Origin of the sequence: Chitinophaga sp. (genome assembly GCF_039596455.1) — a bacterium.
Classification (GTDB): Bacteria; Bacteroidota; Bacteroidia; order Chitinophagales; family Chitinophagaceae; genus Chitinophaga.
On sequence record NZ_JBCNJR010000003.1, the window covers coordinates 288,358 to 403,700 of the forward strand.

The following is a 115,343-nucleotide window of genomic DNA, read 5'->3' on the forward strand; positions in this document are numbered from 1 at the left end:
TAACCTGTACGTACCATGCGGTAACGTGGACAACGAAATATGCTTCTGCGACAAAGGAAGCCAGAGCGGCGTTTCTCCATCTTTCACCAGCGCGTACCGCATTTGCAGATTGAGGCCGTTGGTCATATTGGGCGAGCTCAGAAAAATGCTGAGGTATTTGAAATCACGCGGCAGCTCCAGCGTTTCCAGAGGCGGTAGCGTTGCTTTGTCCAGCTCGATCCTGTCAATGAACAGGTGGGGCCCCGGCAAGAGGGGGCGCATGCTGTCCGGCCTGAAAAACACCAGCCCGTTAAGCGAAGGCAGGGAAACGTACCCGCTTTCCAGCCTGACGGCGCAGGGCTGGCAACCGCCGTTGAACTCATTTGTTCTGAAGCCATCCTGCCTGTTGTAGTGATGATAATAAGGGGTGAGCGTTGAATCATGCGCATAGGCCAGCAGGTCAGCCCTGCTTGCCTGGAAAAGCCCGTTGTTGGTGGTGATCCACAAGAAACCGTTATTGTCAGCCACCATGCAATGTGCAATGGCCAGGTATTCCTGCTGGTCTAGCGGAAAAGCGGTGAGCCTGTTGCGATAATAGCGGAAAAAACCGTGGCCGTAGGTGGTCAGCCATACTTCTCCTCCCGGCAATACAAGCAAGCTGCGCACATATTTGCCGTTCAGGCCGGGTATGGTGTCAATATGTTTGTTTGCAATATTTATCAGGTATGTCCCCTCGTCAGTGGCAGTATATAATATATGTTCCTGCCGGGCCATATAGGTAACGTCTTCCCTTATTGTCAGGAACCATTCCGGCTTTGCCGTTTCATCATACAAAGACATTGTGGCAAGCCCCTTTTCCTTCACCCCTATCCAGAGCCGCCCGTCTCCTCCTTCGTAAACAACCGAGATGCTCCCCGGCAGCTTCCATTTTTTCAGCAGGCGGTAGCTGTTCTTTTCAAACTTGTACAACCACTCGGCCCATTTGATAAACACATTTCCCAGGCTATCCGCCACCATGCTGTACTGGTTTGAAGGCATCATTTGCCGTACCGCACCTATGATGCGCGGAGGTGTGCTCAAGCCTATCAGGTCTCCCTGCGCCGTCAGTATTTCTTCGGGGCCCACCGCTGCCTGACCATAATATGCATCGTCCCGGTCATGAGCCCCGCGGGTAAAGAATTGTTGTGCTGATAATACATACAATCCCCTGATGGGACTGCCAAGGAACAGCTTGCCTTGTTCCTCACTGTAATATGCGCAGGTGAATTGCCGGACCGGCAGGTCAAAGCCGGTAAACAGCAGGCGTGTAGACAATTGCCCGTCTTTGCCAGCCAGTACCAGGTACAAACGATTGTTGAAATATACAATTACATTTCCCTGGATGTAGCCATTCCAGAAAACGGTCATTTCATTGCTGCTGGTGCGGAAGAGGGGATCTTTGCGGATATCTCCTCCCAGGGGCGCCGTCTGCGGTTTCCTGTCAAACATTGTGACCATGCCTGACTGGTGCAGGAAATAAAGCCGGTGGCCGATCAATGCAAAGTTCCAGCTGCTGTCAGGTATGAAGGGTATGCTGAATTGCCGTACACTATCGTGGTAATAAGACACCTCATTGTTCTTCCATGCAAAAAAGTTGCGCCGGCCGGTATACATATTCAGTTCCCGGATGTGCAGGCCCCATTGCCTGTGCTTGAACGGCAGTCCCGCCATGCGGGAAACCCCTGTATCTGCCGGGTTATCGGGGGCATAGGTGACAAGGTAGTTGCCAGGGCGGTTCTGCAGGTTACTGTCCAGCAGCGGGCGGCCGTTTATCAGGCGGATGTAGTCATCCTTATCGGTGACACAGGAGAGCTCTCCCTGCGGGTTGACGTAAAAATTGATCACTCTCTTGGAGGAAAGCCGGAGATCGGCCATACGGAAAGCCACAATGCTTTCCCCATCGTAACGGGCCAGGCCGTCTTCCGTGGCGGCCCATACAAAACCGTAGGGGTCTTGCGCTATTTTCTTGACGCTGTTCTGTGGAAGGCCGCTGGAGTTATCGAACCGCATCAGCATGTAGGGCACTGAATCTGGCCTGGTGGCGCCCAAAGAGCCCATGCCTGCAAGCAGGCAAACGAAAAAAAAGATCAGGCAAGCTTTCCGGTTCATGTAAATAGGCAGAAAGCGCCAAGATACAACCTGAAAAGCAATAAATATAACTGTGGCGGCTATGGGAAAACCGTCTTGCGCACCATGTAGTTATGGTGAGGCTGCCCGCCAATGTGTAGTATACGCGCTGACTAAAACTTGTCTTTCCGGAAAGTGGCCGTCCATTTGCTGCGCGGCTCGAAATGTTTCCAGAGGTAGGCGGAGATGGTGCGTATCATTTCAATGGCTTCATTATCTGGTTCCCAGCGCTGGTCTTTGTTGTTTTTGGTGCCAACATAAAACACATAGTCTCCGTGCGGTGCATTGACCATTACCAGTTCAGAGCGGGAGTCGTTCACGGAGCCGGTTTTGTGGGCGGCCTGTACGTAGGGAGGTATTTGTGAGAGCGCTGTTTCGTCGTAGTAGCCCCTGCACATGAGCCGGTACATTCTTTCGCTGGCGGCCTGGCTGATGATTTCACCACGGCGGATTTTTATCAGCAGCGTAGCCATTTCCCGCGGGGTGGTCTGGCCCCAGCCGTAAATTTTCCAGATATTTTCCCGGCCGGGCGTACGGGAGTTGACGCGGGTATCTTTCAGGCCGTACTGTTCCATCAGGCGGTTCACTTCCACGCCGCCGCCGGCCAGACGCTGGTTCCAGAGGGACGTAGTATTATCGCTGTAAGACATCATCAGCGCGGCAAGCACGCTCACTTCCGTAGCTGCGCTGTCTTTGAAAAACTGCATCAGCCCTGAGCCGCCGTATTTGGCGGAGTCGCGGTAAACGAGGGATTGGTGATACCCCAGCTCGCCGTTTTCCAGCTTATTGAACAGGCCAACCAGCAGCGGCACCTTTACAATGCTGGCGGTGGGAAAAATGGTGTCCGCATTAATGGCGGCCCAGGCGCCGGTTTTAAGGTGCTGTACATATATGCCGGCCGTGCCATTGAAGCGGCTTACAATGTCCTGCAGCGCCTGCTGCATTTTGCGGTCCGGTTTGTTTTTCTGTGAAAAGGCCAGTACTGGGATGAGCAGGAGCAGAAGGAAGCTGAATTTTCGCATAAGCAGAGAATAATAGTGCAAAATACAACCCGTTACCTGTATTTCTGCAGGTAATCCCGTTTGTATTCCAGCGGTTTTTTATTGGTAATGAACTTGAACTGGTGATTGAAATGAGAGATATTGTTATACCCGCATTCATAGCCTATTTCCGATACGGTTTTTTCATCTTCCACCAGCAGCTTGCAGGCGTGGCCGATGCGTACTTCCATGAGGAACTGCACATAGGTTTTCCGTGTTCTGTTCTTGAAAAAGCGGCAGAAGGAAGGGCGTGTCATATGCAGGAGACCGGCCACGGTGTCCAGCGAAATTTTTTCCCGGTAGTGGCGCATGGTATATTCAAAGATGGTTTTCACCCGTTCTTCATCAGTAACGGGGCCAGGGCTTTGCATAAAGCCGGTGGAAGAAAGCGGCACACAATCCCGGCTGTCTGCAATATCCTGCAGCAGCAACAGGAGGCTAACCATTCTGCGGCCGGGAGTGTCTTCCAGCATCTGCTCTATCAGCCGCCCGGCGTGCTCGCGGATGGTCCCTTCCAGCCGGAGGCCGTTGGCAGCACGGGCAAAGAGGGTACGGATGTCTTTCGACTCAGGTAGGTTCATAAAATACTCGCCCAGCATTTCCGGCATGAACTTTACGCAGATGGTCTCCCCGTTTTCCATATGCGCTGCCTCATGGCGGAAACAGTGTGGCAGGTTGGAGCCCGTCATCACCACGTCTCCCGTTTTGAAATGGCCGATGTGGTCGCCTATCAGCCAGGTACCGGCACTGCTCCTGATAAAAAGCAGCTCTATTTCCGCATGGTAATGCCAGTTATTGACCATCTGCATGCCAACATCTTTACGCACGGTAAAAGAGAGGTTGGGCGTGGCCGTCATCTGTCGCAATGCTGGTTTCATGACGGTGTTAATATAGTGCAATTTTTTGAAGAAAAGCGCGCGGGGAAAGGGGCAGGAAATTGATATGTTTGCAAGATATGAAAGCACTGATCTGCAACACACCGGGCCAAATGGAATACATAGACGTACCGGCTCCCGAGATGAAAAAAGGGCATGCCATTCTCCGCATCCGCCGCACCGGTATTTGCGGCACAGACTTTCATGCCTACCAGGGCACGCAGCCTTACTTCAGCTATCCCCGTATACTGGGGCATGAACTGTCTGGCGAGCTGGTGGATGCAGACGGTGCAGAAGGTTTTGCTGCCGGCGAAGCGGTCACCTTCATTCCATACTACCATTGCGGACAATGCGGCGCCTGCCGGCAGGGCAAAACCAACTGCTGCGTGCAGATGCAGGTTTGCGGCGTGCATGTAGACGGCGGCATGCGGGAGTACCTGCTGGTGCCTTCCGCGGCGCTGGTAAAGCAGCCCGGCCTCAGCCTGGACGAGCTGGCGCTGGCAGAACCGCTGGCCATTGGCGCGCATGGCATCCGCAGGGCGGGCGTACAACCGGGAGAAACCGTGCTGATAGTAGGCGCCGGGCCAATAGGGCTGGGCCTGATGGAATTTGCGAAAATAGCGGGCGCACAGGTAACGGTAACAGACCTTGATCCTGAACGGCTGGCGTATTGCCTGCAGGCGGGCGTCAATGTTACAGACAACCCGGCCGGCATGGCGGCAGATGTGGTGATAGACGCCACGGGCAACCTTGCCGCGCTCAACGGCTCCCTGCAATACCTTGCCCACGGCGGGCGCTATATATTGGTAGGGCTGCAGAAAGAGGCGCTCACCATCAGCCATCCTGAGCTGCACAAAAGGGAAGGCGCCATCATGAGCAGCAGAAACGCCACCCGTGAAGATTTTGACCAGGTAACGAAAAACATTGCCGCCAAAAAGATAGACCCGGCTTCCTATATCACGCACCGCGTGCGTTTTGAAGACCTGAAAGACCTGATGGAAAACTTTCCCCGCAAAAGCATCAAGGTGATGGTGGAGTATTGAGTTATTTTTCCAGCTCCGCTTTCACCAGTTCCGCAATAGCCAGATCTATTTCCGCCGCCTGGTTATCTTCCAGGAACCAGATGGCCGAAAGGCCCGCCCAGGCCAGCGTCCATTGCAGCAGGCGTTTGCGCTCCAGGCCGGCGGCTTGGGTGATAACGTTCAGCCGGCTGAGGAAGCGGTGTGGCGGTGTGGCGGAGTCAAAATCAGGATTACAAAAGATGTTGGTATAATCAAAAGCCCTGTCTCCGATAATCCATTTGGGGTCAATAGCCAGCCACCCGTGCTCCCCGAAGTCAAGAAAATTATCGTGGTGCACATCTCCATGCAGCACCGTTATTTCCTGCTGATCGTTGAGCAGCGCTTCAGCGGTGGCGGCGGCATCCAGGAAAATACCACCGTATTGATGGGCATGCAGCTCCAGGTCACGGAACCATTCTTTCAACGTCTTCAGCACGGGCAGCGGCTGCCGTTTTACAGCATGCAGGCGGGCCGTGGCGGCGCAGAGTATGCGGGTGGCCGCTTCGTCTTCCCCGTTCTTTGCCATAGCGGCCAGAGACCTTGTACCTTGGGCGCGTTCCATCAGCAAGGCTGCTTCGTCATGTTCCAGCACGGGTGCCGCCCCTTCCCCGTTCCACCATACCATGATGGAATTGCCCGCCTTTTCATCCGGCTCATGCGCAATTTTCAGCATGGCGGGACGGCCGTGTTGCGTTACGGGCAGCAGCCGGCTGCTGTGCGTGATAATGGGCTCGCCGTCCGGTACCAGCTGCCAGCGCGCAATGTAATCTTCGAATTGCATTCGTAAATCTAAATAATAAACTATAATTTCAGCTCGCCCGGAAAACCCGCCTGCATGAAGAAAAAATTTACGCTCTCCCTGCTGGGAGAAAAAGACTGGCCTGCGCTGCTGCTCTGGTTCGGACTGTCCCTGATAGTAGCCGCCAAGGAACTGCTGGTGCATAACATGAACAACTACATCATTTTCAAATATGTGTTCCTGCATGTGCGCGGGCAGCAGCCATTGTATATTCCCTACCCCGAGTACTTTGACGTGAACATGTACGGCCCGCTCTTCAGCCTCATCATTGCGCCCTTTGCACTGCTGCCTGATTTCCTGGGCGCCATGCTGTGGGTAGCCTGCAATGCGGCCTTCCTGTATATTGCTATCCGGCAGCTGCCTTTGAGCCGCATACAGCAAAACCTCATCCTCATTTTTTCCAGCCATGAGCTGATGGCGGCCAGCAGCTACTTCCAGTTTAACCCGGCCATAGCGGCCTGCCTCATACTCAGCTTTACGCTGATACTGAAAGGGAAAGATTTCTGGGCGGCCTTTTTCATTATGCTGGGCACCTTTACAAAGCTGTACGGTATTGCGGGCCTTGCCTTCTTCTTTTTCAGCAACCACCGCCTGCGCCTCATAGGCAGCCTGGCGCTGTGGGCGGGCGTTCTGTTCATATTGCCGGTGTTGCTGGCGCCGGCAGGCTACATCCTCAACACCTACCGGGAATGGATGGCGGCGCTGGTGCAGAAGAATACCAAGAATTACCAGTTTGAGCAAGGCGTCGTGATGCAGAATATTTCCGCCATGGGTTTCATACAACGTGTTTTCCGCCTGCCGCAGCTGAACAACTGGTGGGTATTGGGGCCGGGAATGCTGCTTTTCTTTTCGCAATACAGCCGGCTGAAATGGAGCACAAACCCGCATTACCGGCTGTACCTGCTGGCCTCTACCCTGCTGTTCACCGTGTTGTTCAGCACCAGCTCGGAATCTCCCACCTACATTATTGCTTTTCCGGCGGTATGTATCTGGTACGTGCTGCAATACCCCACCAAATGGAACAACGCGCTGTTTATTTTCATATTGATAGGCTGCAGCTTTTCGCACTCAGACCTGGTAACGCCCTGGGTGAAAAAGAACATCGTGATCCCTTATGCTTTCAAGGCCTTTCCCTGCCTGCTGCTGTGGCTCATTATTGTATACCAGGTGCTGCGCGGTCAATTTCTCCGCCTAAAGCCCGTCTGACCCGCTTTCCCGCTCTTTCACCATACGGTCAAACTGCGCCGCCAGGCGCGGGTCAAAAGCGGCCAGCTGTTTCCATGCAGCGGAGCCGTACACGCCGGCCTTGGTGTAGTCAAAAGGTTTGAACCCGATCTTTGCCATGGCGGCCTTGTTCTTCACGCGGAAATTATACGCTGTGATATCTGCAAACCCGGGGTCTTCCACAATGGAGTGTTTGTCTTTCCCGGTAGATGCCTGCCAGGCGGTAAGGTCTTGCTGGCCAAAGCGAATGCCCTGCGTGCGGGCATCCCAGTACAGGTTGCTGTCTGCCGTGAAACGTACCTGGTCCCATCGTTTGTCTATCAGCCTGCCTTCGTTCACATAAATGATGTTGCGGGCAAAGTTGAAGGAGCGGTGATCTTCCACGCGGGTGGCTTCCAGTTGCGCCCTGATCTGTGAGGCGAAGATGTTGTTCCTGATCTCGTTCTCCTTACCATAATGCTGATGAAAGGCGGAGCTTTTGCAACGGTATACCAGGTTGTTCTCCATGGTTACGCCGGTAGAGCCTTCGTCTGTATACAGTCCCCAGCCGCCGTAGCCGTATGAGTACACGTGATGGACCACGTTGTTGTTCACCACCGTTCCTTCAGAGGGGCCCAGGGTGTATACGCCACCCATATCGCTCAGCAGGCCCCAGCCCAGGTGGTGAATATGGTTGAACACGATGCGGTTCCTTTTGGCGTAGCTGTGCTTGTAGCCCCATATCCAGCCTACAGACACGCCGGAGTAGCGGAAGTCTGCAATTTCGTTATGGGAAATAGTGTTGTCTGAGGAGTGGAAAATAGTAACTCCAACACCGGTGGGCACCACGTGGCCGCCGGAGCGGAGAATGTTATTGTTTACCGTAATGTGGCGGGTAACGGCTTCCGCGTGAGCAGGTGGCTGCAGTTCTCCTATCTTGACGGCGCCGATGCCCAGGTCGTGCAGGTAACACTGCGTGATCTTGCTATTGGTGCATGCTTTCCTGAACCAGATGGCGTTGTTGCCGGTATGGGCAATTTCGCAGTTATTGAACACGATGTTATCTGCATGGTCCGCCATCACCGCAGCAGGCATGGGAGACGCGGCCTGCACCGGTTCCTGGCCGGCGCGCGTCATGGTATGGCGGGTGTAGCGGAAGGCGATATTTTCAAAGCGGATATGCGCGGCCTTGCGGGCGCTGTCTCCCCGGATGGTGATGAACTGTTCCAGCACGGGCACTTCGGCCACGGCGGTGTTGATGTTTTCCCCTTCGCGCGGCACGTAGAGCAGTACGCCGTCTGGCTGCAGGAACCATTCTCCCGGCGCGTTGAGGAACTGCACGGCATTCTCGAAAATGAACTGGGACGCATTGTCCAGCTTGTTCCACGGCTTCATGGGGTTGCCGGTGATGGTGATGGAAGTATCTGCCGCGGTACGTGCCTGCAGGTACTTGCGGGTACGGTCCCAGGCGTGGTGTATGGAAACGATCACCTGCTCCAGCGCTGCATCAGGTACGGCATGAAGCGCCTCCCATTGCGGTTGCGTGAGGTGTATCTTTTGCGCGGCGTTGTGCCCGTTGACCATTTCCGTAACGCGCCCGGTTTTGTACCACTGCTCCGCATCAGGCGTGCGGGCCAGCGTGGCGCGGGCGCCGTTCACGAAGAGCTGCTGTACGTTGGCCGCATCCTGCAATACACGGGTTTTCCAGAGCCGGTCATTCACCTTTTCAAACGCCGGCAGCTTTTCCGCGCCGGAAATAACGGGCGGCATCTTGCCTTGCCCCCTGAACACCAGCGGGGCGGCAGCGGTGCCGGCATCTTCTCCCGTCAGCTCCAGCGTTTCCCGCACGAGGTAAGTACCGGGCAGCAGGATGATCTCCAGCGGGCCGGTTACCTGGCCGCTGCTGCGGAGCTGCCGTGCTTTATCTCTGGCAGCAGCCATCGTGGCCAGGGGCTTTGCGGCGGTGCCGGGGTTGGCGTCATTGCCGGAGGGAGAAATGTAGATGACGGCAGATCGGGCAGCGGCAGATAACGGCCCGCCTGCAAAGGCAGTGCTGCCTTCAGCCGGTACCGCACGGTTACAAAAAACCAGCAGCAGGAAGGTAATGCGGATGTAATGTATCATTATGTGGATTATAACCCGTTCATAGTCTTTTCCAGTAAATAATTGTGCCCGTAAGGCCACCATGCGGCTTAAGGGCATAGTCAGGTATCACGCCGCTGCGTTGAAAACCCAGCCCTTCATACAAACCGGCCGCGCCATCTTCTTCCGCTGTATCTAAAGTAAGCAGGGTGCGCCTGTGCGCTATGGCCAGCTGTTCTGCCTCCAGCATAAGGGCCCGGGCAATGCCCCGGCCGCGGTAATGAACGGCGGTCATCAGTTTGGCTATTTCGGCACGGTGAGGCTGGTTGGGCGGGCACAACAACTGCAGGGTGACGGTACCTGCCAATACTTCTCCGTCATAAGCGCCCAGCACAATGCGCTCGCCGCGGGCAGCAGCCTGCAGCGAGTTCTCCCAGAAGGCCACCGCCTCTTCCTGCGCCAGCGGATGCATAAAGCTGACGGAGCCGCCGTGCGCAACGGTTTCAATAATGAGCTGCGCCAGCGCAGACACCACCGGGGCAGACGCGGTAAGCGGAGAGATATGAACAGCGGGATGCATCCTTAAAAATAACGAACCATCCTGAATAATTCCCCTACTTGCGGAAATCACGCGGGGTTACCTGCGTGTATTTTTTAAAGAAACGGATAAAGTGAGAGAGGTCTTCAAACCCGAGGCAACCGGCTATTTCTGAAATTGTCCAGCTGGTATGTTTCAGCAAGGCGCGGGCTTCTACCGCCATGCGCTCCGCAATAAGCACGGAAGTGGTTTTACCGGTGGTGGCTTTCAGCACTTTGTTAAGATGGTTCACATGCAGGTTGAGCTGCGCGGCAAACTCCCCGGCAGCGCGGAGTTGAACGGTTTGCATAACGGACTCTACGGGGAATTGCCTTTCCAGCAACTCCAGGAAAAGCGCAGTGATGCGTTCCGAGGCGTTGGAGTCCGTTTTGCCGGGCGTGCTGATAATACCGGGGCGGAGCTTCAGCGCGGTGTGGATAATATCCAGCACCAGGTTGCGCAGCACGTCGTATTTATAAGCGTAGTCCGAGGCTATTTCAACAAACATCTTGTCATATATGGCCCGTACCTGCGCTGCTTCTTCATTGCTCAGGTCCAGCACCGGGAAACCGTCTGGCCGGTACAGCGGATATTCTTTGATGTTGCCATAGCCTTTGAAAAAATCTTCGGTGAACACACAGAAGGTGGCGCTTATGTCGGGGCCTGCCGGCGTCCAGTTATAGGGTATCTGGGGGTTGGCGAAGAGCAGCATGTTCTCCGCTACCGTCATCGTCTTGTCTGCATAATGCACTTCGTTCCGGCCTGTGATGAGGCTGATCTTGTAGTAGTCTTTCCGGCTGTAGGGCATAGGCCGCACTGCCTCGTCTCCCTTAAAGTCCGACAGGCGGAACACGTTGAAGTGGCCCGTTTTCCTGATCATTTCGCTGGGCAGTACGCCCATGCGGCTGCGGTAAAACTGTTCCAGTGATTCCGGTTTCTCCATATGGCAAAAATAAGCATTCTGCAGGGCATGGGGTGGCCGGTATCAAAGGGGAAGCGGTATAATTCAATCTTTATTCATTCACCAGGAAATGGGCTATCCGGCAGGCGTTCCCTTTACTTTCGCTGTTACCTTGCGGGAGAATTTCCACGCGCAAGGTGTGGCGGCCCGGCTTCAGCTCACCGTCCAGCACCAGGTACCAGGGCAGGTGCAGGCCTTTGCTCCATTGCGTGTACAGGTCAATGGTTTTGGCGGCTTTGCCGTCTACCTGGTAGCGGATGGTGGCTGCATCTGGCCCGGCCAGTACGGCCAACCCTACGGCGCGGCCCTGGAATGGCAGCTCAAATGATGCGCCGGTCGTTTCCCCTTCCAGTACGGGCACATTCACAAAACCCGGCCGGGTGCCTTTTTTATCCGCAGGTTGCCAGTTGTCCACTACTTTGAAGCCTTTCAGGCGGACAGCCTCCGTTACGGCGTGGTAGCGGCCTTTGTCATACGCATGGGCATCCAGCTTTTGCGGCAGTTTTGCGCCGGCAGGTTTCGTGGCAGGCGGCAGCTGCAACAGCGTTTTCATGGTCTGAAAATAGATCTCCTGCCCGAAGGGGGAAGGGTGCAGGTCTTTAAAATCGTACTCCCAGCTGAACTCACCGGCCTGCATGCGGTCATATACTTCGCGGGAGAGGTTGATGAAGGAAGCGCCGTAATGTTCCGCCAGTTTTTGATGTACCGCCACTTCTACCGGCTCTTTGCCTGCGGCGTAATCTCCCTGCTTGTCAGGGTCGGCAAAAGCCATCAGCACCGCCGCCGCATTGGCGTTCTGCTGGTACAGCTGGCGCAGGATGCCTTCCAGCGCACGTACCTGTTCCTTTTCGGAAAAACCGTTCGTCCGGTCATTCACCGCCGCTTCCAGGAAGAGGATATCCGGCTTGCCTTGCGCCAGCACATCACGGTTGAAGCGGAAGGCGTGAGGCGTGCTGCCCAGGGAAGGAATGCCGGCGGCTATGAACTGGAAGGTAGTGCCGGGGAAGCGCTCCTGCAGGTATTGCGCCACCTTGTTGCGCCAGCCTTTGTTATGGGTGATGGAACCGCCAAGGAAGGCCACCGTTCCCTTTTTTGTTTCTTCAAACTTGCGGAAGGCCGCGGCCAGCGAAGCGCCGGCTTTGACGTACGCGCTGCTCTGCAGGGGCTGCTGTACGGGCACGCTGTTGCTGTAGATAAAATCTGCCAGCCGTTCAGGGTGCTCAATGTAAAAGTGATGGCCCTGCAGGTTTTGCGGCCCCCTGGTCATGGGAAAAACTGCAGCGGGGCCGCCCAGGCGGGTGTATTCTTTCACCAGCGGGAAGGTATTTTCTTCCGGCGGCACAATGGAATCGCGCAGGCCTATTACATGCAGCACCGGCACTTTGAAAGCCGCCAGGCCGGCCAGGCCTTTCAGCGGAATATCCTCGTAACCCGCAGCGGTGGCTTCCGTTTGGCCGGCAAGCTGCAGCCACTTTGCCCACTCTTCCGGTGCGCCTTTGCCGGCGCCTTTTCCGCCGGGCCAGCTATTGGGGTTGCATACGGGAGCTTCCGCATAAATGCAGCTCACCTTGCCGGGGTTGCGTTTGGCCCAGCCGTACACGTACAGCCCGCCGCGGCTCACGCCCTCCAGCGCTACTTTCGGCGCCAGCTTCCTTTCCCCCACCAGGTGATCATAAAACGCGTCCCATACCTGCATGGCCTGCGGGAGGCCGAACAGGTTATTGGTGTTGACATAAGCCACGTGGAAACCCCGTGCCACCAGTATGCTGTCCATTTCCGTATGCCAGTCAGGGAAATGCGCCCGCCATACCCAGGGGTTACCGGGCAACGCCCGGGCGGGTTTTACGCAAAAAGCGTCACGGCCCTGGAAGCGGAACTGCACTTTTTCGAAACCTTTCCAGTTAACGGTTTTTTCCTGTGCAATCGAAGTGAGGGAGCCTGATAACAGGCAGCACAATGCCCATGCTGACAGTACGCGGAATTTCATGCAAAAAAGCTTTTCGTGGGCGGTAAATTACTCACAACGGGTGGAACATTCCGATAGGATTATAACCTACCTGCATACAATTTGGTAGTGTAACGCACGGTAATAGCGTTATGCTGCTGGTATTGATCAAACAGCGCGCGGAGGTCTTCTATCATAGGCCCGTACCCCGGCTCATCAGGCGCCGGAACGTAGGAGGAAGAAGAAAGCCGCCCCTTCAGGCCGTCAAAATCAAAAACCTGCTGGTTGGGAAAGGTGGCCGCATCAAACGTGGAAGGGCTGAAGAACTGCCCTATCTTGTGCTCGTCAGTTTTGCGGTGGTCTACCTGCGTGTAGTCGCTGCCGTGGCGGACGATCAGTTCATCGTAAGCCTGCTCAAAATCTCCTTCCGTGAGGCGCTCATTCCAGATCAGCACAACCACGCCGCCGGGTTTCAGGATGCGTTGAAATTCCGGGCGCGTTTGGGCGGCGTTGAACCAGTGAAAGGCCTGCCCGGCTACTACTGCGTCTGCACAGCCTGCAGGCAGCCCTGTTTGTTCCGCACTGCCGTCCACGGCCGTAAAATCCGGGTATTGGCCCAGCAGTTCTATTGACTTTTCCCGCATGGGCGCGTTGGGCTCCACGGCCATCACCTTGTAACCGGCCTGCAGGAAAATAGCGGAGGAAATGCCGGTGCCCGCTCCTATGTCTGCCACGGTATTGCCGGGCGCAAGGCCGTACTGCTCCTGCAAATAAGTGATCACGGCGGCGGGGTAACCGGGGCGGTACTTCACATAGTCTTCCACACGGTTGCCAAAACGTTGGGTGCTGTTATGTGCTGTCATGCTATAAAAATACAGCCTATTTTTTAATGAATGACCGACGTGTTCAGTACCAGGAACAGCCCGATCAGGATGAGGCCGAAATAAACGTATTTGAAAAAGTGGCCGTTCTTCAGGCGGCGGTTCAGATACCTTCCCAGAAAAATAGCAGGTATAACGGCAGGCAACGATATGAGGAAGAGTTTCATCACCTCAACCGTTACCAGCCCTTTCAATGCGTAGCCCAGCACGCCGATAAAGCTGGCGGGCAGAAAATATGCCTGCAGCGTGGCCCTGAAGTGCGTGGCGCTCCATTTCCGCATATTGCCGTACACTACCAGCGGCGGGCCGTTGATGCCGAACGCGCCGCCCAATACGCCGGAGAGGAAACCGCAGGTGAACAGCCAGAACATATTGTCTTTTTGCAGGAAGAGGCTGTTCTTCCCGTACAGCGCGTACAGGGAGTAGCCGATGATGAGCAGGCCCAAACCCGTCTTGATCAGCTGCTCGTTACCGTATACCAGCAGCAGCACGCCGATGGGAATGCCCAGTATGGCAAAAATGATCAGCCATTTAGCGCTGTTGAAATGTATTTCCTTGTGATCCTGCACCACTACTACCAGCGCTACAATGATGGAGATCAGCACAGACAGCGGAACGGCCTGCTCCACGGGAATAAAAAAGATGAACAGCGGCACTGCTACGAGAGACTCCCCAAAACCGAACGTGGAACGAACTAAAGTGGCTACAAAACTGATGATGAGAATGCAAATAATGGTGGTGCTCATAAGCGGGTAAAGGTACAAAATGATGCACGCTTTACCCGCTGTAATGTTATGAACGGAAAGCCATTTTTTCTCCTGTCAGATCTCCCCAGTAAGCGCTGTACAGGTTGTCTGTGGCCAGCAGTTCCGCATGGCTGCCGGCGGCAGTTACCGTTTGCCCGCCCAGCACGTAGATACGATCTGCAATATGTTTCAGCACATGCAGGCGGTGGGTGATGAAGATCACGGCCATTTCTTTTTTGAGGCGCATCAGCAGCTCCAGCACAAAAGTTTCCGCCTGCCGGTCCATAGCGGCAGTGGCCTCATCCAGCACCAGGAACTGCGGGCGGCGGTACAGCGTACGGGCCAGTGCTATCATCTGCTGCTGGCCGCCGGAGAGGCTGATGCCGCCTTCTCCTGCCAGGGAGTGGTAAGATTGCGGCAGCTGTTCCAGGAAAGGAATAAAACCGTAAGCCTGCAGGAAAGCGATCACCTCCGGCGTTTTGGTATGCGCATCTTCAAACGCAATGTTTTCCAGCACAGAGCCGTTGAACATATGCACCTGCTGCGGCACTACGCCCGTCACGCTGCGCCAGTGCTCCAAAGTGAGCGCCTGCAGCGGCTGCGTGCCGTTCACCAGTATGTGGCCTTCTTCGGGTAGATAGTGGCGTTGCAACAGGGCGGAAATGGTGCTTTTGCCGCAACCGTTCTCGCCCATTACGGCAATGATCTCTCCTTTCCGCACATGGAAAGAAACCTGCCGCAGCAGCTGCCGCTGGCCGGGGTAGCGGAAAGACAGGTTGCTGACGGCCACCTGATCAACATCCGCGTACAGCTGTCCTTGACGGGGCCCATCATGCATTACCGCCTGCCGGGTTTTATCAGCTGCTGCCTCCTGCTGCAAACCTCCCTCTTCCTCCGCCGGCATGGCAAAAAACTCGAACATACGGGAAAAGGCCACCTTGGCCTCATTCAGGGAGATGCACACCACGGCAATATTGGCAATGCATGGCAGAATGCTGCCGCTGATGCCGAGTACAGACACCAGCTCTCCCGCTTTCATCTTCCCTTCAAACACCTGCCAGGTGGTATATGCCAGCACGGCCAGCATAAACAGGATGCCCAGCGCATTGGCCATAAAGCCCAGCCGCACCTGCAGCTTGCCCAACGCCAGCACCTTATCCTGGTAGTGCCTGTAATACTGTTTGTTGATGCTTTCGAACGTTGGCTGCTGCTGCAGGTTGCGGATGGCCTGCACACCGCGCAGGGTGGATATGTAGTTGCTTTCGCAACCGGCATGCCCCGCCAGCACAGCCTGCTGCGCACCGAACACCGGCCGGTTGTAGCGGTAAAAAAGCCAGGTGAAGAGCGGAATAAAAGCCGCCGCAAGGAGGCCCGCGCCGGGGGAATAACGTGTGATGAACACGAGTGACACAACGATCAGCAGCAGGTCTATCACCGTATTGCCGGCCATCTGCCCAATTACTTTCTGAATGCGCGCGGTATCATTCAACCGCGCCGTAAGGTCGCCTATCTTGCGGGAATCAAAGAACACCTGCGGCAATTGCAGCAGCCGCTTGTAGAAGCTGCCTGTGATGCGGAGGTTGAACTGGTGGCTCTGCTTCAGCAATGCATACTGCCGCAGCACCTGCAGCCCTTCGCGCGCCAGCAGCAATACCAGCAGCAGCGCCATGCTCAGCATGAAGCGGTCAAACTGCCGGCGGGGTATTATTTCATCTATGAGCTTCTGGGAGAACACGGCCATTGACATTTGCAGCACGGCCATCCCCACGCCTATGGCCACGGCTACCAGCAGCACGGGCTTGTCTTCTTCCAGCAGTTGCAAGAACCAGCGTCGCTTCCTGGCCTGCAGGTTGCGGTCAGGCTCAAAGGCAGCGCCCGGCTGCAGGGTAAGGCATACGCCGGATTTCCAGATGGCGGCCAGCGCTGCCGGCTCCATCCACAGCAAACCCTGTTGCGGGTCTCCTACCTGGGCCTTCCCCTGCTCAAAACCATAACAGACCACATAATGCTGCATTGCGCCTTCCAGCTCTACATGCAATATGACCGGCGCGTCGTGCGCCTGCAATGCAGCCATGTCTGCCTTGCACCCTGCCGCTTCCATGCCGCATTGTGTAGCGGCATGGTGCAGCCCCAGCAGCGTGGTACCGGTTACCTGCGTGCCTGACAAGATGCGGAGCTGCTCCAGCTCCCGGCTGCCCCCGTAAAATTGCAGCACAGACAGGAGGCAGGCCACCCCGCAGTCTGAACTGGCCTGCTGCCTTACAAATGTGCGGCGGATGTGTTTTTTCATGAGCGTATCATTGTCAGCAGTTTTTCAATGCTCACTTCGCCTGATATCTTTTCTTTCAGCCTGCCATCTTTTCCGTAAATAAACATGCTGGGCACCATGGCGGTGCCGAAGGTGGAGAAGAATTTCTTTTCCGCATCTCCCGCCACGCGTATAAAATCATAACTGCCTAACGCATACCGGGCCACAAATGCGGCAATGTTCTCCGCTTTCTCTTCACTCACCATCAGCAGCTTTACACCGCTGAATGCGTCCTTGCGGCTGATGATCTCCTTCGTCATGAACTCGCAATGGTCACAACCGGTGTTGAAATAATAGATCACCAGCGTTTCCCCGTTGTATTGCGCGGGCGTAACCGGCTGCCCGTCCGTTCCCCGGAAGTTGAACGCAGGCAGCGCGCCGGATTTTTTCTCTGCGGCGGTTTTTACCGTATAGGCGCGCATGGTGCTGTAGGCTACATACGCCACTACCAGCAGCAGCAGGGTAATGAGCGCGCCTTTAAATATCTTTTTGTTTTTCATGATAACTGCAATTGAAGGAAAATAACGAGCAACATCCAGGTAAAGAGCCCGATGCCATATGTTTTGAGCACGAAGGGAATGGTTTGCTGCAGGTTTTCCCGTAGGTAATACGCCATGCCTACCGCCAGCACCAGCCAGTTCAGCACTTCAAACAGGTTGAGGGTGATGAGCGGGTACACGAAGTAGCTGGAAACATGCTGCACGCCCACCAGGCTGGCCAGCGAGAAGGGAGAGAACAATTGTATGTCAGACAACACCTGCGCTTCCCGGAAAAACACGAACCAGATGATCTTGACACATGCCGCTGCCAGCAAGGGAACTTCCGCCAGCAGCACCACCTTGTACACGGCGCCGTAGCGTATCTTTTTATCCAGCAGAAAACCGCCCAGGTACAGGCAGCAGGCCGTAAAAGAGGTGCGTATGGCAAACAGCAGGGGCACCATGGCGTATCCCAGCCAGAGCCAGCGCTGCTGGGCAGACAGCAGGGTATCTATCCGCTCCATGGTCAGCTGTTCGCTGTAAGTGCGGTAATACAGCTCATTGCTCACAATAAAAGTGTTGTTGTAATAAGCCAGCAGCAGGTACAGCAGGGCCATAAGGCCGGCCACCAGCCAGGTGTTGAACATGAAGAGCCCGTCCAGCCGGTGATACCAGGCGGAAGTGGGTACAGTGCTATATGATTTCATATCAGATGATTTTGGCCGTCATGGAACGGACAAGGTGATCATAATCTTTTTTGTAGCTGAAATGATAGATGAGAAAAGATATAACGAGGAACGCAGTTTCGATTACAAAGAACCAGCCCAATGACCGTGAAAAATAGAACAGGGCATAAATGAACAGACCGGTAATGAGGTTGCCTGCAATGGACGTATTGGTGCGGAAGCTGGTAAAATCAAGCCCCTTGGTCACCTTCTTCGGCGCCATGATGGAGATGAAAAAACCCAGTATGGCCGCGTTGATGTAGGCAAACAACAGGAACAGGGGGTAGCGGAAAGATGTTTCTACCGCCAGCAGCACGCCCAGTGCCAGCAGCATGTCCGGCACGGCAAAACGCACGTACACCTGCCAGTAACGTCTGAACAGCTCACCCGGCGTTAACAGGTAGGCCGCTTTGCTGAACACCTGCGGAATGTAGCCCGCCAGGTTGTTGGCCAGGTAAGTGCACAGCATTACCGGGGAGCAGAAAATGGCCAGCAGCATGTTCAGATCGTTATCGAACCGGGTGCGGTTGCGCTGCAGGGTAAACAGGATGAGCGCACAGAAGATCAGCTTGAACACCACGCCTATCACCAGCGCCGTGCGTACCGGCTTTCTCCTAGTCACAGCCGCCCATATAGCCGCGGCCGTTGTTTGCACACCTGCGCCCTGTACTGTACGCTGCCCTGCCAGGTATGTGTTGGCAGCCTGCCTGTATACCACGCCATAGCCCACCAGCAGCAGCACCGCGCCCGCAAGCGGCGCATAGATATTAAACGCGGCCTGCCATTGCAGGTAAACGCCCGCGGCGGCCACGGCCAGTGACAGCAAGGTGAGCAGCGGCATAAAGCGGGATGCCTGCTGCATCTTCAATATCCTTTCCAGCAGGTAGAACATGCCCAGGTACAAGATACTGTTGAGCAAAGCCGCCGGGGTGAACGCTACCGCCACCAACAGCAGGATGGCGTAAAAGACAGCCACCAGCAGGTAAAAAGGCGTAAGCAGGTCATACACCAGTTGCAGGGCGGTTTTGCGCCAGGCAGGCAGCGGGTGTACGGGCAGAAAAATACTCCGGAACGGCGTGTTGTTGGGGAAGTACCCTTTCAGCAGGGTGAACGCCGCTACGGTGCAGTTGATGCCGAACATCAGCACCTGTTGCGCTCCGCCCAGGTAATTGAGCAGGTAACCGGCGCCAATAGCGTAAAACACTACCACCAGCAGCATCAGCAGGGAAAAGAACACACGCATCCAGCCGTCTGTACCGCCGTTTTGCAGGAAGGCCCTGCACTTTAACCGGGTGATGAATAACAGGAGCTGCATGTTCTTCTAAATAAGCCAGCTGATCTTTTCGTTATCACTTTCCTGCGGGTAGAGCAGGCGGAAGAGGGAATCTTCCAGGGAGTTGCGGCCGTTGACCGTAAAATCTTCCATGGTGTTGTAGTAGCAGACCTTGCCGGCGTCTATCACCAGCAGCTTGTTGCATATCTTTTCTACAAAGGAAAGGTCGTGAGAGGAAAGCAGCAATGTTCTTTGCTGTTTGTACTGCTGCAGGAATTCCACCAGCTTTTTGCAGCTGAAGGCGTCCAGGCCGGAGAAAGGCTCGTCCAGCACCAGCAGCTCCGGCTGGTTCACCAAAGCGCCGCAGATGCCCGCTTTCTGCATCATGCCGAAGGAGTAGGCGCCTATGGCCTTGCCGGCCGCGTCCGCCCCTTCAAAAAAATAATCCATGAGGCCCTGCAGTTCTGCGTCCGAGCGCAGCTTTCCGCCGTTGTACAAATGGTTGAGGAACTGGAGGTATTCCATGCCGCTGAGCTCTTCCGGCAGGTATTCTTTACCGATGTAGAAGCCTGTTTTTTTCCTGAAAGCGAGGCTGAGGTGAGGCTGGCCTTCATACAACACGGTGCCTTCCGTTTGTTGCAGCAGGCCCAGCAGTATCCTGAGCAGGGTGGTCTTTCCCGCCCCGTTACGCCCCAGCACCGCCACGCTGTCTCCCTGCTCAATGGTGAACTGCACCTTGTCAAGCGCTGTTTTGCCGTTGAAGCGTTTCGTAATGCCCTGCATGCTGATGATATGGCCTTCCATGGTTGTTATTTAAAAATAAAGGGCCGGCCTGCGTTGAACCGGCCCGTTTATACCTTAGATGAGGTTGAAAAGGCGGGCTGCTCCGTAAGCGGTGCAGGCAACGGCACCTACCCCGGAGGCGAGGCCGGCTACCAGGCAGAAGCCGTCAGCAGCGTCCCTCCAGTTAAAACCACCTTCAATTTGTTGCATCTGGTCAAATGATAATGATTTCATAAGATAACTTTTTTTTGATTAGTTTAAAACAGATAGTTCGAAAATTAATCGCGGATAGCTGCTGCAATGCAGAGGCCAATGGCAGAGGGCCCGAAGATGAGCGCACCGATGCCGCCGGTAGCTACAGAGAGGCCAACAGCTACGCCACAGGCTTTGGAGAGGTTGCCGCCTGCCGTGAAATTTACCATTTCGTTAGGATGTAAGGTTTGCATTAGTTAACAATTGTGAAATGAACGGGTCGTCTTTCTGGCATAGACCCAATTTCCTATATAACGGCCAATTATATCAGGGTTGCGGTTCACAGGGGCCGGGATAACAAGACGATCCTAAATTACTGCATGTAATCATTCCCCCGGAGCGGGATTCATTTCCGTGCCGGTTTTTCCGGAATCCGCTGGAGGTATGTCCATTTCCGTTGCGTTATATCAGGTCAAAGGCCTGTGCGTATCGGGTAATATCATAATTGCTTTCCGCCTGGAGTTTCTTGCGGATGTTCATGCGGTGGGTTTTGGCCGTTTTTTCGGAGATGTACAGTTGTGCTGCAATGCTGGCGCTGCTTTCGCCCAGGGCCATCAGGCGGAGTATTTCCTTTTCCCGCCAGGGGCCTCACCCGGCCGGGAGCAGCACCTCTTTTCCCATTTTCTGTTATATTTGCCCTGCAACCAGGATCTCTTTGTGAAGCAGTTCACCATATGAATGAAAAAAATGATTTGCTCCTTATTGCAGATGGTGACGAGAAGGCCTTTTTTGAATTTTACAGCAAACAGTCTGATCTGCTGCGCCCATTCCTGCTGACTTATACCCGCTCCGAAACGGATGTGGAGGACATTATCCAGGAAACGTTCATCAAAGTTTGGCTCAACCGGAGCCGGTTACCGGATATTGAGAATATCAGGGGCTGGATATGCCGGATCGCGTCCCGCGTGTACCTGGACCACCTGGAGCGGGAACTGAAGCTGCGGGAACGCAAGGCCTCTTTCGGGGAAGCCTTGTACGGCCCCGGACTGGTGGCGTCCGGGGAGCGCACGCGCCTCACAGAGATCACCAACAGCATCCGCAAAGCGCTGGACGAGCTGCCGGAGCAAAAGAAAAAAGTATTCCGCCTTAACCGGGAGCTGGGCATGAAACCCGCGGAAATAGCCGCCCTTCTCAAAATACCCGTAGGCACCGTCAAGAACCAGCTGTCTGCCGCCCTCCGCCAGGTGAGGGAGCAACTGGCCGCTTCGGGGTACGGGCCAGTTACCGTGCTTTACCTGTTTATAAGTTTTACTTTTTAAGGTCTGCCAGCAATTTGTCCAGTTGCTCGAAATCTACGGTCATGCCTTCTTTAAAGCCCATCTCCAGCTCCTTTTCGAGGTCTGCAAGCGAATCATAAGTCAGCAGCATATCCACCAGTACCTTGTTCTCTTTCGGAATAAAGGTGTTCTCCCACAAGTTTTGAGGGAATTCAGGATTTAAGTTGCCGTTCTCATCACTCAATCCGCCTTTTGAAGCAAATGACTTTTCCTTCACAATGGAAATGAAATTGGCTTTGGCGTAACCCTTTTCGCCGTCAGGGCTTACCATGGCGTAGAGCCAAAAGCCGCCTTCCCGGAAATCCATTGTCTTTGTTTCCACTTTATAGGGCTCCGGGCCCCACCATTTGTCGAGCAACTCAGCGGTTGTCCACGCCCGCCAAACCAGTTCAAGGTCTGCCGCAAATTCACGCGTGATGCGAATGGTGTTGTTTTCCTTGTTAATGGAAAAATCAAATAAGAGGTTGCTGTTCATTTTTTCTGTTTTTTAATTGTTGCCAATAAGTTGTCCAGCTGACTAAATCTCGTCTCCCAGATCTTGCGGAACTGCTCAAGCCATTTATCTATTTCTTTCATTTTGTCAATTTCAAGCTGGTAATAAATTTCCCTGCCTTTTTGTTCCTGTTTTATCAGCTCGCACTCTGCCAGGATGCGCAGGTGTTTCGATACAGCTTGCCGGGTGGTATCAAAATGTTCGGCAATGGCGTTCGGGGTCATGGCCTGCAATGCAATTAAAGCAATGATGGCCCGCCTGGTAGGATCTGCAATTGCCTGAAAAATGTCTCGTCTTGTCTCCATTGTGCAAATATATGGTTGCAAATATAATGCAATCATATGGTTTCACAAGCTCATTTGCTCTTTTTTTCAAAAAAGCCGTGACGTTTTCCTGCGGACCCCGTCTTATTAGGGTAGGGAGTTACCCTTTATACCTTCAATACAAGCCCGGACATGGACCAAACGCGGATCAAATACCTGCTTAAACAATATGCTGCCGGCGCGCTGACCGGCGAAGAGCAGCAAGAACTGGAGCAATTACTTTCCTCCCCCGCCCGGGAGGAACTGGCAGAACAGCTGGCCCTGATAGCCGGGCAGGAAGCCCCATCCGCTTCCCCTGTACAGCAAGAACGTTCACACGAAACATTCAGGCGCATTGTATCTGCAGACAAACCCGGCAAGCGCGCCTCCCTCCGGCAAACAGGCTGGCGGTGGCTGAGCGCCGCCGCGGTAGCCCTCATATGCCTGTCTGCCGCGGCCTACCTGCTGCTGGACCGCCGCCAGCAGCCCCCGGCCGTTGTGCAAACCCGGCCGGCCATGCCGGAAAAACAACCCGGCCGCCATACCGCCGTGCTCACGCTGGCAGACAATTCCGTAGTGGAGCTGGACAGCCTGGGCAATGGCCACATTGTGAACCAGGGCGGCTCCCGCGTGCTGATGGCAAACGGGCAGCTGGCGTATGAGCCCCAGGCCGGCAGCGGTACCGCTACACCCGCCTTCAACAAGATCTCCACGCCCAGGGGCGGAGAATTTACCATTACCCTGCCGGACGGCACCAGGGTATGGCTCAACGCCGCCTCTTCCCTGAAATTCCCCACCGTTTTCTCCGGCCCCAAAAGGGAAGTGGAGCTGACCGGGGAAGCTTACCTGGAGGTGGCGGAAGACAAGGCCCGCCCCTTTGAAGTAAAGGTGCGTGACATCAACGTGGCCGTGCTGGGCACCCGGTTCAACATCATGAGTTATGAGGATGAGGCCAATATTGTTACCACGCTGCTCTCCGGCTCCGTGCGCGTTACCTCGCCGGGCAACCCGGCGCGGTTGCTGGCGCCGGGGCAGCATGCGGTGATAGGCGGCAAAGACGGCAGCCTGCAGGTGGGAAAGGCGGATGTGGAAGAAGAGCTGGCCTGGAAAAACGGCATCATCTATTTCAACGGCGCCAACATCCGGCAAATTATGCGGCAGGTGTCACGCTGGTACGATGTAGACGTGCAATACAAGGGCAACGTGGTGAACATGGACTTTACCTGCACCGTATCCCGGAAAGACAAGCTTTCCAAGCTGCTGGGATTGCTGGAACTGACCGGGGCCGTGCATTTCAGCATGGAGGGCAATACGATCACCGTTCAACCTTAACCTGAATATTCAACCAAAAAAGAACATAGCACGATGAGCAATTACCTATGCAGTACACAGTAAGATGCTGAAGCGGTCCGGTGGTGTTGGCGCACCGTCCGGGCACAAAAAAGCCGGTGATGTTGGCGCATCACCGGCGGAGCATCAGATCAAACATTTGCAAACACATTTCGGAAACATTCAATCTAACACGCTAAAAGTATGAAAATTACTGCTTATGGGAGCGTCCCACCTATGCGCGGCCGGTTCCCCGCCAAAATCTATTTGATGATGAAACTCATTTTACTGCTGACTACCGTGTTTACGCTCGAGAGCGCTGCGGCAGGCTGGGCGCAAAATGTCACGATCAGCGTGAAGAACGCACCGCTGGAAAAGGTGTTCCTGGCCATGCGGCAGCAAACCGGCTACCAGTTTGTATACAACATGCAAATGCTGCAGCGCGCAGGCAAGGTCACCATGTCGGTAAAAAACACGCCGCTGGAGCAGGCCCTGAAGCTGTCCCTGGCGGGGCAGCCGCTTTCCTTTACGATTGTAGACAGCAGCGTGGTCATCAAACCGGTGAAAGAAACGGCGGCCGCGCCGGCAGCCATCACCGCTGCTGACAACATCACCGTAAGCGGCGTGGTGAAAAGCAAAGACGGCCTGCCGCTGGCGGGCGTTTCCATTGCCATCAAAGGCACGTCTACCGGCACCATCACAGACGCCAACGGGCGGTTTGAGCTGCGGAACGTGAGCGAAGACGCCACGCTGTTGTTCCGCTTCATCGGCTACACCCCAAAAGAGGTGAAGCTGGGCGCCGCTTCCACGGTGCTGAACGTGGTGCTGGAAGAGTCTGAAAGCAAGATGCAGGAAGTAGTGGTAACCGGTTACCAGACGGTTGACCGGAAGCTGTTTACCGGCGCCAGCTCCAAGGTAAGCGCCAAAGACGCGGAGCGTAACGGCGTACCTGATATTTCCCGCATGCTGGAAGGCCAGGTGGCCGGCGTATCTGTACAGAACGTGTCAGGTACCTTTGGTGCGGCCCCTAAAATACGCGTGCGCGGCGCCACCTCCCTTTCCGGGGAAAACAAACCGCTGTGGGTGATAGACGGCATCATCCTGGAAGATGTGGTGAACATCTCTAACGAAGCCCTCTCTACCGGAGACGCCAATACCCTCATCGGATCTTCCGTAGCCGGCATCAACCCTGATGATATTGAGTCTTTCACCATCCTGAAAGACGCGGCCGCCACCGCCATGTACGGCGCCCGCGCCATGAACGGCGTAATTGTGGTGACCACCAAAAAAGGACGGAACACGGAAGGCAAGCCCCTGATCAACTACACGGGCACCTTCACCACCTACCTGAAGCCCTCCTACAACCAGTTCGATATCATGAACTCCGCAGACCAGCTCTCCGTGCTGCTGGAGCTGGAAAACAAAGGCTACTATAACCATAGCTCCATTTCCCGCGCAAAAGACGGCGGCATCTTCTATAAAATGTACAACCAGATGTACGTGTATGACCCCGTTACAGACACGTACGGGCTGAAAAACACCATGGAAGACCGGCTGGGCTTCCTGGAGCGTTACGCCAACGCCAATACGGACTGGTTTGACCTCCTGTTCAGGAACTCCCTGCTGCAGGAGCATTCCCTCAGCGTCAACTCCGGCAGCGCCAACTCACAAACCTACTTCTCCACCTCGCTCATGAAAGATAACGGGCAAACGCTGGGAGACAATGTGAGCCGCTATACCGCCCGTTTCCGCAACAACTTCAGGATCAATGAAAGGCTGCGGGCGGAAGTGCTGGTAAACGGCTCTATCAGGGACCAGCGCACCCCCGGTACGCTCACCCGCAACTCTGACCCCGTATACGGGCAGTACTCCAGGGATTTCGACATCAACCCCTACTCCTACGCGCTCAACACCAGCCGCCTTATGACGGCGTATGACCAGAACGGGGACCCGGAGTATTTTGTGAGGAACTACGCGCCTTTCAATATCATCAATGAATTAAATACCAACTATCTCACCCTCAAAGGGCTTGACCTGCAGGTGCAGGGCGGCCTCAAGTACAAGATACTCCCGCAGCTGGAGTATTCTGTAGACGCGGCGTACCGTTATGCCAACACCACCCGCGAGCATTACGTGAAAGAAGGCTCCAACATGGCCGAAGCGTTCCGCGCCAACTACGATGCCACTATTGCGGAAGGCAACATCAACCTGTACACAGACCCTGATGACCCTACCTCCCTCCCCGTAGTGGTGCTGCCTGAAGGCGGTTTCTTCAATACCACGGTGAACAACCTGAAGAACTTCTATTTCCGGCAGAACATCGAGTATGACAATACCTTCAACAGCGTGCACCGCTTCAACTTCTTCGGTTCCATGGAGCTGCGCAGCACAGACCGGCAAAATTCCAATTATGAAGGGATTGGCTACCAGTATGAGAATGGCGGGCTGGTGAACCCCAATTACCGTTACTTCAAGAAGATGATAGAAGGCGGAGACCCTTACTTCGGCATGGACTACGGCAAGGAACGTTTTGCCGCGTTCATGGGCCGCGCCGCGTATGCATACGGCGAGAAGTACAGCTTCAACGCCACGGCCCGGTATGATGGTTCCAACAAAATGGGTAAATCAAAAGTAGCCCGCTGGCTGCCCACCTGGAACGTGTCAGGCGCCTGGCACCTTGACCACGAGCCTTTCTACACCGGCGGCATCAGCAGGGTGCTTTCCGGCGCCACGCTGCGCGCCACTTACGGCATGACGGCCAGCATCGGCAACGCCCGCAACTCTTCCGCCGTTTTCTACAACCAGGTTACCTACCGGCCTTATGAAACCGAAAAGGAGTCGGGCATTTTTCTAAGCGGGCTGGAAAACTCGGGCCTTACCTGGGAAAAAATGTACGAGCTGAACCTGGGCGCCAACCTGGCCCTGTTCAATAAAATTGACCTGACGGTTGACTGGTACAAGCGCCGTTCTTTCGACCTCATTGGCAGCCTGAACACGTCCGGCATCGGCGGGCAGTTCACCAAAACGGCCAACTATGCAGACATGAAAGCACGGGGCCTCGAGCTGACCGTTGCCGGCAACCCTGTGAACATTCCCAACAGCTTCCGCTGGAGAACGCAGTTCAACTTCGGGGTGAACAAGAACGAAGTGACCAGGCTGGAGATCAACCCCAACATCTGGGCCAACGCGCGTGCGGAAGGCGGCATGCGGGTAGGATACGCCCAACGCGGCCTCTATTCCATCCCCTTCAAGGGCCTTGACCCTGAGTACGGTTACCCCGTGTACCTCACGGCAGACGGCAAGCCTACCACCTACGTGCGCCTGCAGGATGAAGACAAGAACTACCTGCTCTACCACGGGCCTACAGACCCCACGCTCACCGGCGGTTTCTACAACCAGTTTGCCTACAAACGGTTCTCCGTATCCGCCCTGTTCACCTTTGCGGCCGGCAACTGGATACGGTTGCAGCCCATATTCTCCGCTGCATATTCAGATATGTACACCATGTCTAACCGCATGAACGACCGCTGGCTGCAGTCGGGAGACGAGAACCGCACCCACATCCCTTCCCTGCTGGGTGTATACCACGTGGTGAACGGTGTTGTGAATGAGGCTACCGGAGAGATAGTAAGCGGCGTATACCCTTACAACGCCTATAACTACTCCACCAACGCGGTGGCAAAGGGTGATTTCATCCGCCTGAAAAGAGTAGCGATAGATTATGAGATACCCGCCAAATTCCTGTCACGCTTCGGGTTCAGGAGCGCGCAGCTCTCCCTGGTAGGCAACAACATTGCCCTGCTGTACTCAGACAAGAACCTGTACGGCGCAGACCCTGAGTTCTTCAACAACGGCGGCGTGGCCATGCCTATTCCCAAACAATATACACTGGCCATTAAACTGGGACTGTAACCACTAAACCGACACAACCAATGAAAAGACATATCATCATAGGCAGCCTGTTATCACTGGGAACGCTGTTGCTGGCATCGTGCAGCAAATACCTGGAGGTAAACCCTGATAACCGGGCAGAGATCAACAATATAGATAAAGTAGCGGGGCTGCTGGTATCCGCCTACCCTGACCGTCACTACCTGTTTACCGAATCAGCCTCAGACAATTCGGAAGACAGAACGGCCGCGCTTTCCGGCACCCAGGGCCAGCCTTACGAAGACCTCTATTTCTGGAGAGACCCCGAAGGTTCCGGCAACAGCACGCCGGCGGAATACTGGAACGCCTGCTACCGCGCCATTGCCGCTGCCAACCATGCCCTGGAGGCCATTGAGCAGAACAACTTCGGCAACAAGGTGCTGCCCTACAAAGGCGAGGCCCTCATTGCCCGCGCCTACGCCCACCACATGCTGGTAACCCTCTTTGCACAGGCTTACGAGATCGGCGGCGCCAATGCAGGCATGGGCGTTCCCTACGTAACAGCGCCGGAAACAGTAGTGTTCAAGGAGTATGACAGGGGTACCGTGCAAGGCGTGTACGAACAAATAGAAAAAGACCTTACGGAAGGCCTGGAGCTGCTGAAAGGCGGCGACTGGAAAGTACCCAAATATCATTTCAACCAGCAGGCGGCCCATGCATTCGCGGCCCGGTTCTACCTTTTTAAAGGGGATTGGGACAAGGTGATAGAACACGTTTCCGCCATACTGCCGGAAAATAATTTTTACGACAACATGCGCCAGTACGCCGGCAACCTCTCCGGCCTGACCGCTACGGAACACCGGCAGGAATACACCAAAGCCGAAAGGCCTTTCAACCTGCTGCTGGCCAACACCTACTCCGTATACCACCGCAGCTCCGGCGCAGGCGCCAACCGGTACGGCTTCGGGGAGCAGGTAAAAACCCACTACGCCGGCACCACCGCCTTCGGCGCTACTTTCAGAACGGTGCTGTTTCACTGGACGGCGCCCAACTACAACCCCGGCAAGTACAACGAGTACTTCCACTATACCAACGTAGCACAGGGCACCGGCCTTCCCTATATCATGATGCCGCTGTTTACGGTAGATGAAGCGCTGATGAACCGGGCGGAAGCATACATCCGGAAGGAGAGCTTCACCTATGCCATCAATGACATGAATGAATTTGCGCGGGCCCGCATCAGCAATTTCTCTCTCACCAACCACGGCATGACCCTTGAAAAGGCCCGCAAGTTTTCCGGGGAAGCGGATGACAAAAAAGCCCTGCTGAACGTATTGCTGGACAGCAAAAAGAGGGCCTTCATCCTGGAAGGCATCCGCTGGATGGACATTCTGCGCCACCAGCTCACCGTAAAACACAATCATATTGATAACAACGGTACGGAAACATTTACTGAACTGAAGCATGGAGACAACCGCAGAATGTTCCAGTTACCGCAGGAAGTAAAATTATCAGGCTTACCCTCAAACCCAAGATAATGATGACATTCAAATATATATTCAGCACAGGCTTGTGCGGGCTGCTGCTCCTCAACACCTGGTCTTGCCGGAAATCGGAATCCCTGAACGTAGACATGTCCAGGTACGTGGTAGACCAGCCGCAGCAAACGGAAATAGACAACTGGATCACCGCCAACCTCACCAACCCTTACAATATACAGCTGGTGTACAGGTTTGAAAGGAACCTGACAGACGTGGTAAAAGACATCTCCCCCATCCAGCTGGAACGGGTGAAACCTACTGCGGAGGCCATCATCAATATTTTCCTGAAAACTTACGAGAAAGTGGCCGGGCCTGCATTCATCAAAACGTACACCCCGAAACAATTTGTGCTGTACGGCTCTCCTTCCTACAACTCCAACGGCACCATTACGCTGGGCACGGCAGACGGCGGCCGCCGCGTAGTGTTGTACGAGCTGAATAACCTCGACTTTGCACAACCCGCACAGGTAAGCCGCAGAATGCGTACCATCCATCATGAGTTCACGCACATCCTGAACCAGATAGTGGCCATTCCGCCGGAGTTCCAGCAGATATCCAAAGGGGATTACAATGCGGACTGGACGGGATCTACCAATACAGAGCAGGTAGCGCGCAGCCTTGGCTTCGTTTCCCGGTATGCCAGGAGCGTGTATACTGAAGACTTTGCCGAAGTAACCGCTCACCTGCTCATTGAAGGCCAGCTGTGGTACGACAGTTATGCAAAAGCCGCAGGCCCTGACGGGCAGGCCAAGCTCAAGAAAAAAGAAGCGCTGGTGGTGGAATACTTCAAACAGCACCTCAACATCAACTTCCGCGAGCTGCAATATGAAGTATTGAAGGTACTCCGTGATACCTATAACGACAACACGAAGACCTTCCTCTACGCCCTGCAGAACAGCCTCATCAGCAACCCGCTGATGGTGAACCTGGCAGACGGCGCGCACTATGCGGAGTTTGGCCAGTCTGAACAGTTCAAACAGGTATGGGAAGCCGTGAAAACAGGGCTCGGCACCAACGGCCGCAAACCCGCGTATTTCCAGATCGTTTTTCTTTCCCCCACCGTGATGCAGGTACAGCACAGCTATACCAACGCTGCCGGCTCCAGCTTTTCGGCCTGGTACGATTTCAATATTACCGTAGCCCCCAACGGAGACATCACCTTCAAACGTTTTGATTCCGGCGCCACCGACACGCCATATGGCAACGGGCGCAACTCCCAGGTGCTGGCCGGCTACACGCCGCTGATCAACTACCTGAACGGGCACACGTTCAAGGGAGACTGGATACCCGCTTCCGCCGGCCCTTCCAACTTCCTCAAGTTCGGCGGGTTTTCCGTGAAAGACGAGCCGGATAATTACTTCTACGGTAAATTCTAAAACAACAACCAATGAAACAATTACTATATATACTGTCCGCAGCATGCCTGTTCCTCAGCTGCAATAAAGATGAGGCCAAGGTGTTTGAAGAAACGCCGGAAGAAAGGATGTCTGCCAGGATCAACGAGCTGAACAGCGGCCTGCTGAGCGCGGAGCATGGCTGGAAAGCCTACCTCACTACCTCTGCCAAAGGCGGCTACGGCTTCTACATGGATTTTGACGCTTCCCAGTCTGTAGTAATGGTGGCAGACCTCAACGATGCTACCGCCACGGAGCGCAGCACCTCCTCTTTCCGTATTAAATGGGTGATGAACGCCACGCTGATATTCGACACCTACAACTACATCACCATGCTGCAAGACCCTTCGCCCTCCTCTTACGGAGGCGCTTCGGGTTCCGGCCTGCAGAGCGATATAGAATTCGAATACCAGCGCACCAGCGGAGACAGCATAATACTGCGCGGCTTCAAGTACAAGAACGAGCTGGTGCTGGTAAAGGCCACCGCAGCGGAAAAAGACCGCTACCTGGGTGCGGCCTTCAAAGAGAACATTGACGAGGTTAATGACTACTTTACCGTCAAGCAGAACAACTACATCACCGTTGACGGTATCAAAAACAAGGTGGAATTTGTGCTGGACAAATCCAACAAGGCCGGGAAGCTCCAGTTCATTGACGATAACGGGGAAGTGGTGCAGATACCCGGCAAGTACAACTACGAAGACGTGGGCATCAACTTTGCGCCCTACTTCGGGTTAGGCAGCATTATTTTCGTAAAGGGGAAAATGGAGAACGGGGAATTTGTGCTGATTGCGAAAGATGGTACAAAATACGTGATCAAACAGAACGATACGCCTATTCTTCCCATGGCCACTCTGTTCAATTACAACGGCACCTACCGGGAGCTGTATATAGGCAACAGCCTGCCGGCAGGGGTTACCTCAGGCTTCAACACCGCCTACCAGGCCTGCGTGTCCAAATTTGCCGCCATGAACCCGCGGCGTACGCTGGTAGACGTGCGGTTCATTCTCTCCAATTCCGGCACGGCCAGGGTGATTACGCGGAACAATAACGGTACTACTACGTTTACAGCCAATGCCACCTACAATTACACGTACGAGAACGGTGTGCTCACCCTGAGCAACGCTGCTTATGACGACAACTGGGCCGCGCGCACCACGCAGCTGATAGACATCCAGAATTACTTTACGAACGGCGGGCCTTTCCGCGTTGACTATGTAAGAAGCGCCAACCCCAATGTGACCAACCTGGGCGGGCTTTACCGGGTGGCGGACGCTACTTCGTTCTTTTACGGGAGTTTGCGGTGGTGATGGCCCAAAACTACGTTTAACATGTATAAGGACTGGCCAAAACGAGCGCCAGTCCTTTTTTTCGTCTTTCGCCACGCCATTTTTCGATAACTTCCATCCCTGTACGCTCTCTTTTTTGTCAATATCTAACTCCAATCGAAGCGCTCTTCGAAAATCTCTAACGCTGTTCGTCCGCGTTTTAGAATCTATTGAATCCCCCTTCCCGCCCAGCCCCGCCGAATGCCTTAAATTCAGTGAAAAAACATGTTATGGCAACGCAAACAAGTTTGTTAAAATTTACCGGCAAGCTGGGTAACGTCATCGGGTACCGGGTGGGCAAAAAGTACTACCTGCGCAGCATGCCGGAAGAAGTGCGGCAAAGCTCCCGCAGCAAGGTGAGCAGCCGCCACTTCGGGCAGGCCAGTCGCCTGGGGGCTACCGTACGCCACGCCCTGCACGGCCTGCTGCACGTAAAACAGGACAATAAGCTGATCAACAGGCTGAACGGAAGCTTGCTGGGGGTACTGCGGCAGGATGACCTGCACCGGCAGAAACGTTTTATACCACGGTACTTCCGGGGCCTGGAGCGTTTTTGTTTCACTACGCATGCAGACCTTGCAAAAGTATTGCCCGTGGATGTGTCCGCTGTGCGTAATGCAGACGGCAACATTGAGGTAACCGTTCCTGCCATCCTCAAACATCTGGCTAACCCCAGGGCCACGCATGTGGGCATCAGGGCGGTGGCCGTAGGCCTGGAGCGGGGTTTCACCAAGGCCGAGGCGGCAGCGTCTGAAATGGTGATGCTGAAGGCAGATGAGCCTTCTGCGGCATTCACGCTGACCGTGCCGGCTGACCGGAACACGGTAACCTGCGTGATACTGGAGGTGACCTGCTGGCAGGTGGAGCATGGCCGCCGGTATTTGATGGGCAACCAGAAATTTATGGCGGCACAGATCATTGCGGTGCTGCAGCCGGAGGCGGCGGTAGTAGTGCGGGAGGAACATGCTCCTTACAGCCCCCAGCGGCAGCCACGCATGGAGCTGCCGGTAATGCCGGGATTGGTGATTCATCATCCACAACGGGAATAGCGTTCGTTTTTTGCAGATGCCGGTAGGGCCGGTCTTGTATTCACCGCCCGCACCGCGCATGCCGCAGCTCTTTTTTTACACCCTTTACCGCCTCGCCAGCCCCGCTGAACGCCCCTCTATGCCCTCCCCTCACTTTTTCGCCTTTAAAACGCCCTGAAAGCGCTGTTTCCCGTGTTTTTTTGTCTTATCCCTGATACGCCGAACGTATCTTTGCACCCTTCTTTTGCCGGTATTAGCTCAGAACGGCATCCTCAGGTCATCTCTACACCAAATGCGGGGCATTTCCACATCAAGTCCACCTGGCGTTCGCTTTCCCTTCGCTGACCCTTCGGTATTCCCTTTATGTTGACTCGGTGATGCAATTGTCTAGTATAGATACGATAGGTGTCTGGTATAGGTCTACCGCCCGTGTAAGAGGGTAACTTTTCGTTTCCAAACCGTCCGAGGTACCGGTTATCCCGTTAATCAAAACCGCCCATCCATCAACCCGCGCAACCCCTGCGTTAAAACCGCCGCCTCACTCAAACCGCGCATGATAGATTTGTATAGTCACCCCAAATTAAACACCACTGTTCATGGAAACGATCACCTTACGCAAACCGGTACACCGCCACACTGCGGCCATTCCTCTTATTGACCTGAACACCCCGGCCGCTATGGCCATGGTGGCAAGAACCGTTCACCAACACCCCGTGCTCATCCAGCTGCCCAGTGTATTTGCCCTCATGGCGGCGCCCACGGCAGCAGGCGCGCGGCAACTGGACGATTGTAAAATGCGGCTGGAAGGCAAAAACTACGGCACGGCCATTGGCAGCCTGCATCATTTTCTGGCACAGGCGCGGCAAGGAGCATTACCGGAAGGTTTCAATACGCCCGAACAGTTCCTGCAAATGGAAGGGGCGTTCATACGCCTGCAATTCCGCCACCGGCATTTCCAGTCTCCCGTGATCAGGGACGGCCAGCACCAGGGGCTGTTGCTGGGCGGACAGTTCCGCAAGCTGTTCACACAGGTGGAGCGTTCTTTTGCGCATGATGCGCAAGATGCCATCTGGGGCGGCAACAATTACACCGCGCCGCTTATTACAAGCTGCAACATCAGCGGGCACCCCGGCGGGTCTATCACGTCTCTGAACAAGGCAGTAGAATTTGCGCGGGAAAGAGGGCTTCCTTTTATTGTCACTACGGGACAGGCGGCGCAGGAAAAAGGTTCGTACCCTGTGCTGGGGTTTGACCGGCAGGGCGTGCGGGTACATCGGGAAGGGCCGGGGCTGGCGCATTTCCTGCAGCAAATACCCGCCGGTTTGAGGAACGGCTAATGCTATTCCTCCCTACCGGCGGGCATGCAATATCGGGCAGGCTATTTCTTCGGCGGGTGTTGCGGGAACTTTTCGTCGCTCACTATTTTGCTCCTTTCATTTTTGTCTTTGTCTTCTTTCTTTTTCTTCCCTTTGCGAACAATGATATTCAGCGTATCGTCTTCCTGTTTTTCACGGGTGATGTTCCTGCTGTAATCATTCCCCAGGTTATCCCCTGCCTGCTCAAGGCCGTCATGTCCGATTATTTTTCTTCTGGGTGCCATAACGCTGTTTTTTTAAGGTGAATAAAAACAGAAATGGCGCTAAAATTATGCCATGGGAACAGCTGTAGTTCCCGCGGAGCCGCTCTTTTTTTGCTGAGCGAGCAACTTTTGAATTCTCTTTTAATAGCCGATTTGCGCCAAAACTTTATCCAGGGATATTGCTGATTGCTGTGCAATAACCTTTCTGCCCCTCAAAGAGAGTTCCTCCAACGATATTTTAAAGTTTCTGCCGGATTTCATCTGCGCGTTTGTACATAATAATCAAAACTGACTACTCTATTTGCTCATCACCACTTTCCTCACCGTACCATCCTCCTCATACTCCAACGGCTCCATACACACAGACCTCCTGTAGCTGCCACCACCCCGCAATGCCCCATTGTGGTAAAAGAACCACGATTTGCCCTGGAAATCCAGCGTGGCGGGGCGGTTGGTTGCACAGTTGTAAGGTACTTCATTAACAATTCCGCGGTATTCCCAGGGGCCGTTAATGCTGCTGCTCATGGCGTACCCTACTTTTTCCGGCATGCCTTGTCCGTACATCAGGTAATAGTGGCCATTCCGTTTATAGAGATGGCTGCCTTCGCTGAATGCCGGCAGGGGAATGGTGCTGATCTCGCCTGCCAGCTTTATCATGCTGTCATCCAGCTTTGCAAAATGGCAAACCTGGCAGCCCCAGCAGATGTAAGCCTGGCCGTCATCATCTATCAGCACACTTGGGTCCAGGTTTTCTTTATCAGATGTTAATGTCATTAACATATCTCCGGAAATCAGCGGGCCGCCCAGCGCATCTGTGTACGGCCCTTCCGGCGTGCGGGAAACGGCCACGCCAATGGCTTTGCCAGGTATGGTACGGTGCGTGACGGCTACGTACCAGTAGAACCATCCTTCCCGGAACACTACTTTAGACGCAAACGCGTCCTCTCCCGCCCAGGCAAAATCAGCGGCTTTGAGGGGCACGGGGTGCTCCCGCCATGTACGCAGGTCTGCAGACGAAAAGCACAGCCAGTCACGCATCACATAGTCTTCCACGCCCTGTGGCGGTACGTCGTGGCCGGTGAACAGGTATGCCTTTTCACCATGCGTGAGCACGGTAGGGTCTGCAGTGTATTTATGGCGGATGATCGGGTTGCGCATGTCATTCATTTTACCGTTATAACTATCAAACAGCGGGCCGTGGCTGAAGACAGGCCTCACGTCTGCACCGGTATCAAAATGAGTAATGACCGTAATGGCTGATGGTGCAAACATTACTAGTATCAGTAGTCGCTAAAATTCTGACTTTCTCTACTTTGCCGCCCTGAACATCATCCAGAATCGGCAGACCATTAAAAAATCAGCAGTATGAAGTTTATGAAGAGACTGGTTTGGACCTTGCTCCCGGTCTTCGGATTAATGCCAATTTTTTTTATTGTACTGACATTGCTTCCGGATCGTTATGTGGCCGCTTCTCCGAAGGGACGGAAAGTCTTTGTAGGCAAGGTTGACGACAGGTACGTGCTTTACCGCAACGGCCGGCCATTTTTTATACAAGGCGCATCAGGCAGCACCTTCCTGAAAGAGCTGCATGAAGCCGGCGGCAATACCATCAGGGTGTATGATACCCTGCAGCTGGCATCCGTGCTGGATGAAGCGTACAAGAATAATATAGCGGTGATAGTAGGGCTGCCCATGCCGGCCAGCGTGTACCGGGATTACTACCGCAGCAACGAGAACGTGGAGGCCATGTATAAAGCTTTCTTCAATACCGTTGTGCGCTATAAAGATCACCCCGCGTTGTTGATGTGGTGCCTGGGGAATGAGCTGGGCATGACCTGGAAGCCTGGGCACTATGCTTTTTACAATGCCTATAACCGGCTGCTGGACATGATCCATGAAACAGACCCTGACCACCCGGTTACTACCACCATGCCTAACTTCAACATAGCGCAGGTATTGATGATCAAATACCGGGTACCCGGGCTTGACATCATCTCCTTCAATACTTTCGGCAAACTGAAATTCCTGAACGCGCAGCTGCAGCGTTATGCTCCCTTGTGGAACGGCCCTTTCCTGGTAATGGAATGGGGCGCGTACGGCCCCTGGGAATCTGAAACAACCGCCTGGAACGTTCCGGTTGAAAATACCAGCACCAAAAAAGCACAGCACTACCTGGACATGTACACCACACAGATGCCGCTGACACACCCGCGCTTCCTGGGCTCCATGGTATTTTTCTGGGGCCAGAAGCAGGAGATCACGCCTACATGGTTCAGCACGTTCTCGGCAACCGGCGCTGCTACGGAAGCCGTGCATGTGCTGAGGCAGCTATGGCGGAAAACCGCGCCTGATATGGACGTTCCGCGCCTGAAGTACATGCTGGTAAACGGGGAGGGCGCGCGTGACAATCTTTTTTTCCGGCCGCAAAGCGTACAGGCGGCGGAATATGTGATGGAAGCGGATAACAAGGCGGGTATTACGTCTGTTCAATGGCAGATCATGAAAGAAGACTGGTACGAAGACCTGAAACGGAAAAGGCCACCCGTTATATTGCTTGACACAATGACCAGTGCCGCCGGCGGCAACAGGCTGTTATTCACCACGCCGCTGCAGGAAGGGCCTTACAGGATATATGTGAAAATAGCTGATGGCCACGGTAACGAGGCCACCGCCAACACACCATTTTATGTAGTGAACTGATACATGCCAGCATTTAAACAAGCACCGCCGCCCACCAGGAGTGAACTGCTCTCCCTGCGGCTGATGGTCCTTATCGGGACCGCCAGCCTGCTGTGTTTTCTGTACCGCCTGCTGTCACCCGCCAATATTGCGCACCCGCCGCTGTACTGGATGTTTGTGACGGCTACCCTCTTTGCCTGCCTGCGCATTTTGCATGAGTGGTACCACTACCTGTTCATTTCCGTGCCCGTGCCTGCGGAAGGGAATAAACAGTTTACGGTAGACATGCTGACTACTTTCTGTCCGGGTGAGCCGTATGAAATGATCGTGGAAACGCTGAAGGCCATGCAGGCGGTCAGGTACCCGCACACGTCCTGGCTCTGTGATGAGGCCGATGACCCTTACCTGAAAGAAGTGTGCCGCCAGCTGGGCGTGCGGCATGTTACCCGCAGCAACCGGAAAGATGCCAAGGCCGGCAACATCAACAACGCGCTGCGGTACGCTACGGGAGAGCTGTGCGTGGTGCTTGACCCTGACCATGTTCCGGCGCCGGAGTTCCTGGACCCTATTGTGCCTTTCTTCAATGATGAAAGGGTAGGTTACGTACAGGTGGTGCAGGCCTATCATAATCTTGCAGACAGCCTCATAGCCAAGGGCGCGGCGCAGCAAACCTTCCAGTTCTACGGGCCTATGATGATGTGTATGAACCGGTACGGCACCGTGCTGGCCATAGGCGCCAACTGCACTTTCCGCCGCAGCGCGCTGGATGATATTGGCGGGCACGCGGCGGGGCTGGCGGAAGACATGCATACTTCCATGCAGCTGCATGCGGCCGGCTGGCACGCTGTTTACCTGCCTGCGGTGCTGACCCGTGGCAGGGTGCCGTCCACCCTGTCTGCCTACTACAAGCAGCAGCTCAAATGGGCGCGGGGTACGTTTGAGCTGCTGCTTACTTCGTACCCGCGGCTCTTTAAAAACTTCACCCGCGCGCAGCGCTTCCATTACGGCACCATCCCGTTCCACTATTTTTCCGGCGTCATTTTCCTGATCAATTTCCTGGTGCCTGTGCTCTCGCTGGTATTGGGCATTATACCCTTCCGGATGGACCTGGCGGAGTTCACGCTCCTGGGCCTCCCTTTCCTTTGCTCCATACTGGCCATCCGGCATTTTGTACAGCGGTGGGTGATGGGAAGGGGCGAACAGGGCAACCATGTACTGGGCGGCCTGCTGCTCATCGGTACCTGGTGGGTGCATATACTGGGGCTGTTTTATACCATCATCCGCCGGAAAGTACCTTACATTCCCACACCGAAAGACGATAAGGAAGAAGATAACTGGCTGCTGAACCTGCCCAACATACTGGTGGCCCTGGTTACGCTGGCCGCCATCATATACGGGCTGCAGGTGGAATGGAACCCCTATACCTGGGTAATGGCCGGCATTGCGGGCCTCAACTTCGCGGTGATGGTCTTCAACATAGCCATCAGCCGGGAAAGGGACGTCAGGCGGTGGCGGGAGCGGTTCCGGCTCTTCAGGCGGAGCTTTGTGTATTACCGGTACCTCAAGCAGCAGTTCTGGAATTTCAGGCACGGGCTCTATGCCGGTGTGCGCATCCTTGCTTTTCCCATCATCCTGTTTGTATCATTTACCGTGCTCTATTTTTTTGGTAATGCGCGAAGAGCGTACTTTCTGCCGGTGGGAGACAATATCAGGCAGCAGGTGTTCTACGCCGGGTTGTTCAGCACCACTGCGGAAGACGGCATTACTTCCATGGCAGACGTACACCGTTTGCAGGCGCGTTCAAAAGCGCATTTCTCCATCATCTCCCTGTACATTCCCTGGGGAGATGAAGCGCGCAGCAATATACCGGGGCCGCTGGTGCGCGATATTTATGAGAACGGGTCTGTACCGCTGATCACCTGGGAGCCGTGGGCGTCCAGGTTCCTGTTCTCTGCGGCAGATGAAGACCTGCGGCAGGAGAAAAAAGTTTTCACCCATATTGTGAACGGCGTGTTTGATGCATACCTGGAGCGGTTCGCCTTGCAGGTAAAAGCGCTGAACAGGCCGGTATACCTTCGTTTTGCGCATGAGCCTGACAACCCTGCCTACCCCTGGTCTTCCACCGGGGGGAATACACCGGAAGATTTCAGGAAGGCCTGGCGGTATGTGCATGATCTCTTCATCCGCTACCGCGTTTACAACGCTATATGGGTCTGGAACCCCTGGCAGCCCACTGCGGCGGAAAGTTATTTTCCCGGCATGGCGTACGTAGACTGGATAGGCATGACGGGCCTCAACTACGGCCGCCTGCATGCTGACGGAAAATGGTATTCTTTCAGGGAACTGTATGAGCCCTTCCACCGCAAGTACCTGTACCGCTCAGGGCTGCCGGTAATGGTGGCGGAAGGCGGCAGCATCAGTCCGGAAGGCCGGCAGCGGCAATGGATGGAAGACGCGGGGAAAAGCATAATGGGCGAGTTTAAAGAGATCAGGTCTTTTGTGCTTTTCAACGCCGGCGCAGACCGGAACGTACCGGCCAACAGCAGCGGCATCACTGCCATAGACTGGCGGCAGGCAGACCCCGGCGCTTTTCTCAAACAGGTGAAGAACATGCAGCAGTTGCGGGCGGGCCCTGTCAAAACACTGCACTACATCCGCAACCCCAGGGACAGCGGGCAATACCGTCGGGCTGCCTGGGCAGACACCCTCCGCGGCGTTAACTACCAGAAAGGCGCCAACTGGTTCCGCAACCTGCATACCTTAACTAGAAAGGAGGCCGTGAGCGACTTCCGGGAGATGCGCAGGATGGGCATCAATACCATACGCCGTTACGGCCCCGGCGTATATGACAGGAATATTTCCTTCGCCGCCCGCAAAACGGGCATGCAGGTGCACTACGGGTTTTGTTTGCCGGCCATTTCAGACGCATTTGCCGATGCCGGCAGGCTGGCGGAGCAAGCCAGCCATATTGTGACCAACATCAAACGTCTAAAAGACAGGAAAGAGATCAGCGCATGGTACATTACCAACACGTCTTTCCGGCTGCTGCAAATGCGGTATTTCAAGCCGGACTACCTGTACCAGCAGCAGGAATACACGGCATGGCTGAAACGCCTCGTTGGCCAAATAAAGGCGGAAGACCCCTCCAGGCCCGTGATCATTGATGTAGACGCCGGGGAAGATGTGGCGGATTTTTCACAGTACCTGAAAGACGGGATACCGCAGGCGGATGCATTTGGCCTGCTGGTGCCGCCAGACGGGAAAGGCCTGGCGCAGATAGCCGCCGTAAGAGTGCCCGGCTTTATTGCCGCAGCTTCTGTGCCGCAATACGACAGTTTGCGGAAAAACGGTGGCGGAGCCTTCATAGAGGCCTGGCAAGACCAGCAGGCTACCAATAATCTTTCCTTCAACGGCCTGCTGGACCATCAGGGCAGGTATAAACCCGCCTTTTACCGGCTGCGGGAACTATGGCAGCACAGCGTTACGCCGCCTGCAGAAAAACTGCCGTCTGTGCACATCCTGCGCCCGGCCCTGGCTACAAAAGAAAACAGCAGGCTGGTATACCGGGCGCTGGTACGGTACGGCGAGCGCTGGAAGCTGGCCGCCTCCGCCATGCCGGGGCTCAGGTATGAATGGCACCTGGTGCGGATGAACAGGAAAGGAGATGCGATAATGATCAAAAAACTGGGTGAAGGGCCGGACATTACGGTGAACGTACCCTTCAACCCGGCGGCCTACCAGCTGCGCCTCTCGGCCGTGAGGGGCAATAGCGTCATAGTGGCCACCACCCGGTTGAATACGCCGCTGTAAGGTTGTCAGGGTGTGAAAATCCGGCGGGAAGCAGTGCCTGTACGGGGCCTGCTTCTCCTGCCGGTCTAATCGTTATTATATTTCTACTTTATCAGCAGCTTCAGCTTGGCCAGCAGCGCCTCTCCTCTCAGGTCTGTAGCTACTATGGTGCCCGAAGGGTCTATCAGCAAATTATGCGGAATGGCGCGTACATTGTAGAGCTTTGCAGCAGGGTCTTTCCAGCCCATCAGGTTGGACACATGGTACCAGGGCATGCCGTCTTTCTCAATGGCTTCCTTCCATTTGGCGGCGTCCGTGTCCAGAGACACGCTGAGGATGTGGAAACCTTTATCGCCATAAGTCTCGAACGCTTTTACCACGGTGGGGTTCTCCTTTCTGCAGGGGCCGCACCAGCTGGCCCAGAAGTCTACAAAAGTGTATCCTCCTTTCGCCATGATGTCTTGCAGGCCCAGCTCTTTCCCGTCAGGCGTTTTAGCTGCAAAGTCTTTGGCCCGCGTACCTACCAGCGGGCTTTTTGCGGCCATCACGCGAGTGGTGAACTCCTTGCCAAGCTGCGTGCTCCGCACGCGGTCACTCAGCCTGGATAGATGCGGCATGATGGTTTCATAATTGTTCACCGCCGAGATCTTCTTCAGGAAGAACAATGAAATATAGGAATCCGGATGCTGGTCTATAAATGCATGCACGATCTCCTTATTGGATTCGGAGTAGGCGCCCAGCTTCTTCATCAGCTCCGTTGTATGTTCAGGCTTGCGGCTGGCGGCGGGGATGGCCTGGAATGCCGTTACGTCTTTGGTGATGGACGCATTGAGCGGCCCCAGCTTTTCCATGATGGCCAGAAAATCTTTCGTGGCGCGGTTGCCCGTCAAGGTGCCGTTCTCCAGCGAGCCTTGAACGTTTACAGTAATGGTATCTGCAGAGAGGAAGAGCGCCAGGCTGTCTTTTCCGCGGGGCGCAAATTTAATGGCGCCCACGGCTGGCGGGATAGCCTCTCCTTTGAAAACAAAACTGCTGTTGTTGATAACGGCACTGTCTTTTCCGGTTGGCCAGATGAGATAAACGGGTTGACCGTTGTACTTCGCATCAACGCTGCCTTTTATCATAAAAGGCCCTTCCTGTGCATCAGCAGTTGCGGAGATCGATACCGCAACTGCTGTAACAAATACATTTCTCAGATTCATTTTATTTCAGGTTGGTTTTACTTTAATTATATCCTTCGTTTTGACGCAGCGCCGGGTTGAGCTCTATTTCTTCCTGTGGAATAGGGAAGAGTTTTGCTTCCGGCCGCCAGTTGGGTTTACCGGCCAGCACTTCATCCGCCTTTCCGGTACGTTTGAGGTCAAGCCAGCGGTGGCCCAGCTCCGCAAAAAGTTCCACAAAACGTTCATGGGCAATGAGCGCCAGCAGCGCATCCCTGCCGGTGGCGGGGTCTGTTGGCGTCTGCAGGCCTGCCCGCTTCCTGATCACGTCCAGGTCTGCAATGGCTTGCGGCAGGTTGCTGCGTTGCGCCCTGGCTTCTGCCCTGACCAGGTACATTTCCGCCAGGCGTAAAAATGCCAGGGACTCCGTTCTGGTGCCCCCGCCCCCGTTCGAGTTCACCTTGTATTTGTAAGGTGAATAGTAAGTACGGGTAACGCCGCCGGAGGTAACCGGCGTGGTCTTCACCCAGCTGGTTTTCCTGGCATCTCCGGCGGCAAAAGCGTTGTACAGGGTATCGGTAAGGGGATAAGCAGGCACCCCGTTCTGCACAAACGCATACCCTTCCCAGGTATACAGGTTAGTGCCGGGGTGAGACAGCTGCAGGATCACTTCCTTGCCGGACAATAAAAACACGTTGTTCAATGTAGTCTCCAGGTTGTACAGGGCTGCACCGCCCTCAATCACTTCGGTAGCCATGCGTTCCGCATTTTCCCAATCCTGCCGGTAGAGATATACCCTTGCCAGCAGGGCGTTAACGGCGTGCACATTGGCCCTGATGCGGACAGCGTCCGGATAGGTGGCGTCCAGGCCGGCTTTGGCGGCCTGCAGGTCGGTCATGATCAGATCATTGACCCGGTCTATAGCCGCACGCGGCTGCCTGGCGTTCTCGGCGTAATCTGTACCGGTCAGCAAAGGCACGTCTCCATAAAGGTTGGTGAGGTAAAAGTAAACGGCGGCCCTTACAAACCGCGCCTCTGCCATGAACCGTGTTTTGGCCGGCTCGCTCATGCCGGCAGACTTCGGAACGTTCTCCAGGATGGCGTTGGCTATAAAGATGGTGTTATAGAACGGCTTCCAGTAAAAATTGTTCACCGCGTTGTTGGCAGCGTTGACCCTGTTTTCGTAAAACTCCCTGTAAGCGGATGTAGCAGAAGTTACAGACAATTCATCAGCACTGATTGCCAAACCTGCCGAAACAGCGCCGCCGAAAGCCTGGTTGACAGACTTCAGCATAGACACGTACATGCCTCTTACCACGGAGCCTGCCTTGGCATCTGTGGCATAGGCTGCCTCGGTAGTGATGGAATCAATAGGCGGGCCTACCTCTACGAATTTATTACATCCAATGCCCGACACTACCAGCATGGCAGTGATCAGCAGCGTCATTTTTTTATATGTTGCAATAATCATGGTCAACGATGTTAAAGTGATAACTGTATGCCGCCGGTAATGGTGCGCAGGGGCGCCATACGGGTATAGTTGTGTACTTCCGGGTCTCCGCCCTCATAGCCGGAAATAACGAACAGGTTCTGCGCCTGCAGGTACAGCCTGCAGGTGCTGATGCGGACAGCGCGCAGCCATTCTGCAGGCAGGTCGTACGCCAGGTATACGTTCTTCAGGCGGAGAAAGGAAGCGTCTGTGAGCTGCCCGTTTGAAAAGTAGTAGGCATAGGTGCCGGTGAGCCCGTCAAGCGCGCCGTCCCTTGTTGTATACTTCTGCGTAGCGCTTTGCTGTCCGGGCGTTTGCCACCTGTCAAGCGCCAGTACGGGGAAGTTGAACAAGGTGCCGGGCATCTTCAATGTGTTCGCCACCTTCCAGTCACGTTCCAGCTTGCTGGTGAACTGCAGGAAGAAGCTGGCCGAAAACCGCTTGTAGCTAAAAGTGTTGTTCATGCCACCAAAATATTTGGGGTCAGTATGCCCTCCCATCGCAAAATCATCTCCGTTCATCTTGTTATCCCCGTTCACGTCTTTCACAGTATATAAGCCGGTTTCAGGGTCTACGCCAAGGTACTGGCCGCCGAACCAGCCGTTCAGGGAATGCCCGATGGCGTACTGTTTGGAATAAGAGGAATACTCCAGGTTAGGGTACCGTCTTAAAATGTTTTTCGGGATGGTCAGGTTGAAATCTGTGTTCCACCGGAAGTTATCATGCTGGATGTTCCTGGTGCCCAGCGTCAGCTCCAGGCCGCGGTTCTCTACCCTTACACCTTCCAGGTTATTCACCACGTTGACAAAGCCGGTCATGGCCGGTAAAGGATAGCTCACCAGCGGGTCTGATGAAATGTTCCGGAAAACTGCGGCGCTGAGCAGCACCCTGTCCCGTAACAATCCAAGCTCCACCGCCAGTTCCGATTTTATGTTCCGCTCCCAATGCAACATGGGGCTGAACAAACTGCCCGGTATGAGCGTGGCTTCCCCGCCGTACAGCGAGCCGCTGATGTATTTGTCAAGATAGCTGTACTCCCCTATCTGGTCATTGCCGGTAACGCCGTAGCTGCCTCTCAGCTTGCCGAAGCTGATCACATTGTTGTTTTTGAAAAAGCTTTCGTTGCTGAACACCCAGGCGGCGCCTACCGCGCCGAAGTTGGAAAAACGGAACTCAGGGCCGAAGCGGCTGGAGCCGTCTCTCCTGCCCGTAAGATTAACGATGTACTTATCTTCCCAGTTGTAGTTCAGCCTTCCGAAGAAAGCCTGGTAATTGTATTGGCTGGCTTTATTGGTGGCCGTTATGGTGGCGGCGGCTTCCAGTGATTCCAGCAGGTCATCGCTGGTATAACCGGTGCCCCTGGTTGACATGGAGCTGGAGCTGCGGTTGCTGTAAGTGGCTCCCAGCAGCACGTTCAGTTTGCCCCTGCCGATATGCCTGTTATATTCTGCCTGCGGCTCTATTATCCAGCTTCTGGCGCTTTTATTTCCAAGTGAAGATACGCCGGTTGCGTTCCTGGCCGGGTTCTGAGAGGCCAGTGGCATCAGCCGCCTATCGTCAGCGATTGAAGCGTTGTAACCAAAGCTGCTCCTGACGGTGAGGCCAGGCGTGATCTTGTAATTCAGCATCAGGCTGCCGTTCACGCTGTTCATCACGGACTTGTATTGCTGGAGGAAGGTAGCCAGCGGGTTGTCTTTCCTGTCATCAACACCACCTTCGTTCCATGACAGGTTCCCTTCATCGTCATACAGCCGGTAGTTGGGCGGAAGGGTGATGGCCCCTGCCAGGTCTCCGGCTACGAGGTCGCTTTTTGAAACGGAGTAGAGGCCGGAAAGGTCTACCGTGAACTTTTCATCCTGGGAGGTGCTGCGGAGGCTGAAATTCATGGAAGCACGGTCGCTGGATTTATTGCCGGGCCACACGGTCCCTTCTTTATGGTAACCGCCGCCCAGGCGGTACTGCACGTTGCGGGTGCCGCCTGACAAAGTGAGCTGCGCATCGTTAGTGGGGGCCTGGTTGCCTACCAGCAATTTGGCGAAGTCTGTATACCGGTTTTGGTCCCATACCAGGAGATCGTACGCATTTGCATTGGTTTTGGTGATGTTGTCATTTTTGAACGCCTCATTCCTCATTTCAAGGTACTGCTGCGTATTCATCATTTTGGGCAGGGTAGTGACCGTGCTGATGCCGGAATATACTGACGCGTTCACCTTCATCTTCCCTGTTTTACCTTTTTTGGTGGTGATGAGGATCACGCCGTTGGCGCCCCTGCTGCCATAGATAGCGGTGGCGTCTGCATCTTTCAGCACTTCAATGCTTTCAATATCTGCGGGGTTCAGCCCGGCAAACGGGCTTAAACCATCTGTCAGTAACGAACCGAAGGGGCCGGTATTGGCGTTCATCCTGTCGTTCCCTGCCGCCATTGGCACACCGTCAAGAATAAACAAGGGTTGGTCAGAACTATAAGAATTGTCAAAATTGGCGCGGCCACGTACCTGTACATTGATGCGGGCGCCGGGAACACCGCTTGCCTGGCTCACTTCCATGCCCGGCACACGCCCCATGAGCGCCGCCAAAGGGTCTGCCACCGGCTGCTTGGCCAGCTCCTCGCCAGATACCTTGGTAACGTTGCCGGTAGCCAAACGGCGGCTGGTGGTGCCGTAGGCAATTACCTGCACCTCATCCAGCGGAGAAGTGCTTTGCACCATGCGGATGAGCAATGAGCCGGGGTTGCCGCTTAGCACCGTGCCCGCGGGGGCTGCCGGCCGGCCGGTTTTGGCAGGCGTGCCTGACGGCAGCAGCTGGAACTTGTTATCTGTAAGGCGAGCGGAGAGCGGCGCCAAACCAATGAAGGTGAAATCAAGTATCTCTCCTTCATTCACCTCAATGGAGAAAGAACCATTGGCGGCAGACACCGTTCCTTTGTCTGTTCCCCTCACCTTGATGTTGACGCCGGGCAGCGACGTACCGTCTGCCGCCATCAGGCGCCCTTTAACAGGGAGAAAGACCGGCTGCGCCCATGGCAGTGCGGGAGCGGGTGAAGGCGCTTTTATTTTCTTTGACAGAAAGATCGTTTTGTCCATAATGGCATACTCCATCGGCTGGTCTTTCAACACCAGGTCCAGCAGCTCCTGCAGGGGCAGATTGAATACAGACAGCGTAACCGTTTTTGTGCCGGCCAGCAATTCCTTGTTGCTGAGCACCACATAACCCGTTTGTTTCTCAACGGCGTTAAAAATTTCTTTCAGCGGCATGTCCTTGCCCGAGATAGATACGGTCTGGGCCCTCCCCTCCGCCCTTGCGGAGAGTAAGGCAACGAAGAGCAATACAATAGTCAATTTCATGACCAGCAGTGTTTTAATAATAGCCCGCCGCCAGGCAGATCGGTCAGCAGACCCGATCTGCAAGGGACAAGGCCCGAAAACAGTTTTTGTCATACCTTTAGGTAAGTTTTGGTTGTTTAAGAAGTGGTTTGCGAGACCGTTTTGAGACCAGCCAAAGCCAGCTTCACCGCCCGGCGCCAACCGCGGCGGTTTTTTTTATGATAAGGCCGGTAATATCTTTATGCCGGATGTTATACTGTTGATGTGCTCATGCCAATGTTTTGCGGCAGCACGTTCCACGGCGGGGCAAAACGTTCCCTGCGGGCGCGCAATACACGCCCCGCAGCCGCGCATGCGGCCGGTGCTGCTGTTCCATAAGATAAATGTGTTGCTAAAGTTTCCCCCTTACGGCGTGATGATCAGCTTCCGGCCTTCCAGCCTGGAGCGCACGCCCATTTTCCCAAGCCCTGTCATCAAATCGTTCAATGTAACCCCTTTCGTCATTTTTCCCGCCAGCTGCATTTGCGGCACGCCTCTTTCATACACCACTTCAATATCATACCAGCGCTCCAGCTGCCGCATGGCTTCTTCAAGTGTGGCGTCCTCAAAATTGAAGAGACCGTTTTTCCAGGCCATCACCTTGCTGATATCAGCATTGTTCACCACCCTGATGCCTTCCGGGCCGGCCGGCGCAACCTGTGCCTGCTGACCAGGTTTTAGAATGGCGGACCGTTCGCCGGCCGGGGATTCGGAAACTTTCACGCTGCCTTCCAGCAGCGTGGTATTGATGGTGCGTTCGTTCTCATACGCGTTGACGTTGAAATGCGTGCCCAGCACTATGATGCCTGCTTTATTGTTCACATTGACATGGAAAGGCATGCCTGCGTTTTTTGTCACTTCAAAATATACTTCGCCGGTTACTTCCACCCTTCTCTCTTTCCCCTCAAACAGCGTAGGGTACCGCAGGGAGCTGGCCGCATTCAGCCAGGCCGTTGTACCGTCTGGCAGCACCACGCGGAACTGCCGGCCGTTGGGCGTGCTGATGGTATTAAACGCGGGCGCTTCACCGCCCGGCCCATATACTATCTGCCCGTTTTGCAGCAATATGGGCGCGCCGCCCTGGGTGGCTATTACACCGTTATCCAGGCTGTCCAGCGCCACCCGGGAGCCGTCTGCCAGCGTCAGGATGGCCCCTTCCTTGCCGGGCGCAATTACGGTGGCAGCAACGGCCGGCGGTGTGGTTGCCTGCTTTTCTTGCATCAGGTAAAGGCCGGCTACCGCCAGCAATATAACCGCCGCAGCAGCCCAGCCCCATTTCCAGATGGCGCGCATGCGGCGTACGGGCGCGCCCGTGGCATTTTCCGTGCGTACCCGTTCCATGAACCGCTCATAGGCCCGGCCGGTTTTACCGGCGTCTGTTCTTACAGACAGGTAGGCGGCCCATTCTTCTTCATTGGACAGCTGCTCCAGGAGCGCCCTGTTGGCCGGAGACGCCTCCAGCCACCGGGCAAGCACGGCTTGCTCTTCCGGGGAAAGCGCCTCTTCCCGGAGCTGTTTATAAATAATATCTGGTATGTTGCTGTTCATACTATAGCCTGCCTGATAAAGTAAACACGCGAGTATTGCCCCGCATCACAAAAAATAATAAAAAAATAAGATCAAGGGAGTGAGCAGCCGCTTGCGCAGCAGCACGGTCTTCAACTTTTCAAGCGCCCGTGCTTTCTGGTTGCGGACATTATTCGGAGTGATCTGCAGCCTTTCGGCGATCTCCGCCGTTTCCAGGTGGTCTACAAAGATCATCTTCAGCAGCTGCACCTGGTTGGGCCCCAGCTGCCGGACCTCTTCAAATATGCGGTTGAAAATATCTTCCCGGATAATGGCCGCCTCAACAGAATTGTCAGACAGCTCCATGGCAGCTCCCAGTTCGGAGAGCTTGTTATTGCGGGTGGTTTTATCCCGGTTATAATTATAACAGCGGTTCCGGGCCACGGTGAACATAAAGGCCTCCGCCTCTTTCAAGGTACGGCCGGCAAAGCTCTCCCGCCGCTGCCAGAGGCTCAGCAAAGACTCCTGCGCAATATCTTCCGCTTCGGCGTCTTCAGCCACCAGCTTATAAGCAAAGTAATACAGCCTGGGAAAGTATGATTGGAAAAACTCCTGGGTGGCGTTGGCGTCTCCTTCAGCGAGGCGCTGCAGCAGGTCTTTCTCGTGGTATGACTGGCTGGTTGACAATTAACGGTAATTACTGATTTGCCTGCCAAACTATAAAAAAATCGCCATAAACAGGTAACCGGCGCGGTAGATGGCTGATAGCAGCGCGTTGTGCCTGACAAGTAAATGCTGACAGCCTTCCTGCAAAAATTTCCCGGCACAGTGAAAAACTGGCAGCAAAAACTGTCATCCGCCATTTGGCACACAGGTTGATGAAGCCTTTTCAGAAAGGCAAATAGCCCTTCCATGATAATCTGAACAACATTGTTTAACTATCAAAAAAAGGAGGTCAATTATGTCTATCATCAAAAGGAATGGAGAACCCACTCCGTCTTTATTCAACCTGTTTGACGATTTCTTCAACCGTGAGCTCTACAACTGGGGCCTTTCCAACTATTCTTCAAGCGGTACAACCGTACCGGCCGTCAACATAAAAGAAACACCAGACAACTTCGAGGTGGAAATGGCCGCCCCGGGTATGGACAAGAATGATTTCAAGGTACAGCTGGATGGCAACACGCTGAGCATTTCTTCAGAAAAACAAAAGGCAGACAGTAAGGACTACGAGAACTATACCCGGAAGGAGTTCAGCTACCAGTCTTTCCAGCGCACGCTGGTGCTGCCGAAAGACGTGGTAGACGAAAGCGGGATCACGGCGCGCTATGAAAGCGGCCTGCTGAAGCTGGTGATCCCCAAACGCGAGGAGGTGAAACAAAAGCCGCCGCGTATGATCAATATTGACTGACCTGCCGCATAGCGGTCAGTCACCGTTCTTTCCCCCTTTAAAGGTTCATCATAAATCAAATTCCGGCGGGAAGCAGTGCCTGTGAGGGGCCTGCTTCTCCGGCCGGTCTAGTTGTCTTGTGCCGCCCCTTCTTCTCCTGCCGATATTTCCCGCTTTTTACTATTTTTATCCCGTTCAATATCAACCAACACTTTCAGCAAGGGACATTTAACTCCCGTTCATGAACGAGGCCTTACATAATGAACATGAGCTTTTACAACGCATAGCAGCCGGCGATGAACATGCCTTTGCCCGCCTGTACCGGTATTATCAGCCCAGGCTGCACCTCTTCATTCTGCCCCTTACCGGCTTTTCACGCCCGGATGCGGATGAAGTGATGCAGGATATATTCGTGAAATTGTGGCTGCGCAAGGAAACGCTCGTTACCATACGGTCTGCGCAATCTTACCTCTTTACCATGGCCCGGAACCGGCTATACGATATGCGGGTGCAGCAGGCACAATTGCAGAAAGCCGGCCAGGCGCTGCAACAGCAGCAGCCGGACAGCCATACGGAAGTACATGAAAAGATGCAGCTGAACGAATACCATGAAATTGCCCGCATGGCCATTGACCGCCTGCCGCAGCAAAAGCGCCGCATCTTTATGCTCCGGAACAATGAGGGCCTTTCCCTGGATGAAATTGCGGGGCAGCTCAACATCACCAAGTTTGCCGTGAAAAAGCAGTTGTATGAGGCCGTCAAGTCTGTAAAAGACTACCTGAAACAGCAGGCAGGTGTAGACATTCCCGTTATTTTACTGATTTACAGTTATTTAAAGGACCTCTGAGGAAATATCTAAAAAAAATTTCTCGCCGGAGGTGTTCTTTCAATTATCTCACCAGTCTTATTAGCAAGCAAGGATGGACCATCAGGATATTATATCATTATTAGACAAAGCAGCTTCCGGCACTATAACAGAAGCCGAACAGGCCATGCTGGCAGAGCGCCTGCGCCGGGTAGACGCGGCGGCTTTCCGGCAGCTGATGGAACAATACCAGGAAACCGTGCTGCAGCAAGGCGTGCCCGGGGAACCGGACACGCTGCTGTTTGAAAAGATCAAAGGCTGCATTGCCAGCCTTGAAGAAAGGCCGCGCCTGGTGAGCAGCCGGTGGAGAACTTACGCAGCCGCGGCCGCCATCCTGCTGCTGGTGCTGGCAGGCGGCGCATATTGGTTTATCAACCGCCCTGCGGCGCCTGATATAGCAGATGTGCCTCAGGAGCCAAACATAGCGCCCGGCGGCAACAAGGCCGTGCTGACCCTGGCAGACGGCACACAGGTAACGCTGGACAGCGCCGGAACCGGCACGCTGGCCCAACAGGGTGGCATTAACGTACTGAAGCTGGACAGCGGGCAGCTGGCCTACCAGGGCATGAGCGCGCAGGGCCAGCCCATGCAGTACAACACCCTCGCCATACCCCGCGGCGGCCAGTTCAGGCTCACGCTCCCGGACGGCACCAGGGTTTGGCTCAACGCCGTGAGCAGCCTCACCTACCCGGTTGCCTTTAACGGAAAAGACAGAACGGTAGAGCTGCAGGGCCAGGCTTACTTTGAAATTGCACAGCAACCGGATAAACCTTTCCGCGTAAAAGTGCGTGACATGGAAGTGCAGGTACTGGGCACCCACTTTGACATCATGGCCTATGCTGATGAACAGGTCATCAACACCACACTGGTGGAAGGCGCGCTGCTGGTAAAACAGGGCGCTGTAACGCAGCGGCTGCGGCCGGGCCAGCAGGCGGTGAGGAACAATGCCACCAGCGCCCTCACGGTACAAGCGGCGGATGTAGACAAGGTGACCGCATGGAAAAGCGGCTTCTTTGAATTTGACGATGCAGACCTGCCCGCTATTCTCCGGCAGGTGTCCCGGTGGTACGATGTAGAGATCATCAATGAAACAAAAGGAGAAACAGGGCTGTTCTGGGGGCGTATCAACAGGCAGCTCCCGTTGGCCAGCGTGCTGAAGCTGCTGGCGTCTAACGGTGTTCATTATAAAATAAACGGAAATAAAGTAACCATCTACCAGGAGAAAAAAAGACCGTAGAACAACCACGTTACCTAACACCATCAAACCAGAATAAATTTACCGGGGACTGCCCCGGGCAGGACTTCTTTTTTCAAAACCAATATACCACGTTATGAAATTTATTGCCGGCTTGTTATGTATTGCATGTTTTTACACCAGCTCCACCGCCAGGGCGCAGGGCGTTACCTTGTCAGTAAAAGGCGCGCCGCTGAAGACGGTTTTCAGCGAAATATCGAAGCAGACGGGCTTTTCCATTGTCTGTAACAAGCAGTTATTTGAAGGCGCCCTGCCGGTGACCATGACCGTCAAAAACGCGCCGCTCCCGCAGGTGATGAACGAGTGCCTGAAGGGCCAGCAGCTGGCCTATGATATTGACAACAACATGATCCTCATCAGGCGGAAAGAAAAGGCCGGCAACACCCCGCCACCGCCTGCAGACACCACCATCACCACCACCGGCGTAGTGCGGGGAGAGAACAATATTGTGCTGCCCGGCGTGTCTGTAAAAGTAAAAGGCACTGCCGGCGGCACGGTAACGGACGCACGCGGGCAGTTCAGCCTTTCGCTGCCGCCCAACGCCACGCTCGTTTTTTCTTTCATCGGCTACCAGCCCACAGAGGTGGCCCTGGCCGGCAGGCGTACGCTTGACCTGAACCTGCAGCCGGCCAACAGCGGGCTGGATGAAGTAGTGGTGATAGGCTACGGCGCCGTAAAACGCAGCGACCTGACGGGCGCCGTAGGCCATGTGAACATGGGAGACATGCTGAAAGCGCCGGTGCCTACCTTTGAAGGAGCGCTGGCCGGCCGCGTGGCGGGTGTTACCGTGTCTACCACAGACGGGCAGCCCGGCTCTCTCAGCAACATCGTGATCAGGGGCGCAGGCTCCGTTACGCAGGATAACTCGCCCCTGTTCGTAGTAGACGGCTTCCCGGTAGAAAATCCTGACAACAATACTATCAATCCTTCAGACATAGAATCCATAGACATTCTGAAAGACGCTTCCGCCACTGCTATTTACGGCGCCCGCGGCGCCAACGGCGTAGTGATCATCACCACCAAATCAGGTAAAAAGGGCGAGCCGGTGATTGCCTACAATCCTTCTTTCGGCATCATGGAAAACATCCAGTACGCCAGCATGATGAACGCTGCAGATTTTGTGCAATACCAGCTGGAGATAGACCCTGCGCGGAAAGACATTTATTTTGACAGCACCATGGCGCCTGACCATTACCAGCACGTGCAGTCAGACGACCTGCAGCGCCAGCTGTACCGCACCGGCGTTATGCAGAACCACGAAGTGGCCGTACGCGGGGGAACAGACAAAACCAGCTACGCCATTTCCCTGAATGCGTTAGACCAGCAGGGCATTGTGATCAACTCCGGCTTTCAGCGTTACCAGGGCAGGGTGAACATCAGCCAGCAGGTAATGAAAAACCTGAAGATCGGCATCAATGCCAACTACAGTACTACCAAAGCTACCGGCTCGGTATTTGCGGAAAACCCCGCGGGCCATACCTACAGCTATATCTACAACGTGCTGGGTTACCGGCCTACCTCAGGCATCCGCAAGCGTGACCTGCTGGATGAGCTGTTTGATGTGGTAGACGAAGACCAGGCGGCCAACCAGATACTCATCAACCCCGTTATTTCCATGCGTAACGAGCACCGGCTGAACCGGAACAACAACCTCGTTGCCAACGGCTTCATCCAGTATAATTTTATGCCCAACCTCACGCTGCAGGTATCAGGCGGCATTCAGCGTTCCGGCTCAAGAACGGAGAAGTTCTTCAACTCCAGCACCAGCCAGGGCAACAGGTACCGGGCAGATAGAGTGAACGGCAGCGTGTCTGACTTTATTTCCAATGACTGGGTGAATTCCAACACCCTCACCTACAACAAAACCTTCAGCAAAAAACACCGGCTGGACGTGATGGGCGGCTTTACCATGCAGGGAAAAACCATTGAAGGCATGGGCATGTCCGCCAAACTGGTGCCCAATGAATCTTTGGGAGTAGACGGGCTGGATGAAGCGCCCGTAGTAGACATCAGCAAAAGCAGCTCTTCCTGGGGGCTTGTTTCCTTTCTTGGCAGGGTGAACTACGAGTTTGCGTCCAGGTACCTGTTTACGCTGAACTTCAGGGCAGACGGCTCTTCCAAGTTTGCGGCCGGCAACAAGTGGGGCTACTTTCCTTCCGGCGCCTTTGCCTGGCGTATGAGCAAGGAGAAATTTATGGAAGGCCTGGATTTTGTGTCTGACGCCAAGCTCCGTTTAACACTGGGCCAGTCCGGTAACAACCGCATCAGCGATTTCCCCTACCTCTCCACCCTCTCCCTGCCGGTAGTGAGCGGCTACAGCTTCAACAACGCCACGCCGGAAATGGGCGTGGCGCTGGGCGCATTGGGCTCCAACACGCTCCGGTGGGAAACTTCCGTACAGGCCAACATCGGGTATGACCTTACGCTGTTCAAAGACCGGATATCCCTCACCGCGGACATTTACCGCAAAACAACTAACGACCTGCTGCTGAATGCCGAGGTGCCTTATGTTACCGGTTACATCCGGTCTTACAAGAACGTGGGCAAAACACAGAACCAGGGCCTGGAGCTGACGTTGAACACCATCAACATACGCCGGGAAAATTTCTCCTGGTCTACCAACTTCAACATTGCATTTAACCAGAACAAGATACTGGCGCTCTCCTATGACCAGCCGGAAATACAATCCCGCGTATCTTTTGCGGGCAGCTACTCTAACGTGGCGCTGTATACCGCGCGTATTGGCCAGCCCATTGCCCAGTTTTACGGGCTGATATGGGACGGTATATACCAGTACGATGACTTTACCAAAAACGCCGCAGGCAAGTACATACTGCGAGATGACGTGGCCACCAACGGTAATTCCCGCGCCAGCATTCAGCCCGGAGACATCAAGTACAAAGACATCAACGGAGACCTGGTGGTGAATGCGGACGATTTCACGCTCATAGGCCGGGCCATTCCGAAACACGCCGGCGGTTTCAGCAACAACTTCACGTACCGCAACTTTGACCTGAACATTTTTTTCCAGTGGTCTTACGGCAACATGATCTTCAACGCCAACCGCCTGATATTTGAAGGCAACGGCACCTCTACCAAGCAGCTGAACCAGTACGCCAGCTACGCCAACCGGTGGACGCCGGACAACCCCAGCAACACCCTCTTCCGCTCCGGCGGGCAAGGGCCCATGTATTACTCCACAAGGGTGCTGGAAGACGGCTCTTACCTGCGGCTGAAAACCGTGAACCTCGGCTACAACTTTTCCGGCTCCGTGCTCCGCCGCATCCGCATGAAAGGCCTGCGGGTGTACGCCGCCGCGCAGAACCTGCTGACGTGGACGAACTACTCCGGCCCTGACCCGGAAGTGTCCACACGTAATTCCAACCTCACGCCCGGGTTCGATTATTCCGCCTATCCGCGCGCTTTGACCGTAACCCTTGGGGCTAACGTATCCTTCTAACACTTTTAAACACCGGTTATGAAACTGATATCTTCCATCATATGCTCATCCCTGCTGCTGGCCTCCTGCGGCAAGCTGCTGGATACCAAACCTACAGACTTCCTGACTACGGAGAGTTATTATACCACTGAAGAACAATTGCGCTATGCCCTGAACGGCGTGTATGACCGGCTGGGCGCTTCGGAATTGTATGGCGATAAAATGTCGTGGACGTACAATTCCAGCACGGACGAGTCTTACCAGCGCAGCATGCCCAGCGTTGGCGTTACGGTGAACAGTTACGAAACCTCCAGCTCGGACATCAATAACTTCTGGCGCGTATGTTATGAAGGCATAGAAAGGGCCAACGTGCTGCTGGCCAGCATCAACCGCCCCGCCATGGATGAAGGCAGGCGCAACATCCTGCACGGGGAGGCGCTTTTCCTCCGCGCCTTTTATTACTTCATTCTGGTCACCAACTTTGGTGACGTGCCGCTGAAGCTGGCCCCCACCGTTGCCACGGAATCTATTCAATATCCCCGTACGCACAGCCGGGAGGTATACGCGCAGATCATTGCAGACATGACCAGGGCAGAAACACTGCTGCAGGAGCAGACCATCACGAAGCTGGGATTTTCCGGGAGGGTCAGCAAAACCGCCGTACAGGCCATCCTGGCCCGCGTAAACCTCTACATGGCGGGTTACCCGCTGCAAGATGAAAGCCGTTACGAAGAAGCGCTCAAATGGGCCAAGAAAGTGGCAGAATCTGGCGAGCATGCGCTCAACCCCAGTTATGAGCAGGTGTTCATCAACTACGCCCAGGATAAATACGATATAAAGGAAAGCCTCTGGGAAATTGAGTTCTTCGGCAATACGCTGGACAACTACCGCGAGGGCGGCCGCATCGGCAACAACATCGGCGTGCTCTGCCAGGACGTTGAGCTGGGCCAGTGCTTTGCCTCCGTGAACGCCACTATCAAGCTGTACAACCTGTATGAAGCAGGAGACCACCGCCGTGACTGGAACTGCGCGCCTTTTGTATTCACGGGTAGGACCAACGCGGTAAAAACGCCGGTAACAGATAACTGGACAAAGAACATCGGCAAGTGGCGCCGGGAATATGAAACGGTAAACCCCAAACACGGCAACAACACGCCGCAAAACTTTGCCATCATCCGGTATTCAGACGTGCTGCTCATGCTGGCCGAAGCGGAGAACCACCTGCACGGCCCCACCGGTACGGCGTATGAAGCGCTCAACCAGGTGCGCAGAAGGGCCTATGGCCAGCCGGTCAACATGCCCGCGGATTGTGACGCACCGGCAGGCCTGAGCCAGGCAGACTTCCTGCAATTCATTCAGGACGAGCGCGCCCGCGAGCTGTGCGTGGAAGCGCTGCGCCGTTACGATCTCATACGCTGGGGCATTTACCTCAGCACCATGAAAGACTTTGCAGACTATGTGATGGCCAACGCGCCGGAGAAGCTCCAGAAATCAGCGCTGGCCGCGCAAAACCTGGAAAGGAAACACCTGTTGTTCCCTATACCTATCAGGGAAATTTCAGTAAACAGCGCGCTTACGCAGAACCTGGACTGGTAAAATATCTCTCAACCCAATTTTCAGTATGATACCTTTTTTACGGCATCATCAGCTATTGCTATGCGCAGTAGTGACAGGATGCCTGTGCCCGGCCCTGGCCGCGGCGCAAGACACAGATAAATTTGCGGCCATTGGCAACAAGGTGCCCGCCGTGAGAACTCACTTGCTGGTACAGCCGCAGCCCGCGCCATTGCCGCCCATTGAACTGCCCACAGGCAACCGCCCTTCCGCCGGTTTCCGGCCCATGAACAAGCTGGACACAGAAAGTGAAATGCACGCCGCGCTGGACAGCCTGCGGAAAAAATTCGAGCCCTTCCTGCAGGAGCTGGCGCCCGCCCTTGCCACAACACGCACCCGCGTTCCGCTGGATTCATTTGCCTGGCGGAAAGAGACCGGCGCAGACAAAAAAGACTTTCCCGGTGTATTGCAGGGCAACGGCGAATGGCAGCAAGTACGCATCCCCCACTACGGCGAACCGCTGGGCAAGGCCGTTACCTACTACCGGCGGCAGTTTGAAGTAACGAAAGAGATGCTGGCCAAAGGCGCCTTGTTCATTCATTTCAGGGGAGCAGACTATAAGGCCCATGTGTTCATTAACCGGCAGTACATCGGCTCTCATGAAGGTGTTTTTGCGCCCTTCGAGTTTGACATTACCCGCGCCGTGAACACCGGCAGCAACGAGATACTGGTGAAGGTGGAAAATGATGAGCCCATGGCGCGCAACGGAGACAAGCTGTATGCGGCCACCGGCCCCGGTTACAATGAGCCGCAGCGGGGATGGCACCACTGCCCGCCGGGGATGGGCATTTACCAGCAGGTATACGTGGAAGCCCGCAACCCCGTGCATGTGCATGATGTATTTGTGCGCCCCATTAAAGACACAGACACCGCGGAAGTGTGGCTGGAGGTGAACAATGCGGCCACGGGCAGGAAAACCATTACGGTAAGGCATAGCCTGTACGGTCAGAACTTCAGCGCCGTTGTATATGAGAACAGCCGCTACCGGCCCGCCACCGTACAGGTGCCCGGCGTGGGAGACCTGGCCAAGGCTACAGACAATGTGCACAAGGAATTGCCGATGGGCAGCGGCGTCAACTTCCTCCGGTTCAGGATACATATTCCCGGCGCGCGGCGCTGGAATAATGAAACGCCATGGCTCTACCAGCTGCAGCTGGCTTTGCTTGACGAGCAGGGCAATGTGCTGGATACCCGCAAACAGGCCTTCGGCATGCGCTCCTTCCGTATGGATACCATGCAGGCCCCACGCGGCAGCCTGTACCTCAACAATCAGCCCATCCGCCTGCGGGGCGCCAACACCATGGGCGCCTTTCAGCAAAGCGTAATGAACGGGAATAAAGCGCAGCTTATAGAGGACATCCTGCTGGCCAGGCTGACCCATATGAATTTTATCAGGATGACGCAGATGCCCGTGCAGGATGAGATCTATGATTACTGCGACCGGCTGGGGCTGATGACGCAAACAGACCTGCCCCTGTTCGGCGTGCTGCGGCGCAACCGGTTTGCGGAAGCTGTAAGGCAGGCGGAGGAGATGGAAAGGCTCGTGCGTAAACATCCGTGTAATATCATGGTCACTTACATCAACGAAAGGTTTCCCAACGCCGAAGGCAATCCCCACCGGCATCTCAATACCTATGAAGAATTTGAACGTTTCTTCACCGCGGCAGACCAGGCCGTGCTCCTGTCTAACCCGGACAGGGTGATCAAGGCCGGTGATGGCGATTACGACCCGCCCTCCCCCGGCCTCCCTGACAACCACTGCTATAACGGCTGGTACAACGGGCACGGCCTGGGGCTGGGTGAAATGTTCAAAGGTTACTGGATACCTGTAAAACCCGGCTGGCACTATGCCTGCGGCGAATTTGGATCGGAAGCGCTTGAACCGGTGGCCACTATGCGCAAGTATTACCCCGCCGCCTGGCTGCCGCAGAACAAAGCGGAAGAACACAACTGGAGCCCTTCAAAGATACCGGCCGCGCAGACAGGCAAGTTCCACTACATGTGGTACAACACGCAGCACAGCCTGGAAGACTGGGTAACCGCCAGCCAGCAGCACCAGGCCACCATCACCCAACTCACCACGGAAGCTTTCCGGCGGGATAACCGCATGGTGAGTTTTGCCATTCACCTGTTCATAGACGCCTTTCCCGCCGGCTGGATGAAAGCCATCATGGACGTAGACCGCAAACCCAAACAGGCCTGGTACGCGTACCGGGATGCCTTGTCTCCCCTGGCCATACAACTCCGCACAGACCGCTTCCAGGCATTCAGTCAAGATACTGTTCCCATAGAAGCATGGATAGCCAATGACCTGCAGCAAGCCCCCGCCAGCTATACCATCAAATACCAGCTGGAAATGAACAACCGCATTGTTTTTTCCAACATGGCCGGCGCCCGTATCGAAGCCGGGCGCAGCACTTTCCAGGGCTTCATTCCTGTACGGCTGCCGAAAGTAAACCAGCCGCAGAACGCCACCCTGAGAATAGCGCTATTTGATGCGGAAGGGCGCCCGCAGCATGAATCATCCATCATCATAAAAGTATATCCGCGGCCGGCAGAAGAGCGCCGCAAGGTGTGGCTGGCTGGCATGGGAGGCCCCGCGGCGGCACTGGCGGCAGACATGCCATGGGATGTTTTGCCGGATGCCGCCCGGGCGGATGTACTGCTGGTAGATGATGTGAACGCCTACCAGTCCCGGCGGCGGGAACTGGACGCGCTGGTGGCAGGCGGTAAAACAATGGTGCTGCTGCAGGCCTCGCCGGGGCAGCATACCGTGGCAGGCAAAACGTTTACCATCCACCCATGCAACATGGGCAGCTATTACTTTGCTTCTCCGCTTACCGGCCACCCTATGGTAAAAGATGCGGCGCCGCTGGGTTTCAGGTTCTGGTACGATGGCAGCAAACAACTCGTCCGCCCGCTGCTGGATAACATGATCGAATCTGACCAGCTCACAGCCATTGTCAGCACCGGCAATACATCATGGGGCAAAACAGGCATTGGCGGCAACATGGCCGTAGCGGAGGCCGCATCCGGCAAGGGCAGGCTGAGAATTTGCCAGTTGCTGCTGCAGCACCGGGTGCCATACAACCCGGAAGCATATAGGCTGGCCGCCAAACTCGTACAATAACAAATTTTCAAGACACAGCATGAAAGATCGATTTACCAGGTATATCATAACGGCGGGATGTTCTCTGTTTTCCGCTTCTCCCGTGATGGCTACCGTAACAGACACGGCTTATTTTGTTTCACCGCGCGGGAATGACGCGGCAGACGGTTCTATTAAAAAACCTTTCCTCACGCTGGAGAGGGCGCGCACGGCCATCCGGCAATCTGCGGTAAAAAAAGTATATCTCCGTACCGGCGCATACAAACGCAACACAAGTTTTATACTCACCAGCGAAGACAGCGGCAGCACCTGGAGCGGGCACCCGGCAGACGCGCCCAACAGTGCCGTGATAGACGGCCAGGGCGTGAACGATGTACTGCTGATCATGGGAGGCAGCAACATCACCATCAACGGCCTCACTGTAAAGAACTATACCAGCAGGGGTATTGGCGTACATGGCGGGAAAGGATGGAGAAATGCGGCGCCGCATTTTAGCGAGAGCGTTGATGCGGCAAAGCACAACATCATCCGGAACAATATTGTGGAGAACGGGAAGATATCCGCACCCGGCTGGGACCGCGCCGGTATTAACACCCAGGGCGCCACCCCCCATACGCAGATACTTCACAACGTGGTGAGGAACACCACCGGCTACGGTATTGGCGTATGGGCTTTGCAGGAAACGGATGACATATCAGGCACGCTGCTGCAGGGCAACGTGGTGCTGAATACCTGCACGGGCGCCAAAGACGGCGCCGCAGTGTATATCTGCGACAGAACGGCCGCCTCTACCAACATTGTGGTGGAAGACAATTTCATCCGCGACTATGGCGCATACGAAAACGAGCTGCGCGGCATTTACCTGGATGACTGGGCCTCTAACATCACCGTACGCGCCAACATCATTGCAGGCACCGGCACGCAGCCGCTGCTGATTCACGGCGGCAGCAACAATGTGGTAGAAGGTAATATCATTGACCTCGGCAACTCCGGCAAACCCTGCGTGCTCAACTACGCGGCGCATAAAAAAAGGCCCATGGAAGAAAACCGGTTCAGGGGTAACATTGTGCTCTCAAGCTACCCCGAAGATATTTCAGGAGGCGCCTTCCGAAAATTCGGGAACGTTTCCTGTCCGGACATCAGCCACAACCTCTATTTTTCTTATTCCACCGGCGTGGTCAACACCGGCGGGCTTTTGTACATGCTGAAAGACAGTTACCCGCTTACCGCCAATCCACATATATCAGACTGGGAGTACACTGTTGACAGCAACAGCATCATTTACAACGCCCCCCTTTCCTTCCGCCCGCTCAAACGCGCATGGGGGCCGCCGGGCTATCGCATTCCCCGCAACGGCACGCCGCCCTCCTGCCTGACACCGGGCACAGATGCCGTGTACCTCCACGCCGAAAGCTGCGACAGCCTGTACGGCATCAGCAAAAACGGAATTGCCGTACTGGCCGGCGGAGATTCCGCCACCGCGCAAATGCTGGACAACATACACCTGGGCAACGGCTTTGACCGCATGCCTTCCATGGCCATCAGCTCTTGTGACAATGGCGACTGGGTTTGCTTCAACAACGTGACCATCAAAAAAGGCTTCACAACTTTCGCGGCAAGGGCGGCCGTAACGTCACGCGGCGGGCAACCGCAGGTAGAAGTGCGGGTTGGTTCTCCTACCGGACGCCGCGTGGCCCTGCTGCAGCTGGGATACACCGGCGGGTATGCCAGCTTCCGGGAACAAACAGCAGCGCTGCAACTGGAGGAAGGAACACACCGGTTGTACATCATATTCAAAGGCGGCGCCGGCATTGGAAGTTTTGACTATTTCAAGTTTTACTAAAAACTGTTCATTCTATTTGTTCAATCATAAAAACTGTTACAAAATGAGGTTCCTCAATTTACTGGTGTTATGCTACTGCTGCATGTCTTGCTCAGAACGTACAGAATCCGTACTCCTGCAGAACAAGCTGGCGCTTGGCAACACCCTCAACTCATGCTGGTCAACTATAGACTCCGCCGCCTTTTATGTTTCCCCTACGGGAAATGATGCAGACAGCGGCACCATTACAGCGCCGTTCCTCACGCTGGAGCGCGCGCGGAGCGCCATGCGGGCCTCCGCCATCAAAACTGCCTACCTGCGTGAAGGCACCTACACCCGCAGCGCCACTTTCATTCTTGATTCAAGTGACAACGGGCAAACCTGGAAAACGTATCCCGGAGACCCCGTCAACTCCGCCGTTATAGACGGTAATGGCATACAGGACGTGATAGACATCCTGGGCGGCTCCCACATTCTTATAGAAGGATTGCTGGTGCGCAATTTTACCAGTCGCGGTATTGGCATACACGGCGGCCGCGGCTGGAGCAATGCCGCGCCTTATTTTAACGCCACCTACGGCCCCGCTGCCCACAATACCATCCGCAATAATATTGTGGAAGATGGCAACGTGCCTGCCCCCGGCTGGGACCGCGCCGGCATCAATACGCAGGGAACAGTGCCGAATACCCGCATCCTGAACAATGTGATCAGGAACACTACCGGTTACGGCATCGGCGTATGGTCTCTGCAAACCGGAGACGATATTTCCGGCACCGAAGTGCGGAACAATGCGCTGCTGAACACCTGCATCACCGCGCGGGACGGGGCCGCCATCTATACCAACGACAGAACGATCCTCTCTGACAGCATCTTCATCGAGAACAACTTCATCCGTGACTATGGCCAGTTTGACAACTTTGTTCGCGCCGTGTACCTGGATGATCATACTTCCAACACCACCGTGCGCGGCAACATCATGGCCGGTACCGGCAGGCAGCCTATACTCGTGCATGGCGGCTTTAACAATAACATCACCGGCAACATTCTCGACCTGGGCAGCACCGGTAAAATGGCCGTGCTGAACTACGCCATCCGCGGTACCGCCACCATGACCGGCAACCGCTTTGAAAAGAACATCATCATCTCCCAATACGCCATAGACAGCGCCGGAGGCGCCTATCTCAAAACCGGGGACGTAGTGCCCCCCGTGATACAACATAACCTGTATTACAACTATTCCACCGGCATTGCCAACACCGGCGGCTACCACTACGAAATGAAAGACAGCTTCCCGGTACAGGGAGACCCCGGCCTTTCCGGCTGGACGTACATTCTTTCCCCCACCGGCTTTGCCACGAAAGCACCGGTAAATTTCCAGGACCCTGCGCGTAATTGGGGCCCTCCCGGCTACAGCATTCCAAATACAGGCACTTCCCCCTCCTGCCTGCTGCCCGGCTCTGACGACATTTACCTGCATGCGGAAAGTTTTGACCAGATGTTTGGCATCCAGCACAAGGGCATGTACATTGGCTCCTGCGACCATAACGACTGGGTGAAGTTCAACCAGGTAGACCTGAAGACCGGCTACAGCCAGTTTACCGTGAGGCTCGGCGTTACGGCCACCGGTGCGGGGAAAAAGGTACAAGTACGTTTAGGCAGCCCCACCGGCACGCTTATTGGGGAACTGACCACGGTGTCAACAGGCGGGTACGACAAATTGCAGGAGCAAACCACCACCCTCACCGGCGGCGCCGGCCTGCAGGACGTGTATTTTGTGTTCAACGGAGGCTCCGGTGTGGGCAATGTAGACTACTTTAAAATTCACTAACTATGGAACGTATTACGAAGGTGCTGTGCTGCATCCTGCTTTTTGCACACTGCCAGGCCATCACTCCACTTGAGATCAACAAAATGAGCCTGCTGGCAGATACCGTGGCGCCAGGTGCGCAGCACCCCGGCAGAGCGGGGCTTGTCAATTTCTTCACGAAACTGAATGCCGGAGACAGTGTAAAAATAGCCTACCTGGGCGGCAGCATTACAGAAGCCGGCAGCGGGTGGAGAGACCAGTCTTTTAACCGGCTGAAATCACAATACCCCGGCGCCGCGCTCACCCAGGTGAACGCGGGCATTGGCGGCACCGGCTCAGACCTGGGCGTTTTCAGGCTGCAGAAAGACGTGCTGGCCAAAGCGCCAGACCTGGTGTTCGTAGAGTTTGCCGTGAATGACAACGGCCTTCCCACCACCATCCTTCATAAAACCATGGAAGGCATTGTCCGCCAGATATGGACGGCCAACGCCAACACCGATATCTGCTTTGTATATACCGTTACCGAAACCACCGCCCCCGCATTGGTAGCCGGCGGCATAACCCGTGCCATGCAGGCCATGGAAGATGTAGCTGATCATTACGGCATACCTTCCGTGCTGATGTGTGACAGTGTGATACAGTTGTATAAAGCCGGCTCGCTGGTGTTCAAAGGGCTGCCGGCAGACCATCCCGGCAAGATCGTTTTCTCCAAAGACGGTACCCATCCCTACCCCGAAACCGGCCACATGCTGTACGCCGCCACCCTGGCGCAGGCGCTTGACTCGTTCTCGCTGATCACCACGCCGCCCGCCAACCGCCTTATAGCCGCCTTTGACAGTGATAACTGGGAAGACGCCAAAATGCTGCCCGCCAGCAGCCTGAGCTACACCGGGCAATGGACCACCATCACCAGCACAGACACGGTGCTCCCCGGCCACCTGCGCGCCAAATTCCCCGATTTGAAACGGGGAGACCGCGAAGATTCCGCCGTGGCCAGCATCCAGTACAACGGCACCCTGGCAGGGCTCTACGATATTGTAGGGCCGGGAACCGGGCAGCTGGACATATACGTAGACGGTACCCTGCTGGCGCAAAAGAAACGGTTTGACAAATACAGCACCTACTACCGCCCGCAGTATTTCTATTTCAAAGACATTCCCGCGGGCAACCATACGGTAGAGTTCCGTGTGTCTGCCGAACAGTTTGACAAGATGGCGATATTGCAGCAGGGGAATAATACCGTTACGGATACTGCGCAGTATGCGGCGTATTCTTGTTACATCGGGTATTTGATGCTGCGGGGGGAATTGTTGGGAGGAGCGGCGAGGGTTGCGAGGTAGTGAAGATAATGGGCAGTTGGCGGGTTTACCGCCAACTGCTTTTTTTTAGCGAACTGTTCCGGCACGGTCTGCCCCTCTTTCACGCCGCAGTTATCATGCAAACGCTTTGCACCAAGCCGCACTTCTCCAGGGTAGATAACACTTGTTGTCTGCTTTGAGGCGGCGTTTTCAGAGCGTTTACTTGCCTCAGCAACGCCTGTAGTACTTTCGGCCGGTTAGCTTTCAGCAGAAATACTACAAATTCATCGGGGTTCCTTATTTCGAGATCGAGCGGCCTGATGCTCCTGGAAGGGAAATCCTTTTTATTGAATGTAATAATAGCATCCGCTTCACATTTTATGGCCGCGGCCAATACATGCCGGTCATTGTCATCTGGCAAGTTCAAACCAGCAATCAGGCTTTTGAAACCAGTTACATTTGAATCAGGGAAAGCGCTATCCATAGCCTGCCTGGCCTTATTCAACTGGCCCTCCTGTAAATCAGGCCGTTTTTGCAGCAAATTCCGTATCCATTCATCGTGAATTTCATCAGACCATTTCGGAATGTATAAGCCGGTCTCAGCCAGGCGCAGAAGAAAATCTCGTAAGGGGGCCGGGTACAGAACATTAGCGTCCAGTACGGCAACAAACTTTTTAACATCACTCATGCAGGTTAGTATCCCAGGTTAAGCTCCTGAGCCTGATCAGCCAGAAAATCCAGCTTATCGGTCCTGTTCTTTTTGATTTTTTTGTCGTAAGCTATCAGGTCTTTCAATTGTATTCTGCGGTGTGTTCCAACTTTATGAAAAGGTATTTCACCTTTCTCCAGCAAGCTGACCAGATGCGGCCTGGATACACCCAGCAGATCTGCTCCTTGCTGGGTACTGATCTCTGCATTATTATCCGAAAGGAACAATGCAAAAGAGTTGCCGTCAGCCATGTTGTCCAGGATCGTGAAAAGAAGGGTCATGGCCGATTTCGGTATCTCAAAAGGCTGTTTATAACCGGCAATCCGCAAGGGAATTGTATTACTGTTCGTTTTTGCTACCGCTGCGGATACTTCAGTAACCCTGGACCTTAACGCCCTGGCTATTTTCTGGTCACTCCGGGTGGTTTTCTCAAGTATCGCTTCCATATCTCATTGATTTTTCACGTCAAAGTTATGGAAATAAACGAAATAAACGAAACAATCGGAATGTACATCGCAAAAAACCTGCCCTCCCTCTTGACTCTTACCTTAGGTCATACCCTATATTTGCCTTCACAAGGTATAAACCCAAACGATGGACAACTATTCTGTAAAAAAACTCGCCAGGCTGGCGGGTGTAAGTGTGCGCACCTTGCACCTGTATGACAAGATGGGCCTCCTGGAACCATCTGTCCGTACCCAGGCCAGGTACAGGCTGTATGGCGAAAAGGAGCTGCTACGGCTGCAGCAGATACTTTTTTACCGGGAACTGGACTTTCCGCTGAAAGAGATCCGTGACATTCTTGACGATCCTACGTTTGACCTGGCGCAGGCGCTGGAAGGGCACAAAAAAGCGCTGCAGGCTAGGCAGGAAAGAATTGCCCGGCAGGCAACTGGCGGCTTTCATACAGCGGGCAACTGATCATTACGTCAGTCAGCAACTGGCATAGACACAACGGGCCGGCTTTGAAAGCCGGCCCGCTTTTTAATACATATTTTCTATTTTTGCCCCTTTTACATCATAGTACATGAAAGAACAATTACCCGCTTTAATCGATAAGTTGAAAACCAGGACCCTGACGTTCAAAGAGGTAATCGAATTTATAGAAGCGCATTATCAACACCAGCCAACAGCCTTCAAAAACGGGGAGGCTTATAATGAAGCCACTCAAAACCAGGGTAGCGCCAAGGTGTTTTCATTTGCTCAACTGAACCAGCTGAGCAAGGAAGATACACTGTACCTGTTTGCAGAACATTACCAGGCGGTGTTAAACAACCCCGAAGGGGCAGACCATCAAAACATCAGGCAATTTATGGCGCATGGCTGGCCTGGGATAGTTTTCGAAGGCCAGGCACTGGTTGCAAAGTAAGTGTTTTGTTTACCTGACAGGTATTTTAAACGTGGAGGCGGGTAAAGCCTCCCCGTTAACCAAGTTGGCATCGCTGTAAGGTTTCCAGCCGTAGTAGACAAACTGCGGTTTCCGGGCTACTGGAATGATCACCTCGTTGTTTTGAATAACGGCTGGAGCATCTGTAACCCCATCCAGCGAAAAACCGCGCAGCGTTTCATGATCTCCGGTTTTCAGGCCAGTTGCGTACTGAAATGTTATCCTTACTTTTCCGCCTGCATATGCTGCATGCAACGGCAGCGGCCCGGAGGGGATGACGTCTTCATGGTAAACGTCTTTCAATGCCCACCTGGCCAGCCGTTCGCCCACATCTTTTTTATTGGTAGGATGTACGTCATTCCTGAACCCCAGATCGCTACAAACTGCCATGCCCCCATGCTTCACCGCTGCCAGCAGTTTCCGTTGTTCATCCCGGAACACCGGCCAGTATTTTGATGCATACCTGGCTGTGTCAATGGAGGATAGCTGCACCCAATAAAAAGGCATCTTCGGCTGCTTCCAGCCTTCGCGGTAGTCACTGATCATCAACTGCATCAGCGCTCTGTACTCCTCCACTCTTTCTTTTTCCAGCGAATTGCTTTCTCCCTGGTACCAGATGATTCCGGCAACGGGAAAAGAAAGTAAAGGCCTGATGCCTGTCTCGTACGCGAAACCGGGTTTGTAGGCGTGGTTCAATCCCAGATCGTCCCTGTAGCCTTCAGGATTTCCGCCTACATTTTCCTTTCCTCTTTGCCGTACCCATTCCGGGAGGTTTTTATTCTCCAGCCAGTTGCCCTTGAGTTTCGAAACAAACTTGCTGTTCAGGGCCGCTCTGCTGATGAACGTTTCAATTGGCGCTCCGCCGATAGAGAGATTGATAATGCCAATGGGTATTTGTTTCCTGCTTACAATCGTTTTGGCGAAATAATAAGCTACTGCACTCATGGCCTTAACGGTATTGCTGTCACAACCCTGCCAGCCGCGCCATAAATAGAAACTGTCTTTATTTAATCTTGTTTAATGAATCATTATAAGGCACACCGTATACATAACGGCCGGCAGGCGGAGGGCTGTTTAACCGTATCAGTGGCTGATCTGTATTGGCGGTTTCCGCTTTCCAGTGCATTTCACGGACCATGGGCCACTCCATGTTAGACTGGCCGGAGGCAATCCAGAGATCTCCTATCAGCACATCCTCCAGTTCTATCTTTTGATGATCGCAACTAATAAAAATGGATTGAGGGGAGGCATTGAATTTTTGCGGGGGAAAGGAGACGCGCCAGGACGAATCTTTGCCTGCTAAAGTCTTTTGTTCCTTTCCGGCGAAGCGGACAGTAACTGATTTATCTGGCAGTGATTTACCCCAAATGCGGATGGGTGCGTCCCGCTGCAATACCATGTGGTTTGAAAAGATGGGGGCCACCCGCAGTTGTGCATTTGCTGCCAGGGGCAACAGCAGGATGCCGGTCAATAAACGTCTCATTTGTCTCGTAGTTATTCAGACAAAGTACGAATTATGTATGACATAATAAACACCCCTGATCTACCAGAACCGCCAATAAATATAACACCATGCCAGCGCATATACCAGTAACCAGAACTTGATCTTCCTGAACCATGGCCGGCTCTTGTCTTCTTCATTCAGAGACCGCAGCCAGGCCAGCTTCCACAGGAAAGGGGTGACCTGCGTTTCCGGCGGAGCGGGCGTTAACAAAGATACCGCCATGATGAGCAGCATGGTAAGCGCTTCGGCAATAGCCCCTTCATACAACCAGTTCATTTTGATGTTCAACGCGTACAAAAGCAGCGCCAGCCCAAGCTGGATCAATACGCCGCCAACCAGCCCCGCAATGGCGCCGGCATAGGTGGTTCTTCTCCATAGCAGTCCCATGAGCAATACGGCAATAAACGGGGTGGCCATGTAGGTAACGCCGGTCTGAAAATATTTGAACAATCCCACATCAGCCACCAGGGGGGCTATCATCACCCCTATCAGCAACGCCATACCGCCGGAAAGCTGGCCGGTAATGATCAGTTCCCTGTCTCCGGCTCGTTTTCTCCAGAAACGTTTGTACACGTCCAGCGAAAAGATGGTAGCAATAGAATTGGCCAGCGCACTGATGGAAGACATCACGGCAGCAAAAAAGCCGGCCAGGATCACGCCTTTCAGCCCGGAAGGCGCAAACAGCTCCAGCGCTACGGGGAAGGCCTTGTCCTGCTGGTCAGGCAGCAGGGACGGGCCCTGCTTCATCACGTCCAGCCAGTGATAAACAATAAGGCCCAGCAGGCATGTTACCAGTGGTCTCACCAGGTTGATAAAACCTGAAAAGATGATCCCCATCATACCGTCCCAGGTGCTGCGCGCAGACAGTACGCGCTGGATCATCACCTGGTTGGAGGACTGGTAAAACAGGAATACGCCGAAAGACGCCAGTATCAAACCGGCAAATGGCGCCTCCTGGCTGGATGGCGGCATGTACAGGTGGAAACGCCCGGGAGAAGCTTCCATCATGGCGCCCCAGCCGCCCGGTATTTTATTGAGCGCCACAAAAAAGAACAGCACGCCGCCCGCAATCATCAGCAGGCATTGAATAGCGTCTGTCCACATCACGGAGCTTAAGCCCCCCAGCAGCGTGTAGCTGGCGGTTAGCACCACAATGCCGGCCATTACATACTGAATGTTCCACCCCGTGAGCTCACTGATAGTAACGCTGCCGCCGTATATGACCGGCGGCAGAAATACAAAAATGTAGCCGATGAGGATCACGATGCTATAAATAGCGCCACAAATGGGCCCGAACCGGCGGTTCAGCAATTCCGGCACGGTGGTTATCTTGTTGCGCAAATACATCGGGATAAAAAATACCATCATGAGCAGGTACGTTGGCAGCGCCCACCACTCCCAGTTCGCAATAGCCAGCCCGCCCTTGTAGGTGGCGCCCATGGTACCTACTATCTGCTCGCTGGACACGCTTGTTGCCACAAAGGCAGCGCCGATCAGGTACCAGGGCATGTTGCCCGCAGCCAGGAAATATCCTGCCGCCGTCCGTTTTATCTTTTTGGCAGCTACCAGCCCAATGGCCACCACTGCCAGTGTTTCCACAACAATGATCAATACATCGACCAACGAAAGATGAAATTTCTCCATAAATGTTCCTTGATTTAATGATCGACGGCGGATGAAGCCGATAACCGCCATTGCTGGTAATGCCTGGCAGACCCGCCCGGATGGACGGTTAGTCTGCAGCTGAGCGTTTCCAGCTCTGTAAAGTCCGCGCACACAAAAACCTCTACATTGCAGTCATTATCTACATACACATCTCCCGGCCGGCCAGCGGGACTTTTGATAGATAGTACGCCGGCTGGCTGCGTGGCAATCAGCTCAGGATATTCCATGAACCATCCCGCTTTGGCGCGGACATCTCCCTCCTTTACGCTCACCCGCCCGTTTACCACCCCCCAGCCTGCCGGATCGGTACCTGGCCAGAAATGAACGGGGCCGGTTGCAGGCGCAGGCTGCACACATGCAGCGCGGGGCACGCAGGTGATGGCCCACAGCGCTCCTTCCCAGGTTGCAGCGCCATGATAGTCCAGCACATGCTCAATGTCAAATCCATTACCGCCTTCTGTAATGACCAGTGACAAACGGGTGCCATCCGGCCTTTGAGGAGCGGCTATTTCCACGGCAGCGCCGGTAACGGATACTTTGCAGGGAGCGTTGTCGGGGAAATAACTGTTGTCGTTTTCCGGCGCCGTGGTGAAGCGGTGGCCGCCGTAAATGCGCCAGCTGCCCACCCTGAAATCTTTTTTGTCTACATACAACAGGTTATCTCCGTTACGGTACCGGAGAGACAGTATTCTCGGGCCCGCGGAAATACCCGCAATCAGCTCACAGGAGGCGGTGCTGCATTGAACGGCATCCCAGCCGTTCCATCTGACGGCGCTGATGTTCATGGCAGCACCCGCTTGGTTAATCCGCGCTGGAAAGCGTCCAGCCGGGTAAACCCTTCCGCATACCGGCAGCCGGCGGCCATTCCACGGAAGCGGGCCTGCACGTCTATCATTTCGAACAGGTCTGTAGACGCCAGCTGCTGCATGGCGGCGAACTGGCTTTTATGGCAGGCAAGCATTTTTTTCTTGATCTCGAAAGAAGCAGATATGTCAACATACTCGGTAGGCTGAAACCCGATACCGCCCAGGTTATCCATGAAATACACCTGTGCATGCCCGAAGCGGCAGGCGGGCAGCTGCTGATCAGGGATATGCGGCAACCCTTTCTGGAAATACGCATCGAAGACCAGCTGGCCTACATAACGATGGTCCGGGTGATAGTCACTGGGGGAATGGGTGAAAATAACGTCAGGGTCTGCTTCCCGCAGTATATCTATCATCAGGCGCCGCTGTTCCCGGTCCGGGAAAACATGCTCGTCCATCACGCCGCCCCAGATCAGCTTTGCGCCGATGAGGCCGGCAGCGGCGCGGCTTTCTTCTTCCCTTATTTCCGCCAGTTCTTCCGGGCGGATCACCGCATCACCCATATTGCCGCTGGTGAAAATCGCCATGGTTACCTGGTGCCCTTCGGCCGCGTAACGGGCCAGCGTGCCCGCGCACAGGATCTCTATATCATCCGGATGGGCTGCTACACAAAGAATGTTCATCATTGATATTGATTAAAGTACACCATACCGGTCATACACTGTTCTCAGCGAATCGCCTTTCAGCAGGTCGTTCCTGGACTGGTTCTCCTTTCTCACTTTGTCATACGCAACGGCCAGCACCTTGTCTTCCACTTCGCGCGGTACTACCACGATGCCGTCGAAGTCCGTGAAGATCAGCTCGCCCGGCTTCACCACTACCTCACCGCACCTGACGGGCACGTCGTAAGCCATCACCCGTCCTCTCCCCAGGCTGTCAAGCGGGCGTATGCCGCCGTAGAAGACGGGGAATTTCATTTCCACTATCTTCTTGCAATCCCTGATCATGCTGTCGCAAATGCAGCCAACGGCGCCGTTCCGTTTGGCGATGGTGCTCATCAGCTCTCCCCAGGGCGCATTTGTGCCGGCGTAGTCTGTAGAGTGCACCACTACGTCCCCTTCCTTCAGCGAATCTACCGCTTCAATTTCCAGGTTGTAGGGGTCGTCTTCAATATAGTCCGTTTCCATCCAGCGGAACGTTCTGGCCCGTCCTACCATGATGGCGTTCTCCCCGTCCAGCGGGCGCAGCCGCTGATGCATGGCCTGGTTACGGAACCCAAGTGTGTCCAGCACATCACATATGATCGGTACGTACAGGTTTTCTTTTATCCATTTAAATTTTTCTTCGTCAGTTAAAAGCTTTTGCGAGATTTCCATATCGGTGTTTTTTGTCAGTTACGAATTTGTTTTCTTTTTTCGCTGCTCATCATCATGACCATATAAACGATTGCATGCGCTCCGCGATCACGCAGTTACTTCCCAGCCCCTGCTGCTCGCAGCACCATTTGAACACAGCAGGATTTTCAGCGTTCAGGGCCATCATATCATAATGGTTGGGCATCACGAACCTCGGCCGTACGGCCTTTGCAAATTCTGCCGCCTGTTCCGGGCCGGGGTTGTTCCATTTGCCATTGATGGGCACCAGCATCAGGTCAGGCGCATGCGGCGCAGCGGCCAGCACAAGGGGATGGAACTGGGTATCGCTGGTATGGTACACACTTCTGCCGTTCCCGAACGTGACGATGTAGCCGGTGGTATCCAGCACATCCGCACCGGTGGGAAGGGCAAACACCCCGGTTATTTCCACGCCTTCCGTACGCCATGTTTCCCCGGCGTTCAGCACAATGGTCTGTTCCGCAGGAACGCCCAGCGCCGGCAGTTTCCGCGCTGCCAGCCTTGGAGCAACGAAACGGGCGCTTCCCTTGTTCCGCAGGGATGCAATTGTTTCCGGGTCAAGGTGGTCAAGATGATCGTGTGTGATGATGTAGATGTCTGCTTCCAGCTCTTCCGCTGCAACAGGCGGCGGGTACTGCCGGGAAAATTCCGGGGAGCCTCTGCCTGCGGCATCGGAAAGATAAGGGTCAATAGCAATGGTGAGCCCGGCGGACCGGATAACGTAACCGGCCTGTCCAAGCCACCATAGCGCAGCTTCTTCCGGCAGCAGCTCCTGAGCAAGGATCGTTTTCATATCGGTTTATTAAAGGTTAACACAAAATCTTTTAACAGCAGCTTCATTGATGCCGATTCCCAGGCCCGGGCCGTCCGGAACGGGAATGTAGCCGTTCTTGTCCATCTGCACGGGGTTTTCAATGATCTCGCGCAGCATGGGATTATCGCTGACGTTGTACTCCAGGAAAAGCGACCGCGGCAGCACGGCGTTCACGTGGAGGCTGGCAGCGGTTAACAGGTCTGTGAGCCAGGCGTGCGGACAAACGTCTATGCCCGCGCATTCCGCCTCCCACATGATCTTCCGGGCCTGCGTAAACCCTCCGCAACGGGACAGGTCTGGCTGGGCCACATCAATGCGGCCGCGCCTGATCAGCTCCCGGAAGCCCCAGGCCGTAGCCTCCTGCTCTCCGGCCGCCAGCCTTGTTCTTACTCCTGCCGCCTTTACGCTGGCGTACCCGTCATAATTTTCAGGATGCAAAAAATCTTCCAGCCAGAATATATTGTAAGGCTCCAGCGCCTTGCACAATTCAACCGCATCATAAGCGCTGCGGTCTACCATCCATCCCGGGTCTATCATCAATGCCGTATCCGGCCCCAGTGTTTCCCTTGCCGCCGCCACCAGTTTGACATCCCGTTTAAAATCCTGCCCAAACACTCCCCATCCGAATTTCACTGCCGTAAAGCCGCGCTTCAGATAAAATTCGCAGGCCTGCTTCATGGCATCCGGGGAGGAACGGAAAAGCGTGGAAGCATATGCCCGCACTTTATCCCGCCGGCCGCCACCCAGTATCTTGTGAACAGGCCTGCCGACGGCTTTGCCGATGATGTCATGACAGGCAATATCAAAGCCGGAAAGCACCTGCATGGCTACGCCCCTCCTTCCGAAATAGATGGTACCGCGGTATATCTTGTCCCACAACCGCTCTACGTCAAAGGGATCTTCCCCGACGGCCAGTGCGCGCAAACCTTCAAACATGCCGGCGCCGCTTTCCGGCGCGTTTATGGCGGCTTCTGCCACGTGCGGGGAAGTTTCCACGTCAGACCATCCGGTGATCCCTTCATCTGTACTGACCTTTATCAGCAGGCAATGTTTTACGCCTCTTGCTTCATCACTGTTCTCCGGCAGTGTGATCTCGAAAGGAGACTGGAGAATAAATGCTTCTACGTTTGTAATCTTCATACTTTCTCTGTTAAGTTCATGATGCAGGGCCAAAGGTGAGGGCTACTTTCAGCGCCCTGTTGTGCCCGTCCCGCGCCAGGGAGAACGCTTCCTCCCAGTTTTCGAAAGGCAGCCGGTGCGTGATCAGCTCTTCCAGCGTCAATGTTTTATTGTTCAGGCATTCCAGTGATGCCGCTATTCGGTTCTCGTCATTACAGGCGCCGGCAATCTCCAGTTCGCAAACATGCAGCGTGAAAAGGTCGATAGGGACCGGCGCTACCACATTGCTGAATATTACCAGCCTTCCTCGCGGCCGCAATGCCTGCATGCAGGTTTGCACCGCTTCGGCAGCGCTGACGGCAAGTATGGCAATGTCTGCAGATTTTGCAGGAACATCTTCTACAATATCAGCGCCGGGTATCTTGCTCAGCCGGAAAGGCGAGCGGCCGGCAACCACCACCTTTGCCGCTCCGGCTTGCAGTGCCAGCCGGGCAATGATGTTCCCGAACGGCCCGTCTCCCACAATAAGCACCCGGCGGCCCCTGACGTCTCCGGCCCTTGCAATGGCCTGCAGGCACACGGCAACGGGTTCCAGCAGCGCGCCAAGTGATAAGGAAATATGGTCTGGCAGCGCCACCACACGGTCTGCGCGCTGCACAAAATATTCCGCAAAGCAGCCGTCCCTGTCCAGCCCCAGGTGGCCCATATTCGAACATAAATGCTCATATCCTCTCCTGCATTCCTCACACTTTCCGCAAGACACAACAGGATGGGCCGCCACGCGCATGCCGGGAGCAAGATGCGTAACGGCTGCGCCCGCTTTCACCACTACGCCCGCCCCTTCATGGCCGAGCGTTCTGGGGTACCTGATGCCGAAGGGGTTGTGGCGGATGTCATGCAGGTCTGACGTACAAATGGTAGCGGCGCCCGTGCGCACCAGCACTTCGTCCGCGCGCGGCTCCGGCAGCGGCAGCTCCGTCATTACCAGCTCGTTCAGCCCTTTCAGTTGTAAAGCCCGCATGTTCATAACGTTCGTTTTGAAGGATGCGGCAAGCCCAGCAGCGTCAACGCATCCCTGTTGATGATCCCTTCCGTTACTTCTTCCGGTATACCCGGCAGGCCGCTGTTGGCCAGTATGTGGTTGAGGCTGCGCACGCCTTTCAGCGAGTTAGCGGTGGTGGTAAAAGGGAAGTCCGATCCGAACAGCACTTTTTCCGATGCGTTGTACTCCACCAGCAGCCGCATGGAATTGTAGAACTGCCATGGCCTGTAGTACAGGGCGGAGAGGTCCGCATATACGTTCTCATGGCGGCGTATCACCGCAATGGTCTCCCCTTCCCAGGGATGGCCCAGGTGCGCAAGCACCATTTTCAGACCGGGAAAATCAACAGCTACTGCATCAAAATGAGCGGGCCGCGAATATTCCAGCCGGGTACCGCTTACAAAGGAAGTGCCCGCATGAAAAAGTATGGGAAGCCCGTGCTTTTCACAATAGCGGTAGATGTCGTAATAACGCGGGTCAAGGGGATGCACATTCTGGTAGAGCGGCGCCAGCTTAACGCCCGTAGCGCCAAGCTCCTGGTGGCACATCTCCAGCTCCTCCCGGTAATTTTGCTGCAGCGGGTCTATTGACGCAAAGAACAACATCCGCTCCGGCGCACGGGCTACATGCGCGGCCACACGCTCATTGGGAATGTTCCAGCCCGTTGCGGAAGCCTGCAAACCGAATACTACGGCTACATCAGCCGCCCGGGTGGTTTCCAGGTGCCTTTCTTCCACATCTCCCCAGGCCGCCTGGTTTACGCGGCATCTTGCAAGGTCTGCCTGCAGCGCCGGCCCAAAGTCTTCGCCGGCTTTGAAAATATGTGTATGGATATCAATGATCATAGTACTTACAATATACTCAACTCTATTCCAAAGACCAGTAGTGCACTGCCCAGGGTTCCAGCTTCACCGTCAATGTCCTGGTGCCTTTTTCCAGCTTGCTGAACGGTTCGGGCCGCAAACGGAGGTTCTCTTCCAGGCCGGCGCCGGTGGCATCCAGTATAATATGCCGGGCTCTCATATCTTTCGGCATATCTTCCAGGCTCAGGTTGACGGTTACCGGCTGGTCCGAGAAATTCCAGAGCATCAGGTTATGCATTTCCAGCTTGCTGTCATGCGAAGCAAACCCATGTACCTTTTTATGAGATGACTGCACGGGCACACGGTTGCCCGCCATCCTGGACAGCAGCTTGAAAGTGTAATAGGCAGGCCTTATCTGGTTCTGGTAGTCTATCAGCCCGCTGAACTGCGCCTGCCGGTTCCACCATCTTGTCATGAATGCAGTGCCCTTCGGGGAAAAGAACCTTGCAAACGTTTCATAGTTCACATACCAGTCCCTGATCTGGTAGTAACAAGACCAGTCCAGCCCCGCATCCTTCATCTGCCAAACGGTTTCCGCCACATAACAAGGTTGAAAACGAGGGTCCAGCGGCGGATTGAAAAGGTCCATGTTCCATTCGTTCATGATCGTTTCCGGATGCAGGCCGGGATGCCCGGCTATCAGCTTTTTCACGTAGTCGATCTGCTCGCGGATAACGTAAGGGCTGTTGTTGTAGTGATGCCAGGAAACAAAATCAAGCGGCAGCTTTTCTTTTGCGCAGGCGTCTAGCAACGCAGGCAGGATGGGCGATTTGTACCAGGCAAGCGCCGGGCCGCCCACCTTTGCGTTCGGGTCTGCGCGGCGGATGGCCGCAACAGTGTGCCTGTAATACCGTACATAACTTTCGGGCTTGAAGCGGTAGGGCGTACCGCCGCTCTCTCCCAGGTCTACCTCGTTGCCAACTTCCCAGTAGGTGATACCGGCCTTGCGGTCAAGGAAATGTTTTACCACGTCATGTACAAATTGCTCCCAGGCTTTGTAGTCATTCGGCTCTACAATATCATGATCTACCACCGGGAAAAATATGGAAGGCTTCAGGCAAAAGCTCATGAAAGGTTTGGCGCCGGTTTCCAGGATGTTGTTCACCGTACTGTCCAGCGTAGTAAAATGATACCTTCCTTTTTCAGGTATCACGTCATAATATTCGCTGACGAAAAGCCGGATAATGGCGGGATGCAATGCCCTGATCTCCGGGACCCTGGATGACAGCATCGGTTCTTCCGACAAGCCGCCCTGCCCCAATGCCATTTTCTCCATATTCATCGGGCCCGCATCTTCCCTGAATTTCACGCTTACGTTGGCGGTCTGCGCTGCTCCATATAAACTGATCAGCAGGAGGAATGTAGTGAATACGCTCTTCAAAATTGTTGAATTTATGGTGATGGATCAATACCTGGCCGAAATGGTGTATCGTTTTCCTTCCGGCGCCGGTATTACAACAAGTTCTTTCTTTGTGTCAAAATTTTTCCAGTCCTGCCCGTTTACGGTAACAGACCGGATGGCGCTGCCCTGCGGATGCCGCAGCCGAACAACCAGCATGCGGGGCGGGTTTCTTTCCGAAAGCTCCAGCGTGGTAACGATCTCGTTTTGGGCAACATGGCTTTCCATGACCATATTCAGCGGACCGAAATAAGTTGGCGCCTGCTTTACCGCTATTTTTTTCCCGTCTTCGAGCCATGCCCTGGGTATAGCCTGCCCGATCAGCAAGGTGTCCATACCTGTTTCGCGGACAAGCATGTTGCGGTACAGCTCAAACCATGCGCCGTCTGTACTTGGCGGGCCGTAGTACTGCCCCCATGCCCAGCGGTGCTCCAGGGAGGTCAGCTGCTCGTGAGAGAAACCACAGGCCATCAGGCTGTAAAACGACCGGATAGCGGCCTTCTGTTCGTCACGTTGCAGGTATACGGCAGACTGCTGAACATATACCGGTTCATTGGCAGCGCCCAGGTTGCGGAAGAAGAGATTATCTTCATGATCGTGCAGCATGGCGGTGGTCAGCCAGCTGTCCGGCGCTATTACGCCGAGCCTTGACAGGTGAAGCGGGCCGCAGTCTACATCTGTGGGGTACCACTGGTCCATCAGCCGGCGTGGCGTCATGGCGTCTGTAGGCACATAGTTCACCCAGGTGCCGTCTGCCACCTGCACCACGGGAGACAATACGCTGGCGCGAGAGAACTCCTTCACCACGTCTGCTTTCATTTTAGCCGCGGTGGTGGCAACGGCTTCCGCACGCGGATGGCGATAGGCCTTCAGCGCTTTTGCGAATATTTCGAGGCCGGCCACATAATAAGCTTGCGTGAAGGCCCACTCCCGCTCTGCGTTGGTAAGATCATTGAGCGGCGCCTTGATCAGGCCGGACGTATTGCCGGCGGCGTTGGCGGCTTCTACCTGTGCAAGGCACCAGTCCAGCGTTTTGAGCGCGGCCGGCAGCAATTCTTCAAAATACTCCTTGTTGGCGGAAAGCAAATAGTTTTGCGCGATGGCATATAGCTGTGCGGGCGAGTAAACGCCCCAGTTGGCAAAGCCCCCGATGCGGCCATCTTTTTGTTGCTGGCTTTTGAACATGGCCAGCAATTCATGTTGCGCAACCGAATCGTACCCCCGCAGGCCGTAGATCATATAATCTACGTACACAGCCTGGTTGATGGGCCAGTCTGCATCTTTCTGGCCATAAGCCGTATTGGCGTACGGCAGGTCCATATGCGGCGCGTTATCTGTTCCAATAGTGTGTCTCGGCAGCACAAGAGAATGCCAGAGACTGGCCCTGAAAAGATCGTTCACGGCCTGTTCCGGCACTTCAAACTGCGCTCCCTTAGCCAGCCAGCGCTCCCAGTATGCCACCGTCTGCTGCTTTGCAGGGGCAAACTCCAGCGTGTTTAGCCGGCCGGCTTCTTTTACAGCGGGAGAAGGCAGCTTCGCTACGAACGAAAGAGCTTGCCCTTCCTTCAGATGGCCCGTAACCGTCAATGTTGCTTTTGCGCCACCCTCTGCGGCTACGGAGAGCCCTTGCCCCGCCTGCAGCAACAACAGGATGTTGCCAGACCGTTTGTCTGCTACCACCCAGTTGCCGCTGGCATTTGAAACATGCAGCTGCGTATCCGCCGCAGGGCCGGCCAGGGAAAGGCCGAACCGCACGGGCCCGCTTTTGCCGGACAGCTTCACCTGCGTGAGCATCACACCCGGCAGGTACCCGCGCACCACGGCAGACGGGTCTGCCAGCGGCGATACGAACTGTGTGATCTCTGCCTGTTGCCCGTTTTTTTCAAGGTCTGTAACAATAACAGGTAAACCATTCCATATCCGCTGCTTTTTCCATTTGCTTTCCTCCCATTGGAGGTCCAGCCGGAACTTGTGCGGTGAAGCAAAATCAGGGCGTACATTTCCGCCGCGGTCTACAGCGAACTTGTAGATAGCGCCATGGGCCGGCGCCATTACCGTGAGATGCCCTTTGGTACCCATCCACTCCGTTTGCCAGGAAGCCTTCCATTCCAGCGGGTTGCCGAAGTCTTCCCAGGCTTCCTTAAATTTTTCAAGAGACGTCTCCGGCTGCGCGGCCACTTCGTCAAGCACCCGTTTCCCTCTGAGGGAGGCAAGGTGTTTCCGGAAACTCACGGGCTTGCCGGCGAGCGTGATAAAAACATCATGTTCCGGCAGCCACATGGCGCGGTGGCGCACAAGCTGCTCCAGGGAAATAGCAAAGCCCTGCGTGCCTTCAGCATCCAGCTGAACAACGAGCAGGGGGCCGTCTGGCTTGTTCCAGGGATCGTTTCGCAGCCTTTCCCCCTGACCGGGGGTACCGTTTTCCATGAGGAAGCCCCACATGGCATCGTCTTTCACCGAATACCGGTCACGATGGCCCGCCAGCTTCCGCAGCGGCGCGGAAGGCCTGGGCCAGCTGATACTGGCCGTCAGTCCGTCTACATCACCATTCCCCGTATGCAGCAATGCCTGCTGGCCAACCCGGTCGTTCTGCTCAATTCCTGACGCTGTAATATTCGTGATCTGCAGGCCGGGAGAACCGGCTTTGAGTATCACCGTTCTTGCCTGCTGTTGCCGTGCGGTATGGCCAAAATCTATCCTGACCGCAAGGTTTTCCACCGGCGCCTGCGCCACCGCCAATTGCGGCAGCAGCAGGCCCCATATGAGATATTGTGCTTTAATCATAATTCGGGTTCTGTACCAATTGATTGTTCTTGTCGATGGCGGATTGCGGAATAGGGAGGAAATAATTTTTCGCAGCATTGAAAACTTTTGTGCCGCCGCCTGCCGGAACGATGGTGTACGTCCACTTGTCTCCCACTTTTTCAATTTTCATGGCATGCACAGCACCGTTCAGCACCACTTCCGCCAGGCGCAGCCTTAACAGGTCAGGCAGGCGTTTTTCCTCAAATGCCAGCTCTACCCTTCTTTCCCGGTGAATGGCGGTGCGCATGGCGCCCTGGCTGAGCCCTTCGGGAAGGTCGGGCAGCTCCGCCCGCTCGCGTATCAGGTTGATGGCGTCATACACAGTTTGATCGGGGCCGGTAGCTTCATTCCTTGCCTCCGCATAACTCAGCAACACTTCCGCATACCTGTAGATGATCCAGTTAGCGCTGTTCTGGTTATTTCCAGCGCTGGCATATTTCGGGTTAATGCCTTTACGAATGTAATAGCCCGTTCTGGTGGAAATACTGCTGTTATTAAGGTCTGTTGCGTTCAGGCTGCCAACGCCCTGCTTCATGATCATTTCGCTGCCCAGCCATTGCGAACCGTCGTATACAATAGATTCATAAAATCTTTTTTCACGGCCAACATACGGGTTCTGGGCATCGTAGCCGGAAGCCGGATCGGTTATCGGGAGGCCGTTGGCCATGGCATATGCGTCTACCAGGTCTTGCGTGGGGTTCACATGCCCCCAACCCGTCAGGGCGCCGTTCACGAACCGCGGCCCGATCTCCCCGTCACGGTAATTGGCCAGGGAGGTGCCGCCCATGTGCTGGCGGGCAAAGATCACTTCCACGTTGTTATTGTTCTCTTCGAAGAAGAGGGTGTTATAATTGGAGAACAGGGAATACCGCGCGGTATCAATGATACGCTTGAACGTTTTGGCAGCCTGCTCCCACCTGGCAAGATCATTGGAGGGGTTGTGCAAGGCACCGGCATTGAACAGCTCTGCGGAACCTTTCAGGGTGATGGCGGCGCCCCATGTAGCGCGGCCTGTTTCTGCCGTCAGCGGCAGATCTGCAGCGGCGGCGGTACATTCGGCCACAATAAAGTCGAAAGTTTCGGCCGCAGTGTTCCGTGGACGGAACACCTCATCGCCCTGCTCGTTCTGGTTGAGCACATCCGTGATCACCGGCACACCGCCATGGTACGTCCAGAGAATTGAATAAAAATATGCGCGCAGAAAACGGGCTTCCGCCAGCCTCACTTTCTTCCAGTCCGCCTCCAGCGTTGATGCTGTTACGTTCTTGATGAACAGGTTGGCTTTCCGGATGGCGGTGTAAAGGCCCCATTGACTGGGTGCGTTGCTCGGCGTATAAATGGATGGGCCGTAAATGTTGGTGCTTACACGGCCGGCCTGCCCGTTCATGGAATTGTCCGAAAAGTTTTCCCAGGGATCGCCGGTGAGCAGGGAAGGAACGGACGCATAAACGTCGTTCAGGAACAGGTCTGCATTGGCTGTGCTGGACCAGAGCGTTTCATCCGTCACCTGGTCTTTAGGCACCACGTCCAGGAATTTATTGCAGGAATGGAATGAAAGTGAAAGCATGCCTATCAGGAGCACCCTCATGGATAATTTCAGGAATGGATTGTTCATACCAAATTTTTTTTCTGATTAGAATGTTACGTTAGCGCCTACGGAGAAGACTCTCTGGTTGGGATACCCCCAGCTTCCGTTCGGTATCCACGAGTCGTTCGGCCCAATTTCAGGATCGTAGTTGATCAGCTTGGTCCAGGTAAAAATGTTTTGTCCGGACAAGAACACTCTTATGCTTTGCATCCTGATCTTCTTCATAATGGCGGAGGGAATGGTGTAGGCCAGTGTAGCGCTTTTCAGGCGCAGGTAGCTGGCATCTCCCATCCAGAAAGAAGATGTTTGCGAGTTGTTGACCGTTGGTGCAGAGGTGAGCCTGGGATAGGCGGCATTCGGATTCTCCGGCGTCCAGTAATCGAAATTGTGAACATAAGGAAGCATGGTTTCCCAGAATGGCATGATAGACGAGCCGTGATAATACCAGTTGGTTTTTGCGGCGCCCTGGAAGAGGAGGTCCAGCGAGAAGGCCTTATATTTCACCGAAGGTGAAAAGCCGTAAATGATCCTTGGTGCGGCGGTGGGGTCTCCTATCACGGTGAGGTCGTCATCGTTGATCTTTTTGTCTCCGTTGAGGTCAGCATACCGGATGTCTCCCGGCTTTACGGCGCCCCAGGGCTGTACGGCTATGCCCGGATTCAGGTTACCGTTGGCGTCAAAATCGCTTTCCTGGAAATATCCGAGCGACTGGAAGCCGAACTGCGTACCCAGGGGTCTTCCTGTTACCCGGCGGTTGGGGTTGTTGTAAGTGGTAGAGGTTTCGAATATCTGCAGCACTTTATTCTTCGCGTAAGTCATGTTGGCGCCAAGCGATATCTCCAGATCGTCCGAAACACGGTAAAAAGAACTGATCGAGAAGTCTACGCCCCTGTTTTCCATCACGCCCGCATTCACCTGGCTCAGTCCCACACCGTATTCCGCCGGCACTACCACATCGGGGTTCACGAGCATGTTGGAACGTTTCTCGTAGAAATAATCGATCTCGAAATTGAGCAGGCCGCCCCAGAAATTAGCCTCCAGCCCCACGTCCGTTTTCTTTGCCCGCTCCCAGGTGATGTAAGGGTTAGGCTCGGCCCTTTCCCGGATGCCCTGCACGGCACTGCCGCCCAGCACATAATTTGTTCCAAGCACGTTGTATGTGCTCATATACTGGAAAGGAGTGCCAGCCAGTGCGCCCACTTCGCCGTAAGAAGCCCTGATCTTCAGGTTGTCCAGCCAGCTCAGCTTATCCTTGAGGAAATTTTCCTCAGACAGGCGCCAGCCCACGGAAAATGCGGGGAAAAAGCCGTAACGCTGGTCTGGCGGGAAAAAATAGCTGCCATCGTAACGGCCGCTTGCTTCCAGCAAATATTTCTGCGCGTAATCATACGCCACGCGGTACACGAGGCCCATCTGCCTGGCCTGGCTGGAGCTGCCGCGGGTGCTCATATCAGCCTGGCTGGAACTGCCGAGATTGATCTCGTCTATGGTCAGGTTATAGTTCCGCCTGTCCGCACCAAGCGTTTCAACATCATTGCTCTTGGCCTCAAAAAGCCCGAGCACGCTTACGTGATGTTTGCCGAAGGTGTTATCATAGTTCAGCCCCGCCTGGTAGGTAAGCTGGTATTCGTTGGTGTAATTCTGGCTGAGAGACGGCTTCTGCTGCCCCCATATGCCGTCTTTGATCACATATGGCGTTTGGGACACATCGATGCTGGCCTTATGTACCGGCAATACCCAGAGTTTGTTCATTGTATGGGCCGGGTCGTAGGCAATTGTGCCTCTCAGCTTCAGGCCGGGAATGAAGGGGATTTGCTGCTCTACAGACAGCTGTGAAAAAAGCGCGGTGGAATTGATCTTCTGATAGCCGCTGTTGAAGAGGCTGCCGGTGAGGAAGGTGCCGTTCATTCCGTTGCTGAATTTCAACGGCCCGTACAGCGGGTGCAGGTAACCGATCAGCTCAAACAAACGGCCCGTAGTGATCTGCGGGTACATGTTCTTTTGCTGCCGGCCGTTCACGTTCAGCGACACCTTTGTGGTATTGGTCACCTGCGCGTCAAGGTTCAGGGTAAGGTTGAACCTTCTTGAATTGGTGGCCGCCCACATGCCTTCCTGGAACTGGTAGCCCAGGCCCGCGTAGTATTTTACCCGGTCAGTTCCGCCGGATATCTCAATATTATGATTGGTAAGAATGGCGTTCTTGTTGGTGATGGTACCCCAGATGTCTTTAAATGTAGGATAGGCATCCGGATCTGACCCGTCCTGGAACTTCTGAAGGTCTGAAGCGGAGTAAGGTTCCGGCAGCCCTTCATTTACAGCAGCCGCATTCCGCAAGGTGGCATATTGATAAGAGTTCACGAAGTCAGGCAGCACCACCGGGTTCTGAAAACCTGCATACCCGTTATAGCTTAGTGTTGGCGCACCTGTTTTGCCGCGTTTGGTTGTGACAAGTATTACGCCATTTGCCCCTGCAACGCCGTACGGCGCTACGGCGGCCGCGTCTTTCAACACGGTGAACGTTTCAATGGAATTGGGATCGAGCTGCTGAAAAGGACGGGGAATACCGTCTACGATCATTAGCGGCTGATTTGCACCCGTTGAAGAAATGCCCCTCACGTAAATGTTTGAGCCGTCTTTTCCCGGCTCTCCTGATCCCTGCTTCACAATAACACCGGAAACACGGCCACCCAGGCTGTTGCTCAGGTTTGCTACCGGCACCGAAGCCACTTCCGCTCCTTTCAGCGTAGAAATGGCGGCCGTTACAGATACTTTTTTCTTTGTACCGTAACCTACCACCACTACATCGTTCAGTGTCTGATTGGCGGACTGGACAAGTACGATGTTCAGCGTTGTCTGGTCTCCAACAACGACCGTCTGTTTATCATACCCCAGAAATGAAAAAACAAGCTCCTGTCCTCTGGACGCCTGTATGCTGAATCTGCCGGTCTCCGTGGTGGTGGTCCCAAGATTTGTTCCTTTAATCTGAATGGATACATTAGGCATCATGGCCTGCCCGTCCGTTACAGTGCCGGAAATGGTCACCTTATCTTGTGCAATGGCACGGGCAAAAAGGAAGAGCAGCAAGATCTGTAACGGAATGACTTTCCCTATTACCTGCAAATTAAATGAGCAGAAGTTCATAGTAGTTGATTTGCGTAGTTAGCTGATAGAATTGCGTAATTTTGGTTGTTGCTTACAAAAATAATTTCCTCTTTTTCCACAGGTCTACACCATTTCGCCTATTTTGTATCCTATTTAGTGGTTGCTCCGTAGATGGACAGGCAAAGTGTCCTAAATTGCTATTTTATTCCTCTATTTCGCACTCAAATAAAAAAAAGCCGGCATAATCAGTACAAATTCATGTATATTAAGAACATGAAGCCGCACTTTAAGCCAATCTCATCAGAGTCCAGTCTCTTCAAAATAGAGCTGCAGGAAAGCAACAAACAATTCGACTATCCGTGGCATTATCATCCCGAACCGGAGATCACGTACATATTGAGCAGCCATGGTGTTCGCCACGTGGGTAACAGCACGGAGAATTTTTATTGTGATGATCTTGTATTGCTGGGCTCAAACCTTCCGCATACCTGGCAAAGCTGCAGAGAAGAAGATGAGCCGGCCACTGCCATCGTGATCTACCTGAAAGAAGATTTTCTGAATGAAAGCTGGATGCAAAGCATAGAATTCAAGGCCATTGCCGGTTTACTGGCAGAAACGAACAAGGGCATTGCGGTAGACCGGGAAAAAGCGCTGCAGCTGAAACCGAAATTTCTGCGCCTGCTTAAAGCGCCGGCTTTTGAAAAGATGATCATTGTGATGGAGATATTGCAGGAGCTGGCACGGAGTGCCCAATTCCGTTTTCTTTGCCCGCAGGGGTTTACGGGCGCATTGAACCGGACAGACAATGCAAGGATCAACGTGATCTATGATTATATTCAATCTCATTACCTGCAGCAGGTATCCTTGTCTGAAATATCCAGCCGGGTCAACATGAGCGAGAAATATTTCTCACGGTTCTTCAGCAAGGTGATGAAAAAACCGTTCTTTGAATTTCTGAATGAATACCGGATCAACAGGGCCTGCAAGCTATTGATAGAAACAGACATGCAGATCAGCGAGATCTGTTATGCCTCAGGCTTTGAAAGTGTGTCTTTTTTTTACCGGCAGTTCAGGAAGTTTAAAGGCTGCCAGCCTAAAACGTATCGGAAGAATTACCAGCAGGTGGGGGAATTGAGGTTGCAGGCGAGTTGAGGTTTTTTTACTCAAAAAAATAAGGGGAACGGTAACCCATTCCCCTTAGTGGAACCGGCGGGAGTCGAACCCGCGTCCAAACATATTCCCCAAAAGCTTTCTACATGCTTATTTCTGCATTAGGTTGTCGGAACTTGGCAGGGGCAGAACAAACCAACCTCGTCCGTATCCGTTAAGATTTTCATTACACACTCACAGAAACCATGTGTACCTATCCCGCTATGGTTTTGATTCAGCGGCGGGGGGCGTAACGGGCCACATCCCCGGCGGCTATAATGGGTACCTAATCTGATTAGGCAGCCATGGCGTAGTTAGATTCGCCAATTAAAGTTTGGGTATTCAGATTTACGTGCTAATTATCCAACGCACGGCATGCTTACACTTTCAAAGACCTATGCTGTCAAAACCGGTCGGCCCCGTATTTTGCAACCGCAAAGATACTAAAATTTATCCGAAATCCAGCGCCAGATGTCCAGACCGTTGGCATACAGCAGTAAGCCGAACAGTATTACCATACCCACTATCTGCGCGTATTCCATGAACTTTTCACTGGGTTTGCGGCCGGTGATCATCTCGTAGGTCAGGAACACCACGTGCCCGCCGTCCAATGCCGGAATGGGCAGTATGTTCATGAACGCCAATATGATGCTCAGCAGGGCCGTCAGCTGCCAGAAGCTTTGCCAGTCCCACTCAGAGGGGAACAGGCTGCCAATGGTCATAAAACCGCCGAGGGACTCGCTGGCTTTTACTTCTTCAGACACAAATATCAGCCGTATCTGCTGTACGTACCGTACCAGCGTGCTAATGGCTTCTTCAAAACCGGCGGGGATGGCCTGGCCGAAAGAATAGTGGCGGGTAACGATGTCCAGCTGTTTGTTGGGCAGCGCGCCCACGCCGAAGCCGCCCTGGGTGGGTACGGTGGTATTGATGCGCACGGTATCCGCTCCTCTGAGCAGGGTGATGTTCACGGCTTTGCCTGTGTCTCTGCGGATCATTTTCACCAGGTCGTGATAGTACTGCACGGTGGTATCGTTAAAGCTCAGCACCTTGTCTCCCTGGCGCATGCCCGCGGCAAAGCCTGGCTTGTCCTGAAACACGGTGTCCAGCTGCGCTACGAGGCGGGGGTATACAATAGAGGCCTTGCGTTTGATGGTTTTGTTCACAAACCCTTTCGGGATGGGCACGTTCACCTGCTGGCCGTCTCTTTCCACCTGTATCACCTTGGCTTCGTTCAGGATCACATCACGGGTAATATATTCGAAGCTTTCAATGGGCTTGTTGTCTGCGGCCAGAATTTTGTCTCCATCCCGGAGGCCAATGCTCTGGGCCAGGGAATCAGCCACAATGCCGTATTTCACGTTTTCGATGGGCAGGTATTGTTTGCCCCAGTACCACAGTATCATGGTATAGATCAGGAAACCCAGTATCAGGTTGACGGTTACCCCGCCGATCATGATGATGAGACGCTGCCAGGCCGGTTTGGAACGGAACTCCCAGGGCTGCGGCGGCTGGGCCATCTGCTCCTTGTCCATGCTCTCGTCTATCATGCCGGATATTTTCACGTAACCGCCCAGGGGCAGCCAGCCTACGCCATATTCTGTTTCGCCCTTTTTGAATTTGAAAAGGGAAAACCAGGGGTCGAAAAACAGGTAGAATTTCTCCACTTTGGTTTTGAACAGTTTGGCCGGGATAAAGTGCCCCATTTCATGCAGGACTACCAAAATCGACAACGACAGCAACAACTGTCCTGCTTTGATCAATATTTCCGATGTTTCCATGTATTTGTTGGATGTATACTTATATTTTGTTTAACTGTGTTTAAATCAGGCTATGGATGAGTTCTGCGGCATGTTCACGGGCAGCGGTATCCGCCTCATAATAATGCTGTAAGGTCGGTTTTTCCATGAAAGGAATTTTGACCAGTGTTTCTTCTATTACCTCCGTCATTTGCAGGAAACCGATGCGGTTCTTTAAAAATGCGTTCACTACTTCTTCGTTGGCGGCATTCATGACACAGGCGGCGTTGCCTCCTTTTTTCAAAACCTCCGTGGCAATGGCAAGGTTACGGAATGTTTTGATATCAGGCTGCTCAAAAGTCAGCGAGGGGTAATTCTTGAAAGAAAACCGGGGAAAATCGTTGGACAAACGGTCTGGGTACCCCATGGCATACTGGATGGGCAGTTTCATATCCGGCAGGCCCATCTGGGCTTTCAGGGAGCCATCCGTAAACTGCACCATGGAATGGATGATGGACTGGGGGTGGATCACCACTTCGATCTGCTCTGCCTCCAGGCCAAAGAGCCATTTGGCCTCGATCATTTCCAGCCCCTTGTTCATGAGGGTAGCGGAGTCTATGCTGATCTTGGCGCCCATGCTCCAGTTAGGGTGCTGCAGGGCATGGTCTTTTTTCACATTGATCAGGAAATTGGTTTTCTTGCCCAGGAAGGGTCCCCCTGAAGCCGTCAAAATCACTTTCTCCACCCTGGCCGGTTCTCCCAGCAGGCATTGGAAAATAGCGGAATGCTCCGAATCTACCGGAATGATGGGTACGTTCTTGCGGCGGGCGGTGGCCATCACAATGTCTCCCGCCACTACCAGCGTTTCCTTGTTGGCCAGCGCCACCGGCGTACCCTGCTCCAGTGCGGAGAGGGTGGGCGCCAGGCCGGCAAAGCCCACTATGGCGGCCAGCATCAGGTCTACAGACTCCCAGGCGGCCACTTCCACCATGGCGGAGGGGCCGGCAAACACTTTTATGCCTTTGTCAAATAAAACATCTTTTACTGCGGCGTACTTGCTCTCGTCTCCAATTACCACGGCATTTGGTGAAAAAAGCAAGGCCTGCTCTATCAACAGGTCTGCATTCTGCTGCGCGGTGAGCACTTCTACCTCAAACCTGTCAGGGTGCGCGGCAATCACTTCCAGCGCCTGCCGGCCTATGGAGCCGGTAGAACCAAATATACCAATACGTTTCTTACTCATGATCAAACAGAATGTCTCCTGTGATTAAATTTAAAGGTTTTTTCAATTATGCGTGCGGAAACCGGCCGGCCCGCTGTGCTGGCGGGGAGGCCGGGAACAGGGCGGTGTGTTTTCAGCGCCCGTCCAGGTAATTTCCTAATTCGTCTGCGATATGGCGGTCGTTGCTCAGGCGGGGCACCTTATTCTGCCCGCCCAGTTTACCGATGGATTTCATGTAGTCAATAAAGCCGTTCTTCCTCACCGGCCTTATCTTTAAAGGTTGCAATATATTACCGGTTAACAGATCATCATAATAAATGTTGCGGTTCCGCAGCTGCCCGTCTACCTGCAGGGCAAAGCCGGAAAGGTCTGCCGGCACCTGCTCAAACTCCACGAACCACTCATGGTAGGGCAGCTCGCCGTTTACCTGTATGCGCGGGGCCACGGTAAACTCCGTGATGCGCACTCCGCTGGTGTCTGCCACGCCCATCAGGCTCTGCTCTACCTCTTCCCCTATCACGTGCTCCCCGAAGGCGGAGATAAAGTGTTTGGTACGGCCGGTCACTACAATGCGGTAGGGGTTGGTAGACACAAACTTCACGGTGTCCCCTATATTATAAGCCCATAAACCCGCGTTAGTGCTCACTATCAGGGCATAATTCACACCGGTTTGCACTTCTTTGAGCGTAAGCCGGGTGGGATTTTCGTTAAATATCTCCGCGGCGGGCACAAATTCGAAGAAAATGCCGGCGTTGGTGTTCAACAGCAGGCCTTCATGCTCCTGGGAGTCCTGGTAGGCAAAAAAGCCTTCGGAAGCCGGGAAAGTTTCAATGGTGGTTACTTTCCGGCCGATGGAATCAAACAGTTTGGCTTTGTAGGGCTCAAAGTTGACGCCGCCGTGCACCAGCAGATTGAAATTAGGGAACAGCTCACCGATGGGCTTGCCGCTCCGGGCTATCAGCTGGTCAAAGTACATCTGCATCCATGGCGGAATGCCGCTGATCAGCCGCATGTCTTGCTGGATGGTTTCGTCCACTATCTTGCCCAGCTTCGTTTCCCAGTCTTCTATACAATTGGTTTCGTAGGTGGGCAATTGATTGGTGCGCAGGTAGCGCGGTATCTGGTGGTTGGCAATGCCGCTGAGGCGGCCGGTGGGGATGCCCCCTACCCTTTCCAGTTCCGGGGAGCCGGAAAGGAAAATGAGCTTGCCGTCAAAAGCGCTGGAATCTCCTGTTTCCACCACGTTCATGAACACCGCGTTGCGGGAGGTGTTAAAGTGATGGTCTACAGACTCCTTGGTGATGGGAATGTATTTCACCCCGCTGGTAGTACCGGAAGTTTTGGCAAAATAGATAGGCTGCCCCTTCCAGAGTATATTGTGCTTTCCTTCCTTGATTTTATCGATGTAAGGCCTGAATTGCTCGTAATCCCGTATGGGCACCGCCTGTTTGAAGGCTTCATAGGAGGTAATGTCGCCAAAATGATGGTCTTTTCCGAACTCTGTTTTCCTGCCCGTCTTCATCAAATCTTGCCAGATCTCTTCCTGGTCTTCTACCGCCCTCAGCATTTCCTTCTTCACCTTATTCGCTATGATGGAAGCAAATGGTTTGGCCAGCAGTGATTTAAACTTCATGCCCCTGTTTTTAATGGATAATCGTAAAAAACAAAAGTATAAAAAATGTACGCAAGATCACAGTTTTTAAAACCGGCCGCAATGGGCCATTGGCGCGGCATGAAGGCGGGAGAAGGTTAAAATACCGGTACTCCGGGGATGCTAAACAATTGTTAAAAAAAACTAAAATTCTAAAAACTCCGTATCTTTGATATGTAAAAAGCTATTTTTCAATAGGATGTTTGCCCCTGCCCGGGTGCCATACTGCAAAAAAGTATTAAATTCTTTGTTGATTAAAAAACAAAGTAATACCTTTGCAGGAAATTATTTTTGGAATATTATGTTCGCAGTTGTAAAAATCGCAGGTCAGCAGTTCAAGGTACAGAAAGATCAGGAGATCTTTGTGCAACAACTGACTGGAAATGTTGGAGATAAAGTAGAATTTGCAGAAGTTCTGCTGACCGACAACGACGGTAAGGTTACCGTAGGTACTGATGTAAAATCAGTGATTAAGGCGGAGATCCTGGGTCATGTTCAAGGTGATAAAGTGATCGCTTTCAAAATGAAGAGAAGAAAAGGCTTCAGAAAGAAAGTGGGTCACCGTACTCATTTTACCAAGATCAAGATCAACGAAATTGCTTAAATTTATATTGACTAAAGTTATAAAGTAACAAATACAATGGCACATAAAAAAGGTGAAGGTAGCGTAAAGAACGGTCGCGATTCCCAAAGCAAAAGGCTGGGCGTTAAGATCTTCGGTGGCCAGGTGGCAGTAGCTGGCAATATCATTATCCGCCAGAGAGGTACAGTTTATCACGCAGGGTCTAACGTAGGCATCGGTAAAGATTTTACCATCTACGCGCTGACCGATGGTGTTGTGGAGTTCCGGAAAGGTCGTGAAAACAAAACCTTTGTTTCCGTAAAATCATTTGACACCACTGCACAGGCGGAAGCCTAAGTGTAGTGTTTGCCATAAAGTTTTTTTTAATACCCAATTTTAATTACTAACCCAAAATTCAAAAAACAATGGCAACAATTAAGAAAGCTGCTGCTAAAAAAGCTGCACCTAAGAAAAAAGCCGCTGCTCCTAAAAAGAAAGCTGCTGCTAAGAAAGCTGCTCCTAAAAAAGCCGCTCCCAAGAAAAAAGCTGCTGCTAAGAAAGCTGCTCCTAAAAAAGCCGCTGCCAAGAAAGCTGCTCCTAAAAAGAAGGCCGCTGCTAAGAAAGCTGCTCCTAAAAAGAAAGCTGCTGCTAAGAAAGCTGCTCCTAAAAAGAAAGCCGCTGCTAAGAAAGCTGCTCCTAAAAAGAAAGCTGCTGCTAAAAAGGCCGCTCCCAAGAAGAAAGCTCCGGCTAAAAAGCCCGCTCCTTCTGCGCCTGCAGCTCCGGCCATGTAAGATCGGATTTACAAACTGTAGCATAAAGCACCTCGGTACCCCCGGGGTGCTTTTCTTTTATACCCCTCCCTCCCCTTTTGCCCTTTCCGCCCGAATCCCTAACTTACAGCCGCTATGGAAAATTATATCATTGCAGATAACTTCTCCCTGCTGGCCAGGCTGATGGATATTCACGGCGACAATTCGTTCAAAGCCAAATCTTTCGCCAACGCCGCATTCCAGATAGAAAAACTTACCGTTCCCCTCCAGGAAACCCCTCATGAAGCCATTTTCCGCATTAAAGGCATTGGCGAGTCTACCGGCAAAAGCGTGATAGAAATGCTCAATACAGGGCAATTTGCCGCGCTGGAAGACTACATCCGCAAAACGCCGCCCGGCATCCTGGAAATGATGCGCATCAAAGGCCTGGGGCCCAAAAAGATAGCCACCATCTGGAAGGAACTGGAAATAGAAACCCTCGGGGAACTGCTCTACGCCTGCAATGAGAACCGCCTGCTGTTGCTCAAAGGCTTTGGGCAAAAAACGCAGGACAGCATCCGCCAGAGCATTGAATTTTTCCTTTCCAACCGGGAGCGCTTCCTCTACGCAGAAGTGGAATCTTTTGCGGAAGAGCTGGAAAAACTGCTGCAGCAAACCTTTGCCCCTGCCCAGGTAGCCATCACCGGCGCCTTCCGGCGCCAGCAACCCGTTATTGATGAGCTGGAGTTTGTTGTGGCCCTGCCGGCGGAACAGGTGGCTGATACCTTCAAAACCATGGAAGCCTTTACCCGGCTGGACAATACGGAAGATGCCATTGTGCTTCAGTTTAAGGAGCAGGTGAAAATAAAAGTATATGGTGTGGAACCGGCGCACTTTGCCGTGAAACTCTTCACCACCACCGGCTCCGCCACCTTCCTGGAACAGTTCTTTGCCCATGCCGGCCCAGCGTCTGGCGGTACGGAAACCACCGAGGCCGCCATTTTTGAACAGGCCGGCCTGGCCTATATTCCACCCCCGCTACGGGAAGGCCGCGCCAATGAAATTGCGCGAGCGGCCGTAGGCGCCTTGCCACAGCTGGTGCAGCCAGCAGACATACGGGGCATTATACACTCCCACAGCCAGTGGAGCGATGGCCTCCAGAGCCTGGAAGACATGGCCAAAGCTGCCAAAGCGCAGGGGTTTGAGTACCTGGTGATCAGTGACCACTCCCGGTCTGCCTTCTACGCCAATGGCCTTCAGCCGGAGCGCATCATTGCCCAGCATCAGCAGATTGACCAGCTGAACGCAGAGCTGGCCCCCTTTAAAATATTCAAAAGCATAGAAGCTGATATCCTGAATGACGGCAGCCTGGACTACCCGGATGATATACTCCGCAGCTTTGACCTGGTAATAGCCTCGGTTCACTCCAATCTCAAAATGACGGAAGAAAAGGCTATGGCCCGCGTATTAAAGGCCATTGCCAACCCTTACACCACCATACTGGGACATATGACCGGCCGCCTGCTGCTCAGCCGTAACGGCTACCCGCTTAACCATGAGCAGGTAATAGACGCCTGCGTGGAGCATGGCGTGGTGATAGAGTTGAATGCCCACCCCCGCCGGCTGGACATTGACTGGGAATGGATACCCTACGCATTGCAAAAAGGCGCCCTGCTGTCTATAGACCCGGATGCACATGCCATTGCCGGATTTGCAGACGTACGTTACGGCGCGCTGGCGGCGCAGAAAGGCGGGCTTACGCCAAATAAAAACCTGAGCAGTTTCACACTGGCGGAGCTGGAAACTTTCCTCCAGGCACGCAAACAAGCTAAAAATATCTGATGCTCTACCAATCGCTTGCTATTGCCCTGGCTCCCGGCATTGCCATTTCGCTGTTGATCTACTGGCTTGACCGGCGTGAACGGGAGCCGGTGCGCCTCCTCATCCGCAGCTTTATGCTGGGCGTGATATGTACCTGCTTCCCTCTGCTGGTGGAAGGCACGGCACAGCAGCTGGGCATTGGAGCGGGCGGCGGGACGCTGGCTACGGCGTTTTTCGCCTTCGGCATTGTGGGTTTGAGTGAAGAACTGGGGAAATACTTCGTATTACGCTACTTCGCTTTTCCAAAGGCCGCGTTCAATGAGCCATTTGACGGCATCGTGTACTCGGTGATGATAGGAATGGGCTTTGCCACCACTGAAAATATAGTTTACGTAATGCAGTACGGCATTGGCACCGGCCTGGTCAGGATGTTCATTTCCGTACCTGCCCATGCTGCATTTGCTGTATTAATGGGCTACTACGCGGGGCTGGCCAAATTCATTCCCCAGCACCGCAAAACCCTCCTCTTCACGGGCCTCTTCTGGGCCGTGGCCTTTCACGGGGCATTTGATTTCTTTCTGCTGATCGGGGACAGTTTCTTCCTGGTAGCAGCGTCTCTGCTATGTCTTTTAATAGCAATACGGCTATCTGTGCGGGCTATCAAACATCATACTGAGATCTCGGAGAGGTGGAACAAGCGGGAAGACTAGCGCTCTTTGGTTACATAACGGCGCGTTAACCAAAAATAAAGGCCATACCCCAGGTACGGAAGGAAAAACACCAGCATCAGCCATTTAAGATGGTAAGGCCGGTTATTGGCCTGCCGGAACATATGTAATACGCAGAACCGCACTACCAGCCATATATGCACCATAAACAACAGTGTGAGCCATATTTCCGCGTTATCGTCCATTTCCGGAAGCTTTAACTCAATCTACGATTTTTCCGGAGAAAAAAGAACCGTACAAGGCAAAAAAAAGAGCCCGATTTGAAAATCAGGCCCATCCTCCAAATTAACTAGTAATGCAAAGTGGATAAAAAAGTTATATATCAGGTAGATAATTGATCAGTAGTGATGCGCAGGGCATATTTCCGTTGTTTCAAATCTACAAAAAAATTTTAATTCTGTTAGGAATACTAATTTTTTGAAGGCACATAAAAAAAGCCTGGTACAACCCAGGCCTTTAATATGTTCAAGTTAGAAACCATCTTAAAAAAAAGGAGCCCGATTCGACCATCAGGCTCGTTTCTCTCCAATTTAGCTTAAGACAAAAATCCCTTATTCCCTAATAAAAATGTATAATAATATCATCCATAAAACTTCTGCCGCGGCGGTTTAAAGAAGGAGCCCGACACGACCATCAGGCTCGATTTTTTCTCCAATTTAGCTTAAGACAAAAGCTGATGCAGGCAACATGTCACCTGCAAATATTGTTAGGATGACTTACTGAAATCAATTTTTAAAGAACTTGTTGACTGCTTCACTGGCCGTTCCAAATTCGTATAATCAAATCTAAAAGAAAAAACTGAACAAACAAATATTTCGGCGTTAGGATAACTAACAATTAACCAAATTTCTGATACGCCCGTTTCAAACTCAGCACCATCAACACTTTATATTGTTAACCAGGTTAACGTTCCGGCGTTGTTGCGGTCAAGGAACAGAGGATTCCTAACAAATACGGCAACACACGCTGAAGTATATACGCAGTGTACGGTAATATATACGAATCCAGCTCCGCAAACAGATTTGTATATATTGGATATTCTAAATGAAAATGTATAAATAATTGAAAATTAAAATAAACGGGGAGTAATTGTTTTCCCTTTCACCAAAGAGAACCGGTAGTTCAGCATCAGTTCATGAGAACCGGTCTGCATGCCTTTCAGGTGTGTAGACGATGCAAAATCATAGGCATAGCCCAGGTTGAAATTTTTCAGGGCCTGCACCTGCACCATAGCGCTGGCCGTTTTTTCTGTACGCCAGGTAACGCCCAGCCACAGCAGTTTTTTGAGGATCAGCGTGGCGTTCAGGTCCATTTGCGTACCTGCTCCGGCCACCTGCCGCAGCAATATGCCTGGCCTGAATTGCAGGCTTTTATTGATATCTGCCAGAAAAGCGCCCTGCAGGTACATATGCCGTTTGAACTCCACCTTGTTTTCAGTTCCGCCTATATCAAAATTATGGAACGAAGGAGCGGAAAAGCCTACAAAGAACTTTTCGGAATACAACAGGAAGCCGAAACCCACGTCGGTTTTCCAGTATTGCTGATTGGAGGCAAATACCGGATCGTCCGTGCCCAGGTGGGAATTATTTTCCCTGAACTGCTCCATGCCTCCCTTCAGGCCCAGCGCCAGGAAAAGCTTGTCGTCCAGCTTCACCTTCTGTGAAATATTAAAGTGGTAGCCGGTTTGGGAGTAGATGGTGATCTCGTCTTTCATTGCAAAAAAGCCCAGACTGGTGCTGGACGCTTTAATGGGCGTATAAAACGAGAAAGTGGAAGTTTTGGGAGCGCCTTCCATGCCTACCCACTGGTTGCGGGATACAACGGTGAGACTGCTGAATTCGTCCATAGAAGGAAAGGCAGGGTTGATCACCATACCGTTATACTGATACTGCGCATAAACGGGATGCTGCTGCGCATTGACCCGCAACGCGCAGCAACTGATCATCCCTATGGCAAAAACCTTGATGAAACTTGTTTTCATAGCTATAGTTTTTACAGGCCGTTTTTGATCACGATATAACCGTTGTAGCGGGTCACCTTGCCGTCACTACCCCATACCTGCAGTATGTAGAAGTAAGAGCCGTCAGGCAGCTCCTTGCCGGTGCCGCTGCCAATATTGGCCAGGCCGCTAAAATGGTTATTGGTATTGTGATAATTGCTTGTTTTGAAAATGGTACCACCCCAGCGGTTCACGATCACCACCTCGTTTCTGCTGTATTTCTCAATGTTCTCGATGATCCATACATCATTTTTGCCATCCCCGTTGGGAGAGATGCCTTTGTGCGGGCGTATTTCCATGTCCACATCCTGGTCATCGTTCTCAATTACGCCTATGGCTGTGCGCAGCGTGCCGGGCACCGGGGTGTTGAGTCCGCCGGGTACGGTAATGGCGGTCAGTTTAAGGGCGAAGTATTTGTCTTCCTCCTTCTGTGCATCTCCGTTCACCGGCACGGTAATATCCGCCTCCGCCTGCATGGCAGGAACCGTGATGCTGGTAACGGTGGCTACATAATCTTCCCCGGCTTTGGCGCGCTGCGGGTCTTTGTCTGCCCCGGCGCCTTCAAAGGCATCTGCAAAGGCGTACTGCACCTGCACGGGCCTGCTGCTCATGCGGCTCAGCTGCAGTGTGAACGGCATCAGGGAAACGCCGTTATTACCTTCCTTGATGCGCACGGTGTCTGTCCTGAAGCTGACCTCCAGCGGGTCATTGTCTGTTACCACCGTGGCCGTATTGCTGCTGGCGCCCTTGCCATAAGCCTGGCCGCCGCCGGTGAAGGGTTGTATCACCAGGTTCACATAGCCGTTATCATCATTCACGTCATTATCTTCTACCGTGATGGTGAAGGTTACCTCCGTCTGGTTAGCCGGCATGGTAACGGTGAGCATATTGCCGCTGCGTGTGGCACTGGTGCTCACCGTGCGGGCAGCATCGTGCTGCAGCAATATCTGCACCGGTATGTCTGCCGCAACGGCCTGTGAAGCACGGAGCGTTATGGGTACCGCGCTGCCTTCCGCCACCTGGTTCAACCCGAATATTTCCATGCTCACCACGTCATTATCATACAGGTTCACAGTAGCTTCTGCCGGAGCGCCGATGGTGAGGCCTGATAGCGCAGCACTAACGCTGCTAAGCTGTATGATCACAGTTTCGGTGCCTTCCAACTGGGCATCGTCTTTCGGCTGTATGGGAATGATTACTTCATGGCCGCCAGCAGGTATCACGGCAGTGCCCGGTAACTCATCGTAATCTGTACCGGCGCTGGCTGTGCCTCCTGCGGTGTATGCAATGGTTATGGGCACTGCGCTGGTGGTTTGCGGGTTGCTGAAACGCAGCTTTACACTGCCGGCAGTGGATGGCTCTGTTGCATCCGCTATTTTTTCTATGATGACGGAGGCCTGGTCGTTATCTGTCAGCTGCATGCTGACAGGGCTGTTGTTCACCATGGCGTTCACTGTTTGGCCGAAGAAGGTGAACACCGCTGATTGCAGGGTGAGCACAACGGTTTCCGGGCCTTCCACCACTTCATCATCTATTACCATTACCGGTACGCTTACGGTCGTTTCCCCGGCTTTGATCACTGCCTGGCCGCTCAGGATCTCATAATCCGTTCCGGCAATGGCCGTGCCGCCAAGGGTATAGGTAACTGTTACGTCAGACGGGGCCGCGGCGCTCAGTTGTATGCTGAAAGCACCATGGGTGGACGGTTCTGCCGCATCGGATACTTTGGCTGCGGTAGCGCTTAATTGCGGCGCCGGATCTCCGGGAATGGTCAGTATACCGGAGGATATAATCGCGTAACCGGTTGCCGTGCCGGCGAGCCTCAGTTGCTCATCAGGTTCCTGCAGGCCGTCTTCCAGCGCCTGCAGCGTTATGGTTACCTTATTGTTTTCTTTGGGCAGCATGATGGCGGCCGGGGTCAGGCTGAAGTCTGCCGCGCCTGCCGTGGAGGCGGCGTCTGGGCTGACGGTGATGGCAATGTCTGCAGATGAAGTGACACCGGTCGGCAAGGCAAACGTTACTTTGCTGGAACTGCCTTCATGCAGCACCGTAGAGTCAATGGTGATCTGTATTGCCCGGTTGGCAGCATAGAGGCCGGTAGCGTCTGTAATAATGATGTCCGTGCCTGCAAAAGTGAAGCCTGCGGGCGGGGTGCCGTCTATCCGCAGTTTTTCCTCCGGTTCTATCACCATATCCGTTACAGCCGTGATATCAAAGCTGCCGCTGGTATTCTGCAGGGCCGGGATGGTAACGCTGACCGGTATCTGTGTGTGGTCTGTATCAGCCGCTGTGGATGCTGCGGCGGTTTTGGACAGTTGTACGGTAATATCTTTGGAAGTGGTTACCCCTGCCGGCAGCTGCACTACAAAATCCCCGGTCTGCCCTTCTGTAAGGTTTGCGTTGGCCGGTGTGAGCTGCAGTACTTTGTGGAGGGGGTCGAGAGAAGTAGCATCTTCCAGCTGCAGGGAAGTACCTGCCACGCTGTAGCCTGCGGCCGAACCTTCCAGCATAAGCGTTTCTGTGTCTTCCAGCACCAGGTCTGGCGTTGCTGTAATGGTGAACACCGCCTCATGTTTACCTGCCTCAATGATCACAAAGGGCGGCAATGCAGCGTGGTCTGCGTCTGCGGCTGTAGAAGCTATGGCTTTTTGTATATCTACCTGTATGTTGCTGCCCGCCACCAGGGCGCCCGGCAGGCTTACAGTGATAGTGGCGGTTTCTACCCCTTCCTGTATCAGTGGTTTGTCACTGCTCAGGGTAATGGTGCCGCTGTGATGCTGGTCTTTCACATCCAGCATCACATTGTTACTGAAAGTAAAGCCCGATGCGGCGGGTACCAGGAAGAGCTTTTCCACGGGCTCAATGACAGCATCTGCAATAGCCGTAATATCCAGTGTTACGGAGCTGCTGTTGGCCGGTATAGTGATGGAAGCGGGTATGCCGCCGGTAATGTCATCCGCATCTACCGCCGGTGCGGCGCTGCCGGGCGTGAGGGTAATATGGACGGCTTCGGCGGTGGAGACAGTGCCGGGCAGACTGAAAGTGATGTGCGCGGTGTTCCCTTCTGTTACCTCCGTATCTCCAAATATAGTGATATGCCTGTTGGCGGCGGTGTTGGTGCCATCTTCAAGAGTAACGGTGGCCGTAGCCGTTTTTGCTTCGCCGCGTATGGTAGCGGAGGCGGCAATATTCAATATCTCGTTTGGCTCCAGGATATTATCCGGCAGCGCATCTACCGTAAATATCACCTCGTTGCCGTTAACAGGTATTTCCACAGCGGGCGGCAGTATAAACTCTCCGTCTGTTACCGTAGAGCCGGCGGATTTTTCCAGTGTTACCGTTATTTTTTCGGTGGTGGTCACATTCTCCGGCAGGCGCAGGGTCAGCGTTACCTGTTCATTTTCTTTCACTGTGGCAGTGGCCGGGGTGATGGTGATTTCATTATCTGTAGCATCATGGATCAGCGTGGTAACTCCGGTAACAGGTATGCTGCCGGCAGTTGCGGCCAGCACAAGGGCTTCATCTGCTTCCAGCAGGAGGTCTGCAAGAGTGGTGATCACAAAAGTAGCAGAGGCCTCACCGGGGTTGATCTGGATAGTACCCAGCGGTGAATGGTCATTATCATCTGCCTCAGACCCTGTTTTTGACAGTACTACGTCAATGGCAGACAAAGATTTGATGTTGCCTTGCAGAGCGGCTGTTACTGTTATGGTTTCTCCCTCCGTCACAGCAGCGGGCGTTGCTGTCAATACAATAGCCGCATCGGCCAGGTCTGCGTCTTTCACGGTCAGTTCCGCACTGCCGCTGAACGTGAAGCCCGCGGCTGAAGGTGTTAATGTCAGCAGTTCGTCCTGTTCAATCAGCTCGTCTTTCAATGCCTGGAGCGTAATTTCTGCATATGGCTGCCCGGGCAATATGGTAACAGATGGCGGAATAGTGGTGAAGTCTGCCCCAGTGGCTGTTCCGCCCGCAGTGAGCGTAATTACCACATTTTCCGTGCTGGTAATGCCGGCAGGCAGGCTGAAGCGGATAACAGCCGCCGCGCCCCCTTCAGTGGCCTCTGTATCACCGGAAATAGTGATGGTATTGTTACCTGTCTTGTCTGTTATACTGATAGACACTTCGTCTGAAATACCTGTGCCGTAAACGGAGCCAGAGGCCTGTAACTTCAGTATTTCCAACGGCTCCAGCAGGTTATCGTCCTTCGCTTTCACTTCGAAAGACACAGCATCTCCGTTGGCCGGCATTTCTACGGTTGCAGGGAACTCGTATTCATCAGCATCCAGCGTAGTACCGGCCACGGCGCTCAGTGTGATGGTAATAGCTTCCGACGTTTTTTGCCCTGCAGGCAGGCGCAGCCATACGGTGGTGCTGCTGCCTTCTTCAATAGACGTAGCGTCAGGCGTGAGCGTGAACTTCTTATTGTTGAGGATGGACGTGTTTTTATCCAGGATATTTACAGCAACGCCGGTAATATCAATACCCGTTGCCTCTCCTTTAATGATAAAGGTTTCTGCCCACTCCAGCAAGTCATCTTCCAGTATCTGTACAGTAGCCGTATTGGGCCCTGCAGGTTCTATACGAACAGTGGAAAGACCCGTGTAGTCTGCCGGGAGCGCCGTACCGCCGTTCTGTGAAAGTGTAATATCAATAGGAATTGTTGTGGTCATCCCATGCTGCAGCTCGGCGGTAAGCGTGACGATTTCCCCTTCTTCAATATTTGTATGGGATGACAGCAGCTTCACCTCTGCATCGGCCAGGTCTGCATCATGCACGTTGAGAGCGGCGCTGCCGTTAATGGTATACCCGGTGGCAGATGCTGTTACGGTAAGGTTCTCCGTTGCTTCAATAATATTGTCTTTGATGGCCGCCAGGGATAGTTCGCAGTAGTCTTCATTGGCAGGAATGGTAACGGTAAGCGGCAGGCTGCTGAAATCTGCAGTAGCAGCCGTGCCGCCATATGTCAGCGTAATATTGATACTGCTGCCGGCCTTAATGCCCGAAGGAAGGCTGAAGCGAACTTTGGCGGTGTTGTTCTCCGTTACGTCCGCATCACCGGAAATGGTAATTACGTTATTTCCCGGCAGGTCTTTGACGGTAACGGTAGCGCTTGCAGTTTGCGGGCCATAGCCATATACGGTGGCGGTAGCCTGCAGTGTGATCTGCTCATCCGCCTCTGTCAGCGCATCGTCTACAGGCGTCAATACAAATTCCGCGTGGTTGAACCCTTTCAGTATTTTCACCGTGGCGGGTGTAACGCTGTATTCACCGCCGGCCATAGTGGTGGTAGCTCCGATGGCCACATCGATGTCTTCCGAAGCGGTGATGCCATCCGGCAGTTTTACCTGAAGCGTCATGCTGCTGCCCTCAAACAGCTCGGTGCCCGGAGCTGTTACGCTGATGGTTTTGTTGGCCGTGGTGCCCGTTTTATCCCGGATGGTAAGGGTGGCGGGATTGATCTGGTACGGGCTGGCGGTACCGCTCAATACCAGTTGCTCATCATGCTCGAGCACCAGGTCTGTCAAAGCCGTAATGGTAGTGGTAGCGGAACCTGCTTCGGCGGGAATGGTAATGGTACCTGGTGTATGATCGTCATTATCAGTAGTGGAAGCCGCGTCACGCACCAGGGTAATGGTAATGGCCTGGGTGGACGTAAAGCCCTGCAAGGTAGCTGTAACGGTAACATCGTCCCCTTCATCTACGGCTGAGGCAGACAAGCTCAATTGAATGGCCGGAGACGCGGGCGATACGTCATTCACGTCCAGGTCGATCACATCATTATCAAAAGTAAACCCGGGCAGTGAAAGCTGCAGACGCAATTTTTCCTGCAACTCAATAATGTTGTCTGTAGCCGCGTGAACGGTGATGCTGCCGGTGTGCTCATCTGCCGGGATAGTGATGGAAAGCGGATACCCTCCCGTGAAATCTTCCGGTGCGGTGGTGGTACCTGCCAAGGGACTAAGGCTGATGACCAACGCTGTAGAAGTAACAATGGGTGACGGCAGGCTGACGGTATAGGTTACAGATCCGCCTTCACTAACAGCGGTAGCAGACGCAACCAGGGCAATCTTTTTATTATCTGGATCAAGGCCGGTAGCATCTGTTACATTCACTGTTGCGGTGGAGGTAACGCCTGCCAGCAGGTCATCTCCGGCGGCGGTCAGCTCCAGCTTTTCTGTTGGTTCCAGTATAAAATCTGCATTCGTTTTCAATGTGAACGAAGCCTGGCTGCCCTCCGCCGGAATGGTTACGATACTGATCACCGTGGATGTTCCATCTGTAAAGCTGTATTCAGCAGGCAACAGCTCTGTACCGGCGCCGCTACCCAGTGTAATATCAAGCGCTTTCGCGGTAGTAACGCCGGTGGGCAGCTTTACCCGTACAATAGTTGCGTTGCCTTCTATCAGGGGGTTATCATCTACCTCCAGTACCAGTTGTTTTTTGACAGGGTCAAGACTGGTAGCGTCTGTTACCGTAAAAGAGGTGCCGGTAATGGTGAAGCCCGATGCCGTACCATTCAGCTGGAAAGTTTCATTTTCTTCCAGCACATCATCATTTTTGGCGCGTACATAAAATTCTATTGCTGACGTTCCGGCCGAGATGGTAACCGTGGAAGGCATCTCCACATCCCCTGCCACAATGATGGAACCGGTGAGCCCATCCAGGGTGACCACAATATCCGTAAGTGCGGTGCCGAAAGCAAGGGCCGCTGTTACTTTTACCTGCGGGTCTCCTTCATGCAAGGTAGTGGTCTCCGGCGTGAAGATGATGGACGTGCTGCCGGCGTCTTTTATAGTAATGTCTTTTGTGAGGGTTGAAGACTGAACAGCCGGAATACCGTCTACCGTAGCTACATCCGCGGTCAGCTGCAGCCGGAGCAGCTCATTGCCCTCCGCTGCACCGTCATCTGCCGCTGTCACCTTGATTGTTTTTTCCGTTTCCCCGGGCGCAAAGGTGACACTGGTGGCGGGATCTAGCGTATAGTCTGCCGAGGTGGCAACAGAAGCCGCGTCTGCCGCAATGTTTACTACTATGGGGAATGCGGCGGTAATGCCTGGGTTGAGGCGCACTTTCACTTCTGCTTCCTGGCCTTCGGTAAGGTTTACCGGTGAGGCATCTGTGAGATACACCTGCCGGTTAGCGGGTGTGTTCTGTGCGTCTGCTATGGTGATCATAGTTGCCTGGGTAACAGGCATACCGGAAAGCGAAAAAGTGAATTTCAGGTTTTCTGTGCCTTCCAGTACATTGTCTGCAGCAATTTTGAAGTGGAAGGAACCCACATTATTGCCTGCCGGAATGGTTACGCTCAGGTTATCTGTCACCACAAAATCATTTTCATCTGCTGTGGAGGCTCCATCTATTTGCATATTCACAACTATATCTTGTGCAGCTACATAGGGCAGGGTGATATCAACCTGGTATTCTGTATCCGGATCAACTTCAAACAGCTCGTATTCCCAGGTAAACACGCTGATGGTAGCTTCCTGACCGTCTTCCACCTTGTCATTGAACACCAGCATTATAGGCCCGGCAATTGTAAAGGCGTTATCTGCATCGGCCGCGTCAAAATATAATACCTCCTGCGGTTCTATCATATGATCTTGCAATACCTCCAGCGTAAACGAGGCATTATTGCCGTCTGCCGGAATAGTCAGCGAAGCCGGAAACGCGTTACTGCCACCATACAGGAAATCTCCCAATGTGGCCGTATTTCCCGCCGCAAATTCATCGTACGTAAAGTTGATCACTATAGGTGCTTCGGTAGTTACCCCCATTGGCAGGCTGGCCGTTACTTCCATATTAGCCCCTTCATCTGCAGCCGGAGCCGTAAAAGTGATCACCCGGTTATCGGGGTCGTCTCCCGTTACATCATGAATGTTTACTTCCACCTCATGTGTCCTCTCCTCCGGGCCGAAAAATGCGCTGGCTTTTAACTGTAGTTTTTCGGTGTTCTCAAGGATCATGTCTGGTGTGGCCTTCAATATAAAAGTGGCCGTATTACTGCCGGCCGGGATGGTAACCGTTGACGGCGTGGCAGGGAACTCCAGTTCGTAATCTGTTACCTTGGCGGTTAGCGGCGTGGCGATGATGGTTACGGGCAGGTCTGTGCCCAGCGGGTCTCCGGTCAGCTTTACATTGATCACTGTTTGCCCTCCCTCCTGCAGTGAGGTGACTACCGGCTCCAGGAAGATCTTGTTCTCATCGTCATCTACAATGGTATAGGTTGCATCTGTAATGCCGGTGATCTGCAATTGGGGGGAGCAGGTGGGCAACAGTTCTATACGCAGCGTTTTGTCTTCATTCTCCGTATTGTTGCCGTGAATGATGATATTGTTCAGCGGCAGATCAACGTTGGTGTAATCTCCTGCCGGGATGATCATTTTTGCGTACTGCACGGTATAGTCTGAGGCCCCTGCGTGCCCGGTGCCCGTGCCGGTAGTAGTTACCCTGAAATGTACTACCTGCGGCAGGTTGAACATACCGTTCTCCAGGTGCAGGGTAATACCTTGTATCACATGATCATCATTCCCTTCCAGGCCTTGCGGCGCGGCGGAAGACAAGCCTATCTGGGCCTTGGAAAGCGGCCAGCTTTTGGGTAATGCCATGGCAGGGTCTTCCAGGGTGGCAGGACCATCGTCTGTTTCATCAAACCCGGCAATAAAACTTTTTCTTTCAGTGTAGAGGTAGCCGGGTATGCTATGGTCCAGCAGAATAGCTTTGTGAACAGCGAGGCCCATGGGTGAGCCTTCTCCTATAGTAGTTATCAGGTTCTCCAGCAGGTAGCCTGAAGCTACTTTATTATCTCTGCCTGCCGTATAACTGGCAGAGTAAGAAGTAATACCGTCAGCTGCCTTGAAAAAATGGGAACCGGCATCAGCGCTGGAACAACTACCGCTTGTTTTACGGATACCTACCCTGCCCAACAAGGGGCGGTTGGGATTGCCGGGATCATGCACCTCATAATAATGATCATCTACTGAAGTAGCAGACTGGTCTCCAAAGCCCAGCCCGCAGTCTACTTCATGCACAAAAGCGCGTTCAGAATGATAGATATGCACCAGATAGGGGCCATAATCCGTGGCGCTTTGTATCCTTTCATCGGAGCTTACGTAATAGTCCATCCGGTACCATGGCTTGCCTTCTTCATAAGAATAGACTACGGATATATTGAAGTTGGCATTAGTCCGGTTCTTCATGCTCATCAGCTTCACCACCTTCCAGGGGTCTGCGGCGGTACCTTGTCCTTGCACGTCAGAAATTTCACAGGCCCAGCGGTGCAATGTATCCGTGCGTTCTGCCAGCGTTGGGCCTGCCCACCGTTCCAGCATAAAGTACGTGCGCATGCCCTTGTCCAGCTCCGGGAGGATTGCCGCGTCGCTATACTGCTTTTTTCCTTTGTATTCCGTCAGCACACTGTTTTCAGTGATAGTGATCTTCAGGCCGTTGTCTGATACGGTGCCGCCGGAAGGGTTGATGATAACGGAGGGTACCTGCGCCCAGGCGGTACTACTACAAAATAATAGTGCCAGCACGGCAACACGAAGGTTGATCTTCATAGGATAGGACAGGACTAACATAATAACATTAAAATTTCTTTACATCTATACTATATTTCCCGAAGCTGACGTTTATATGCCTGGGCCGGTTCGCGGGTTGTTTATTTCCGCGGGGCAATTGCCCTTTCTTTCTTCTTTTCTGCTTGTAAGCGTTTCTGCTACAGCTACTTAATTCATCAATGACTCCGAAAAATAATGTGTAATTACCTGGAAATATACGTCGTCAATTAGCAAATGTATTATTTTTATAATATTATAGCAAATAATAATTGTATTATTTTATAAATATAACCAAACCAGGGGAAAAGGGGTTAAAATGTTCAGATTGAAGGGAATGCGTGATGCAGAAAGCATTATGTTAAAAGTTAAAATAAAGGTAGATTTGCAAAAAATTATTTGGAATGTCAACAACTGCTAAATCCAAGATTGATTTGAACCTCAAGTACAAAGTAAAAGACATGTCTTTGGCTGAATGGGGTCGCAAAGAAATACAGCTTGCTGAAGCTGAAATGCCGGGATTGATGGCCCTCCGCGAAGAATATGGCAAATCCCAACCGTTGAAAGGCGCCCGTATTGCAGGCTGCCTGCACATGACCATTCAAACGGCTGTGCTGATTGAGACCCTGGTAGCCCTTGGCGCTGAGGTACAATGGAGCTCCTGCAACATCTTCTCCACGCAAGACCATGCTGCTGCCGCTATTGCTGCTGCCGGCATTCCGGTGTATGCCTGGAAAGGCCTGAACGAAGAAGAATTTAACTGGTGCATAGAACAGACCCTGTTCTTCGGCAGCCTTGACCGTCCCCTGAACATGATCCTGGATGATGGTGGCGACCTGACCAATATGGTGCTGGACGTTTATCCTGAGCTGATCCAGCATATCAAAGGCCTGAGTGAAGAAACCACTACCGGTGTTCACCGCCTGTACGAAAGAATGAAGAACGGCACGCTGCCCATGCCTGCTATCAATATCAACGATTCTGTAACCAAATCCAAGTTCGACAACAAGTATGGCTGCCGCGAATCCTGTGTGGACGCCATCCGTCGCGCTACAGACGTGATGATTGCCGGTAAGGTAGCTGTAGTAGCTGGTTTTGGTGATGTGGGCAAAGGCTCCGCAGAATCACTGGCTGGCGCAGGCGCCCGCGTGATCGTTACTGAAATTGACCCCATCTGCGCTTTACAGGCTGCTATGGAAGGGTATGAAGTGAAAAAGATGGCTGATGCCGTAAAAGAAGCCGATATTATTGTGACCACCACCGGTTGCCGCGATATCATCACCGGCGAGCATTTCAAAGCCATGAAAGACAAGGCCATTGTATGTAACATCGGCCACTTCGATATCGAGATCGATGTTGCCTGGCTGAATACCAACTATGGCCATTCCAAAGTGGAAATCAAACCGCAGGTAGACAAATACACCATTGACGGTAAAGACATCATTCTGCTGGCAGAAGGCCGCCTGGTGAACCTGGGCTGCGCTACCGGCCACCCTTCTTTTGTAATGAGCAACTCTTTCACCAACCAGACCCTGGCCCAGCTGGAACTGTGGACCAACAGTGACAAGTATGAGAACCAGGTATATGTGCTGCCCAAGCACCTGGATGAGAAAGTGGCCCGCCTGCACCTGAAAAAGATAGGTGTAGAGCTGGACGTACTTACCAAAGAACAGTCTTCTTACCTTGGTATTCCGGTAGAAGGGCCGTTTAAGCCCGAGTACTACCGGTACTAGTCATAACATATGCTTTGTAAAAGCAGTCCCGCTCCGGCAGGGCTGCTTTTCTTTTTCCCGGTATTTAAAAAATATAAGGCTGTAACCTTATATTTGGTGATTATAAGGTTATAGGCTTATAATGTGGCATTATAAGGTTTATGCCTTATATTTGTAGTACATGAAAAAGGCCATAGTCATAACAGGAGACGTTATCAGCTCTTCCACGCTGAAAGCCACCCAGCGCAAACGCCTGCAGCAGGCGCTGGAAGCGGCATTTGAAGCTGCAGGGCAGCAGGCGCCCGGCTTCAGGGCGGAGCAGTTCAGGGGAGACAGTTTCCAGGCCGTGCTGATAAAACAGCCGGCAACCGCGCTGCAGGCCAGCCTCATTATACTGGCCGCGTTATGGAAAAAAGGTTTCAGGGCGCGGCTGGCCATTGGTACGGGAGAAATTTCATTCACATCAAAAAACATCGTAACTTCTGATGGTTCCGCGTTCAGGCATTCAGGGCCCATGCTTGATGAGCTGAAGAAAAAGAACGGGCTGCTGGCCATTATTACCCCCCACCCTGCCGTCAACCAGGAATGGGACATTCACAGCCAGGTACTATCCTTCCTGGTGGAGCGCTGGAGCCCCCTGCAGGCAGAAGCCGTGCTGGAGCAGCTCAACGGGCTTACACAGGCACAAACAGCAGAAAAACTGCATATCCGCCAGCCGGCCGTACACCAACGGCTGCAGGCCGCGGGCTGGCATCTGGCAGATCTGATCGTAAAACGGTTTGAGCAGCAGATTTTAACCATGTTTTAAAAACCATATTGATGCTTTTATTGATAAAATGGCTCTGCGCCCATGTACTGGGCGATTTTGCCTTTCAACCCTCCCGCTTTGTTCAACATAAACGCCGCTACAAGGCTGCTTCCGGATATTTGTACCTGCATTGCCTCATCCATGCGGCCCTCACATACCTGTTTACCGGCATGTGGCAGCAGTGGCTGCCCCCTGTAGTGGTAGGCGTTACGCATTACGCCATAGACCTCTGGAAACTGCACCAGAAAGACGATGCCAAAAGCTTTATCATAGACCAGTTACTGCACCTGGCCGTATTGCTACTGCTGTGGGTGCATGTTACCGGCAACTGGGGCGCCGTATGGCCCTACCTGCAAGCCTTGCTCAATAACCGCCTGTTCTGGACGCTGCTCTTCGGCTATGCCGCCATCATCTGGCCGGCGGCCTTCCTGCTGGGCTTTGCCACCCGCCGCTGGCGCAACCAGGTACATGATGCGCGCCTCTCCAACGGCAAAACCTCTCTTAGTGAGGCCGGCCGCTGGATCGGTATTTTTGAACGCATCCTTATTCTCACCTTTGTGGTAACCAGCCATTACGAAGGCATCGGCTTCCTGATTGCCGCCAAGTCCATTCTCCGGTTTAACGACCTGAAAGGCAACGATACCCACCGTGAAACGGAATACGTGCTCATTGGCACGCTCATGAGCTTTTCTATCTCCATTTTTACCGGCCTTGTAGTGAAATACCTGCTGCAATAATTCGGCAAACAACGTAATTTTGCGGCATGACCAAGCTGAGTGTTAACATCAACAAGTTTGCCACGCTGCGCAATGCACGCGGCGGCAATTTGCCGGACATTATACAGGTAGCCAAAGACTGTGAACGTTTTGGCGCAGATGGCATTACGGTACACCCCCGGCCGGATGAACGCCACATCCGCTACCAGGATGTAAGAGACCTGAAACCCATTGTTACTACAGAATTTAATATTGAGGGCTATCCCTCGCAAGACTTTATGGACCTGGTGCTGGAAGTAAAACCGCACCAGTGCACACTGGTACCTGACCCGCCGGGCGTCATCACCTCCAACACCGGCTGGGATACCGTACAGTACCAGTCTTTCCTGAAAGACGTGATCGGCACCCTTAAAAAAGCCGGCATCAGGGTATCCATCTTCCTCAACCCGGAAACAGACAAGGTAGCCGGCGCAAAATCTGCCGGGGCAGACCGTATAGAGCTGTATACAGGCCCTTACGCGGAAGAATACACGAAAGCCCGCACCCATCCGCAGAACTTCCAGCTGTTCAACGACTATAAAAACACTGCCCGCGAAGCTTCTGCCATTGGCCTGGAGCTGAATGCCGGTCATGACCTGAACCTGGACAATCTGCGCTTCTTCAAACTGCACATTCCCCAGCTCAAGGAAGTGTCTATCGGCCACGCGCTGATATGTGACGCTATTTATATGGGCCTGGAAAATACTATCCAGCTGTACAAGCGCCAGCTGCTGGACTAACGCAAACAGCGCTCAAAAAAGAAGGACTGACGGAAAACCCATCAGCCCTTCTTTACATATTGTATAACTCCTACCGCTCCAGCACCTCCCAGGATGTTTCCCTGTATTTGGCCTGCAGCAGGTAAAATGCCACCGCAGAGAACATTGCAAAGATCATCACCAGCCAGTTGGCGCTCAGGTAAATGCCGAATACCGGCTTACCTCCACGGAGCAAGGTGGTGGCATAATGCAGCATACCCAGCGTACCAGGCACAATAAGCACCATCAACCCCTTCAGAAAGCCACCCGCTCCCTGCTTGACATTGATCTCCGAGGCAAACGGCAGCTTGCGCAGGAATATGAACGCAAAAATGATATTCACCAGCGCCACGTTTACCAGGCCCAGCAACAGGTCTGGCACCACGCTGACACCCCATACCGCCAGTGAGAAAATGGCTATTACAATATAGAAAGGCAGGAAAAACTTCACAAAAGCGGCTTTGAATGATCCCATCAGCAGCGGCCCCGGCGCTTCTACCGGCGCGGCATAATATACCCAGCCCGCCCTGAACTTGTCTGAATATACCAGGTTGGTGATGGCCGTAATGAATACAAAAGTGCTGCTATAGATCAGGATAACGAACGCATTGCCGGAAGATAATTTACTCCATGCTTCCGCTGCGCTGGTATGTTTGCCTGACAGCATGAAAAACACGAAGTAAACCAACACATAGGCCAGCGAAGGGTATACCTTCAGCTTGAACTCACGGCTGCGCCCGGTTATTAACCATACCAGCTCAAAAGCCAGCTGCTCCTGCCGCCCGCGGGAAAACCAGGCGGCCAGCCGCTTGTAAAGCTGCATACGCCCCGCCTGGGGCAGCTCCGCCTCCTGCTTTTTAACAGCAGGTGCATCTCCCCCGCTACCGCCCAGCATAGCCAGCTTGCGGTTAAAGCTGGGCGCAAACACCTTTACCACCAGCCACAGGCTCAATACCGGCACCACCAGTGATAGTACAATATAAAACAGCATGGGTAAAGTGAAAATGCCCTGCGCCACCGCAGCGTAAGCTGCCGCAAACCAGAAGCTGGGCGCCAGGTTCAGCAAGGGGTAGGCCCACAGGTCAATATCATCCAGGTGGAGGTTGCGGGTAAGCCGGGGCACCAGGTAATACGTGGCAAACACGATTACGGAAAATATGATCTGTACATAATTGAGCACTTCCTTGAAACGTTCAGCCGTAGTAAGTTTCAGCGCCAGCAGGTATACGGCGTTGATCAGGAAAATGCATAGTACGCTGAGCAGGAGCACCAGCACGCCAAACCACAGCACAACAACTCCCTGCGTAACCGCCAGCCATATAAAAGCCGGCAGCATCAGCGGTAATACTATTTTGGATACATGCACCATAATGTGCAGGATGCGGGATACCACCACTGTTTTGTCACTCACCGGCTTGGGCAATATCACAAAGTTGTCTTTCACGTCTATGAGCACGCTGGTAAAGTCTGAAATAAGGGTGATAGACAGCATTACCATAAACACGGAAAACCAGATGAACAGCTGCATCAGCGGGTTGCTGGAAAGGGTGAACACGAAGAGATAAAAAACGCCCATCAAAAAAGAGATGAGCACTACGGCCAGCGAACCGTATTTCTGCTCTTTCTTTTTCTGCTGGCGCATATGGGTATAGGCATTAGGCCGCCTGTCGTCCATTTTCAGCTTTACGTCAAGAATGGCCATCAACTGCGTCACGTTTACGCCCAGCCGTAACCAGAGCGGTTTTAGGAACCGGATCAGCGCCAGGAAGAACTTGTTCATATCCGCTCCGTTTTATGTACAAAGGCATCTGCGGCGCCAGATAAATTATGTTCACCGGTGAGCTGTGCAAATATTTTTTCCAGCGTATCACCTTCAGACTGCTTCAATTGTTCAAAAGTACCGTCTGCCACAATGCTGCCTTCGTTGATGAGCACTATCCTGTCAGACACCTTCTCCACCACATCCATCATATGCGAGCAATAGAAAATGGTTTTGCCCTCTTTTTTCAGCAGGGACAGAATTTCTTTCACCATGATCACGGCATTGGCATCAAGACCGGAAAGCGGCTCGTCCAGCACCACGATCTGCGGGTCATGCAGCAGGCCGGAAATGATAAGCACTTTCTGGCGCATGCCTTTTGAAAAGGTATCCATACGCTGGTCTTTATTTTCCAGCAGGCCAAAAGCCCCCAGCATGCGGGTGGCCCGCTCCCGGATCACGGCATCGTCCATCTGGTAGAGCTTTCCTGTAAACGAAAGATATTCCATGGGCGTGAGCACGTCATAGATCTCCGCGTTTTCCGGCACGTAGCCGATCAGGCTTTTAATGGTGAGCGTATCTGTACGAAGGTTGTGGCCCAGCACGCTCACTTCTCCCTCAAAATCGCCCAGGAGGCCAATGAGTATTTTGACCGTGGTAGATTTGCCGGCGCCGTTGGGGCCAATGTAGCCAATGATCTGCCCCGGGAATACATCCAGGTCAATTCCCTTTAGCACCTGTTTTTCCCCGTAGCTCTTTTTCAGATTGCTGATAGAAATGATAGGCTGCATATTTACTATTTCTCAGTTTTTTTGTTTGCGACCAACGTGGTCTTCTCATGGTTTCCAACCAATGCGATCACCGAATTTACCTAATCCCATCCATTGGTTCAAAGGCAAATTGATACCCAGGTGATTCATGGCGACAGCCTGCTGATACCAGGCGCGGGCATAGCGCAGTTGCAACTTGCTGACCGTAACGCCTACGCCCAGTGAAAAGCCACTGAGCCCCTGCTGGTTCAGCATGGCCAGCTCACGCCGGCGCAGGTGGTTATAGGCAGCAGTCAGCTCTACATAGCTGCCTATCTCAAATTGCGCGGCCAATACAAAGTGACGGAAAATGTTATCGATAGTGCCGCCGCCTGCCCTCACCGTATCCCCGTTATCTATCACCACGTTTTCTTCCAGCGCGGGGTCTGCATAACGGATGTCGAACTGGTACACGTGGTGCAAGGTAGCAGACAGCTGCAAAGGCAGGTGCGGCAGGCGTTTGGATACGCCCACCTGCAGGTCAAAAGGCAGCGGCTCTTTTTCAGTAGCGGCGTAAGCGCTCAGTTGTCCGCCCATATTGCGTGCTACCAGGCCCGCCTGCCAGCCCTGCGCCGTATCCTGGTAGGCAATGCCCACATCGGCGGCCAGGCCGGAAGAACGGTAGGTAAGGTACCGGGAATGAATATATTTCAACCCTGCACCATAGTACCATTTTTCAAGATAGCGACGGGAGGCGGTTACCTGCCAGACAAAATCACTTGGACTGAAAGTACCCAGCACATTGCCCGCTGCATCCGTATGCGTCATTTGCCCATAGCCGGTAAATTGCAGGCTGGTAGCAAAAGTAGTAGCCAGCGCCGCATGATGAAAGGCAAACGCCATATGGCTGTAACGGATGCCGGCAAAATAACCGGCGTAGTTCACCTGTAGATGCGTGTGCATGGAAGGCCGCAGCAGCGCGGGATTCAGGAGTGCCAATGAAAGATCGTTCCCCTGCCGGCTTACGTTCATGCCTCCGAGCGCCGTTATCTGCGGGGAAGCGGGCAGGTCAAGAAAAGCGTAGGTATTTTTACCGCCCAGCACCTGGGCCCCGGCGGTAACCGGCAACAGCAGCAATATGAGCAGGTAGCGAAGCGGCAATGCGTATGCGGATTAGGTAACCGCCGTCAAGGTACAAAAAATGCATATATGTTTAAAAAGAATAAAGCCACCTGTAGCGGCGGCTTTATTCAAACCCTTAAACAATCAACATGCGCCCGCTTCTTGACGAAGCGAACTTTAGATACACCCGCTGCCAGGAATGACAGCTTGTGTTTCCTATCTCTTTAATAACGCTGTTTCCAGCACTTGGTTCATTTCTTTTACATAATGGAACTTTAAACCCTTGATATAATCCGGGTTGATGTCCCTGATATCCTTCTCATTCTGCCAGCAAAGAATGATTTCCTTGATGCCGGCACGTTTGGCGGCCAGTATTTTTTCTTTGATTCCGCCTACCGGCAGTACCTGTCCTCGAAGTGTGATCTCCCCTGTCATGGCCAGGTAAGGTTTTACCCGCCGGCCTGTGTATGCGGAAGTAAGCGCCGTGAGCATGGTAATGCCGGCGCTGGGCCCGTCTTTAGGTACGGCCCCTTCCGGTACGTGCACATGAATATTTTTATCCCTGAACAATTTGGGGTCTATTTTGTATTGACCCGCATTGGCCTGCAGGTAGCTGAGAGCCGTTACGGCAGATTCTTTCATCACATTGCCGAGGTTGCCCGTCAGCTTCAGTTCTCCCTTGCCTTCGCTCAGGCTGGACTCTATGAACAGGATGTCTCCGCCCACGTAGGTCCATGCAAGGCCCACAGACACACCGGGAGGGTTGCCGGTTTTGTATATTTCGTTACTGTAGCGTGTTTTGCCCAGCGCTTTTTCTACTCTTTGCTCCGGTATGGCGCCTTCCACCTTCACGCCGGTGGCCACATCTTTGGCCAGTGAGCGCATGATGGCGGCAAACTGCCTGTCCAGCTCACGCACCCCGCTTTCCCGCGTGTAGTTGGCAATTACTTTTTCAATTACCTTGTTGGAGAAGGTGAATTTGGCGTCTTTCAGCCCGTGCGCTTCCTTCTGTTTCGGGATCAGGTGGCGTTTGGCAATCTCTACTTTTTCTTCAATTGAATACCCGCTCAGGTCAATGATCTCCAGCCTGTCACGCAGCGCCATTGGCACATTGTTGATGTTGTTGGCCGTGGCAATGAACAGTACTTTGCTCAGGTCATACTCGAGCTCCAGGTAATTGTCGTAAAACGTGCTGTTCTGCTCCGGGTCAAGCACTTCCAGCAGCGCTGAGGCCGGGTCTCCGCGGAAATCGTTGCCTATTTTGTCTATCTCGTCCAGTATCATCACCGGGTTGGATGATTTTACCTTGCGGATGGTTTGCAGTATACGGCCGGCCATAGCGCCGATATAGGTTTTCCTGTGCCCGCGTATCTCGCTTTCGTCATGCAGGCCGCCCAGGCTGAGCCGGGCATATTTGCGGCCAATGGCGTTAGCGATGGAGCGGCCCAG

At 53.7% G+C, this 115,343-nt stretch carries 85 protein-coding genes, 1 other RNA gene and 1 pseudogene (2 of these 87 only partly in view); 33 read left to right on the top strand and 54 right to left on the bottom strand.

What is annotated here, in order from left to right:
- From ABDW36_RS13950 to ABDW36_RS13960, 3 genes are all read right to left on the bottom strand, one after another.
- Positions 1–2,127, bottom strand: partial view of an ATP-binding protein gene (locus tag ABDW36_RS13950; RefSeq protein WP_343702525.1) — the 5' portion only. It extends 888 nt beyond the left edge of the window; 2,127 of the gene's 3,015 nt are visible here — the first part of the coding sequence; it begins with the start codon at positions 2,125–2,127; the stop codon falls past the left edge of the window.
- A 131-nt stretch (positions 2,128–2,258) separates the two neighbouring features.
- Entirely contained in the window at positions 2,259–3,167 is a 909-nt protein-coding gene (locus ABDW36_RS13955) for a serine hydrolase (protein WP_343702526.1), read from the bottom strand.
- A 32-nt stretch (positions 3,168–3,199) separates the two neighbouring features.
- Positions 3,200–4,063: an AraC family transcriptional regulator gene (locus tag ABDW36_RS13960; protein ID WP_343702527.1), complete on the bottom strand. Its 864-nt coding sequence runs from the start codon at positions 4,061–4,063 to the stop codon at positions 3,200–3,202.
- Positions 4,064–4,140: 77 nt separating this feature from the next.
- Here ABDW36_RS13960 and ABDW36_RS13965 point away from each other — a divergent pair, with 77 nt between their 5' ends.
- The gene (locus ABDW36_RS13965; protein ID WP_343702528.1) at positions 4,141–5,103 is read left to right on the top strand and encodes a zinc-binding alcohol dehydrogenase family protein; all 963 of its coding nucleotides are present in this window, start codon (positions 4,141–4,143) and stop codon (positions 5,101–5,103) included.
- 1 nt (position 5,104) lies between these two features.
- Here the strand turns inward: ABDW36_RS13965 and ABDW36_RS13970 are convergent, their stop codons facing one another.
- Positions 5,105–5,902, bottom strand: a complete 798-nt coding sequence (locus tag ABDW36_RS13970) for an aminoglycoside phosphotransferase family protein (RefSeq protein WP_343702529.1) — start codon at positions 5,900–5,902, stop codon at positions 5,105–5,107.
- Positions 5,903–5,956: 54 nt separating this feature from the next.
- On the opposite strand from ABDW36_RS13970, the gene ABDW36_RS13975 reads away from it, so the two are divergent.
- Entirely contained in the window at positions 5,957–7,126 is a 1,170-nt protein-coding gene (locus tag ABDW36_RS13975) for a glycosyltransferase family 87 protein (RefSeq protein WP_343702530.1), read from the top strand.
- On the opposite strand, the gene ABDW36_RS13980 is transcribed toward ABDW36_RS13975, so the two are convergent.
- The 14 genes and pseudogenes from ABDW36_RS13980 to ABDW36_RS14045 all read right to left on the bottom strand — a co-directional run.
- Entirely contained in the window at positions 7,112–9,247 is a 2,136-nt protein-coding gene (locus ABDW36_RS13980; RefSeq protein ID WP_343702531.1) for a right-handed parallel beta-helix repeat-containing protein, read from the bottom strand. The genes ABDW36_RS13975 and ABDW36_RS13980 overlap by 15 nt on opposite strands.
- A gap of 19 nt (positions 9,248–9,266) precedes the next feature.
- Complete coding sequence (locus ABDW36_RS13985) at positions 9,267–9,785, bottom strand: N-acetyltransferase (protein ID WP_343702532.1); 519 nt, start codon at positions 9,783–9,785, stop codon at positions 9,267–9,269.
- A gap of 34 nt (positions 9,786–9,819) precedes the next feature.
- On the bottom strand, positions 9,820–10,725 hold the full coding sequence (locus tag ABDW36_RS13990) for a helix-turn-helix transcriptional regulator (protein WP_343702533.1): 906 nt from the start codon (positions 10,723–10,725) through the stop codon (positions 9,820–9,822).
- A gap of 70 nt (positions 10,726–10,795) precedes the next feature.
- Entirely contained in the window at positions 10,796–12,730 is a 1,935-nt protein-coding gene (locus tag ABDW36_RS13995; RefSeq protein WP_343702534.1) for an SGNH/GDSL hydrolase family protein, read from the bottom strand.
- A 59-nt stretch (positions 12,731–12,789) separates the two neighbouring features.
- Positions 12,790–13,551 (bottom strand): class I SAM-dependent methyltransferase, encoded by a 762-nt coding sequence (locus ABDW36_RS14000; RefSeq protein ID WP_343702535.1) that lies wholly within the window; start codon positions 13,549–13,551, stop codon positions 12,790–12,792.
- Between the two features lie 23 nt (positions 13,552–13,574).
- Positions 13,575–14,315 carry a sulfite exporter TauE/SafE family protein gene (locus ABDW36_RS14005; RefSeq protein WP_343702536.1) on the bottom strand — a complete coding sequence of 247 codons (741 nt, stop codon included), beginning with the start codon at positions 14,313–14,315 and terminating at the stop codon, positions 13,575–13,577.
- Between the two features lie 46 nt (positions 14,316–14,361).
- Positions 14,362–16,605, bottom strand: coding sequence for a peptidase domain-containing ABC transporter (locus tag ABDW36_RS14010; protein WP_343702537.1), 2,244 nt, complete (start codon positions 16,603–16,605; stop codon positions 14,362–14,364).
- Positions 16,602–17,123, bottom strand: a complete 522-nt coding sequence (locus ABDW36_RS14015) for a TlpA disulfide reductase family protein (protein ID WP_343702538.1) — start codon at positions 17,121–17,123, stop codon at positions 16,602–16,604. The genes ABDW36_RS14010 and ABDW36_RS14015 overlap by 4 nt, the downstream gene beginning before the upstream one ends.
- Positions 17,120–17,809: a hypothetical protein gene (locus ABDW36_RS14020; RefSeq protein WP_343702539.1), complete on the bottom strand. Its 690-nt coding sequence runs from the start codon at positions 17,807–17,809 to the stop codon at positions 17,120–17,122. The genes ABDW36_RS14015 and ABDW36_RS14020 overlap by 4 nt, the downstream gene beginning before the upstream one ends.
- Before the next feature lies 1 nt (position 17,810).
- Positions 17,811–19,142 carry a hypothetical protein gene (locus tag ABDW36_RS14025; protein ID WP_343702540.1) on the bottom strand — a complete coding sequence of 444 codons (1,332 nt, stop codon included), beginning with the start codon at positions 19,140–19,142 and terminating at the stop codon, positions 17,811–17,813.
- Between the two features lie 6 nt (positions 19,143–19,148).
- The gene (locus ABDW36_RS14030) at positions 19,149–19,904 is read right to left on the bottom strand and encodes an ABC transporter ATP-binding protein (protein WP_343702541.1); all 756 of its coding nucleotides are present in this window, start codon (positions 19,902–19,904) and stop codon (positions 19,149–19,151) included.
- A 54-nt stretch (positions 19,905–19,958) separates the two neighbouring features.
- Positions 19,959–20,117 carry a hypothetical protein gene (locus tag ABDW36_RS14035; RefSeq protein WP_343702542.1) on the bottom strand — a complete coding sequence of 53 codons (159 nt, stop codon included), beginning with the start codon at positions 20,115–20,117 and terminating at the stop codon, positions 19,959–19,961.
- Positions 20,118–20,161: 44 nt separating this feature from the next.
- Entirely contained in the window at positions 20,162–20,329 is a 168-nt protein-coding gene (locus ABDW36_RS14040; protein WP_343702543.1) for a hypothetical protein, read from the bottom strand.
- A gap of 208 nt (positions 20,330–20,537) precedes the next feature.
- Positions 20,538–20,708 (bottom strand): annotated as a pseudogene (locus ABDW36_RS14045) (helix-turn-helix transcriptional regulator); the annotation flags it as partial.
- Positions 20,709–20,827: 119 nt separating this feature from the next.
- Here ABDW36_RS14045 and ABDW36_RS14050 point away from each other — a divergent pair.
- The gene (locus ABDW36_RS14050) at positions 20,828–21,394 is read left to right on the top strand and encodes an RNA polymerase sigma factor (RefSeq protein WP_343702544.1); all 567 of its coding nucleotides are present in this window, start codon (positions 20,828–20,830) and stop codon (positions 21,392–21,394) included.
- On the opposite strand, the gene ABDW36_RS14055 is transcribed toward ABDW36_RS14050, so the two are convergent.
- Together ABDW36_RS14055 and ABDW36_RS14060 are read right to left on the bottom strand one after the other, a co-directional pair.
- On the bottom strand, positions 21,384–21,887 hold the full coding sequence (locus ABDW36_RS14055) for an SRPBCC domain-containing protein (RefSeq protein WP_343702545.1): 504 nt from the start codon (positions 21,885–21,887) through the stop codon (positions 21,384–21,386). The genes ABDW36_RS14050 and ABDW36_RS14055 overlap by 11 nt on opposite strands.
- Positions 21,884–22,210: a metalloregulator ArsR/SmtB family transcription factor gene (locus tag ABDW36_RS14060; protein ID WP_343702719.1), complete on the bottom strand. Its 327-nt coding sequence runs from the start codon at positions 22,208–22,210 to the stop codon at positions 21,884–21,886. Before ABDW36_RS14060 ends, ABDW36_RS14055 begins: the two co-directional genes overlap by 4 nt.
- Before the next feature lie 150 nt (positions 22,211–22,360).
- Here ABDW36_RS14060 and ABDW36_RS14065 point away from each other — a divergent pair, with 150 nt between their 5' ends.
- From ABDW36_RS14065 to ABDW36_RS14095, 7 genes are all read left to right on the top strand, one after another.
- Positions 22,361–23,539 carry a FecR domain-containing protein gene (locus tag ABDW36_RS14065; protein ID WP_343702546.1) on the top strand — a complete coding sequence of 393 codons (1,179 nt, stop codon included), beginning with the start codon at positions 22,361–22,363 and terminating at the stop codon, positions 23,537–23,539.
- Between the two features lie 267 nt (positions 23,540–23,806).
- On the top strand, positions 23,807–27,448 hold the full coding sequence (locus ABDW36_RS14070) for a SusC/RagA family TonB-linked outer membrane protein (protein WP_343702547.1): 3,642 nt from the start codon (positions 23,807–23,809) through the stop codon (positions 27,446–27,448).
- A gap of 20 nt (positions 27,449–27,468) precedes the next feature.
- Positions 27,469–28,944, top strand: coding sequence for a RagB/SusD family nutrient uptake outer membrane protein (locus ABDW36_RS14075; RefSeq protein ID WP_343702548.1), 1,476 nt, complete (start codon positions 27,469–27,471; stop codon positions 28,942–28,944).
- Positions 28,944–30,323, top strand: a complete 1,380-nt coding sequence (locus tag ABDW36_RS14080; protein ID WP_343702549.1) for a substrate import-associated zinc metallohydrolase lipoprotein — start codon at positions 28,944–28,946, stop codon at positions 30,321–30,323. Before ABDW36_RS14075 ends, ABDW36_RS14080 begins: the two co-directional genes overlap by 1 nt.
- 11 nt (positions 30,324–30,334) lie before the next feature.
- The gene (locus ABDW36_RS14085) at positions 30,335–31,651 is read left to right on the top strand and encodes a DUF4302 domain-containing protein (RefSeq protein ID WP_343702550.1); all 1,317 of its coding nucleotides are present in this window, start codon (positions 30,335–30,337) and stop codon (positions 31,649–31,651) included.
- A 248-nt stretch (positions 31,652–31,899) separates the two neighbouring features.
- On the top strand, positions 31,900–32,718 hold the full coding sequence (locus tag ABDW36_RS14090; RefSeq protein WP_343702551.1) for a hypothetical protein: 819 nt from the start codon (positions 31,900–31,902) through the stop codon (positions 32,716–32,718).
- Between the two features lie 575 nt (positions 32,719–33,293).
- Positions 33,294–34,034 (top strand): hypothetical protein, encoded by a 741-nt coding sequence (locus ABDW36_RS14095; protein WP_343702552.1) that lies wholly within the window; start codon positions 33,294–33,296, stop codon positions 34,032–34,034.
- Between the two features lie 41 nt (positions 34,035–34,075).
- Here ABDW36_RS14095 and ABDW36_RS14100 read toward each other — a convergent pair whose 3' ends face one another.
- Together ABDW36_RS14100 and ABDW36_RS14105 are read right to left on the bottom strand one after the other, a co-directional pair.
- Positions 34,076–34,297, bottom strand: a complete 222-nt coding sequence (locus ABDW36_RS14100; RefSeq protein WP_343702553.1) for a hypothetical protein — start codon at positions 34,295–34,297, stop codon at positions 34,076–34,078.
- A gap of 276 nt (positions 34,298–34,573) precedes the next feature.
- The gene (locus tag ABDW36_RS14105; protein ID WP_343702554.1) at positions 34,574–35,548 is read right to left on the bottom strand and encodes a glycoside hydrolase family 43 protein; all 975 of its coding nucleotides are present in this window, start codon (positions 35,546–35,548) and stop codon (positions 34,574–34,576) included.
- A gap of 171 nt (positions 35,549–35,719) precedes the next feature.
- On the opposite strand from ABDW36_RS14105, the gene ABDW36_RS14110 reads away from it, so the two are divergent.
- Complete coding sequence (locus ABDW36_RS14110; protein WP_343702555.1) at positions 35,720–36,976, top strand: glycoside hydrolase family 2 TIM barrel-domain containing protein; 1,257 nt, start codon at positions 35,720–35,722, stop codon at positions 36,974–36,976.
- Between the two features lie 3 nt (positions 36,977–36,979).
- A complete protein-coding gene (locus ABDW36_RS14115) occupies positions 36,980–40,765 on the top strand; it encodes a glycosyltransferase (RefSeq protein ID WP_343702556.1) in 3,786 nt (1,261 codons plus the stop codon).
- A gap of 83 nt (positions 40,766–40,848) precedes the next feature.
- On the opposite strand, the gene ABDW36_RS14120 is transcribed toward ABDW36_RS14115, so the two are convergent.
- From ABDW36_RS14120 to ABDW36_RS14140, 5 genes are all read right to left on the bottom strand, one after another.
- Entirely contained in the window at positions 40,849–41,946 is a 1,098-nt protein-coding gene (locus ABDW36_RS14120) for a TlpA disulfide reductase family protein (protein ID WP_343702557.1), read from the bottom strand.
- 22 nt (positions 41,947–41,968) lie between these two features.
- Positions 41,969–43,375, bottom strand: a complete 1,407-nt coding sequence (locus ABDW36_RS14125; RefSeq protein WP_343702558.1) for a RagB/SusD family nutrient uptake outer membrane protein — start codon at positions 43,373–43,375, stop codon at positions 41,969–41,971.
- Positions 43,376–43,386: 11 nt separating this feature from the next.
- Positions 43,387–46,737, bottom strand: coding sequence for a SusC/RagA family TonB-linked outer membrane protein (locus tag ABDW36_RS14130; RefSeq protein WP_343702559.1), 3,351 nt, complete (start codon positions 46,735–46,737; stop codon positions 43,387–43,389).
- A gap of 384 nt (positions 46,738–47,121) precedes the next feature.
- A complete protein-coding gene (locus ABDW36_RS14135; protein WP_343702560.1) occupies positions 47,122–48,303 on the bottom strand; it encodes a FecR domain-containing protein in 1,182 nt (393 codons plus the stop codon).
- Positions 48,304–48,348: 45 nt separating this feature from the next.
- Positions 48,349–48,948: a sigma-70 family RNA polymerase sigma factor gene (locus ABDW36_RS14140; protein WP_343702561.1), complete on the bottom strand. Its 600-nt coding sequence runs from the start codon at positions 48,946–48,948 to the stop codon at positions 48,349–48,351.
- Between the two features lie 274 nt (positions 48,949–49,222).
- On the opposite strand from ABDW36_RS14140, the gene ABDW36_RS14145 reads away from it, so the two are divergent.
- The 9 genes from ABDW36_RS14145 to ABDW36_RS14185 all read left to right on the top strand — a co-directional run bounded on the left by ABDW36_RS14145 (position 49,223) and on the right by ABDW36_RS14185 (position 64,902).
- A complete protein-coding gene (locus ABDW36_RS14145) occupies positions 49,223–49,672 on the top strand; it encodes an Hsp20/alpha crystallin family protein (RefSeq protein WP_343702562.1) in 450 nt (149 codons plus the stop codon).
- A 220-nt stretch (positions 49,673–49,892) separates the two neighbouring features.
- Entirely contained in the window at positions 49,893–50,498 is a 606-nt protein-coding gene (locus ABDW36_RS14150; RefSeq protein WP_343702563.1) for a sigma-70 family RNA polymerase sigma factor, read from the top strand.
- Between the two features lie 73 nt (positions 50,499–50,571).
- Positions 50,572–51,753 carry a FecR domain-containing protein gene (locus ABDW36_RS14155; RefSeq protein ID WP_343702564.1) on the top strand — a complete coding sequence of 394 codons (1,182 nt, stop codon included), beginning with the start codon at positions 50,572–50,574 and terminating at the stop codon, positions 51,751–51,753.
- 94 nt (positions 51,754–51,847) lie between these two features.
- Positions 51,848–55,231 carry a TonB-dependent receptor gene (locus ABDW36_RS14160; protein ID WP_343702565.1) on the top strand — a complete coding sequence of 1,128 codons (3,384 nt, stop codon included), beginning with the start codon at positions 51,848–51,850 and terminating at the stop codon, positions 55,229–55,231.
- Positions 55,232–55,249: 18 nt separating this feature from the next.
- Positions 55,250–56,806: a RagB/SusD family nutrient uptake outer membrane protein gene (locus tag ABDW36_RS14165; protein WP_343702566.1), complete on the top strand. Its 1,557-nt coding sequence runs from the start codon at positions 55,250–55,252 to the stop codon at positions 56,804–56,806.
- Between the two features lie 25 nt (positions 56,807–56,831).
- Positions 56,832–59,954 carry a sugar-binding domain-containing protein gene (locus ABDW36_RS14170; RefSeq protein ID WP_343702567.1) on the top strand — a complete coding sequence of 1,041 codons (3,123 nt, stop codon included), beginning with the start codon at positions 56,832–56,834 and terminating at the stop codon, positions 59,952–59,954.
- Between the two features lie 19 nt (positions 59,955–59,973).
- Positions 59,974–61,776: a carbohydrate-binding protein gene (locus ABDW36_RS14175; protein ID WP_343702568.1), complete on the top strand. Its 1,803-nt coding sequence runs from the start codon at positions 59,974–59,976 to the stop codon at positions 61,774–61,776.
- Between the two features lie 82 nt (positions 61,777–61,858).
- Positions 61,859–63,583 (top strand): carbohydrate-binding protein, encoded by a 1,725-nt coding sequence (locus ABDW36_RS14180; RefSeq protein ID WP_343702569.1) that lies wholly within the window; start codon positions 61,859–61,861, stop codon positions 63,581–63,583.
- A gap of 2 nt (positions 63,584–63,585) precedes the next feature.
- Positions 63,586–64,902 carry a GDSL-type esterase/lipase family protein gene (locus ABDW36_RS14185; protein WP_343702570.1) on the top strand — a complete coding sequence of 439 codons (1,317 nt, stop codon included), beginning with the start codon at positions 63,586–63,588 and terminating at the stop codon, positions 64,900–64,902.
- A gap of 79 nt (positions 64,903–64,981) precedes the next feature.
- Here the strand turns inward: ABDW36_RS14185 and ABDW36_RS14190 are convergent, their stop codons facing one another.
- Both ABDW36_RS14190 and ABDW36_RS14195 read right to left on the bottom strand, forming a co-directional pair.
- Positions 64,982–65,548, bottom strand: coding sequence for a PIN domain-containing protein (locus tag ABDW36_RS14190; RefSeq protein ID WP_343702571.1), 567 nt, complete (start codon positions 65,546–65,548; stop codon positions 64,982–64,984).
- Between the two features lie 5 nt (positions 65,549–65,553).
- Complete coding sequence (locus ABDW36_RS14195; protein ID WP_343702572.1) at positions 65,554–66,015, bottom strand: helix-turn-helix domain-containing protein; 462 nt, start codon at positions 66,013–66,015, stop codon at positions 65,554–65,556.
- 148 nt (positions 66,016–66,163) lie between these two features.
- On the opposite strand from ABDW36_RS14195, the gene ABDW36_RS14200 reads away from it, so the two are divergent.
- Both ABDW36_RS14200 and ABDW36_RS14205 read left to right on the top strand, forming a co-directional pair.
- A complete protein-coding gene (locus tag ABDW36_RS14200) occupies positions 66,164–66,490 on the top strand; it encodes a MerR family transcriptional regulator (protein ID WP_343702573.1) in 327 nt (108 codons plus the stop codon).
- A 106-nt stretch (positions 66,491–66,596) separates the two neighbouring features.
- On the top strand, positions 66,597–66,938 hold the full coding sequence (locus ABDW36_RS14205) for a HopJ type III effector protein (RefSeq protein ID WP_343702574.1): 342 nt from the start codon (positions 66,597–66,599) through the stop codon (positions 66,936–66,938).
- A 9-nt stretch (positions 66,939–66,947) separates the two neighbouring features.
- Here the strand turns inward: ABDW36_RS14205 and ABDW36_RS14210 are convergent, their stop codons facing one another.
- From ABDW36_RS14210 to ABDW36_RS14275, 14 genes are read right to left on the bottom strand one after another with little or no spacing between them, the layout of a single operon-like run.
- Positions 66,948–67,901, bottom strand: a complete 954-nt coding sequence (locus tag ABDW36_RS14210; protein WP_343702575.1) for a sialate O-acetylesterase — start codon at positions 67,899–67,901, stop codon at positions 66,948–66,950.
- A gap of 58 nt (positions 67,902–67,959) precedes the next feature.
- On the bottom strand, positions 67,960–68,439 hold the full coding sequence (locus tag ABDW36_RS14215; RefSeq protein WP_343702576.1) for a hypothetical protein: 480 nt from the start codon (positions 68,437–68,439) through the stop codon (positions 67,960–67,962).
- Between the two features lie 60 nt (positions 68,440–68,499).
- Positions 68,500–70,104 (bottom strand): sodium/solute symporter, encoded by a 1,605-nt coding sequence (locus ABDW36_RS14220; protein ID WP_343702577.1) that lies wholly within the window; start codon positions 70,102–70,104, stop codon positions 68,500–68,502.
- Positions 70,105–70,118: 14 nt separating this feature from the next.
- A complete protein-coding gene (locus ABDW36_RS14225; RefSeq protein WP_343702578.1) occupies positions 70,119–70,910 on the bottom strand; it encodes a hypothetical protein in 792 nt (263 codons plus the stop codon).
- Positions 70,907–71,617 carry a PIG-L family deacetylase gene (locus tag ABDW36_RS14230; protein ID WP_343702579.1) on the bottom strand — a complete coding sequence of 237 codons (711 nt, stop codon included), beginning with the start codon at positions 71,615–71,617 and terminating at the stop codon, positions 70,907–70,909. The genes ABDW36_RS14225 and ABDW36_RS14230 overlap by 4 nt, the downstream gene beginning before the upstream one ends.
- 9 nt (positions 71,618–71,626) lie before the next feature.
- The gene (locus ABDW36_RS14235) at positions 71,627–72,307 is read right to left on the bottom strand and encodes an RraA family protein (protein ID WP_343702580.1); all 681 of its coding nucleotides are present in this window, start codon (positions 72,305–72,307) and stop codon (positions 71,627–71,629) included.
- 52 nt (positions 72,308–72,359) lie between these two features.
- Positions 72,360–73,118: an MBL fold metallo-hydrolase gene (locus ABDW36_RS14240; protein ID WP_343702581.1), complete on the bottom strand. Its 759-nt coding sequence runs from the start codon at positions 73,116–73,118 to the stop codon at positions 72,360–72,362.
- Positions 73,119–73,127: 9 nt separating this feature from the next.
- Positions 73,128–74,279: a mandelate racemase/muconate lactonizing enzyme family protein gene (locus ABDW36_RS14245; protein ID WP_343702582.1), complete on the bottom strand. Its 1,152-nt coding sequence runs from the start codon at positions 74,277–74,279 to the stop codon at positions 73,128–73,130.
- Between the two features lie 16 nt (positions 74,280–74,295).
- The gene (locus ABDW36_RS14250) at positions 74,296–75,279 is read right to left on the bottom strand and encodes an alcohol dehydrogenase catalytic domain-containing protein (protein ID WP_343702583.1); all 984 of its coding nucleotides are present in this window, start codon (positions 75,277–75,279) and stop codon (positions 74,296–74,298) included.
- Between the two features lie 2 nt (positions 75,280–75,281).
- Positions 75,282–76,145, bottom strand: a complete 864-nt coding sequence (locus ABDW36_RS14255) for an amidohydrolase family protein (RefSeq protein WP_343702584.1) — start codon at positions 76,143–76,145, stop codon at positions 75,282–75,284.
- Positions 76,146–76,167: 22 nt separating this feature from the next.
- Complete coding sequence (locus tag ABDW36_RS14260; RefSeq protein ID WP_343702585.1) at positions 76,168–77,544, bottom strand: hypothetical protein; 1,377 nt, start codon at positions 77,542–77,544, stop codon at positions 76,168–76,170.
- Between the two features lie 24 nt (positions 77,545–77,568).
- Positions 77,569–80,346: a hypothetical protein gene (locus ABDW36_RS14265; RefSeq protein WP_343702586.1), complete on the bottom strand. Its 2,778-nt coding sequence runs from the start codon at positions 80,344–80,346 to the stop codon at positions 77,569–77,571.
- A complete protein-coding gene (locus ABDW36_RS14270; RefSeq protein ID WP_343702587.1) occupies positions 80,339–81,982 on the bottom strand; it encodes a RagB/SusD family nutrient uptake outer membrane protein in 1,644 nt (547 codons plus the stop codon). Before ABDW36_RS14270 ends, ABDW36_RS14265 begins: the two co-directional genes overlap by 8 nt.
- 18 nt (positions 81,983–82,000) lie before the next feature.
- The gene (locus ABDW36_RS14275) at positions 82,001–85,096 is read right to left on the bottom strand and encodes a TonB-dependent receptor (RefSeq protein WP_343702588.1); all 3,096 of its coding nucleotides are present in this window, start codon (positions 85,094–85,096) and stop codon (positions 82,001–82,003) included.
- Between the two features lie 234 nt (positions 85,097–85,330).
- Here ABDW36_RS14275 and ABDW36_RS14280 point away from each other — a divergent pair, with 234 nt between their 5' ends.
- Positions 85,331–86,209: an AraC family transcriptional regulator gene (locus tag ABDW36_RS14280; RefSeq protein WP_343702589.1), complete on the top strand. Its 879-nt coding sequence runs from the start codon at positions 85,331–85,333 to the stop codon at positions 86,207–86,209.
- Between the two features lie 46 nt (positions 86,210–86,255).
- Here the strand turns inward: ABDW36_RS14280 and ssrA are convergent.
- The 4 genes from ssrA to ABDW36_RS14300 form a co-directional block, all read right to left on the bottom strand.
- Positions 86,256–86,627: a transfer-messenger RNA gene (gene ssrA, locus ABDW36_RS14285) on the bottom strand.
- 22 nt (positions 86,628–86,649) lie between these two features.
- Positions 86,650–87,987 carry an RIP metalloprotease RseP gene (gene rseP, locus ABDW36_RS14290; RefSeq protein ID WP_343702590.1) on the bottom strand — a complete coding sequence of 446 codons (1,338 nt, stop codon included), beginning with the start codon at positions 87,985–87,987 and terminating at the stop codon, positions 86,650–86,652.
- A 40-nt stretch (positions 87,988–88,027) separates the two neighbouring features.
- Entirely contained in the window at positions 88,028–89,188 is a 1,161-nt protein-coding gene (locus ABDW36_RS14295) for a 1-deoxy-D-xylulose-5-phosphate reductoisomerase (RefSeq protein WP_343702591.1), read from the bottom strand.
- A gap of 112 nt (positions 89,189–89,300) precedes the next feature.
- A complete protein-coding gene (locus tag ABDW36_RS14300; protein WP_343702592.1) occupies positions 89,301–90,800 on the bottom strand; it encodes a GH3 auxin-responsive promoter family protein in 1,500 nt (499 codons plus the stop codon).
- A gap of 217 nt (positions 90,801–91,017) precedes the next feature.
- Between ABDW36_RS14300 and rplU the strand changes: the two genes are divergently transcribed.
- From rplU to ABDW36_RS14325, 5 genes are all read left to right on the top strand, one after another.
- On the top strand, positions 91,018–91,422 hold the full coding sequence (gene rplU / locus ABDW36_RS14305; RefSeq protein WP_343702593.1) for a 50S ribosomal protein L21: 405 nt from the start codon (positions 91,018–91,020) through the stop codon (positions 91,420–91,422).
- A 36-nt stretch (positions 91,423–91,458) separates the two neighbouring features.
- Positions 91,459–91,737 (top strand): 50S ribosomal protein L27, encoded by a 279-nt coding sequence (gene rpmA, locus ABDW36_RS14310; RefSeq protein WP_119075733.1) that lies wholly within the window; start codon positions 91,459–91,461, stop codon positions 91,735–91,737.
- A 68-nt stretch (positions 91,738–91,805) separates the two neighbouring features.
- Positions 91,806–92,171 carry a hypothetical protein gene (locus ABDW36_RS14315; protein ID WP_343702594.1) on the top strand — a complete coding sequence of 122 codons (366 nt, stop codon included), beginning with the start codon at positions 91,806–91,808 and terminating at the stop codon, positions 92,169–92,171.
- A 114-nt stretch (positions 92,172–92,285) separates the two neighbouring features.
- On the top strand, positions 92,286–93,971 hold the full coding sequence (locus tag ABDW36_RS14320) for a helix-hairpin-helix domain-containing protein (protein ID WP_343702595.1): 1,686 nt from the start codon (positions 92,286–92,288) through the stop codon (positions 93,969–93,971).
- Positions 93,971–94,660, top strand: a complete 690-nt coding sequence (locus ABDW36_RS14325; protein WP_343702596.1) for a PrsW family glutamic-type intramembrane protease — start codon at positions 93,971–93,973, stop codon at positions 94,658–94,660. The genes ABDW36_RS14320 and ABDW36_RS14325 overlap by 1 nt, the downstream gene beginning before the upstream one ends.
- On the opposite strand, the gene ABDW36_RS14330 is transcribed toward ABDW36_RS14325, so the two are convergent.
- The 3 genes from ABDW36_RS14330 to ABDW36_RS14340 form a co-directional block, all read right to left on the bottom strand.
- Positions 94,657–94,863 (bottom strand): hypothetical protein, encoded by a 207-nt coding sequence (locus tag ABDW36_RS14330; protein WP_343702597.1) that lies wholly within the window; start codon positions 94,861–94,863, stop codon positions 94,657–94,659. The genes ABDW36_RS14325 and ABDW36_RS14330 overlap by 4 nt on opposite strands.
- Before the next feature lie 884 nt (positions 94,864–95,747).
- Positions 95,748–96,659, bottom strand: coding sequence for a type IX secretion system membrane protein PorP/SprF (locus tag ABDW36_RS14335; protein WP_343702598.1), 912 nt, complete (start codon positions 96,657–96,659; stop codon positions 95,748–95,750).
- A gap of 11 nt (positions 96,660–96,670) precedes the next feature.
- Entirely contained in the window at positions 96,671–106,255 is a 9,585-nt protein-coding gene (locus ABDW36_RS14340) for a Calx-beta domain-containing protein (RefSeq protein ID WP_343702599.1), read from the bottom strand.
- 380 nt (positions 106,256–106,635) lie between these two features.
- Between ABDW36_RS14340 and ahcY the strand changes: the two genes are divergently transcribed.
- The 4 genes from ahcY (at position 106,636) to ABDW36_RS14360 (ending at position 110,246) form a co-directional block, all read left to right on the top strand.
- On the top strand, positions 106,636–107,964 hold the full coding sequence (gene ahcY / locus ABDW36_RS14345; protein ID WP_343702600.1) for an adenosylhomocysteinase: 1,329 nt from the start codon (positions 106,636–106,638) through the stop codon (positions 107,962–107,964).
- 160 nt (positions 107,965–108,124) lie between these two features.
- Positions 108,125–108,751 carry a hypothetical protein gene (locus ABDW36_RS14350; RefSeq protein WP_343702601.1) on the top strand — a complete coding sequence of 209 codons (627 nt, stop codon included), beginning with the start codon at positions 108,125–108,127 and terminating at the stop codon, positions 108,749–108,751.
- A gap of 11 nt (positions 108,752–108,762) precedes the next feature.
- Entirely contained in the window at positions 108,763–109,488 is a 726-nt protein-coding gene (locus ABDW36_RS14355; protein WP_343702602.1) for a DUF3307 domain-containing protein, read from the top strand.
- 26 nt (positions 109,489–109,514) lie between these two features.
- The gene (locus tag ABDW36_RS14360) at positions 109,515–110,246 is read left to right on the top strand and encodes a pyridoxine 5'-phosphate synthase (protein ID WP_343702603.1); all 732 of its coding nucleotides are present in this window, start codon (positions 109,515–109,517) and stop codon (positions 110,244–110,246) included.
- A gap of 70 nt (positions 110,247–110,316) precedes the next feature.
- On the opposite strand, the gene ABDW36_RS14365 is transcribed toward ABDW36_RS14360, so the two are convergent.
- From ABDW36_RS14365 to lon, 4 genes are all read right to left on the bottom strand, one after another.
- Positions 110,317–112,044, bottom strand: coding sequence for a hypothetical protein (locus ABDW36_RS14365; RefSeq protein WP_343702604.1), 1,728 nt, complete (start codon positions 112,042–112,044; stop codon positions 110,317–110,319).
- On the bottom strand, positions 112,041–112,814 hold the full coding sequence (locus ABDW36_RS14370) for an ABC transporter ATP-binding protein (protein WP_343702605.1): 774 nt from the start codon (positions 112,812–112,814) through the stop codon (positions 112,041–112,043). The genes ABDW36_RS14365 and ABDW36_RS14370 overlap by 4 nt, the downstream gene beginning before the upstream one ends.
- A 45-nt stretch (positions 112,815–112,859) precedes the next feature.
- On the bottom strand, positions 112,860–113,933 hold the full coding sequence (porQ, locus tag ABDW36_RS14375) for a type IX secretion system protein PorQ (RefSeq protein WP_343702606.1): 1,074 nt from the start codon (positions 113,931–113,933) through the stop codon (positions 112,860–112,862).
- 177 nt (positions 113,934–114,110) lie between these two features.
- Positions 114,111–115,343, bottom strand: partial view of an endopeptidase La gene (gene lon, locus ABDW36_RS14380; protein WP_343702607.1) — the 3' portion only. It continues 1,170 nt past the right edge of the window; 1,233 of the gene's 2,403 nt are visible here — the last part of the coding sequence; the start codon falls outside the window, past its right edge; its stop codon occupies positions 114,111–114,113.

Excerpts from the sequence above, each read along its gene's own strand:
- ABDW36_RS13955 (WP_343702526.1), bottom strand. The coding sequence starts at position 3,167 with ATGCGAAAATTCAGCTTCCTTCTGCTCCTGCTCATCCCAGTACTGGCC.
- ABDW36_RS13960 (WP_343702527.1), bottom strand. The coding sequence starts at position 4,063 with ATGAAACCAGCATTGCGACAGATGACGGCCACGCCCAACCTCTCTTTT.
- ABDW36_RS13965 (WP_343702528.1), top strand. The coding sequence starts at position 4,141 with ATGAAAGCACTGATCTGCAACACACCGGGCCAAATGGAATACATAGAC.
- ABDW36_RS13970 (WP_343702529.1), bottom strand. The coding sequence starts at position 5,902 with ATGCAATTCGAAGATTACATTGCGCGCTGGCAGCTGGTACCGGACGGC.
- ABDW36_RS13975 (WP_343702530.1), top strand. The coding sequence starts at position 5,957 with ATGAAGAAAAAATTTACGCTCTCCCTGCTGGGAGAAAAAGACTGGCCT.
- ABDW36_RS13980 (WP_343702531.1), bottom strand. The coding sequence starts at position 9,247 with ATGATACATTACATCCGCATTACCTTCCTGCTGCTGGTTTTTTGTAAC.
- ABDW36_RS13985 (WP_343702532.1), bottom strand. The coding sequence starts at position 9,785 with ATGCATCCCGCTGTTCATATCTCTCCGCTTACCGCGTCTGCCCCGGTG.
- ABDW36_RS13990 (WP_343702533.1), bottom strand. The coding sequence starts at position 10,725 with ATGGAGAAACCGGAATCACTGGAACAGTTTTACCGCAGCCGCATGGGC.
- ABDW36_RS13995 (WP_343702534.1), bottom strand. The coding sequence starts at position 12,730 with ATGAAATTCCGCGTACTGTCAGCATGGGCATTGTGCTGCCTGTTATCA.
- ABDW36_RS14000 (WP_343702535.1), bottom strand. The coding sequence starts at position 13,551 with ATGACAGCACATAACAGCACCCAACGTTTTGGCAACCGTGTGGAAGAC.
- ABDW36_RS14005 (WP_343702536.1), bottom strand. The coding sequence starts at position 14,315 with ATGAGCACCACCATTATTTGCATTCTCATCATCAGTTTTGTAGCCACT.
- ABDW36_RS14010 (WP_343702537.1), bottom strand. The coding sequence starts at position 16,605 with ATGAAAAAACACATCCGCCGCACATTTGTAAGGCAGCAGGCCAGTTCA.
- ABDW36_RS14015 (WP_343702538.1), bottom strand. The coding sequence starts at position 17,123 with ATGAAAAACAAAAAGATATTTAAAGGCGCGCTCATTACCCTGCTGCTG.
- ABDW36_RS14020 (WP_343702539.1), bottom strand. The coding sequence starts at position 17,809 with ATGAAATCATATAGCACTGTACCCACTTCCGCCTGGTATCACCGGCTG.
- ABDW36_RS14025 (WP_343702540.1), bottom strand. The coding sequence starts at position 19,142 with ATGCAGCTCCTGTTATTCATCACCCGGTTAAAGTGCAGGGCCTTCCTG.
- ABDW36_RS14030 (WP_343702541.1), bottom strand. The coding sequence starts at position 19,904 with ATGGAAGGCCATATCATCAGCATGCAGGGCATTACGAAACGCTTCAAC.
- ABDW36_RS14035 (WP_343702542.1), bottom strand. The coding sequence starts at position 20,117 with ATGAAATCATTATCATTTGACCAGATGCAACAAATTGAAGGTGGTTTT.
- ABDW36_RS14040 (WP_343702543.1), bottom strand. The coding sequence starts at position 20,329 with ATGCAAACCTTACATCCTAACGAAATGGTAAATTTCACGGCAGGCGGC.
- ABDW36_RS14055 (WP_343702545.1), bottom strand. The coding sequence starts at position 21,887 with ATGAACAGCAACCTCTTATTTGATTTTTCCATTAACAAGGAAAACAAC.
- ABDW36_RS14060 (WP_343702719.1), bottom strand. The coding sequence starts at position 22,210 with ATGGAGACAAGACGAGACATTTTTCAGGCAATTGCAGATCCTACCAGG.
- ABDW36_RS14065 (WP_343702546.1), top strand. The coding sequence starts at position 22,361 with ATGGACCAAACGCGGATCAAATACCTGCTTAAACAATATGCTGCCGGC.
- ABDW36_RS14070 (WP_343702547.1), top strand. The coding sequence starts at position 23,807 with ATGATGAAACTCATTTTACTGCTGACTACCGTGTTTACGCTCGAGAGC.
- ABDW36_RS14075 (WP_343702548.1), top strand. The coding sequence starts at position 27,469 with ATGAAAAGACATATCATCATAGGCAGCCTGTTATCACTGGGAACGCTG.
- ABDW36_RS14080 (WP_343702549.1), top strand. The coding sequence starts at position 28,944 with ATGATGACATTCAAATATATATTCAGCACAGGCTTGTGCGGGCTGCTG.
- ABDW36_RS14085 (WP_343702550.1), top strand. The coding sequence starts at position 30,335 with ATGAAACAATTACTATATATACTGTCCGCAGCATGCCTGTTCCTCAGC.
- ABDW36_RS14090 (WP_343702551.1), top strand. The coding sequence starts at position 31,900 with ATGGCAACGCAAACAAGTTTGTTAAAATTTACCGGCAAGCTGGGTAAC.
- ABDW36_RS14095 (WP_343702552.1), top strand. The coding sequence starts at position 33,294 with ATGGAAACGATCACCTTACGCAAACCGGTACACCGCCACACTGCGGCC.
- ABDW36_RS14100 (WP_343702553.1), bottom strand. The coding sequence starts at position 34,297 with ATGGCACCCAGAAGAAAAATAATCGGACATGACGGCCTTGAGCAGGCA.
- ABDW36_RS14105 (WP_343702554.1), bottom strand. The coding sequence starts at position 35,548 with ATGTTTGCACCATCAGCCATTACGGTCATTACTCATTTTGATACCGGT.
- ABDW36_RS14115 (WP_343702556.1), top strand. The coding sequence starts at position 36,980 with ATGCCAGCATTTAAACAAGCACCGCCGCCCACCAGGAGTGAACTGCTC.
- ABDW36_RS14120 (WP_343702557.1), bottom strand. The coding sequence starts at position 41,946 with ATGAATCTGAGAAATGTATTTGTTACAGCAGTTGCGGTATCGATCTCC.
- ABDW36_RS14125 (WP_343702558.1), bottom strand. The coding sequence starts at position 43,375 with ATGATTATTGCAACATATAAAAAAATGACGCTGCTGATCACTGCCATG.
- ABDW36_RS14130 (WP_343702559.1), bottom strand. The coding sequence starts at position 46,737 with ATGAAATTGACTATTGTATTGCTCTTCGTTGCCTTACTCTCCGCAAGG.
- ABDW36_RS14135 (WP_343702560.1), bottom strand. The coding sequence starts at position 48,303 with ATGAACAGCAACATACCAGATATTATTTATAAACAGCTCCGGGAAGAG.
- ABDW36_RS14145 (WP_343702562.1), top strand. The coding sequence starts at position 49,223 with ATGTCTATCATCAAAAGGAATGGAGAACCCACTCCGTCTTTATTCAAC.
- ABDW36_RS14150 (WP_343702563.1), top strand. The coding sequence starts at position 49,893 with ATGAACGAGGCCTTACATAATGAACATGAGCTTTTACAACGCATAGCA.
- ABDW36_RS14155 (WP_343702564.1), top strand. The coding sequence starts at position 50,572 with ATGGACCATCAGGATATTATATCATTATTAGACAAAGCAGCTTCCGGC.
- ABDW36_RS14160 (WP_343702565.1), top strand. The coding sequence starts at position 51,848 with ATGAAATTTATTGCCGGCTTGTTATGTATTGCATGTTTTTACACCAGC.
- ABDW36_RS14165 (WP_343702566.1), top strand. The coding sequence starts at position 55,250 with ATGAAACTGATATCTTCCATCATATGCTCATCCCTGCTGCTGGCCTCC.
- ABDW36_RS14170 (WP_343702567.1), top strand. The coding sequence starts at position 56,832 with ATGATACCTTTTTTACGGCATCATCAGCTATTGCTATGCGCAGTAGTG.
- ABDW36_RS14175 (WP_343702568.1), top strand. The coding sequence starts at position 59,974 with ATGAAAGATCGATTTACCAGGTATATCATAACGGCGGGATGTTCTCTG.
- ABDW36_RS14180 (WP_343702569.1), top strand. The coding sequence starts at position 61,859 with ATGTCTTGCTCAGAACGTACAGAATCCGTACTCCTGCAGAACAAGCTG.
- ABDW36_RS14185 (WP_343702570.1), top strand. The coding sequence starts at position 63,586 with ATGGAACGTATTACGAAGGTGCTGTGCTGCATCCTGCTTTTTGCACAC.
- ABDW36_RS14190 (WP_343702571.1), bottom strand. The coding sequence starts at position 65,548 with ATGAGTGATGTTAAAAAGTTTGTTGCCGTACTGGACGCTAATGTTCTG.
- ABDW36_RS14195 (WP_343702572.1), bottom strand. The coding sequence starts at position 66,015 with ATGGAAGCGATACTTGAGAAAACCACCCGGAGTGACCAGAAAATAGCC.
- ABDW36_RS14200 (WP_343702573.1), top strand. The coding sequence starts at position 66,164 with ATGGACAACTATTCTGTAAAAAAACTCGCCAGGCTGGCGGGTGTAAGT.
- ABDW36_RS14205 (WP_343702574.1), top strand. The coding sequence starts at position 66,597 with ATGAAAGAACAATTACCCGCTTTAATCGATAAGTTGAAAACCAGGACC.
- ABDW36_RS14210 (WP_343702575.1), bottom strand. The coding sequence starts at position 67,901 with ATGAGTGCAGTAGCTTATTATTTCGCCAAAACGATTGTAAGCAGGAAA.
- ABDW36_RS14215 (WP_343702576.1), bottom strand. The coding sequence starts at position 68,439 with ATGAGACGTTTATTGACCGGCATCCTGCTGTTGCCCCTGGCAGCAAAT.
- ABDW36_RS14220 (WP_343702577.1), bottom strand. The coding sequence starts at position 70,104 with ATGGAGAAATTTCATCTTTCGTTGGTCGATGTATTGATCATTGTTGTG.
- ABDW36_RS14225 (WP_343702578.1), bottom strand. The coding sequence starts at position 70,910 with ATGAACATCAGCGCCGTCAGATGGAACGGCTGGGATGCCGTTCAATGC.
- ABDW36_RS14230 (WP_343702579.1), bottom strand. The coding sequence starts at position 71,617 with ATGATGAACATTCTTTGTGTAGCAGCCCATCCGGATGATATAGAGATC.
- ABDW36_RS14235 (WP_343702580.1), bottom strand. The coding sequence starts at position 72,307 with ATGGAAATCTCGCAAAAGCTTTTAACTGACGAAGAAAAATTTAAATGG.
- ABDW36_RS14240 (WP_343702581.1), bottom strand. The coding sequence starts at position 73,118 with ATGAAAACGATCCTTGCTCAGGAGCTGCTGCCGGAAGAAGCTGCGCTA.
- ABDW36_RS14245 (WP_343702582.1), bottom strand. The coding sequence starts at position 74,279 with ATGAAGATTACAAACGTAGAAGCATTTATTCTCCAGTCTCCTTTCGAG.
- ABDW36_RS14250 (WP_343702583.1), bottom strand. The coding sequence starts at position 75,279 with ATGCGGGCTTTACAACTGAAAGGGCTGAACGAGCTGGTAATGACGGAG.
- ABDW36_RS14255 (WP_343702584.1), bottom strand. The coding sequence starts at position 76,145 with ATGATCATTGATATCCATACACATATTTTCAAAGCCGGCGAAGACTTT.
- ABDW36_RS14265 (WP_343702586.1), bottom strand. The coding sequence starts at position 80,346 with ATGATTAAAGCACAATATCTCATATGGGGCCTGCTGCTGCCGCAATTG.
- ABDW36_RS14270 (WP_343702587.1), bottom strand. The coding sequence starts at position 81,982 with ATGAACAATCCATTCCTGAAATTATCCATGAGGGTGCTCCTGATAGGC.
- ABDW36_RS14275 (WP_343702588.1), bottom strand. The coding sequence starts at position 85,096 with ATGAACTTCTGCTCATTTAATTTGCAGGTAATAGGGAAAGTCATTCCG.
- ABDW36_RS14280 (WP_343702589.1), top strand. The coding sequence starts at position 85,331 with ATGAAGCCGCACTTTAAGCCAATCTCATCAGAGTCCAGTCTCTTCAAA.
- rseP (WP_343702590.1), bottom strand. The coding sequence starts at position 87,987 with ATGGAAACATCGGAAATATTGATCAAAGCAGGACAGTTGTTGCTGTCG.
- ABDW36_RS14295 (WP_343702591.1), bottom strand. The coding sequence starts at position 89,188 with ATGAGTAAGAAACGTATTGGTATATTTGGTTCTACCGGCTCCATAGGC.
- ABDW36_RS14300 (WP_343702592.1), bottom strand. The coding sequence starts at position 90,800 with ATGAAGTTTAAATCACTGCTGGCCAAACCATTTGCTTCCATCATAGCG.
- rplU (WP_343702593.1), top strand. The coding sequence starts at position 91,018 with ATGTTTGCCCCTGCCCGGGTGCCATACTGCAAAAAAGTATTAAATTCT.
- rpmA (WP_119075733.1), top strand. The coding sequence starts at position 91,459 with ATGGCACATAAAAAAGGTGAAGGTAGCGTAAAGAACGGTCGCGATTCC.
- ABDW36_RS14315 (WP_343702594.1), top strand. The coding sequence starts at position 91,806 with ATGGCAACAATTAAGAAAGCTGCTGCTAAAAAAGCTGCACCTAAGAAA.
- ABDW36_RS14320 (WP_343702595.1), top strand. The coding sequence starts at position 92,286 with ATGGAAAATTATATCATTGCAGATAACTTCTCCCTGCTGGCCAGGCTG.
- ABDW36_RS14325 (WP_343702596.1), top strand. The coding sequence starts at position 93,971 with ATGCTCTACCAATCGCTTGCTATTGCCCTGGCTCCCGGCATTGCCATT.
- ABDW36_RS14330 (WP_343702597.1), bottom strand. The coding sequence starts at position 94,863 with ATGGACGATAACGCGGAAATATGGCTCACACTGTTGTTTATGGTGCAT.
- ABDW36_RS14335 (WP_343702598.1), bottom strand. The coding sequence starts at position 96,659 with ATGAAAACAAGTTTCATCAAGGTTTTTGCCATAGGGATGATCAGTTGC.
- ABDW36_RS14340 (WP_343702599.1), bottom strand. The coding sequence starts at position 106,255 with ATGTTAGTCCTGTCCTATCCTATGAAGATCAACCTTCGTGTTGCCGTG.
- ahcY (WP_343702600.1), top strand. The coding sequence starts at position 106,636 with ATGTCAACAACTGCTAAATCCAAGATTGATTTGAACCTCAAGTACAAA.
- ABDW36_RS14350 (WP_343702601.1), top strand. The coding sequence starts at position 108,125 with ATGAAAAAGGCCATAGTCATAACAGGAGACGTTATCAGCTCTTCCACG.
- ABDW36_RS14355 (WP_343702602.1), top strand. The coding sequence starts at position 108,763 with ATGCTTTTATTGATAAAATGGCTCTGCGCCCATGTACTGGGCGATTTT.
- ABDW36_RS14360 (WP_343702603.1), top strand. The coding sequence starts at position 109,515 with ATGACCAAGCTGAGTGTTAACATCAACAAGTTTGCCACGCTGCGCAAT.
- ABDW36_RS14365 (WP_343702604.1), bottom strand. The coding sequence starts at position 112,044 with ATGAACAAGTTCTTCCTGGCGCTGATCCGGTTCCTAAAACCGCTCTGG.
- ABDW36_RS14370 (WP_343702605.1), bottom strand. The coding sequence starts at position 112,814 with ATGCAGCCTATCATTTCTATCAGCAATCTGAAAAAGAGCTACGGGGAA.